General features: G+C 54.8%; 112 protein-coding genes, 1 tRNA gene and 6 pseudogenes (2 of these 119 cut by a window edge). 53 read left to right on the top strand and 66 right to left on the bottom strand.

Annotation, left to right across the window (positions count from 1 at the left end; all coding sequences use genetic code 11):
- From ACZ1HF_RS02335 to ACZ1HF_RS02320, 4 genes are all read right to left on the bottom strand, one after another.
- Positions 1–110 carry the start of a sarcosine oxidase subunit alpha family protein gene (locus tag ACZ1HF_RS02335; RefSeq protein ID WP_472655997.1) on the bottom strand. It extends 2,902 nt beyond the left edge of the window, so 110 of the gene's 3,012 nt are visible here — the first part of the coding sequence; its start codon is at positions 108–110; the stop codon falls past the left edge of the window.
- Entirely contained in the window at positions 107–448 is a 342-nt protein-coding gene (locus tag ACZ1HF_RS02330; protein ID WP_472655996.1) for a sarcosine oxidase subunit delta, read from the bottom strand. Before ACZ1HF_RS02330 ends, ACZ1HF_RS02335 begins: the two co-directional genes overlap by 4 nt.
- 162 nt (positions 449–610) lie before the next feature.
- Positions 611–832, bottom strand: a complete 222-nt coding sequence (locus ACZ1HF_RS02325) for a hypothetical protein (protein ID WP_472655995.1) — start codon at positions 830–832, stop codon at positions 611–613.
- A 196-nt stretch (positions 833–1,028) separates the two neighbouring features.
- Positions 1,029–2,273 carry a sarcosine oxidase subunit beta family protein gene (locus ACZ1HF_RS02320; RefSeq protein WP_472655994.1) on the bottom strand — a complete coding sequence of 415 codons (1,245 nt, stop codon included), beginning with the start codon at positions 2,271–2,273 and terminating at the stop codon, positions 1,029–1,031.
- A gap of 210 nt (positions 2,274–2,483) precedes the next feature.
- On the opposite strand from ACZ1HF_RS02320, the gene ruvX reads away from it, so the two are divergent.
- The 3 genes from ruvX to ACZ1HF_RS02305 are packed head-to-tail and all read left to right on the top strand — an operon-like array spanning position 2,484 to position 3,582.
- The gene (gene ruvX / locus ACZ1HF_RS02315) at positions 2,484–2,951 is read left to right on the top strand and encodes a Holliday junction resolvase RuvX (RefSeq protein WP_472658960.1); all 468 of its coding nucleotides are present in this window, start codon (positions 2,484–2,486) and stop codon (positions 2,949–2,951) included.
- A 47-nt stretch (positions 2,952–2,998) separates the two neighbouring features.
- Entirely contained in the window at positions 2,999–3,172 is a 174-nt protein-coding gene (locus ACZ1HF_RS02310) for a DUF1289 domain-containing protein (protein ID WP_472655993.1), read from the top strand.
- The gene (locus ACZ1HF_RS02305) at positions 3,169–3,582 is read left to right on the top strand and encodes an NUDIX hydrolase (protein ID WP_472655992.1); all 414 of its coding nucleotides are present in this window, start codon (positions 3,169–3,171) and stop codon (positions 3,580–3,582) included. Before ACZ1HF_RS02310 ends, ACZ1HF_RS02305 begins: the two co-directional genes overlap by 4 nt.
- A gap of 344 nt (positions 3,583–3,926) precedes the next feature.
- Here ACZ1HF_RS02305 and ACZ1HF_RS02300 read toward each other — a convergent pair.
- A pseudogene (locus ACZ1HF_RS02300) lies at positions 3,927–4,112 on the bottom strand (transposase); the annotation flags it as partial.
- 342 nt (positions 4,113–4,454) lie between these two features.
- Complete coding sequence (locus ACZ1HF_RS02295; RefSeq protein ID WP_472655991.1) at positions 4,455–4,652, bottom strand: hypothetical protein; 198 nt, start codon at positions 4,650–4,652, stop codon at positions 4,455–4,457.
- Positions 4,653–4,655: 3 nt separating this feature from the next.
- Here ACZ1HF_RS02295 and ACZ1HF_RS02290 point away from each other — a divergent pair, with 3 nt between their 5' ends.
- Both ACZ1HF_RS02290 and ACZ1HF_RS02285 read left to right on the top strand, forming a co-directional pair.
- The gene (locus tag ACZ1HF_RS02290; RefSeq protein ID WP_472655990.1) at positions 4,656–5,234 is read left to right on the top strand and encodes a DUF2189 domain-containing protein; all 579 of its coding nucleotides are present in this window, start codon (positions 4,656–4,658) and stop codon (positions 5,232–5,234) included.
- Between the two features lie 143 nt (positions 5,235–5,377).
- On the top strand, positions 5,378–6,061 hold the full coding sequence (locus tag ACZ1HF_RS02285) for an OmpA family protein (RefSeq protein WP_472655989.1): 684 nt from the start codon (positions 5,378–5,380) through the stop codon (positions 6,059–6,061).
- A 37-nt stretch (positions 6,062–6,098) separates the two neighbouring features.
- Here the strand turns inward: ACZ1HF_RS02285 and ACZ1HF_RS02280 are convergent, their stop codons facing one another.
- A complete protein-coding gene (locus tag ACZ1HF_RS02280) occupies positions 6,099–6,830 on the bottom strand; it encodes a DsbA family protein (RefSeq protein WP_472655988.1) in 732 nt (243 codons plus the stop codon).
- 181 nt (positions 6,831–7,011) lie between these two features.
- Between ACZ1HF_RS02280 and ACZ1HF_RS02275 the strand changes: the two genes are divergently transcribed.
- Positions 7,012–9,075: a protein-disulfide reductase DsbD family protein gene (locus ACZ1HF_RS02275; protein ID WP_472655987.1), complete on the top strand. Its 2,064-nt coding sequence runs from the start codon at positions 7,012–7,014 to the stop codon at positions 9,073–9,075.
- Positions 9,076–9,146: 71 nt separating this feature from the next.
- Here ACZ1HF_RS02275 and ccmI read toward each other — a convergent pair whose 3' ends face one another.
- The 13 genes from ccmI to ACZ1HF_RS02210 form a co-directional block, all read right to left on the bottom strand.
- Complete coding sequence (ccmI, locus tag ACZ1HF_RS02270; RefSeq protein WP_472655986.1) at positions 9,147–10,301, bottom strand: c-type cytochrome biogenesis protein CcmI; 1,155 nt, start codon at positions 10,299–10,301, stop codon at positions 9,147–9,149.
- Positions 10,298–10,777 (bottom strand): cytochrome c-type biogenesis protein, encoded by a 480-nt coding sequence (locus ACZ1HF_RS02265; protein WP_472655985.1) that lies wholly within the window; start codon positions 10,775–10,777, stop codon positions 10,298–10,300. Before ACZ1HF_RS02265 ends, ccmI begins: the two co-directional genes overlap by 4 nt.
- Positions 10,774–11,349, bottom strand: a complete 576-nt coding sequence (locus ACZ1HF_RS02260) for a DsbE family thiol:disulfide interchange protein (protein ID WP_472655984.1) — start codon at positions 11,347–11,349, stop codon at positions 10,774–10,776. Before ACZ1HF_RS02260 ends, ACZ1HF_RS02265 begins: the two co-directional genes overlap by 4 nt.
- Complete coding sequence (locus ACZ1HF_RS02255) at positions 11,327–13,309, bottom strand: heme lyase CcmF/NrfE family subunit (RefSeq protein WP_472655983.1); 1,983 nt, start codon at positions 13,307–13,309, stop codon at positions 11,327–11,329. Before ACZ1HF_RS02255 ends, ACZ1HF_RS02260 begins: the two co-directional genes overlap by 23 nt.
- Before the next feature lie 201 nt (positions 13,310–13,510).
- Entirely contained in the window at positions 13,511–14,329 is an 819-nt protein-coding gene (locus tag ACZ1HF_RS02250) for an alpha/beta fold hydrolase (protein ID WP_472655982.1), read from the bottom strand.
- A gap of 93 nt (positions 14,330–14,422) precedes the next feature.
- Entirely contained in the window at positions 14,423–15,403 is a 981-nt protein-coding gene (locus tag ACZ1HF_RS02245) for an ABC transporter substrate-binding protein (protein WP_472655981.1), read from the bottom strand.
- Between the two features lie 18 nt (positions 15,404–15,421).
- On the bottom strand, positions 15,422–16,273 hold the full coding sequence (locus ACZ1HF_RS02240) for an ABC transporter permease (RefSeq protein WP_472655980.1): 852 nt from the start codon (positions 16,271–16,273) through the stop codon (positions 15,422–15,424).
- Positions 16,270–17,184, bottom strand: a complete 915-nt coding sequence (locus tag ACZ1HF_RS02235) for an ABC transporter permease (protein WP_472655979.1) — start codon at positions 17,182–17,184, stop codon at positions 16,270–16,272. Before ACZ1HF_RS02235 ends, ACZ1HF_RS02240 begins: the two co-directional genes overlap by 4 nt.
- The gene (locus tag ACZ1HF_RS02230; protein WP_472655978.1) at positions 17,181–17,525 is read right to left on the bottom strand and encodes a hypothetical protein; all 345 of its coding nucleotides are present in this window, start codon (positions 17,523–17,525) and stop codon (positions 17,181–17,183) included. Before ACZ1HF_RS02230 ends, ACZ1HF_RS02235 begins: the two co-directional genes overlap by 4 nt.
- Positions 17,518–18,303 (bottom strand): ABC transporter ATP-binding protein, encoded by a 786-nt coding sequence (locus ACZ1HF_RS02225; protein ID WP_472655977.1) that lies wholly within the window; start codon positions 18,301–18,303, stop codon positions 17,518–17,520. The genes ACZ1HF_RS02230 and ACZ1HF_RS02225 overlap by 8 nt, the downstream gene beginning before the upstream one ends.
- Positions 18,304–18,329: 26 nt before the next feature.
- Positions 18,330–19,793, bottom strand: a complete 1,464-nt coding sequence (gene hydA / locus ACZ1HF_RS02220) for a dihydropyrimidinase (protein WP_472655976.1) — start codon at positions 19,791–19,793, stop codon at positions 18,330–18,332.
- A gap of 93 nt (positions 19,794–19,886) precedes the next feature.
- A complete protein-coding gene (locus ACZ1HF_RS02215; protein ID WP_472655975.1) occupies positions 19,887–20,555 on the bottom strand; it encodes a hypothetical protein in 669 nt (222 codons plus the stop codon).
- Positions 20,552–21,808: a Zn-dependent hydrolase gene (locus ACZ1HF_RS02210; RefSeq protein ID WP_472655974.1), complete on the bottom strand. Its 1,257-nt coding sequence runs from the start codon at positions 21,806–21,808 to the stop codon at positions 20,552–20,554. Before ACZ1HF_RS02210 ends, ACZ1HF_RS02215 begins: the two co-directional genes overlap by 4 nt.
- Before the next feature lie 131 nt (positions 21,809–21,939).
- Here ACZ1HF_RS02210 and ACZ1HF_RS02205 point away from each other — a divergent pair, with 131 nt between their 5' ends.
- Positions 21,940–22,554 carry a TetR family transcriptional regulator C-terminal domain-containing protein gene (locus ACZ1HF_RS02205; protein WP_472655973.1) on the top strand — a complete coding sequence of 205 codons (615 nt, stop codon included), beginning with the start codon at positions 21,940–21,942 and terminating at the stop codon, positions 22,552–22,554.
- On the opposite strand, the gene ACZ1HF_RS02200 is transcribed toward ACZ1HF_RS02205, so the two are convergent.
- From ACZ1HF_RS02200 to ACZ1HF_RS02175, 6 genes are all read right to left on the bottom strand, one after another.
- The gene (locus ACZ1HF_RS02200; protein ID WP_472655972.1) at positions 22,551–23,069 is read right to left on the bottom strand and encodes a DUF805 domain-containing protein; all 519 of its coding nucleotides are present in this window, start codon (positions 23,067–23,069) and stop codon (positions 22,551–22,553) included. The genes ACZ1HF_RS02205 and ACZ1HF_RS02200 overlap by 4 nt on opposite strands.
- Positions 23,070–23,429: 360 nt before the next feature.
- On the bottom strand, positions 23,430–24,734 hold the full coding sequence (gene preA / locus ACZ1HF_RS02195) for an NAD-dependent dihydropyrimidine dehydrogenase subunit PreA (RefSeq protein WP_472655971.1): 1,305 nt from the start codon (positions 24,732–24,734) through the stop codon (positions 23,430–23,432).
- A complete protein-coding gene (locus ACZ1HF_RS02190; RefSeq protein WP_472655970.1) occupies positions 24,727–25,203 on the bottom strand; it encodes a GFA family protein in 477 nt (158 codons plus the stop codon). Before ACZ1HF_RS02190 ends, preA begins: the two co-directional genes overlap by 8 nt.
- Positions 25,200–26,534: an NAD(P)-dependent oxidoreductase gene (locus ACZ1HF_RS02185; protein WP_472658959.1), complete on the bottom strand. Its 1,335-nt coding sequence runs from the start codon at positions 26,532–26,534 to the stop codon at positions 25,200–25,202. The genes ACZ1HF_RS02190 and ACZ1HF_RS02185 overlap by 4 nt, the downstream gene beginning before the upstream one ends.
- Positions 26,535–26,611: 77 nt before the next feature.
- Positions 26,612–27,403 (bottom strand): N-acyl homoserine lactonase family protein, encoded by a 792-nt coding sequence (locus tag ACZ1HF_RS02180; RefSeq protein WP_472655969.1) that lies wholly within the window; start codon positions 27,401–27,403, stop codon positions 26,612–26,614.
- Positions 27,400–27,690 (bottom strand): putative quinol monooxygenase, encoded by a 291-nt coding sequence (locus ACZ1HF_RS02175; RefSeq protein ID WP_472655968.1) that lies wholly within the window; start codon positions 27,688–27,690, stop codon positions 27,400–27,402. The genes ACZ1HF_RS02180 and ACZ1HF_RS02175 overlap by 4 nt, the downstream gene beginning before the upstream one ends.
- An 87-nt stretch (positions 27,691–27,777) precedes the next feature.
- Here ACZ1HF_RS02175 and ACZ1HF_RS02170 point away from each other — a divergent pair, with 87 nt between their 5' ends.
- The 5 genes from ACZ1HF_RS02170 (at position 27,778) to ACZ1HF_RS02150 (ending at position 32,935) form a co-directional block, all read left to right on the top strand.
- Positions 27,778–28,863, top strand: a complete 1,086-nt coding sequence (locus tag ACZ1HF_RS02170; RefSeq protein WP_472655967.1) for an isocitrate/isopropylmalate dehydrogenase family protein — start codon at positions 27,778–27,780, stop codon at positions 28,861–28,863.
- Positions 28,860–29,867 carry a Gfo/Idh/MocA family protein gene (locus tag ACZ1HF_RS02165; RefSeq protein ID WP_472655966.1) on the top strand — a complete coding sequence of 336 codons (1,008 nt, stop codon included), beginning with the start codon at positions 28,860–28,862 and terminating at the stop codon, positions 29,865–29,867. Before ACZ1HF_RS02170 ends, ACZ1HF_RS02165 begins: the two co-directional genes overlap by 4 nt.
- The gene (locus ACZ1HF_RS02160) at positions 29,864–30,535 is read left to right on the top strand and encodes a GntR family transcriptional regulator (protein ID WP_472655965.1); all 672 of its coding nucleotides are present in this window, start codon (positions 29,864–29,866) and stop codon (positions 30,533–30,535) included. The genes ACZ1HF_RS02165 and ACZ1HF_RS02160 overlap by 4 nt, the downstream gene beginning before the upstream one ends.
- A 130-nt stretch (positions 30,536–30,665) precedes the next feature.
- Entirely contained in the window at positions 30,666–32,663 is a 1,998-nt protein-coding gene (locus ACZ1HF_RS02155) for a glycosyltransferase family 2 protein (RefSeq protein ID WP_472655964.1), read from the top strand.
- Between the two features lie 68 nt (positions 32,664–32,731).
- Positions 32,732–32,935, top strand: coding sequence for a hypothetical protein (locus ACZ1HF_RS02150; RefSeq protein WP_472655963.1), 204 nt, complete (start codon positions 32,732–32,734; stop codon positions 32,933–32,935).
- 26 nt (positions 32,936–32,961) lie between these two features.
- Here the strand turns inward: ACZ1HF_RS02150 and ACZ1HF_RS02145 are convergent, their stop codons facing one another.
- Positions 32,962–34,776 carry an ABC-F family ATP-binding cassette domain-containing protein gene (locus tag ACZ1HF_RS02145; RefSeq protein ID WP_472655962.1) on the bottom strand — a complete coding sequence of 605 codons (1,815 nt, stop codon included), beginning with the start codon at positions 34,774–34,776 and terminating at the stop codon, positions 32,962–32,964.
- 95 nt (positions 34,777–34,871) lie between these two features.
- Positions 34,872–35,618 carry a GNAT family N-acetyltransferase gene (locus ACZ1HF_RS02140; protein WP_472655961.1) on the bottom strand — a complete coding sequence of 249 codons (747 nt, stop codon included), beginning with the start codon at positions 35,616–35,618 and terminating at the stop codon, positions 34,872–34,874.
- Positions 35,619–35,752: 134 nt separating this feature from the next.
- On the opposite strand from ACZ1HF_RS02140, the gene msrB reads away from it, so the two are divergent.
- Positions 35,753–36,148: a peptide-methionine (R)-S-oxide reductase MsrB gene (gene msrB / locus ACZ1HF_RS02135; protein ID WP_472655960.1), complete on the top strand. Its 396-nt coding sequence runs from the start codon at positions 35,753–35,755 to the stop codon at positions 36,146–36,148.
- 81 nt (positions 36,149–36,229) lie between these two features.
- On the opposite strand, the gene ACZ1HF_RS02130 is transcribed toward msrB, so the two are convergent.
- Positions 36,230–37,840 carry an OpgD/OpgG family glucan biosynthesis protein gene (locus ACZ1HF_RS02130; RefSeq protein ID WP_472655959.1) on the bottom strand — a complete coding sequence of 537 codons (1,611 nt, stop codon included), beginning with the start codon at positions 37,838–37,840 and terminating at the stop codon, positions 36,230–36,232.
- A gap of 235 nt (positions 37,841–38,075) precedes the next feature.
- On the bottom strand, positions 38,076–38,717 hold the full coding sequence (locus ACZ1HF_RS02125; protein ID WP_472655958.1) for a ribonuclease T2 family protein: 642 nt from the start codon (positions 38,715–38,717) through the stop codon (positions 38,076–38,078).
- A gap of 128 nt (positions 38,718–38,845) precedes the next feature.
- On the opposite strand from ACZ1HF_RS02125, the gene ACZ1HF_RS02120 reads away from it, so the two are divergent.
- From ACZ1HF_RS02120 to ACZ1HF_RS02110, 3 genes are all read left to right on the top strand, one after another.
- Positions 38,846–39,604, top strand: coding sequence for a DUF1013 domain-containing protein (locus ACZ1HF_RS02120; protein ID WP_472655957.1), 759 nt, complete (start codon positions 38,846–38,848; stop codon positions 39,602–39,604).
- A 656-nt stretch (positions 39,605–40,260) separates the two neighbouring features.
- Positions 40,261–40,653, top strand: coding sequence for a universal stress protein (locus tag ACZ1HF_RS02115; protein WP_472655956.1), 393 nt, complete (start codon positions 40,261–40,263; stop codon positions 40,651–40,653).
- A gap of 295 nt (positions 40,654–40,948) precedes the next feature.
- Entirely contained in the window at positions 40,949–41,233 is a 285-nt protein-coding gene (locus tag ACZ1HF_RS02110; RefSeq protein ID WP_472655955.1) for a hypothetical protein, read from the top strand.
- 78 nt (positions 41,234–41,311) lie between these two features.
- Here the strand turns inward: ACZ1HF_RS02110 and ACZ1HF_RS02105 are convergent, their stop codons facing one another.
- Positions 41,312–41,998, bottom strand: coding sequence for an SH3 domain-containing protein (locus ACZ1HF_RS02105; RefSeq protein ID WP_472655954.1), 687 nt, complete (start codon positions 41,996–41,998; stop codon positions 41,312–41,314).
- Between the two features lie 498 nt (positions 41,999–42,496).
- A tRNA-Ser gene (locus ACZ1HF_RS02100) sits at positions 42,497–42,586 on the bottom strand.
- A gap of 224 nt (positions 42,587–42,810) precedes the next feature.
- Here ACZ1HF_RS02100 and ACZ1HF_RS02095 point away from each other — a divergent pair.
- From ACZ1HF_RS02095 to ACZ1HF_RS02065, 7 genes are read left to right on the top strand one after another with little or no spacing between them, the layout of a single operon-like run.
- Entirely contained in the window at positions 42,811–43,860 is a 1,050-nt protein-coding gene (locus ACZ1HF_RS02095) for an SPOR domain-containing protein (protein WP_472655953.1), read from the top strand.
- 16 nt (positions 43,861–43,876) lie between these two features.
- Positions 43,877–45,034 (top strand): D-alanyl-D-alanine carboxypeptidase family protein, encoded by a 1,158-nt coding sequence (locus ACZ1HF_RS02090; protein ID WP_472655952.1) that lies wholly within the window; start codon positions 43,877–43,879, stop codon positions 45,032–45,034.
- Positions 45,034–45,657, top strand: a complete 624-nt coding sequence (gene tmk / locus ACZ1HF_RS02085) for a dTMP kinase (RefSeq protein ID WP_472655951.1) — start codon at positions 45,034–45,036, stop codon at positions 45,655–45,657. The genes ACZ1HF_RS02090 and tmk overlap by 1 nt, the downstream gene beginning before the upstream one ends.
- Positions 45,654–46,778, top strand: coding sequence for a DNA polymerase III subunit delta' (locus ACZ1HF_RS02080; protein WP_472655950.1), 1,125 nt, complete (start codon positions 45,654–45,656; stop codon positions 46,776–46,778). Before tmk ends, ACZ1HF_RS02080 begins: the two co-directional genes overlap by 4 nt.
- An 8-nt stretch (positions 46,779–46,786) precedes the next feature.
- Positions 46,787–47,587, top strand: a complete 801-nt coding sequence (locus tag ACZ1HF_RS02075) for a TatD family hydrolase (RefSeq protein WP_472655949.1) — start codon at positions 46,787–46,789, stop codon at positions 47,585–47,587.
- Positions 47,587–48,384: an MBL fold metallo-hydrolase gene (locus ACZ1HF_RS02070; RefSeq protein WP_472655948.1), complete on the top strand. Its 798-nt coding sequence runs from the start codon at positions 47,587–47,589 to the stop codon at positions 48,382–48,384. Before ACZ1HF_RS02075 ends, ACZ1HF_RS02070 begins: the two co-directional genes overlap by 1 nt.
- A complete protein-coding gene (locus ACZ1HF_RS02065) occupies positions 48,385–49,317 on the top strand; it encodes an AEC family transporter (RefSeq protein ID WP_472655947.1) in 933 nt (310 codons plus the stop codon).
- Here ACZ1HF_RS02065 and ACZ1HF_RS02060 read toward each other — a convergent pair.
- The 7 genes from ACZ1HF_RS02060 to ACZ1HF_RS02030 all read right to left on the bottom strand — a co-directional run bounded on the left by ACZ1HF_RS02060 (position 49,291) and on the right by ACZ1HF_RS02030 (position 55,955).
- Positions 49,291–50,331, bottom strand: coding sequence for a Hint domain-containing protein (locus tag ACZ1HF_RS02060; RefSeq protein ID WP_472655946.1), 1,041 nt, complete (start codon positions 50,329–50,331; stop codon positions 49,291–49,293). The genes ACZ1HF_RS02065 and ACZ1HF_RS02060 overlap by 27 nt on opposite strands.
- An 87-nt stretch (positions 50,332–50,418) precedes the next feature.
- Positions 50,419–51,330: an ABC transporter permease gene (locus tag ACZ1HF_RS02055; RefSeq protein WP_472655945.1), complete on the bottom strand. Its 912-nt coding sequence runs from the start codon at positions 51,328–51,330 to the stop codon at positions 50,419–50,421.
- Between the two features lie 4 nt (positions 51,331–51,334).
- Positions 51,335–52,603: an ABC transporter permease gene (locus ACZ1HF_RS02050; protein ID WP_472655944.1), complete on the bottom strand. Its 1,269-nt coding sequence runs from the start codon at positions 52,601–52,603 to the stop codon at positions 51,335–51,337.
- A 5-nt stretch (positions 52,604–52,608) separates the two neighbouring features.
- Positions 52,609–53,088: a YegJ family protein gene (locus tag ACZ1HF_RS02045; protein WP_472655943.1), complete on the bottom strand. Its 480-nt coding sequence runs from the start codon at positions 53,086–53,088 to the stop codon at positions 52,609–52,611.
- A gap of 58 nt (positions 53,089–53,146) precedes the next feature.
- Positions 53,147–54,217, bottom strand: a complete 1,071-nt coding sequence (locus ACZ1HF_RS02040; RefSeq protein ID WP_472655942.1) for an ABC transporter substrate-binding protein — start codon at positions 54,215–54,217, stop codon at positions 53,147–53,149.
- 63 nt (positions 54,218–54,280) lie between these two features.
- Positions 54,281–55,375 carry an ABC transporter ATP-binding protein gene (locus tag ACZ1HF_RS02035; protein ID WP_472655941.1) on the bottom strand — a complete coding sequence of 365 codons (1,095 nt, stop codon included), beginning with the start codon at positions 55,373–55,375 and terminating at the stop codon, positions 54,281–54,283.
- A gap of 403 nt (positions 55,376–55,778) precedes the next feature.
- Positions 55,779–55,955, bottom strand: a complete 177-nt coding sequence (locus tag ACZ1HF_RS02030) for a hypothetical protein (RefSeq protein ID WP_472655940.1) — start codon at positions 55,953–55,955, stop codon at positions 55,779–55,781.
- Positions 55,956–55,989: 34 nt separating this feature from the next.
- Here ACZ1HF_RS02030 and ACZ1HF_RS02025 point away from each other — a divergent pair, with 34 nt between their 5' ends.
- Positions 55,990–56,301: a hypothetical protein gene (locus ACZ1HF_RS02025; protein ID WP_472655939.1), complete on the top strand. Its 312-nt coding sequence runs from the start codon at positions 55,990–55,992 to the stop codon at positions 56,299–56,301.
- Between the two features lie 125 nt (positions 56,302–56,426).
- Positions 56,427–57,794 carry a phosphohexomutase domain-containing protein gene (locus ACZ1HF_RS02020; protein WP_472658958.1) on the top strand — a complete coding sequence of 456 codons (1,368 nt, stop codon included), beginning with the start codon at positions 56,427–56,429 and terminating at the stop codon, positions 57,792–57,794.
- 9 nt (positions 57,795–57,803) lie between these two features.
- Here the strand turns inward: ACZ1HF_RS02020 and ACZ1HF_RS02015 are convergent, their stop codons facing one another.
- From ACZ1HF_RS02015 to ACZ1HF_RS01995, 5 genes are all read right to left on the bottom strand, one after another.
- The gene (locus ACZ1HF_RS02015; protein ID WP_472655938.1) at positions 57,804–58,871 is read right to left on the bottom strand and encodes a FliM/FliN family flagellar motor switch protein; all 1,068 of its coding nucleotides are present in this window, start codon (positions 58,869–58,871) and stop codon (positions 57,804–57,806) included.
- A 67-nt stretch (positions 58,872–58,938) separates the two neighbouring features.
- A complete protein-coding gene (locus tag ACZ1HF_RS02010) occupies positions 58,939–61,632 on the bottom strand; it encodes an ATP-binding protein (protein ID WP_472655937.1) in 2,694 nt (897 codons plus the stop codon).
- Positions 61,632–61,898 (bottom strand): hypothetical protein, encoded by a 267-nt coding sequence (locus ACZ1HF_RS02005; RefSeq protein ID WP_472655936.1) that lies wholly within the window; start codon positions 61,896–61,898, stop codon positions 61,632–61,634. Before ACZ1HF_RS02005 ends, ACZ1HF_RS02010 begins: the two co-directional genes overlap by 1 nt.
- A gap of 13 nt (positions 61,899–61,911) precedes the next feature.
- Entirely contained in the window at positions 61,912–62,289 is a 378-nt protein-coding gene (locus ACZ1HF_RS02000; RefSeq protein ID WP_472655935.1) for a response regulator transcription factor, read from the bottom strand.
- Positions 62,290–62,391: 102 nt separating this feature from the next.
- Positions 62,392–63,618, bottom strand: a complete 1,227-nt coding sequence (locus ACZ1HF_RS01995; RefSeq protein WP_472655934.1) for a short-chain fatty acyl-CoA regulator family protein — start codon at positions 63,616–63,618, stop codon at positions 62,392–62,394.
- 273 nt (positions 63,619–63,891) lie between these two features.
- On the opposite strand from ACZ1HF_RS01995, the gene ACZ1HF_RS01990 reads away from it, so the two are divergent.
- The 6 genes and pseudogenes from ACZ1HF_RS01990 to acs all read left to right on the top strand — a co-directional run bounded on the left by ACZ1HF_RS01990 (position 63,892) and on the right by acs (position 71,092).
- The gene (locus ACZ1HF_RS01990) at positions 63,892–65,250 is read left to right on the top strand and encodes a substrate-binding protein (RefSeq protein ID WP_472655933.1); all 1,359 of its coding nucleotides are present in this window, start codon (positions 63,892–63,894) and stop codon (positions 65,248–65,250) included.
- A 96-nt stretch (positions 65,251–65,346) separates the two neighbouring features.
- Positions 65,347–66,378: a branched-chain amino acid ABC transporter permease gene (locus ACZ1HF_RS01985; protein WP_472655932.1), complete on the top strand. Its 1,032-nt coding sequence runs from the start codon at positions 65,347–65,349 to the stop codon at positions 66,376–66,378.
- 3 nt (positions 66,379–66,381) lie between these two features.
- Positions 66,382–67,575 (top strand): branched-chain amino acid ABC transporter permease, encoded by a 1,194-nt coding sequence (locus ACZ1HF_RS01980; RefSeq protein ID WP_472655931.1) that lies wholly within the window; start codon positions 66,382–66,384, stop codon positions 67,573–67,575.
- Positions 67,576–67,587: 12 nt separating this feature from the next.
- Complete coding sequence (locus tag ACZ1HF_RS01975) at positions 67,588–68,346, top strand: ABC transporter ATP-binding protein (RefSeq protein WP_472655930.1); 759 nt, start codon at positions 67,588–67,590, stop codon at positions 68,344–68,346.
- 14 nt (positions 68,347–68,360) lie between these two features.
- Positions 68,361–69,116 carry an ABC transporter ATP-binding protein gene (locus tag ACZ1HF_RS01970; protein ID WP_472655929.1) on the top strand — a complete coding sequence of 252 codons (756 nt, stop codon included), beginning with the start codon at positions 68,361–68,363 and terminating at the stop codon, positions 69,114–69,116.
- Positions 69,117–69,143: 27 nt separating this feature from the next.
- A pseudogene (gene acs, locus ACZ1HF_RS01965) lies at positions 69,144–71,092 on the top strand (acetate--CoA ligase).
- 186 nt (positions 71,093–71,278) lie between these two features.
- Here the strand turns inward: acs and ACZ1HF_RS01960 are convergent.
- The 3 genes from ACZ1HF_RS01960 to ACZ1HF_RS01950 all read right to left on the bottom strand — a co-directional run bounded on the left by ACZ1HF_RS01960 (position 71,279) and on the right by ACZ1HF_RS01950 (position 73,820).
- Positions 71,279–71,890, bottom strand: coding sequence for an HAD family hydrolase (locus ACZ1HF_RS01960; protein ID WP_472655928.1), 612 nt, complete (start codon positions 71,888–71,890; stop codon positions 71,279–71,281).
- Between the two features lie 404 nt (positions 71,891–72,294).
- Positions 72,295–72,837 carry a hypothetical protein gene (locus ACZ1HF_RS01955; protein WP_472655927.1) on the bottom strand — a complete coding sequence of 181 codons (543 nt, stop codon included), beginning with the start codon at positions 72,835–72,837 and terminating at the stop codon, positions 72,295–72,297.
- Between the two features lie 203 nt (positions 72,838–73,040).
- Positions 73,041–73,820, bottom strand: coding sequence for a universal stress protein (locus tag ACZ1HF_RS01950; RefSeq protein ID WP_472655926.1), 780 nt, complete (start codon positions 73,818–73,820; stop codon positions 73,041–73,043).
- Positions 73,821–74,097: 277 nt separating this feature from the next.
- Between ACZ1HF_RS01950 and ACZ1HF_RS01945 the strand changes: the two genes are divergently transcribed.
- The 4 genes and pseudogenes from ACZ1HF_RS01945 to aat all read left to right on the top strand — a co-directional run bounded on the left by ACZ1HF_RS01945 (position 74,098) and on the right by aat (position 77,479).
- Positions 74,098–74,550, top strand: coding sequence for a hypothetical protein (locus ACZ1HF_RS01945; RefSeq protein ID WP_472655925.1), 453 nt, complete (start codon positions 74,098–74,100; stop codon positions 74,548–74,550).
- A gap of 367 nt (positions 74,551–74,917) precedes the next feature.
- Complete coding sequence (accB, locus tag ACZ1HF_RS01940; RefSeq protein ID WP_472655924.1) at positions 74,918–75,430, top strand: acetyl-CoA carboxylase biotin carboxyl carrier protein; 513 nt, start codon at positions 74,918–74,920, stop codon at positions 75,428–75,430.
- 19 nt (positions 75,431–75,449) lie between these two features.
- Positions 75,450–76,801 (top strand): annotated as a pseudogene (gene accC / locus ACZ1HF_RS01935) (acetyl-CoA carboxylase biotin carboxylase subunit).
- A 51-nt stretch (positions 76,802–76,852) separates the two neighbouring features.
- Entirely contained in the window at positions 76,853–77,479 is a 627-nt protein-coding gene (aat, locus tag ACZ1HF_RS01930) for a leucyl/phenylalanyl-tRNA--protein transferase (RefSeq protein WP_472655923.1), read from the top strand.
- Here the strand turns inward: aat and ACZ1HF_RS01925 are convergent.
- The 3 genes from ACZ1HF_RS01925 to ACZ1HF_RS01915 are packed head-to-tail and all read right to left on the bottom strand — an operon-like array spanning position 77,382 to position 78,732.
- Positions 77,382–77,876 (bottom strand): DUF2155 domain-containing protein, encoded by a 495-nt coding sequence (locus ACZ1HF_RS01925; protein ID WP_472655921.1) that lies wholly within the window; start codon positions 77,874–77,876, stop codon positions 77,382–77,384. The genes aat and ACZ1HF_RS01925 overlap by 98 nt on opposite strands.
- Positions 77,873–78,325: an outer membrane lipid asymmetry maintenance protein MlaD gene (gene mlaD / locus ACZ1HF_RS01920; protein WP_472655920.1), complete on the bottom strand. Its 453-nt coding sequence runs from the start codon at positions 78,323–78,325 to the stop codon at positions 77,873–77,875. The genes ACZ1HF_RS01925 and mlaD overlap by 4 nt, the downstream gene beginning before the upstream one ends.
- Before the next feature lie 23 nt (positions 78,326–78,348).
- A complete protein-coding gene (locus ACZ1HF_RS01915; RefSeq protein ID WP_472655919.1) occupies positions 78,349–78,732 on the bottom strand; it encodes an NADH:ubiquinone oxidoreductase subunit NDUFA12 in 384 nt (127 codons plus the stop codon).
- A 673-nt stretch (positions 78,733–79,405) separates the two neighbouring features.
- Here ACZ1HF_RS01915 and ACZ1HF_RS01910 point away from each other — a divergent pair.
- Positions 79,406–79,912, top strand: a complete 507-nt coding sequence (locus ACZ1HF_RS01910; protein ID WP_472655918.1) for an SMI1/KNR4 family protein — start codon at positions 79,406–79,408, stop codon at positions 79,910–79,912.
- 141 nt (positions 79,913–80,053) lie between these two features.
- Entirely contained in the window at positions 80,054–80,719 is a 666-nt protein-coding gene (locus ACZ1HF_RS01905; RefSeq protein ID WP_472655917.1) for a hypothetical protein, read from the top strand.
- Between the two features lie 391 nt (positions 80,720–81,110).
- Here ACZ1HF_RS01905 and clpX read toward each other — a convergent pair whose 3' ends face one another.
- Entirely contained in the window at positions 81,111–82,373 is a 1,263-nt protein-coding gene (gene clpX / locus ACZ1HF_RS01900) for an ATP-dependent Clp protease ATP-binding subunit ClpX (protein ID WP_472655916.1), read from the bottom strand.
- Between the two features lie 164 nt (positions 82,374–82,537).
- Entirely contained in the window at positions 82,538–83,164 is a 627-nt protein-coding gene (locus tag ACZ1HF_RS01895; protein ID WP_472655915.1) for an ATP-dependent Clp protease proteolytic subunit, read from the bottom strand.
- Between the two features lie 161 nt (positions 83,165–83,325).
- On the opposite strand from ACZ1HF_RS01895, the gene ACZ1HF_RS01890 reads away from it, so the two are divergent.
- From ACZ1HF_RS01890 to ACZ1HF_RS01880, 3 genes are read left to right on the top strand one after another with little or no spacing between them, the layout of a single operon-like run.
- Positions 83,326–84,549, top strand: a complete 1,224-nt coding sequence (locus ACZ1HF_RS01890) for an FAD-binding domain-containing protein (RefSeq protein WP_472655914.1) — start codon at positions 83,326–83,328, stop codon at positions 84,547–84,549.
- Between the two features lie 29 nt (positions 84,550–84,578).
- The gene (locus tag ACZ1HF_RS01885) at positions 84,579–85,886 is read left to right on the top strand and encodes a cytochrome-c peroxidase (protein ID WP_472655913.1); all 1,308 of its coding nucleotides are present in this window, start codon (positions 84,579–84,581) and stop codon (positions 85,884–85,886) included.
- Positions 85,887–85,897: 11 nt separating this feature from the next.
- Positions 85,898–86,266 (top strand): VOC family protein, encoded by a 369-nt coding sequence (locus tag ACZ1HF_RS01880; RefSeq protein ID WP_472655912.1) that lies wholly within the window; start codon positions 85,898–85,900, stop codon positions 86,264–86,266.
- Positions 86,267–86,384: 118 nt separating this feature from the next.
- Here ACZ1HF_RS01880 and ACZ1HF_RS01875 read toward each other — a convergent pair whose 3' ends face one another.
- The gene (locus ACZ1HF_RS01875; RefSeq protein WP_472658957.1) at positions 86,385–87,365 is read right to left on the bottom strand and encodes a type I glyceraldehyde-3-phosphate dehydrogenase; all 981 of its coding nucleotides are present in this window, start codon (positions 87,363–87,365) and stop codon (positions 86,385–86,387) included.
- Between the two features lie 119 nt (positions 87,366–87,484).
- On the opposite strand from ACZ1HF_RS01875, the gene ACZ1HF_RS01870 reads away from it, so the two are divergent.
- From ACZ1HF_RS01870 to ACZ1HF_RS01860, 3 genes and pseudogenes are all read left to right on the top strand, one after another.
- Entirely contained in the window at positions 87,485–88,873 is a 1,389-nt protein-coding gene (locus tag ACZ1HF_RS01870; RefSeq protein ID WP_472655911.1) for a cytochrome ubiquinol oxidase subunit I, read from the top strand.
- Between the two features lie 2 nt (positions 88,874–88,875).
- The gene (locus tag ACZ1HF_RS01865; protein WP_472655910.1) at positions 88,876–89,892 is read left to right on the top strand and encodes a cytochrome d ubiquinol oxidase subunit II; all 1,017 of its coding nucleotides are present in this window, start codon (positions 88,876–88,878) and stop codon (positions 89,890–89,892) included.
- A 381-nt stretch (positions 89,893–90,273) separates the two neighbouring features.
- Positions 90,274–91,241 (top strand): annotated as a pseudogene (locus ACZ1HF_RS01860) (IS481 family transposase).
- A gap of 5 nt (positions 91,242–91,246) precedes the next feature.
- On the opposite strand, the gene dusA reads toward ACZ1HF_RS01860, so the two are convergent.
- Together dusA and ACZ1HF_RS01850 are read right to left on the bottom strand one after the other, a co-directional pair.
- Positions 91,247–92,299 (bottom strand): tRNA dihydrouridine(20/20a) synthase DusA, encoded by a 1,053-nt coding sequence (dusA, locus tag ACZ1HF_RS01855; protein WP_472655909.1) that lies wholly within the window; start codon positions 92,297–92,299, stop codon positions 91,247–91,249.
- 310 nt (positions 92,300–92,609) lie between these two features.
- Entirely contained in the window at positions 92,610–93,629 is a 1,020-nt protein-coding gene (locus ACZ1HF_RS01850; RefSeq protein WP_472655908.1) for a glycosyltransferase, read from the bottom strand.
- Between the two features lie 485 nt (positions 93,630–94,114).
- Here ACZ1HF_RS01850 and ACZ1HF_RS01845 point away from each other — a divergent pair, with 485 nt between their 5' ends.
- The 3 genes and pseudogenes from ACZ1HF_RS01845 (at position 94,115) to ACZ1HF_RS01835 (ending at position 98,179) form a co-directional block, all read left to right on the top strand.
- The gene (locus ACZ1HF_RS01845) at positions 94,115–96,610 is read left to right on the top strand and encodes a heavy metal translocating P-type ATPase (protein ID WP_472655907.1); all 2,496 of its coding nucleotides are present in this window, start codon (positions 94,115–94,117) and stop codon (positions 96,608–96,610) included.
- A 10-nt stretch (positions 96,611–96,620) separates the two neighbouring features.
- Positions 96,621–97,018 (top strand): annotated as a pseudogene (gene cueR, locus ACZ1HF_RS01840) (Cu(I)-responsive transcriptional regulator).
- 132 nt (positions 97,019–97,150) lie between these two features.
- Positions 97,151–98,179: an extracellular solute-binding protein gene (locus ACZ1HF_RS01835; protein ID WP_472655906.1), complete on the top strand. Its 1,029-nt coding sequence runs from the start codon at positions 97,151–97,153 to the stop codon at positions 98,177–98,179.
- A gap of 92 nt (positions 98,180–98,271) precedes the next feature.
- On the opposite strand, the gene ACZ1HF_RS01830 is transcribed toward ACZ1HF_RS01835, so the two are convergent.
- Complete coding sequence (locus ACZ1HF_RS01830; protein WP_472655905.1) at positions 98,272–98,658, bottom strand: hypothetical protein; 387 nt, start codon at positions 98,656–98,658, stop codon at positions 98,272–98,274.
- A 160-nt stretch (positions 98,659–98,818) separates the two neighbouring features.
- A complete protein-coding gene (locus ACZ1HF_RS01825) occupies positions 98,819–100,462 on the bottom strand; it encodes an ABC transporter permease (RefSeq protein ID WP_472655904.1) in 1,644 nt (547 codons plus the stop codon).
- 192 nt (positions 100,463–100,654) lie between these two features.
- On the opposite strand from ACZ1HF_RS01825, the gene ACZ1HF_RS01820 reads away from it, so the two are divergent.
- Complete coding sequence (locus ACZ1HF_RS01820) at positions 100,655–100,798, top strand: hypothetical protein (RefSeq protein ID WP_472655903.1); 144 nt, start codon at positions 100,655–100,657, stop codon at positions 100,796–100,798.
- Positions 100,795–100,959 carry a hemin uptake protein HemP gene (hemP, locus tag ACZ1HF_RS01815; protein ID WP_472655902.1) on the top strand — a complete coding sequence of 55 codons (165 nt, stop codon included), beginning with the start codon at positions 100,795–100,797 and terminating at the stop codon, positions 100,957–100,959. The genes ACZ1HF_RS01820 and hemP overlap by 4 nt, the downstream gene beginning before the upstream one ends.
- A gap of 16 nt (positions 100,960–100,975) precedes the next feature.
- On the opposite strand, the gene ACZ1HF_RS01810 is transcribed toward hemP, so the two are convergent.
- Together ACZ1HF_RS01810 and ACZ1HF_RS01805 are read right to left on the bottom strand one after the other, a co-directional pair.
- A complete protein-coding gene (locus ACZ1HF_RS01810) occupies positions 100,976–101,449 on the bottom strand; it encodes a Dps family protein (protein ID WP_472655901.1) in 474 nt (157 codons plus the stop codon).
- 132 nt (positions 101,450–101,581) lie between these two features.
- Positions 101,582–102,268 (bottom strand): fumarylacetoacetate hydrolase family protein, encoded by a 687-nt coding sequence (locus ACZ1HF_RS01805; protein WP_472655900.1) that lies wholly within the window; start codon positions 102,266–102,268, stop codon positions 101,582–101,584.
- Between the two features lie 72 nt (positions 102,269–102,340).
- Here ACZ1HF_RS01805 and ACZ1HF_RS01800 point away from each other — a divergent pair, with 72 nt between their 5' ends.
- From ACZ1HF_RS01800 to ACZ1HF_RS01780, 5 genes are all read left to right on the top strand, one after another.
- Complete coding sequence (locus ACZ1HF_RS01800; RefSeq protein WP_472655899.1) at positions 102,341–102,859, top strand: DUF4329 domain-containing protein; 519 nt, start codon at positions 102,341–102,343, stop codon at positions 102,857–102,859.
- Between the two features lie 518 nt (positions 102,860–103,377).
- Positions 103,378–104,229: a metal ABC transporter substrate-binding protein gene (locus tag ACZ1HF_RS01795; protein ID WP_472658956.1), complete on the top strand. Its 852-nt coding sequence runs from the start codon at positions 103,378–103,380 to the stop codon at positions 104,227–104,229.
- On the top strand, positions 104,230–105,087 hold the full coding sequence (locus ACZ1HF_RS01790; RefSeq protein ID WP_472655898.1) for a manganese/iron ABC transporter ATP-binding protein: 858 nt from the start codon (positions 104,230–104,232) through the stop codon (positions 105,085–105,087).
- Positions 105,084–105,929: a metal ABC transporter permease gene (locus ACZ1HF_RS01785; protein WP_472655897.1), complete on the top strand. Its 846-nt coding sequence runs from the start codon at positions 105,084–105,086 to the stop codon at positions 105,927–105,929. Before ACZ1HF_RS01790 ends, ACZ1HF_RS01785 begins: the two co-directional genes overlap by 4 nt.
- Positions 105,926–106,765 carry a metal ABC transporter permease gene (locus ACZ1HF_RS01780; protein WP_472655896.1) on the top strand — a complete coding sequence of 280 codons (840 nt, stop codon included), beginning with the start codon at positions 105,926–105,928 and terminating at the stop codon, positions 106,763–106,765. Before ACZ1HF_RS01785 ends, ACZ1HF_RS01780 begins: the two co-directional genes overlap by 4 nt.
- Before the next feature lie 704 nt (positions 106,766–107,469).
- Here ACZ1HF_RS01780 and ACZ1HF_RS01775 read toward each other — a convergent pair.
- The 7 genes and pseudogenes from ACZ1HF_RS01775 to ACZ1HF_RS01745 form a co-directional block, all read right to left on the bottom strand.
- Positions 107,470–107,721, bottom strand: a complete 252-nt coding sequence (locus ACZ1HF_RS01775; protein WP_472655895.1) for a hypothetical protein — start codon at positions 107,719–107,721, stop codon at positions 107,470–107,472.
- Positions 107,722–108,047: 326 nt separating this feature from the next.
- On the bottom strand, positions 108,048–108,830 hold the full coding sequence (locus ACZ1HF_RS01770) for an FAD binding domain-containing protein (protein ID WP_472655894.1): 783 nt from the start codon (positions 108,828–108,830) through the stop codon (positions 108,048–108,050).
- Positions 108,831–108,843: 13 nt separating this feature from the next.
- Complete coding sequence (locus ACZ1HF_RS01765; protein ID WP_472655893.1) at positions 108,844–111,207, bottom strand: xanthine dehydrogenase family protein molybdopterin-binding subunit; 2,364 nt, start codon at positions 111,205–111,207, stop codon at positions 108,844–108,846.
- 55 nt (positions 111,208–111,262) lie between these two features.
- The gene (locus ACZ1HF_RS01760; protein ID WP_472655892.1) at positions 111,263–111,748 is read right to left on the bottom strand and encodes a (2Fe-2S)-binding protein; all 486 of its coding nucleotides are present in this window, start codon (positions 111,746–111,748) and stop codon (positions 111,263–111,265) included.
- Positions 111,749–111,818: 70 nt separating this feature from the next.
- Positions 111,819–112,322 (bottom strand): CoxG family protein, encoded by a 504-nt coding sequence (locus ACZ1HF_RS01755; RefSeq protein ID WP_472655891.1) that lies wholly within the window; start codon positions 112,320–112,322, stop codon positions 111,819–111,821.
- Between the two features lie 204 nt (positions 112,323–112,526).
- Positions 112,527–113,734, bottom strand: a pseudogene (locus ACZ1HF_RS01750) (urate hydroxylase PuuD).
- 34 nt (positions 113,735–113,768) lie between these two features.
- A protein-coding gene (locus tag ACZ1HF_RS01745) for a DUF2189 domain-containing protein (protein ID WP_472655890.1) crosses the window boundary here: on the bottom strand, positions 113,769–113,787 show its 3' portion. Its footprint extends 758 nt past the window's final position; only the last 19 of its 777 coding nucleotides appear in the window; its start codon lies beyond the right edge, outside the window — the gene reads right to left on this strand; the stop codon is at positions 113,769–113,771.

Genomic DNA, 113,787 nt, shown 5'->3' with positions numbered 1-113,787 from the left:
GAGGCCAGTGTATCCCCTTCATAGCCGCGCAGATGCCGGCCGTTGAACTGAAATTTCACTTGCTTTGCGCGGTTGAGGAACCGACCGCCCTGCGAAAGACGTGTGCTCATGAAGCCGACCCTTTCCAGCTTTCCAGTGTCCAGCCAGGCCGTTTGGCAGCAATTTTGTCGCAAATTTCCTGCGGGGGTTGCGTCGTCTGCGCGGAATAGGTCCCGAAAATCTCCAAGGTGGTTGTACATCGCGCCGCATGGAACCACTTGCCGCACCCGTTGGCGTGGCGCCAGCGCTCAAAATGCACGCCTTTGGGGTTGTTGCGCATGAAGAGGTAATCTTCAAACGCGGCATCATCGGACCCTATGGTTTCACGCTTCAGATGTGCCTGACCGCCAGCGTGGAATTCTGTTTCCTCACCATCGACACCGCAATAAGGACACTGCAAGATCAGCATGACAGCGCCCCTTCAAGATCAGCGCTCACTGCTACAGGGCAGAAAGCGGAATAGCGGGACGGTTGGAAAAAATGCAAAACGACACCCGCATGGAAGCGGATGCCGTCTTGGGGAAGATGGACAGATGGCGCGCCGAGGGAAGCAGCCCGCCAGCTTTTCAGGTCATTCCGTCGGAGCCTGCGTGCCTGCTGCTGGGTCCGCCGCAGGATCAATGGCAGGCGCCGCTGCTTCTGGTGCGACACGTTCAGGCGGGGATGTACCATCGCCGCCCACACCGCCGCCAAGCATGGCAAGAAGTAGGATGAACAGACCAATAAGCACCGCTGCAACCACCAAGCCGGTAGTTCCGATGCCTTCATCGTTTGCGCTGTTATATTCGGACATGAAGTTACCTCCGTTTCTATGAGACTCATCAAATCATTCACGTGATCAGACGCAATATTTGGTAACGAAACCATTGTTTTTGGGCGGGGAGAAGCCGGAACATGTCTGTAGCTTGAGCGGGAGACTGCCGTTTTAAAGGTCATGGCACCTATGGTCTCATTATTGGAAAAAGAGGAATATGAGTGTGTCAAAATCATCAATGGGCCACTCCTGCAGCAACGGATTCGTCAATGAAGCGGCCTTCCTGAAACCGCTCCAACCCGAAGGCGTCGGTCAGGGGCGAATGACCCTTGGCCATAAGTTCGGCAAACCCATAACCAGATCCGGGGATCGCTTTAAACCCGCCTGTCCCCCAGCCACAATTGATAAACACGCCCTCAACAGGTGTCTTGGACAGGATCGGAGAGCGGTCGCCCGTCACATCCACAATACCGCCCCATTGGCGCAGCATCTTGAGACGTGAGAGCATCGGGAAGGTCTCGATCAGCGCACGCACGGTCTCCTCGATATGCTGGAACGACCCGCGTTGGGTGTAGTTATTATAACCATCCGTGCCGCCACCAATGACCATTTCGCCCTTATCGGATTGAGACATATATCCGTGGACCGTATTGGCCATAACGACCACATCCATGCAGGGTTTGATTGGTTCTGAAACAAGCGCTTGCAAAGCCACGCTTTCAATCGGCAAACGAAAGCCCGCCATATCGGCTAAATGCCCCGAATGGCCTGCAACAACAATGCCGAGCTTATCACAGTCGATATCGCCCTTGCTGGTGCTGACACCCACCACCTTGTCACCATCGCGGCGAACGGCAGTCACTTCGCATTGTTGAATGACATCCATACCCATGTCTGAACAAGCGCGCGCATAGCCCCAGGCCACCGCATCATGGCGCGCTGTGCCGCCGCGCGCTTGCCAAAGACCGCCCAGCACCGGATAGCGCGGGCCGGCGATATTCATGATCGGGCAAAGCTCTTTGACGCGGCTGGCGTCGATCCATTCGGTCTTCACACCCTGCAAGGCATTGGCATGGGCCGTGCGCTGATACCCGCGCACCTCATGATGGGTCTGGGCCAGCATGATCACGCCGCGCGGGCTGAACATGACGTTGTAGTTGAGATCCTGTGACATTGTCTCATACAGGCTGCGCGCTTTCTCATAGATCGCAGCAGACGGATCTTGCAGGTAGTTAGACCGTATAATTGTCGTGTTGCGCCCTGTATTACCGCCGCCAAGCCAACCTTTCTCAAGAATGGCCACGTTTTTGATGCCGTGGTTTTTGCCCAGATAAAACGCCGTAGCCAACCCGTGCCCGCCTGCACCGATAATAATGGCGTCATATTTCTTCTTGGGGTCAGGCGCACGCCACGCACGTTCCCATCCTTGATGATATCGGGCGGCTTCTCTGGCGATGGCAAAGGCTGAATAGCGTCTCATACTCTGATATCCCGATGCGGGTTGCACTGTGATGGTTTTGCGTCACAGTGCAGTTTTACGTGCCACCCCGCGCGACATTAAACCTGCAGCTTGCGACATGCCAGTAGGGCTACCTGCGATAATTCGTCAGGGATGGTGGACTTTGCCGCGTCAGCATGGGTATCTGATCCAAAGAAATGCAGGTGGCCTTTGGGCGAAATTTTTGACGACATGACAGCGTTTTCAGATGCGCTTGAGCCGATGAAGGCGCTGGTCGGACTTGACCTTGGCACGGCCACTTTGGGCGTGGCCGTATCAGACCTGATGCTTTCGGTTGCAACACCGCTGGAAACTATAAAACGCAAGAAGTTCAGTGTTGATGCGGCAGCCTTGCTGGCAATTGCCGAAAACCGCTCAGTCGGGGGGATCGTGCTGGGCCTGCCCCTCAACATGGATGGCAGCGAGGGGCCACGGGCGCAGTCTACACGTGCCTTCGCGCGCAATCTGGCGCGACTGACCGAGATACCGATTATTTTCTGGGATGAGCGCCTGTCCACCGTCGCCGCAGAACGTGCCCTTTTGGAGGCGGATACGTCTCGAAAACGCCGTGCTGAGGTGATAGATCATGTGGCAGCAGGGTTTATCCTGCAAGGGGCATTGGACAGGTTAAAACATATAAGGCAGAGCGATGGCAGATGATCTTTGGGCACGCGATGAGGTCGAGATCCCCTTGCGTGAAAATTTGTGTGGTCCACCCGTCGGAACGGATTTGCACAGGCTGCTTGCGCACAATCGACGAGATCGCCGCATGGGGCCGGATGAGCAACGAGGACCGGGCTGCGCTTGTGGCAGAGCTTCCTGCACGCGCTGACAGCTTCCGCAAACGGCGCGGCGGACGGGCGGCACGTCTGAAGGCATGAGCCAGATTTCCGGTGCAAAACTTGCACTTCTATCGGACGATAGGCTTGTGACGTATTTACGTGATGACATCCCCAATATCCCTTACCCCGGCCAGTGGGATTTTGCAGGCGGCGGTCATGAAGGCGACGAAAGCCCCTTAGACTGCGCCTTGCGCGAAACTTTTGAAGAATTCGGCCTGCGCCTGACGCCAGAGCGTATCCTATACACCCAAAACTACCCCAGCCCGTCGTCACCGGGAAAAACCGGCTACTTCATGGCGGCCAAGATTACAGACGCTGAAATCCAAGCCATAGAATTTGGCGATGAAGGGCAATACTGGAAAATGATGCCTATCGCCGAATTTCTGGAGCACCCCAAGGCAGTCACGCATTTACAGACCTGGCTAAGGGCATATTTGGAGCAGCTTTAAATTATTAGCGATGCTGCAATGGCGTCAGATATCAGATAGCTTTGACCTTCGCGTCATCAACTGACCCGAAATCGGGAAAGCTGCCCTTCGCCTTCCGCGCAGCGAAAACGTCGGGCTTGAAAGCGAAGAACTACGGCGCGCTCAAATCCGATTGTCGGAACTGCCCGTCAAAAGCCAAATGCTGCCCCAACACGGACACCCGCCTATCCGCCGCGAGAACTACAAAGTTGTTCGGGACTTCGCACGCAACTGCGTTGCTTCCGAATACAATCAGACGGTGCAGAGACGACGCAAGAAGGTGGAGATGCTCTTCGCACACCTCAAACGCATCCTAGGGCTGGGACTCATAACCAGTAAATGACGGTAGCTGCGAGAGCGATTGCAGAGAAGAAGACCTTGGGGCAGCGGTCGTAGCGGGTTGCGATGCGCCGCCAGTCTTTCAGCCTGCCGAACATGATCTCAATGCGGTTGCGATGTTTATACCTGCGCTTGTCGTATCGCACGGCTTTGGTGAGGGACTTCCTCTGTGGAAAATAAAATATTCCGCGTGTCTTTATGTTGCAAGACCTCGTTGCGAGGCGCAAGTCGCCATTTATGAGGCTGAGGCAACTTCTCGCGCGCAGCCATTGTTGAAGGTCGCCAGTGCGTGCCTCACGACCATGTGTCAGCGGAACAGTCAGTAATATGCTATACTTCAGATATCACTGACGGTGAAATGCAGCTACGAAGCTTCGCATGTACCTCCGTTGAGGTGGCTTCAACCGTCAGGCTGATGAAAATCAGGAGGACGAATGATGGCTAAGACAATTGGAAACCCCATGTCCTGGGCAGCCCGTGTACTTGCGTCAGGATCTTCACATATCTCTTCTGTATCAGACCGGATGTCGAGCCCGAAGGCCGTGGCAATGCCAGAGGTATGACAGATCGGACTGGCCGATATTGGCGACGCTCTGCGCAAGGGGTTTGCCGATTTCGCGGCGCTTCGGACGGATGTGATCTTCCTCTGTCTGGTCTATCCGCTGGTGGGTCTCTGCCTCGCGGTGCTCGCCATTCAGGGTAATCTGCTGCAACTGATGTTCCCCATTCTCGCCGGGTTTGCCCTTGTTGGCCCCTTCGCTGCTGTTGGCCTTTATGAGATGAGCCGCAGACGTGAGCAGGGCGTTGCAGCAAACTGGTCAGCAGTCTTTGACGTCTGGCGCGCGCCGCGGTTCGGCGCAATTGCTGTGTTGGGCCTAATGCATATCGCGCTTTTTGTCGTGTGGATCATGGCTGCAAATCTGATCTACGTACTTACTCTCGGGCCAGAGGCCCCGACCTCAACAACCGCCTTCATCAGCGATATCTTGACGACACCAGCCGGCTGGACGCTGATCCTTGCGGGAACAGCGGTTGGCTTTGTCTTTGCGGCCATGGTGCTGGCCAGTAGCGCGTTCTCGTTCCCGCTATTGCTTGAGCGCCGGGTCGGTCTGCCTGTTGCCGTCATGACGTCGGTGCAGGTCGCAAAATGCAATCCCGTAACGATGGCAGCCTGGGGCTTTATAGTGGCTGCGTTGCTGTTTATTGGAACGCTACCGCTTTTGCTGGGTCTGGTGGTCGTATTACCAGTTTTGGGCCATGGGACATGGCACCTTTACCGAAAAGCGGTCGGCTGAAGGCGGGCGCATCGCCACGTCAGGCAAAGACGCACCCAAAGCATTTGGCAAAAAACTTGCCTGATCGTTTAAGTTTGGGCAATATCAGTCAATCGTCTGGCGATAATAATAAAAATCAGGCCGTTTCTAAAGGTTAAATCAAAATGAATACATACTCTCTGACGCTTGCCACAATGCTTGTATTGTCGGCTTCCTCTAGCTTTGCCCAAATTGTTGTCACAGATGATGGCGATGTTTCAATTGGCGGGTTGTCTGCCACCGGGGATGGTGACGTGGATCTGGGTGGCATCACGACCGATGCAGAGGGCAACGTCACGATTGATGGGGATATTTCTGCCGGGGCAAGCGGAAATGTCAGTTTAGGCGACATAAAAGTTGGCGCAGATGGGGGTGTCGTCATGCCCGGAATGCGGGTCGAAACGGACGGCTCGGTTTCTATGGGAAGTGAATTTGAAACCAAAGCCCTTGAGAAAGCATTTGAGCAACCCGGCGTCACCATCAATGTATCGATACTGTTCGATTCCGGCTCTGCGGATCTGACCGGAAAGGGATACAAACAAGTTGAACAAGTGGCAGAAGCACTTTTCATGTTTGATGACGATATGCGCATTCTGATTGAGGGACATACTGATAGCGTTGGGTCAGATGCAGATAATTTCGCGCTGTCAAATGCGCGGGCACAAACTGTGATGAATACGCTGTTGCTTGAGCATGATGTTGACGTGAAACTGCTGACAGGTGGCAAGGGCGAGACCAACCCGATTGCAGACAACACAACCGATATAGGGCGGAGCCTCAACCGCCGCGTCTCGTTTATCCGAAATTAGGACAGATCAACCGCCAGGATGTATTCAGGCCGAAAGCTCAGTTGCTGGCGCTACGGGCCTCGGACAAAAGGTCTTTCATTGCAGCCAGCTCAATCAGTCCGGGGACAAGCGTTTCGCCAAAGACGAAACCCGGCGTGCCGGTGATCCCAAGGTTCTGGCTTAATTGATGACTTGTCTGGATATGGGCAGTCACCTTGTCCGCATCCATATCAAAGCGCAGTTTTTCAGTATCCAGACCAAGGGTTTCTGCCACTTCCATCACGGATGCTTCATTCGCGCGGCCGCGGTTTTGCATCAGCGCATCGTGGAATTCAGCATATTTCCCCTGTTCGCGGGCAGCCAAAGCAGCGCGGGCCGCAAAGACGGATTCTTCCCCCAGAATTGGCCATTCGCGCATCACGACGCGCACATTCGGGTCTTCGTCGATCATGGCTTTGACATCTGCGAACACACGGCGGCAGAAGCCACAATTATAGTCGAAGAATTCCACCACAGTCACATCACCATTGGGGTTGCCCATGACATAAGCGTTGGGGTCATTTTCCAGCAGGTCACGGTTTTCAGCAAGCGCGACCTGCGCTGCTTGCTGCTGCGCTTCTTCCTCACGGGCCTGTATGATTGCGACCGCTTCCATCACGATTTCCGGATTTTCGCGGATCGCTTCGAGCACCAATTCCTTCATTCTGGCCTCGTCGATCTCATCTGCTGCAGCAAAAACTGGTATAAGCAAGGCAGCACTGCACAAAAGCGCGAAGAAGAGGCGGGTCATCTAAAGGCTCCGTCCTAACGGGAAAACACGGGTCTGACTCTGAGGCACTATCACTGGAATGTCAAACTGTCCCCTATCACAGAGAGGTGAAATGCCGCACCAACCCTTGCGTTCACGCCGATCTTATTTGACCCTGTGAATGGGGGTGTGCAACTGAGCATCAAAGAACCCCGGAGTGTACATGACCAGACTTGTGAAATTGCTTGGCGCAGTGATAATCTTGCTGACGGGCCTTGCCAGCGGCATGGCGCAGGCTGCAAGTTCTGACGCTTATGACAGTCAGAGCATCACAGCGCGCCTGATCACAGCCGAAGACGGGGTACGCGACGGGGCGCAGGCGATTTCAGCCGGGCTGCATCTGGACCTTGAGGATGGCTGGAAGACCTACTGGAAATCCCCTGGCGAGGTCGGCTTTCCTGCAGAAATCATATGGGATGGCTCGGACAACCTATTGGATGTGGAATTCCTCTGGCCAGCCCCCAAGCGCTTTCGCGCTTTCGATATAGAAAATTACGGCTATGAAAAGCAGATCACATTCCCGTTGAAAGTGATGCTTGAGCGCCCTGGCGAGCCCGCGACCCTGAACGCAGCAGTATCAATTCTGGTCTGCGAGGAAATATGCATACCGGAAAGCTTCGATCTGGCCCTGACGATCCCGGCGGGCAATGACATTGACATTGACACGGACGCTGCCGCGCTAATTGCCGAGGCTGTCACGCAGGTCCCGGATGATGGCGCGGCCTCTGGGCTGATGCTGACGGGCGCCGCAATTGACGAAGCGCAAACAGCCCTGACCGTCGCATTCCAAAGCGACACACCCATCACCGACCCATCGGTTTTCCCGGATCTGGGGCTTGGCTCTGCTTTCGATGCGCCAGCGTTTGACATCAGCCCGGACGGGCGAAATGTCACCGCCACCCTGCCCATTCTGGCATTGGAAGACCCTTTGCCTGCCCTGGCCCTGACGATTACCGATGGCACACGCGCCGCTGAGTTCACACCGCAGCTGGGGGCAGAGCTTCCCGCGGCCAACATAGCAAGTGCTGCACACGGACTGCTGTGGATTATCTTCATCGCGTTTCTTGGAGGTATCATCCTGAATGTCATGCCTTGTGTTCTGCCGGTCCTGTCGATCAAATTTGCCTCGGCCCTGAAGGCACGCGATCACAGCCCGGCGCGGGTGCGCGCAGGTTTTGCCATGTCCGCCCTTGGCGTTATGGCATTTATGTGGGTGCTGGCGGCAATCCTGATTGGCATCCGGCTGAGCGGCGGCGCCGTGGGATGGGGCCTGCAATTCCAGAGCCCGCTGTTTCTGTCGGTGATGTTGACCGTTCTGGTCCTTTTTGCCGCCAATATGCTGGGCCTGTTCGAGATCACCCTGCCCGCAAGCTGGAACACGAAGCTGGCAAATGCGGACGGGCAACCGGGCTTGTTGGGGGATTTCGGGACAGGGGCTTTGGCGGCTGTGCTGGCAACGCCCTGCTCTGCCCCGTTCCTAGGCACCGCTGTGACCTTTGCCCTTGCGGGCAGCGCTTTGGACATTGTGCTAATCTTCTCGGCCCTTGGGCTTGGGCTTGGGCTACCGTATCTGTTGGTCGCAGCACAGCCTGCGTTGATCAAGGCCCTGCCGAAACCGGGGCGCTGGATGGTGCTGGTCAAACTGGCCCTTGGAGGATTGCTGGCCCTGACAGCACTATGGCTATTCTGGGTCTTGTCCGGTGTTGCAGGCCCAATAACCGCCGGTAGTGTGGCAGGTCTTCTGGCCTTGGCGGTCATACTGCTTTCCATGAAGGCTGTACCGTCTTTGCGCCGCGCCCTCATCGCTGCTGCAATCGGTGCCGCCGCACTGACGCCTCTGGTCATCAGCCCCCCAGCTGTGCAGCAAACACAACTTACCTCAAACTGGATGCGTTTCGAGGAAGACATGATCGCACATTATGTAGATCAGGGCCAGACTGTCTTTGTGGATGTCACCGCCGACTGGTGTTTGACCTGCAAAACCAACAAGACACTTGTGCTGGACCGCGACGTGGTGCGCACAGCCCTTGATGGCGATGCAATTGTTAAAATGCAGGCCGACTGGACGCGCCCCGACGATGACATCCTGTTCTACCTGCAATCCAATGGCCGCTTTGGCATCCCCTTCAACATCGTCTACGGCCCCGATGCGCCAGAGGGCATCGCCTTGCCTGAAATCCTGACCCAAGGCAGCGTGCTTGAGGCTTTGGAGAACGCTGGAGGCTAAGTCGCAGTCTCGACGACTTCCCCAAAACGGCAGTACATGACTAACGCCTCCTTATGCTGGCAAGGCTAGGTTTACCCGCCCGACAGTTCTTTCAGACCCTGTTCTACCGCGCGACGCATGGGATCGGTTTCCGGCAAAGCGTCCGCCAGCGGCTTGGCGCTATCAAAGGCCGCGCGGGCTTTGTCGGGCTCGCCCAAAACCATGTAAGACCGTGCCAGTTGCAACCAACCTTGCAGATCGTCCGGGTTTTCTTCCAGACGCGCCGCAAGCCCACCCACCATGGAGCGGATGAAATCCTGCTGTTCTTCCGGTGACATCTCGCGTGCCGCGTCAAGATCTTCGGCGCTTGGGCCGCGCGGGGCATCGGGGAAGTCCGGCAATCCGACCGGATCAATACCCAGCCCCGCCCCCATGCGATTTGCTTCACGCAGGAAGACATCCATCCATGGCGCAGGTGCTGTCTCGGACCCAATGCGGTCCAGCAAAAGCTGACGCGCTGCTGCGGTTTGTCCTGCCTGCTGCATCGCAACGGCGTTGTAATATGTCCCTGCCGGGTTGGTCGGGTCCAGCTCAAGCGATGCATCAATGGCAGCCTGGGCCGCTTTTGTGACCACGCCATTTTCTGACGCAATCAGCGCCTCGGCATATTGCGACCATGTGGCCGAGGTCGCATCGTCCCGCTCGACAATATTCGAGAACGCATAGGCCGCATCCCGGTAGCGGTTCATGTTCATATAAGTCGTCGCCAGAAGCTCCCACCCTTCGGTGGGGCCGCCAGCCTCATCCTCTTCCAGACGGCTGCGCAAACGTGTTGTCAACTGCGCCAGTTCGGTCGCGCTTTGCTGCTCATCGGTACGTTCTGCGAAGGGCAGGCTTGGGGTGCCTGGCGCGCCGGTAAAGTTATAAAGCACAGCGCCCCCAAGCGGCAAAGCGGCGGCCAACGCAACCAACAACCAACCGCCACTGGCAGAAGACGCAGCCCCTGCGCCACGATCCCGGTCTGCAGCCAGCATCCGGCGCTTGATTTCTGTACGCGCTGCCTGCGCCTCGCCACCCGAAATCAGGCCGCGTGCTTCATCACGGTCCACCTCGGCCAATTGATCCGTGAAAATCGCCAGCGCACTATCAGCACGATCCAACATGTCATGCCCGCGACGGATCAACGGCCAGAGCACCAGCAGAGCCGACACAAGCGCCAACCCGCCACCAAGAACCCAGAAAATCATCCCTGCCCGCCTTTCGTCTGATCCTGCATCAGCGCTTTCAAAGCGGCTTCTTCCTCGGGCGACAAGATCTTATCCTCGGTCTGCAAACGTCTGGATCGGGCAGTCAGACCCACCACGACAGCGATGCCGCCCAGCACCATGATCAGCCCCGGCCCGATCCATAAAGCATAGGTTGATGGCTTCCACGGCGGTTTGAACAGCACAAATTCACCATACCGGGCCACAAGGAAGTCATAGACTTCCTGATCCGTATCACCCGCGACAAGCCGTTCGCGCACAAGTATGCGCAGATCGCGGGCCACACTGGCATGCGAGCTGTCAATCGCCTCGTTCTGGCACACCACACAGCGTACATTGGCCGAGATCGCCCGCGCCCGCGCCTCCAGCACCGGGTCATCAAGCACTTCATCCGGTTCCACCGCCCAAAGCGGCAGCGCCATAAGGCAGGCGCACAGGATCAGGGCCGCACGTCTCATCCGTCTGCCTTTGCAGCATCAATGGCGTTTTGCAGGCGGCTCAGACCGTCGCCCACAACCGGGCCTGCTTCACGGTAGACGACGGTTCCATTTGCGTCGATGACAAATGTCTCAGGCACGCCCGTGACCCCCCATTCGATACCCGCCCGCCCGGTTTCGTCCGAGCCGATACGGTTATAAGGATTGCCCAGCTCGTCCAGCCATTCGACAGCATCCGCAGGCTTGTCCCTGTAGTTAATGCCGACAAGTTTCAGCCCCTGCCCCTCAGCCATGCGCGTCAAAATGGGGTGTTCCGCGCGGCACGGGCCGCACCAGGAGGCAAAGACATTTACCAATGTCAGCTCTCCGGCATTTATCAAATCATCCTGACTAAGGCCCGGTGTCTCTAGCCCCTCGATCGGGCCCAGATCGAAATCCGGCACCTGCTGAGAGACCAGAACAGACGGGATCGACGACGGATCGCGCCCCCCGTCAGCCCCCAGAATGCAAAGCCACCAATCACAATCGCCACAAAAAGTGGCAGGATAAAGAAAAATCGTTTCATTCAGATCACTCCGCCGGGGTTGCCGCAACCGGGGCGCGCACCTTGCGCGGCGCGCCAACCCGCAGACGGCGGTCACTTAGCGACAGGCATCCCCCCAACACCATCAAAAACGAGCCGATCCACAGGAAATTCACCAAAGGCTCATAGATGATCCGCAGCACCCATTTGCCCGCAGCCACTTCCGAAGCCGGCTCTGCGATAGAGACATAGAGATCGCCCGCTAAAGTCTGACGAATGGCACTTTCCGTCGTGGTAGAGCCTGCCACCGGATAGGTTCGCCGTTCCGGGCGCAGCACGGTGGCGGGTGCACCGTCGCGTGTCACGGTCAGGGTCGCAATCTGTGCGATGTAGTTCGGACCACGGGTGCGCTCGATCCCCTCGAATGTCAGATCGAAGCCCGCCAACGACAGTTCGGTGCCTGGTTCGGCAAAGGTGATGGCTTCTTGTTTCCACGCGCTGGCCCCGATGGCCCCCATCATCACAACCGCAAGCCCGATATGAGCGACCGTCATCCCATGAGACGCACGTGGCTGGCGGCGAATGCGGCCCCATGCACCGGATTGCAGCAGTTTGACCCGGCGCGCCCATTCCTGAACGCTGGCCAATAGCAGCCAGATCGCAATTCCCATGCTCAGCACGGCCAAGACCGGGCCACCGGTTTGCATGTACCACGTGACCAGCGCCGAGACGACGCACAGCCCCAGGATCAGCTTCATCCGGCTTAGCACACCCGGCAGATCGGCACGTTTCCAGCTCAGGAACGGGCCAACCGCCATTACAACACCCAAGAGGAGTGAGATGGGGATAAAACTTGCGTTGAAAAAAGGCGGGCCGACCGAGATCTTTTCGCCCGTGACCCCTTCCAGAAATAGCGGGTAAAGCGTGCCAAACAGCACCGTGGCCGTAGCCGTGGCCAGCAGAAGGTTGTTGATCAACAACCCCGCCTCGCGCGAGATGGGCGCAAAGAGCCCGCCACCTTCCATTGCAGGTGCCCGCACGGCAAACAGGGTTAAAGAGCCGCCAATAGACACGAAAAGAAGCCCAAGAATATACATCCCCCGTTCCGGGTCCACCGCGAAGGCGTGTACGGATGTCAGCAGGCCGGATCGCACAATGAACGTCCCCAGAAGTGACAGCGAGAACGTCAGGATCGCCAACAGGATCGTCCAGCTTTTGAACGTGTCACGTTTCTCGGTCACGATGGCGGAATGTAAAAGCGCAGTTCCCAAAAGCCACGGCATGAAGGACACGTTTTCTACCGGATCCCAGAACCACCAGCCGCCCCAGCCCAGCTCATAATAGGCCCACCAACTGCCCAAAGCGATACCACCCGTCAGCGAAACCCACGCAGCCAGCGTCCAGGGCCGGACCCATCGCGCCCAGGCCGGGTCCACCCTGCCCTCGATCAGCGCGGCAACCGCGAAGGAGAACACGATAGAAAAGCCCACATAGCCGAAATACAAAAGCGGCGGATGGATAGCGAGCCCGATATCCTGCAACAGTGGGTTCAGATCATTACCATCAAGGGGCGGCGGAAAGACCCGTTCAAATGGGTTTGAGGTGAAGATCATGAAGCTGAGAAACCCGACACTGATCCACGCCTGCACGCTCAGCGTGCGTGCCTTTAGCGCGTGCGGGATATTGGCCCCGAAAAACGCGACACCCGCCCCGAACATCGCTAGGATCAGCACCCACAGTAGCAACGATCCCTCGTGATTGCCCCATGTGCCTGCCACCTTGTAGATCATCGGTTTCAGCGAATTGGAGTTGTTGACGACATTCAGCACGGTGAAATCGCTGACCACATAGGCCCACATCAGCGCCCCGAAGGCAAATGCGACCAGCAGGAATTGCAAAGCCGATGTCGCCGCAGCACTGCGCATCCAGACAAGATTGCCCCGCGCAGCCCCCAGCATCGGCAGCACGCTTTGGATGCACGCTGTCAGCAACGCCAGTGCAAGGGCAAATTGTCCAAGTTCAGGGATCATCTATGTATCCAAAAGCCTTTGAAACGCTCACCACCTTACATGGCGTTGAAACCGGGGAAAGGTCAAGGCAGACAGGCGCGACGCAATGCCCCTGCCCGCTCACGTTCAGGTGTGTGTCGGGGCGAAGTGAGCTTTCGCTGCGCCCTAGATGAAGGTCTGCTTTCGTTTTGCATACCTCATCAACTTGCCCGGCCAAACGTCTTACCGGTTCAAGAACTGCAGTATTTGATTGAGGACTGCATCAGGCGCTTCCAATTGTGGCAAATGCCCGACGTGCGGTAGCGTTTTGAACTCCGCGTCCTGCATCGCTTCATGCAGCGCCCGCCCACGTTCAAGAGGAATCCAAGGGTCGTCCTCACCCCAAAGTATCAGCGTAGGGCAACGCAAGTCACCAAACATTGGCTCAACCTCGGCTGTAAAACCTTCGTCGGCTTGGGCAAACTGCCGGTAAAAGCTACCGCGACCCGCTTCTGACAACCATGGTTCAACCAATGCTTCCAGATCCGCCGAGTGGAGATCATTTACAAGCGCACCCTGGATGTATGCGCGCACTAGAGCTTCGTGGATGTGCGGCGGCAGACCTGTGAATGCTTCCACGTGCCGTCCTACATGATCGAAGAAGTCCGACCCCCAGGGCCGCATGGCAACCACGTTCATTAGAACGTAGCGATCATATTGACAGCCATGCAATAGATGCGCGCGCAGCGTGGTCGCGCCACCAAAATCGTGGGCCACAATTGATGGCCGATCCAGTCCCAAATGATCGAGCATAAACGCGAAAATTTCACCTTGAACATCAAGACCAGTGCGCTGGCCCTCGCTCATCGCCGATCGTCCATAGCCCGGCATGTCATACCAATGAACCGTAAACCTCTCCGCAAGCCTTGGGATTACACGGTGCCACGCGTAGGATGACCAAGGCCAACCATGGGCGAGTACTAGAGGTGGCCCAGAACCTGCTGACCCGAAAGCAAGGCTTCCGGCAGGCGAATTAACTGTATGATCTAACGTCCATTCCATAGGATCAGAGCTAACATTGCTGAATTAGCCTCAGACCAAATGTTGAAACAAAAGCTGGCCCTCCCCCAGACCGGGGGAGGATCAGGAGATGCCTCAGTTCAGCGCCGCATCCGTGATGTCTGATGTCCACGCGCCTGTGGGCTCTTTGGTGATCACCGGATCAGAGCCACCGGCCAGCAATGTTTCCACCGTGCGTTTGAAATCAGCCTCGTCCAGTGCCCCGTTGGAGCCCGCTGTCAGCTTCGCAATTTCACCCATCATACGCTTTTGATGTGCTTCCGTCTGCGCACCGGACTCGTCGTTTTCCAACACGATATCAGCGGCCTCATCCGGATTGGCTTCGGCATATTTCCAGCCCTTCATCGAGGCGCGCACGAAACGGACCATCTTGTCCTTGAACGCAGGATCTTCAAGGTTCTCTTCCAGCGCGTAGATACCATCTTCCAGTGTAGCCACTCCCTGATCTTCATATTTGAACGTGATCAGCTCATCCTCGGACACACCAGCATCAAGAACCTGACCGTATTCATTGTAAGTCATGGTCGAAATGCAATCCGCCTGGCGTTGCAAAAGCGGGTCAACATTGAAGCCTTGCTTAAGAACAGTCACACCATCTTCGCCACCATCCGTCGAAATACCTTCCTGGCTCATCCAGCTCAGGAACGGATATTCATTGCCAAAAAACCAAACGCCAATGGTCTTGCCTTTGAAATCCTGCGGGGACGTGATGCCCGTATCTTTCCAGCACGTCAGCATCAGGCCCGATGTCTTGAAGGGCTGTGCGATATTGACCACCGGTAGGCCTTTCTCGCGCGCAGCCAAGGCGGACGGCATCCAGTTGAGCATTACGTCAGCTCCGCCCCCTGCCAGCACTTGAGGGGGCGCAATATCCGGGCCACCGGGCAAGATGGTCACATCAAGATCTTCTTCCTCATAGAACCCTTTGTCCAGCGCCACGTAATACCCCGCAAATTGCGCCTGCGTGACCCATTGCAATTGCAACTTCACCTCATCCGCCGCATGGGCTGCTGTCGCCACCATCAATGCAGCAGCACTTGTAAGTAGTTTTTTCATTATCTTACCTCCAGGTTGTTATCTTTGCTTTCTTTGTGACGGGTGCCAGAACGTCACCCTTTTTTCGAGCAGAGCCATGATGCCGTAAAAGCTCGAACCCGCAAGGGCCGCCACCACGATTTCAGCCCAGACCATATCAAGCGCTAACTGACCGACAGATGTCGAAATGCGAAACCCCATTCCCAAAGTGGGGGAACCGAAAAATTCGGCTACAATCGCGCCAATCAAAGCCAGTGTTGTAGAAATTTTAAGCCCGTTGAAGATGAACGGCATGGCGGCGGGAAGACGTAGTTTCAGCAATGTCTGGCTATACCCGGCCCCATAGGTGCGCATGAGGTCCCGTTGCATCGCGGTCGTTTCCTGCAAACCTGCGACCGTATTGATCAGCATCGGGAAGAACACCATGACAACGACCACCGCTGCTTTCGATTGCCAGTCAAACCCAAACCACATCACCAGAATGGGGGCTGTGCCCACAATCGGCAAAGCCGCGACGAAGTTACCGACAGGCAGAAGTCCGCGTTTAAGAAAGTCGAACCGGTCAACTAATATCGCCACGGCAAAGGCCGCCGAACAGCCGATGAGATAGCCCGACAAAGCACCTTTGAGAAATGTCTGCCGGAAATCCTGCCAAAGTATCGGAAGCTCTCCACTTATGCGGACGGCGATCTGGGACGGCGCAGGCAGAATGACCAGCGGGACTTGCAGGCCCCGGACCAGTAATTCCCACATAATCAGGATCGTCAGACCGAAGATGCTCGGCACAAGCAAACGAGTGGCCTGCGTGTCAGATGTAGGGCCATTGGCAAGTCGGACATTCAAGCTCCACGCGGCGATCCACAGGATAAAGGCTGCAACAACCAGGCTCATGCCAGCCCCATCCGTTTCAGGGCAGCCCGCTCAATCAGCCCAATGATCACCACAAGTGCTGCAGCAATCATGGCAGCTGCCACAAGCGCTGCCCAGATTTGCACCATCTGACCGTAGTAACTACCTGTCAGCATCCGACCACCCAACCCCTGCCCGCCACCGGCTGGCAGCTCTGCCACGATGGTGCCCACAAGCGCTGCCGCGGTGCCGATTTTCAGCGATGCAAAGAGATATGGCATAGAGGCCGGCAGGCGCAATTTCCAGAACCCCTGTGATCCAGAGGCATTATAAGTCTTGAGTAGATCCAACTGCATCGCATCCGGCGCGCGCAACCCCTTGACCATACCGACGACCACAGGAAAGAAGCTCAAGTAAGCGCTGATAACAGCTTTGGGCAGCAACCCCTGCACCCCAACAGAGTTCAGAACGACAATGATCATCGGCGCAATCGCCAGAATAGGAATCGTCTGGGAGGCAATCGCCCAAGGCATCACGCTCATATCCATCGCGCGGGAATAGACAATACCAACCGCCAGCAGAATACCCAGTCCAGACCCAATCACAAACCCGGCCAAGGTTGCGCTGAGTGTGATCCAGCCGTGATAAACCAGCGACCTTTTGGACGTCACCTTTTTCTGCGCGACGGTCTTCCAAAGCTCCGCCGCCACCTGATCGGGTGCCGGTAAAATAGCGCGCTCCTGCGCATAGGTCGCAGAAATAGCCCGCCTATTGTTCAGAATAAGACCCAATGTCCCTGCGTCCCTGCGCTCTGTCGCGCTCTCTGGGACGACCTGTACGCCATCGCGTTCCAACTGCGTCAGTGCCTGACGAATATTCATCGGAACCACCGCCAGATACCAAAGCGCAAAGATCGTCAGAATGACCGTCAGGATTGGGACCAACGATCTCATGGCACACCAACCCCTATCATTGTTTTATAAATACTCAGATTCCCAGATTTCAAACGACGCAACGATTGCCAATCCGGAAGCCTCCGGCGGGAGTATTTTTGAAACAATGATGGTAACGGTTTCTCAATCATTTCATCATTAGCATGAAGATGCGGAACAGGCTGGAGAGCCGATGGCCGTAAACGGTGATGGGGCGCTTTTGCGATTTCATTGCAGCGCCTCGGTTTGGCTTCAAGCCGGGGCGCATTAACGTTAACGGGGGTTGTGCAACTCAATCGATACCCCTGATCGCGTGCGGTGGCATCTTGCGGATTTTTCGGGCAGTTTACGTGATCAGTCATCGTCATGCCCTGCCCTTAGCCCGTCGCGGACGCGGTGGGCGATGTCGATGAAATCAGACGTATCGCGGATGTCCAGTGGGCGCTCTTTTGGTAAGGGGCTGTCGATCACATCCGTGATCCGGCCGGGACGCGGGCTCATCACGACAATCTTTGTGGACAGGTAGACCGCCTCGGGGATCGAATGGGTAACAAAGCCGATGGTTTTGCCTGTGCGCGCCCACAAGGCCAGCAATTGTTCGTTCAGATGATCGCGCACGATCTCGTCCAATGCGCCGAAGGGCTCATCCATCAGCAGGATATCCGCATCAAAAGCCAGCGCCCGCGCGATGGAGGCCCGTTGCTGCATCCCGCCCGAAAGCTGCCAGGGGTATTTCTTTTCAAACCCCGCGAGGTCCACCAGATCAAGCACGCGCGCGACACGGGCAGCTTGATCGGATTTCGAATACCCCATGATTTCCAGAGGCAGGCGGATATTGCCGCCAATTGTGCGCCATGGGTAAAGCCCCGCCGCTTGAAACACATAGCCATAGGCCCGTGTGCGACGGGCTTCATCCGGGGTCATGCCATTGACGGTCAAGCTGCCGCCTGTTGGTGCCTCTAACCCCGCGATACAGCGCAGGAAAGTTGTTTTACCGCAGCCAGAGGGGCCGATGAAGCTGACGAACTCGCCCTTGTCGATGTCCAGCGAGACGTCCTTAAGGGCATGGATCGGGCCATCATTGGTCTGGAAGGTGAGGTCCAGATTTGACGCCTTTATCACACAAGATTTATCCGTCATTGGGGCAATTCATTTTCATCGCAGTCTCAAACCCCCGCCGGGATGTTCATCGGGTTACGTTCGATCTTGCGCGGCGTGTTGAGCGATTTCCATTTGCTGAGCGCCTGCGAAGCCGAGGCAAAAGCCCGGCGGCGAATAAACTTGCCACGTCCCGGCTGGGGCTGCGAATTTTGACCATACGCCCAGATCACATCCCCCCGCGAAAGCGTATAGCGGGGCTGAGCCGTCACGGTCATGCCTTCGAACACGTTGTAATCGATGATGGATTTTTGCGTACTGACCGCGATTTCACGGCTCAGTTTCGGGTCCCAGACGACCACATCCGCATCACCGCCCACGGCGATGCCGCCTTTCAGTGGGTAGATGTTGAGGATTTTGGCGATGTTGGTCGACGTCGCAGCGACGAATTCTTCCGGCGTCAAGCGGCCTGTCTCGACACCTGTGGTCCAGAGCATCGCCATGCGTTCCTCAAGCCCGCCAGTCCCGTTTGGAATGGTCGTGAAATTATCGAGCCCCATCTGCTTTTGCTTATCCGTAAAGGCCGCATGATCGGTAGCAACCACTTGCAACGACCCCGCAGACAGTCCAGCCCAGAGCGAGGCCTGATGGTCCTTGGACCGGAAGGGCGGCGACATCACGCGGCGGGCGGCGTATTGCCAATCTTTATTGAAATATTCACTCTCATCGAGCGTCAGATGCTGGATCAAAGGCTCACCGTAGACGCGCATTCCCTTTTGGCGGGCGCGCCTAATAGCCTCATGCGCCTGCTCGCAGGATACATGCACGATGTACAAAGGCGTGCCTGCGGCATCGGCAATCATAATGGCGCGGTTGGCGGCTTCGCCTTCAACTTCCGGGGGTCTTGAATAGGCGTGACCCTCGGGACCGGTAATGCCCTCGGCCAGATATTTCTGTTGTAGCTCTTGGACGATGTCCCCGTTTTCGGCGTGGACCAGCGGCAGCGCGCCCAGCTCGGCGCAGCGCTTGAACGAGGCGAACATCTCGTCATCTTCCACCATCAATGCGCCCTTATACGCCATGAAATGCTTGAACGTGTTGACGCCGCGCTCCTTAACAACGGCCTCCATCTCGTTGAAAATGCTCTCATTCCAGCCGGTGATAGCCATATGATAGCTGATATCGCAACAAATCTGGTCGCGCGACTTGCGATCCCAATCGTCAAGCGCGTTGAGTAAGCTACCATCCTCGCCCGGCAAACAGAAATCCACCAGCATCGTCGTACCACCGGCAGCAGCGGCAAATGTGCCAGATTCAAAAGTTTCGGCAGCGGTGGTGCCCATGAAAGGCATCTCCAGATGGGTATGCGGGTCGATACCACCGGGGATCACATAGGCCTCAGCGGCGTCAATCACCTCATCGCCCTTCAGGTTTTCCCCGATCTCGGCGATTTTCTCGCCCTCAATCCGGATATCAGCTTTCCATTGCCGGTCAGCGGTGACGATCGTGCCGCCTTTGATAACTTTACTCATGATGTATCTCCCTGCATTTCACAGATCATTTCCGCCGGAACACCACCCGTTCGCGGGGGCCGTTGCCACTGCGGATCGTGACCATATCGATAATCACCGCGTTCCTGTCGATGGAATAAACCATATCTTCGCGTAGGCGACGCGCCTCTGGGGGCGATGTCTTTGGGTCCGTCCGGGTCGTGCTGCGCCAGATACCCCCTCTTCCGTGGTTTCAGAAATCAGGTTGAGGTTGGGCAAGCCTTCGGTTTTGACCGTATATCGACATGTCCCGATCTGGGCAAAACAGTCATGGGGGTCATACTTGCTGGTGGCGAGCAATATGTTGGAAGAACTGGCGCGAAACCTGTTATCGGTCTTCAGGCCAACCGGAATGAAAACCTGATTGCCCTTGGCCCGGATACCCTCCACCTGAAACGCCTCACTGACGATTTTCGTGATATCCGCCAGATTTTGGGTCGTGGGCAGGGTCATAACAAGTGAGCCGCGATAATCATAGCTGCGGGCAGAGTTGCGTCGGGATGTAAGGCTAAGCGCAACGGGGATCGGCAGTTCATCCGTCTCGAACGCATATCTGTATGTGACCCCACTTGGCGGGCGGATCGCATCAAGATTAACGTCCGAGCCCACACCGCCACGGATTTTGACCTGCTCGGGTGGCGGGGCACAAGCCGCGACAACGCTGACAAGAAAAACGCCAGCAAGCCAGCGCAGGGCAAAGTTTTTCAGATAGATAAAACGGGCTGCATTAAATTTACTGATCACCCAACAATCTCCGCTGTTTCAACCACCGCATGGAACAACACGTTTGCCCCTGCGCTGGCCCAGTCCGGGCTTATGTCTTCTGCTTCATTATGGCTAAGCCCATCGACGCACGGGCACATCACCATGGCTGTCGGTGCCACCCAGTTGATCCAGCATGCATCATGGCCTGCGCCTGAAATGATGTTTTGATGGGAATAGCCCAACCGTTCGGCCGCAGAGCGCACGGCTGATACACAATTTTCGTCAAAGGTGACGGGATCAAAGCCGCCGACCTTCTCAAGTTCGAGCTGCAACCCCATGGAGTCACATATTTTATTGGCCCCATCCTTTAAACGCTTTTCCATATCTTCAATCACATTCAGATCGGGTGAACGCAGATCAACCGTGAACACCACCTTGCCCGGGATCACATTGCGAGAGTTCGGGTAGACATCGATATGCCCGGCCGCACCAACAGCATGTGGGGCATGGGACAGGGCGATCTCGTCCACAAGCTCCAGAACACGTGCCATGCCCAATCCTGCGTTACGTCGCATCGGCATGGGCGTAGAGCCCGTATGACTGTCCTTCCCGGTGATCGTCAACTGTGTCCAGCTTAGCCCCTGCCCGTGGGTGACAACGCCAATATCTTTACCCTCAGCCTCCAGAATAGGCCCCTGTTCAATATGCAACTCAAAGAAGGCATGCATCTTACGCGCGCCCACCTCTTCGTCGCCACGCCAGCCGATGCGGGTCAACTCATCACCGAAAGTCTTGCCTTCCGCGTCTTCGCGCGCGTAAGCCCAATCCTGCGTGTGAATGCCCGCAAAAACACCTGACGACAGCATCGCAGGGGCGTAGCGCGTGCCTTCCTCATTCGTGAAGTTGGTCACAACGATGGGGTGCTTTGTCTTGATACCCAGATCATTTAGCGTGCGAATGATCTCAAGCCCGCCCAGCACCCCCAAAACCCCATCATATTTACCGCCCGTAGGCTGCGTGTCCAAATGTGAGCCCACATAGACCGGCAGCGCGTCAGGGTCCGCGCCCTCGCGCCGGGCAAACATATTGCCCATCTGATCCAACCCCATGGTGCAGCCTGCCGCTTCGCACCAGCTTTGAAACAACGCCCGGCCTTCGGCATCTTCATCGGTCAGGGTTTGGCGATTATTGCCACCCGCAACGCCGGGGCCAATCTTGGCCATCTCCATCAGGCTATCCCAGAGCCGTTCACCGTCAATCTTCAGGTTTTCACCCGGAGCGCCAGACGCCATACCATCCCCCATTATTTGACCAGCTGGTAAAACTCACGCTATCAGAGCCCGCTTGCCAGTCAAGCCATCCACGTGTTTTGATGTGAAAAGACAAGGCGATTGGTTGAAATTTGAGCAGGTTATGAATTTTGATGAATGAAGCACGTCCTCAAACACGGATTCAGAAGAAAAACAAGGATGCCATTCGGGCCGCAGCCCTGAAGGTGTTTTCGACCTATGGGTTCCGTGGGTCCACACTTGATCAGATTGCCACAGAGGCTGGGCTGTCGAAGCCGAACCTGCTCTACTATTTCAAATCGAAAGAAGCCATTCATGTAGAGCTTCTGTCAACACTGATGCAGACATGGCTGGACCCGCTGCGCGCGATTGACCCCACCGGCGATCCTTTGGAAGAGATCATGGGCTATGTTCGCCACAAACTGGAGATGAGCCGCAAATACCCCCGTGAAAGCAGGCTTTTTGCCAATGAAATCCTGCAAGGGGCGCCAAGAATCGGGGACGCACTTAGCGGAGAGTTGAAAGAACTGATCGATGAGAAAGCGATGATGATCAGGGGCTGGATCACAGATGGAAAGATGGCAGATGTGGACCCCTATCATTTGATCTTCTCGATCTGGTCGCTGACCCAGCATTATGCAGATTTTGACGTGCAGGTCAGCGCAATTTTGGGGGAGCATGATCCCTTTGATGAGGCAGAGCAATTCCTTGCCCTGCTCTACCGTGGGCTTCTGGCACCAAAAATTTAAGGTTCTTCGTCGATCTCTTTCTGCGATTTCAGCACGACGTTTTTGTAGTAGGATCCAACCTGTTCCTTATGCGCTTTGACTTGCTCTGGATCTGTAACCAGAATTTGCTCGCCATATGGCTTTCTGTCACCACCATAAGGGGATGGACCATAGCGATTACGCCCTGAATCGCCGGGGATAAGACTGAAGATAAGTAGAATGATGAATCCAATGAACGGAACAAGTCCAACAAACCACCACCAGCCAGATTTGTCTATATCATGCAACCGCCGAACAGTTACTGAAAGAATGGGCAGAAACGTCAGTAAATATAGTATTTGGGTAGGGTAAACTGCATCTGATGCTTCCTCAACAGTTCCATCTTCTATCAGAAAAGGGCCCAAATTTATTCCCAAAAGCACAATGTGTATGAGCATCAAAATCAACATAAACCACCAATATTCCGCCCGCGAGGCACGTCCATTGAAGTCAAAATATTTTAGCAAGCAGGTTACAAAAGCTTTCACTGGTCCCATTGATAAGTCCTTTTTTTGCCAGAAGCACCCAATTGGGCACGATTGGAGAAACCCCAGCCAAGCAAAGAGGCCGAGGCGGTTGTTGGATTCCAAAATGCGCGCGAAAATGACAGGATTTATGACCTGATTTTCAAACGCCCTCGCATGCTATTACATGAGAGGGCCGTACAGTTGGATATTGCGACTATCTATGTCAACAATACTGACTATATGGTGAGAGCCCCTTGAAATTTCAAGGTTTTACCAGTCGATTTTAAAAAATATTAAACATTTCAGGTGCTTTTGTATCTGAAATAAGCAACCGATTTCAAAACAGATGGATCATGGCAGGCCAGTCACGACTTGGCCTGCTAAAACCCGCTACTCCGCCGCAACCGCACCGGGGTTGTTCGGGTGGGTTGTCCAGTTGGCGTAGTCATCCTCAACGGTTTTGCCCGTGCGCGGGTCGACCTCGCCGGGGGTCATTTGTTCCATCGTGATGCAATTCTCGACCGGGCAGACGTCTACGCACAGGTTGCAGGCCACACATTCGGCGTCAATTACCTCGAACACACGGTCCTCGGACATTGATATCGCCTGATGCGATGTGTCCTCGCAGGCGGCATAGCAGCGGCCGCATTTGATGCAATCATCCTGATTGATCCTTGCTTTGGCGATGTAATTCAGGTTGAGATATTGCCAATCCGTCACGTTGGGCACAGCGCGCCCTATGACATCATCCACGCTGGCATACCCCTTCTCGTCCATCCAGTCTGACAGGCCCGATATCATCTCAGAGACGATCTTGAACCCATAGGTCATAACCGCCGTACAGACCTGCACATTCCCACACCCCAAAGAGATATATTCCGCCGCATCACGCCATGTGGTCACACCACCAATACCCGAAATCGGCATGCCGCGCGTCGCCTCGTGGCGGGCAATCTCTGACACCATAGAAAGCGCGATTGGCTTGACCGCAGGTCCGCAATACCCGCCGTGGCTACCTTTGCCATCGATTGAGGGCTCAGGGCTCATCGTGTCAAGATTAACGGACGTGATCGAATTGATCGTATTGATCAGACTGACAGCATCCGCACCACCGCGCTTGGCGGCCTCTGCCGGTTTGCGAATGTCGGTAATGTTTGGCGTCAGTTTCACAATCACCGGCATCCGCGTGTTCTGCTTGCACCAGCGCGCGACCATTTCGATATACTCCGGCACCTGCCCCACCGCGGACCCCATGCCACGCTCAGACATCCCGTGCGGGCAGCCAAAATTTAACTCAATCCCGTCCGCGCCGGTGTCTTCAACAACCGGCAGAATTGCTTTCCATGCCTCTTCCTCGCACGGCACCATAAGCGAGACGACCATCGCACGGTCCGGATAATCGCGCTTGACCGCCTTGATCTCGCGCAGGTTCGTCTGCAAGGGCCGATCCGTGATCAGCTCAATATTGTTGAGCCCCAGAAGCCTGCGATCCGCCCCGTAAATTGCGCCGTAACGTGGCCCGTTTACGTTAACCACGGACGGGCCTTCGGCGCCCAAAGTTTTCCAGACAACGCCGCCCCATCCGGCCTCGAACGCGCGGCGGACATTATATTCCTTGTCGGTCGGCGGCGCAGAGGCCAGCCAGAACGGGTTGGGGGATTTGATCCCGACGAAATTCGAGGTGAGGTTAGCCATGCTTGGTCTCCTGTTTCGCGTGATCCGCAAACGCGCTCATCAGTGTCGGAAATTCTGCCTGTTCGGGAAACTTCTCGAAACTATGCGGCGCAGGTATTTTGACCCAAGGAAGCTTTTCCGACGTATAGGTCTCGACAAAAGGAACGTCCGGGATCGGGTCGTCCAGCATCGTTGAACGAACATTGATGAAGAGGTCAAACCCTGTGATGCGCGTAAACATCCAGCTCATACAATATGGGCAATGATAGTGCTTCAAAGCCTCAGAGTGCAGCCCGCCAATAACGGGCTCGCCTTTCGTAATCTCGAACCCGTCGGTCGGGATGAAAACAGTCAGCGAGAACGCGCTGCCGGTCATCCGCTGACACCCGGTGCAATGACAAACACCTGTCAAAAGCGGCGCTGCACTGACACGAAACCGCACCTGACCGCAGCGACATCCGCCCTCGCTTGGGTTTTCAGCATTGATCATGCCATCAACGCCTTGTGCATATCCTCGGCAGCATCGCGGCCTTCGGCCACGGCCGTCACGGTCAGATCGTCACCGCCCATCGCGCAATCGCCGCCTGCCCAGACACCGCCCTGCGAGGTGCGGCCTGCATCTGTCACCTTGATCTTGCCCTTATCAAGCGTCAGTCCTTCGACATCACCCTCAAGGGTCTGACCAATCGCCTTGAAGACTTGATCTGCGGACAGGCGGAATGTTTCGCCCGTGCCTTTGAGCCCGCCATTCTCAGACGTGGTATATTCAAACTCCACCTCGCCCGCAGCGCCATTGCCATGAATGGCCACAGGCTGCGCATGGGTTACGATCCGCACGCCCTTAGAGGCCGCAAGATCCTGTTCATACTGCGACGCGCTCATATTTTCGCGGCCCCGGCGATAGGCGATCGTCACATTCTCTGCACCCAGAAGTTTGGACTGGACGGCCGCATCAACAGCCGTCATGCCGCCCCCGATCACCACCACATTGCGCCCCACAGGCAGCTTGGTAAGATCGTCTGCCTGACGTAAATCCGCAATGAAAGAGACGGCATCCCCTACGCCGTCTCTCTCATCCCCCTCCGCATGCAAGGCATTTACGCCCCCCAAACCGATCCCAAGAAACACTGCATCAAAATCTGCGCGCAAGTCAGATAGGCTCAGCCCATCCCCAAGCGCCTTGCCAAGCTCTAGCGTGATCCCACCGATCTGCATCAACCAATCGACCTCTCGGGCGGCAAATTCGTCGGTGGATTTATAGGCCGCAATCCCGAATTCATTCAGCCCGCCCGGTTTGGGTTTGGCATCATAGATCACAACATCATGACCTTTCATTGCAAGACGGTGCGCGCATGCAAGGCCCGCTGGCCCCGCGCCCACAACGGCGACTGTCTTACCCGTTGCAGCAGCGCGGGTGAACGGATGCACGCCCTTTTCCATCAGCGTATCCGTGGCATAGCGCTGGAGCCTGCCAATCTCGACCGGCTTGCCTTCTGCCATTTCGCGCACGCAAGCCTCTTCGCACAGGGTTTCCGTTGGACAAACCCGCGCGCACATGCCGCCAAGGATGTTTTGCGACAGGATCGTCTTTGCCGCCGCATCAGGCGTGCCGGTCTGGATTTGCCGAATGAACAGCGGGATGTCGATCTCGGTCGGGCATGCCGTAATGCAAGGTGCATCATGGCAAAAATAGCAGCGATCTGCGGCGACCATCGCCTCGTGCCCATCATAGGGTGCGTGCAAGTCATCAAAATTCTGTGCGATCTGGTCAGCGTCAAGGCGGGCCGGTGCGATGCCCGGTGTCATTGGCGAATTGCTCATCATGATCCCTATTGGTTTTCTTACCACTTAGGTTGCCACAAAATAAAATTTTATCAAATGGTAAATTTTAGGCAGTTTCAGAACAGCCATTTTGAGGGGCCACGATCAAGGCGGAAAATATGCCCGGCCCCGTCTGTCGGAAAACACTCACGCACCAGTGGATCATGACCGGGGATGATCAGGCGTTTTTCGCTTGCCAAAGCTTCGAGTTTGCCAAACCCGTCAAGCATATCCTGAAGATCAACAACGATCGGGAAAGGTTTACGCTCAAATATATTTTCGTAAAAATGCGTCGCGTCAGACGCAAGGCAAAGCCACCCGGCATCTGTCAGCACGCGCACAGCTTGAAGCCCGCGCGAATGACCCCCGATGCGGTGCACTGTGACGCCCTCTGCGATTTGCCCATCACCGTCATGAAACACGCAACGGCCCTGATAAACGCGCTTGACGGCTTCGCAGACATGATCCGCCGTGAATGGCATCTTCAGCGTATCATGACACATACAGGGGCCTGTGGCATAAGCCATCTCGGCCGCTTGCAAGTGAATCGTGGCGTTTGGAAACAGATGCAACCCGCCTGCGTGATCGTAATGCAAGTGGGTAATGATCAGTTGCGTGATCTCTTCGGGCTCAAGCCCCAGAGGCGTCAGCGCCTCGCGCGGGTCAAGCGCAATGGGACGGCCCCGGCTTGCGGCCTCAGCATGATCGTAACCCGTATCCACAAGGATCGTCTGGGGCCCGTTTCGCAACACCCAGATGAAATAATCGATATCGTGGGGGGCATCGTGATTATCGTCAAAGATAAAACTGTCCGCCCGTGTCCGCCCACTACGATCCCCATATTTCAGGGCATGAACCTGCCAGCTCATCGGATGACGGTCGCAAATGTCCGCACATCTTTACCCGTGATCATATCTTCTGCGGCCTGCTGGAACGTGGCATAGTGGGCTGTACGAGTATGCGCCTCAAAGGCTGCTTCATCATCATAGGTTTCATATAAAAATACATCATTTGGATATGCCGAATCCGTGCAGATATCGAACTGGCTGCATCCGGGTTCAGTCGTGACAGAGCTTTTCGCATTTTCCTTGATCAATGGCAGGAATTGCCCGATCTGGTCTGGCTTAATAGTGAAAGTGACAGCGATGGCGAACATTGAAACCCTTTCGTAATTGCTTGTGCATACGTTAATGTATACATTAAGCCATGTATATAGACATCACCCTAGCCACAGGCCTGCACCATGACCAAGACATTTCAGATTGCCGTTTTTGAAGGCGACGGCATCGGTCCGGAAATCATGGCCCCGACAGTGGACCTGTTAAGCGCACTTGCAAAGGCCTCAGACGCCTATGAATTGACTTTCCATACGGTGAATGCGGGCGCACAGCATTATGCAGATACGGGTGTCTCGCTGCCGGCACGATCCCTTGAGACGGCCCGCAAGGCTGACGCGATCTTGTTATCAGCCATGGGCTTGCCCTCGATCCGCTACCCGGATGGGACAGAAATCTCCCCCCAGATCGAGCTGCGCAAAGCCCTGCATCTGTTCGCTGGCGTGCGCCCTGTGCGCATCACGCCCGGCCAGCCGACCCCGCTGAAACTGGCTGATGACAAGATAGTCGACTTCGTCCTGATCCGCGAAAGTACCGAAGGATTGTTCTATTCCCAAGGCAGCCGCGATGTGCGCGGGGACGAGGCCTATGAGACGTTGCGGATCACCCGCGACACCAGCGAAAAGCTGTTTCGCTTTGCCCTAAAATTAGCTCAGCAGCGCAAGACCAAAGGGCGTGGGCCAGGACGTGTGACCTGCGTAGACAAGGCCAATGTCTTTAGCGCCTTTGCCTTTTTCCGCGAAATCTTCGATGCAGAGGCTGCAAAATACCCCGACCTGACAGCCGACCACGCCTATGTGGACGCCACCGCTTTGTGGATGGTTGAAAAGCCTTGGACGTTTGATGTGATGGTGACGGAAAACATGTTTGGCGACATCCTGTCTGATCTGGGTGCCGGGCTAATGGGTGGGCTTGGGCTTGCCCCCTCGGCCGATATTGGGGAGCATCATGCGTTGTTCCAGCCCTGCCACGGCTCGGCCCCTGATATCGCAGGGCAAGGGCTGGCAAACCCGTTTGCCATGATATTGTCAGCGGCGATGATGCTGGATTGGCTGGGCGAACAGCATGGCGTGGCAGCAATGTGCGCGGATGCCGCACGGTTGCAAGCCGCTGTCGATGAGGCAATCCGCACGCGCGATACTGTCACCCGTGATCTGGGCGGCACTGCCAGCACAAAGGGTGCCGTCGCGGCCCTTTCAGGGAAGCTGCTTTGATACGGGTCGCCTGTCTTGGCGCGGGTTATTTCGCGCAATTTCACCATGACGCATGGCAGCGCAGTGATCGCGCCGATCTGGCCGCTGTCGCCGATCTGGACCTTGGAAAAGCACAAGCTACCGGGGTGGCTGCATTTGGTGACTTGGCGCAGATGCTTGACACGGTCAGGCCTGACATCCTGGATATCGCAACGCCGCCGCAAACCCACTGCACCGCTATCGAAACCGCGCTGTCTTTTGGATTGAAAGCGATCATTTGCCAAAAACCCTTTTGCCAATCTCTTGATAACGCGCGCCGTATGGCGAACGCGGCTCTGACAGCCGGAATACCCCTTATCATTCACGAAAACTTTCGTTTTCAGCCGTGGTATCGCGCAATAAAGGCTGCGATGGATCAGGGTCGGATCGGGGACGTTCTGCAAATCACCTTCCGCCTGCGGACCGGCGATGGTCAAGGCCCGCGCGCCTATCTGGACCGGCAGCCCTACTTCCAGACCATGCCGCGACTGTTGATTCATGAAACCGGCGTGCATTTCATCGATACGTTTCGGTTTCTGCTGGGCCAGCCCACTGCCACCTATGGCGATCTGCGTCGGCTGAACCCTGCGATCAAGGGCGAAGATGCGGGCTATTTCACGCTGGATTTTGAAGGGGGAAAGCGCGCGTTGTTTGATGGCAACAGGCTGCTGGATCATCGCGCGGATAATATGCGTGTCACACTGGGCGAAGCCCTGATCGAAGGCACAGACGGAGTTATGACGCTAAGCGGGAATGGGGCTGTTCATCTCAGAGAGTTTGGCAAGACAACACTGGAAACCGTGCTTGCCCCCCGCGACTGGCCCGGATTTGGCGGCGACTGTGTGAAAGCCCTTCAGGACCATGTGATTGCACATCTTCTGGACGGGGCTACGTTGGAAAACATGGCTATGGACTATCTTGAGGTTCTTGAAATCGAAGAGGCGATTTACCTCTCGGACAAAGACCTGCGAAAAGTCGCATTATGACTGACAAGCGCCCTCAAACCAACGTGATGCGCGCGATGGAGGAGCTGCGTAGCATGATCTTCTCGGGCGATCTGGCTGCGGACTCCAACCATTACGAAGGTGATCTGGCAGAGAGGCTTGGCATGTCCCGCACGCCCGTGCGCGAAGCCGCACTTTTGCTGGAGGCACAGGGGCTGGTTTCGGTTCAGCCCCGCCGGGGTTTGCGTGTTCTGTCTTTGACACCGCAAGACATGAACGAGATTTACGAAGTGCTGACAGAGCTTGAAAGCCTTGCGGCAGAGCGCGCCGCACAGAAGGGATACACCGTTGCGGATCTTGAAACCCTGGCCATGTGTATCGACCACATGGACAGTGCTTTGGCAAAAGAAGACCGCCCGGCATGGGCCAAGGCCGATGACAGCTTTCATAGCGAACTTGTGCGTCTGGGCGGCAATAGCCGCATTCAGGCGGTTGTGGTGCAGTATACCGATATTGTCAGACGCGCACGTGCCGCGACGCTGTACCTGCGCCCCCTGCCCTTGAAATCCAACGAAGCCCATAAGGCAGTCTACGCAGCAATTGCCAAAGGCGAGCCGGCCAAAGCCCGGAAAATACACTGGGACCACAGAAACGCCGCGCGGGTCTTATTGATACGACTGCTGCAGGACAAAGGCTTGCGGCGGGTTTAGGGGCTATTTGCGCATATGTCGTGGTACGACCTTGCCCCTTTCTGCATTAGATCAATAAAAAACCGTTTACCCATCGTGCTTCTAAAAGCATATTACTATTATTAAAGAAAAATCATACCAGAGTGCTTGAATGGATGACGAGAATAAGCAGACAATTACTATAGCTGTTTGTACGCGCGATCGACCTAAATTATTTAGCAACTGCCTCAAAAGTATTTCTTCTTTGATTATACCAAGCCATGTGACATTAGACCTTCTGATTATCGAACATAGCTCTTGCAACTATGCATCGGATATAACCCCTGAGATAGACAGAGTGAAAGTCCTTAAAGTTCATGAAAATGGTTTCTGTCCTGCACGTAATTGCGCTATAGAATACTTTTTAACATCTGACGCCAATTGGTTAGCTTTCATTGACGATGATGAAGAAATTGACCCTCATTGGTTGATGGAAATGTTGTACGCAATGCGCGACTGGCCGGATTGCGATACCTTCGTCGGGCCGACATATGAAATGACCCATCGCGAGGAAAAACTATTCAATGCTCGCGTATATAATGATTTGGGGTATGGCAGCCCGACCAGTGATTGCGGCACAGGCAACTCTCTATTTCGCCGTTCTATCTTTGCGTCCGATGGGTTAGGCCTTCGGTTCGATAATGAATTTTCCATAACGGGCGGGGAAGATACGGATTTATTCCAACGTATCGCATTTGCCTCTTCATCTCCACGATTTGTCCCATATGCAAAATGCTACGAACATTTAGCAGCAAGCCGGACAAACACATACAACCGCCTGAGTAAAAAACTACGGGGAGTCGGGGTCTCCTATAAAATAGGAAATCCACATCTAGTCGGCATGCATTTGCGCTTTTCAGCAAGTGCGGCTTCACTGAAAAAGCTATATTTCGTTTTGGTATCAATTATCCATCTTACGGCAGCTGCAGCCGTAACGGGTCGTTGGAAAATGAGCGAATTGTTACGACAGCAAGACGCATTCCTGAATGCGCTGGGACTGGCAGTTCTGGCTGTGCGGCCAGAAACTATGCCTGAAAAGGGGCCCAATAATAGAGTTTCTGACGACTTCACCCCTCTTGCCTCCTTCTCCAATCATGATCTAATGCAGATACACCAGGATCTTGATGCCAATCTGCCCAAAACAGCTCGATCGCTAGGTCTTATCAGCATCGTAATATGCACCAGAAAACGCCCAGAAAAATTCAAGGCAGCCATGCTATCTTTGGCCGATATGATCAGTTGTCGATATCATGATGTCGCTGTTATTGTCATAGAAAACAACGCATACGCGACACTAGAGGACTGGATTGGGGAGCGGTGTTGGCCATTTCCGGTAAGTTATGTGCTTGAGACAAACCTTGGTCTTTCGAATGCCCGCAATCGTGCATTTGATAAAGCCGAGAATGACGATGCTCTTTGGGTAGCAAGCATTGATGACGACGAAATCGCATCACGAACATGGATCTTCGAATTCGAGCGCGCAATTATGCAATTTCCAAAAACTCGATTTTTTACTGGCCCATACCAATTTACCTATGGTCCTACATATTCACCGTGGCGCCGCAAACTTAACTCTGATGGATTAGGAATTGGACAAACCGTTTCTATGGCCGCAACTGGAAATGCCTTCTTCCATCGCGATATATTTGGACAGACGGGTTTAGGCGCGCGCTTTGACACAAAATATAATTTCACTGGAGGTGAAGATACTGAATTTTCATCCCGTATCATAAGAGCAGGTTTCAAAATTCGTTGGATACCATTCGCAAAAATTACTGAGAATGTAGGGCCTGAGCGCTCCTCGTTGAGCTACTTTCTGCGACGCACACACCGCAATCATCTAAACAGCACAAGGATCAGACATGGTAGAACAAGCCCGATTGCGGCAGTTCTTGGCGACTTAGCCCAAGCGAACAGGTCCCTTTTCTTCGGCAGTATTTCTATCTGTCTTGCAGTGATTGTTCTTCCGATCTCAGTCAAAAAATCCAAGCTATACTTTGGTGATTACCTTATGTGGATATCACGTTTTACTGCACTTTTTGACTATTATCTGGGGCGAAAAGTAGATGAATACGGTAAGGACACCACGCAGGAAGACATCGCTGCCTAAAAAAAGGTTAACAACATTTTCTGAATCATGCTATATGACATGAAATGGGTTTGTGAGGGGCTAATTATATGAAAAAAATACTATTTATGTCTGCCGCGTTTGCTGCTGCTATCATAACAGGAGTTGCTGCATTTGCCGGAAATTTAGCAGATGCTTTAGTCGAACCAGAAGTTATTCAACCTGCCACAAACAGCACACCGGATTGGGTTATTCCAGTTATTCTCCTCGTTGGGATTGCTGCAATAGCGGCATCAAGCAATGATGGCAGTTAACGTGCAATTGTTGCTATGTCATACTATTATTCAAGGGATATAGACGCCTTCTCTTCAAGCATCAGCCATTCCTCTTCTGCATCCAACAAAGCGCTCTGACGCTCAGCCAGCGCATCACTGGCCTTTTGAAATTTAGCAGGCTCGCGGGTAAACAGGTCAGGGTCCGATAGGAAATCGGTCAGTTTCGCGATCTCACTTTCCAGACGATTGATTTCGTCGGGCAAAGCATCCAGCCGGTGCTTTTCCGTAAAACTCAGCCCAGTGGGCGCAGCTTTGATGTCTTGTTTAGCGGCAGAGGTTTTAGCTTTGGGCGCTTCCGTTTGTGGCGTCTCTTCCACGCCCTTTTGCGCCTGATAATCAGACCACCCCCCGGCATAAATCGTGGCCAGCCCGTCTTTCAAGGCTATGGTCGTGGTTGCGACCCGGTCCAGAAAATCCCTGTCATGACTGATCAGAAGAACTGTGCCGTCATAGTCATTGATCAATTCCTGCAGCAAATCCAACGTCTCAATATCCAGATCATTGGTCGGCTCGTCAAGGATCAGCAGATTGCTTTCCCGCGCCATGATCCGGGCCAAGAGCAACCGCGCCTTTTCGCCGCCTGACAACGAACGGACCGGCGCGCGCGCCTGCCGTTCGTCAAACAAAAACTCCTTGAGGTAGCCCACCACATGTTTTGGCTGACCGCGCACCATGATGAAATCGGATTGCCCTTTAACCCGCGTGGCTGGATCCTCGGTCAGACTGGCCCAAAGCGTGTCATCCGGGTTCAACGCGGTACGGTTCTGGTCAAATACGGCGATCGCCAGATTGGTGCCCAGCTTAACGGTCCCCTCATCCGGGGCCTCGGCCCCGATGAGCATGTTCAGAAGCGTTGTCTTGCCCGCCCCGTTTGGCCCGACAATTGCCACCCGGTCGCCCCGCGCGACCTTGAGCGAGAAATCTTTAACAATTGGCCTATCCCCAAACATCTTGCTAAGCCCGTCAGCGACGATAACCTGTCGCCCGCTTTTCGGACCCGCCTCAAACGCCATGGCCGCCGTTCCCGGACGGCTTATCTGCGCGGACCGTTCCGCCCTAAGCTCACCCAACGCCCGCACCCGACCCATATTGCGCTTGCGTCGGGCGCTAATCCCCTCGACAGCCCAGCGGGCCTCGGCCTTGATCTTGCGGTTCAGTTTGTGGCGGGCGATATCTTCTTCTTCCCACAGCTTGTCGCGCCATTCCTCAAACGCATCGAACCCTTTTTCCTGCCGCCGCACCCTGCCCCGGTCAACCCACAGGGTCGCGCGGGTCAACGCGCGCAAAAACGCCCGGTCATGGCTGATCAGAATATAGGCCGTGCGGGTCTGGGATAGCTCGGCCTCAAGCCAGGTGATGGCCTCGATATCAAGGTGGTTTGTTGGCTCATCAAGCAACATCAACTCAGGCGCTTCGGCCAGTAGTTTCGCCAAGGCCGCCCGCCGCCGTTCGCCGCCGGATGCCGTCTCGACTGGGGCTTCAAGGTTCAGCTTCAAACCTTCTGCGGCCGCGTAAATCTTGTAGCTCTCTGCGTCATCCAATCCGCTGATGGCATAATCGCCCAGCGTGGAAAATCCTTTCAAATCAGGGTCTTGTTCCATATATCCGGTGGTCACAGAGGGGGCTAGAACCCGCGTGCCATGATCCGGCTCAACCAGTCCGGCCATGACCTTCATCAAGGTGGATTTTCCGGACCCATTGCGCCCCACCAACGCCACACGGTCCCCCGGCTGCACCACAAGGTCCAGATCAGAAAACACAGGATCGCCCCCGAAGGTCAGCGAAATATCAGATAATTGCAAAAGCGGAGCACGTGCCATAGGCCCCAGCTAAGCCCAAGACGGGGCCGCGTCAACGTCGATCACCTTTCTGGAAATACGCATTCCAAGCGCGCCGGATTTTCGTAGAAAATCCGCTACCCTGCCACGGCGCGCAGCAGCCGCGCGCGGGCGGGCGGGATCGCACGGATTTCCAGACCGGTGAACACATGCAGTGTGTTCATGTCGCCATCCACGACTGCGTGATCACTGACCCAACCGCCCATCAGCAGATAGGTTTTCAGCAGCGGCGGCATCGCCCGCATTGCTGACTTCAGATCCGGCTTGGCAAAACGCAGCTTGCGGGCAAAAGGAAACACACGCGGCGCTTTGACACGCGGCAACCAGCATTTTGGCCCCAGATGTTTGTCTTTCAGGACGCAAAACGCATCTTCATATGCCGCCTCTGACGTCCCCTTGAACGAGGAGCATCCGAACAGCATCTCTACCCCCTGCTCATCCACATATCGCGCCATCGCTCCCCAGGCGACGCGCAGAATGTCAGGATCCTGCCAGGCGGGGTGGATACAGAACCGGCCCATCTCGACCATGGGCCCGTCAAAATCTTTCAGCGCTGACAGCTCATAATATTGCGCGGAATAACAGGTCTCGATGTCGCGTCCACTGGCAAGCGGCAAAAGCCTGAAGCAGCAGACCAGCTTACCGCTTTGCACATCTTCAACCAACACATGGCGGCACAGATCATCAAAACGATCTTCATCAACGCCGATCACCGCCGCCTGATCCCGAAACACCAGATAACGCAAACGCTGCGCGGCCAGAATATCGTCCTGCGTCTCAGCAAACCGCGCCTTATAGCGCCCTTTTTTCAATGTCAGCACCATTATGTGACCTCCATTACCCGGATATACCCTTGGAGCGCACCGGTCTCGGCACTAAGTATAATCCAGTTCGCGCTATACGCCCAGTTGATGACACTTAAGTGACTACATAAGCACAAGACAGACAGGACCAAGACATGACCGACAAAATAGTCAAATCCGACAGCGAATGGCAGGCACAATTGTCGGACCTTGCCTTCAAAGTCTTACGCAAACATGGGACAGAACGCGCCTTCACTCATGATAACTTTCCCAAAGCGCCCGGAACTTACCTCTGCGCAGGCTGCGGTGCCCCCTTGTTTGATGCCGGCACCAAGTTTGACTGCGGCACCGGCTGGCCGTCTTTTTATGCCCATCTAGAGGGCGAAACAGTTGGCGAAAGTCAGGACAACAGCTGGTTCATGCGCCGCACCGAAGTTCATTGCAATCGCTGCGATGGCCATTTGGGCCATGTTTTCCCAGATGGCCCCGCTCCCACAGGTCTGCGCTACTGTATCAATGGCGTCGCATTGCAGTTCGAACCTGAGGAATAGTTTTAAACAGGATCAAAAGGTTTGGCACTTGGGAGAAAACTTCCAAATACCAAACCAGTTTACCGCGGCGACAATCACGCCTTAGTTGGCGTGAACATTGTTTGCTGTGGGGTTAAGCTCATTCACACGCAATTGCTTTAGCCATGTTTCGCTCAACGCAATGTCGTCTTGCTTTAGGAACGCGCGCAGCTCGACAGTTGTGAAGTCCTTTGGGACCTCAATGTCGAAAGTGACACGCCAGTCTTCGGTGCCGACGATTGGTCTGGCCGATATGTTGTCGATTGTGACATCGCCCGAAGCTGATACATCCGCAACCACATTGCTGTCGGCAGTCAGCCCGTCCAACCCGTCACCAGAAAAGTCGACAACCATTTTTAAAGAGTTTTCTGGCCGAGGTTGTCCCGGAATTCCGCCAGCGCCAACTCTGCTGGCAATGGTCCGCGCCAGGCTTGCGCGCCCATGAGGCTCATTACCCCAATATATACGGTAGTTGAAATTGCGCATGTCACCGGCTTTTGGTGTATCTTCAGGGGCCCAGTAAGCGGCAATATTGTCAAAAATCTCATCTTCCGTGGGAATTTCCAGCAATTGCACGGCCCCGCTGCCCCAGCTGTCGAGTGGTTCAATCCATACAGATGGGCGCTTGTTATAGAACACGCCGTCATCTTGATAGGATGAAAATTCCCGGTCACGCTGCAACAACCCGAAACCTTTGACATCTTTGTCCATAAAGCTGGATGTTACAACTGTTTCAGGATTATTCAGTGGCCGCCATATCCGCTCACCCGCGCCAGTCTCGATGGAAAGCCCGTCTGAATCGTGCACCTCAGGCCGCCAATCAAACGCCCGCGCGCGGTTGTTTTCGGAATACCAGAACATAGAGGTCAGCGGCGCGATCCCCAAACGCTCTACAGGTTTGCGAAAATAGAGCGCGGACGAGACGTCCAGCGTCTGCCCTTCACTCGTTTGTCTGGCCTGAATTTTATACGCACCGGTCACGCTGGGGCTGTCCATAATTGCGTAAATTTCCGCATCAATGTCGGGGGCTTCACTGGAGGAAAGATAAAATTCAGTGAACCGCGGGAACTCTTCAGGCGTCGACAATCCCGTGTCTATCGCCAAGCCTCGCGCCGACATTCCATATTGTTGCTCGGCCCCATCCGTTCGAAAATAAGAGGCCCCTAAAAATGCAATCCAATCCGTTTTTTCATCTTCGCGCAGCAAACGAAAACCGGCAAACCCGGCTTCGTCTTTCAAAGCACTCGCAGGATTATCTTTGGGGATATCAAAATAGATTGGTTTATATTTAAGCTCGCGTGACGTTTCTCCGTCGACAATGCTCATCTTAACCGGTTCGGGAAAATAGCGCCCTGGGTGAAACATCTGTATCGCAGTGCCATTGTCCAAATACACATTGCGGTCAGTGCGAAATATAATTTGCTGGTGGGCGTCAAAGTCAAGCTTCTCAAGAATGTCAGGATGCTCGACCACGGCCGGTTTGTAGTCCTGCTTTGAAAGGTCCTGAGCTTTCTCTTTCAATACCTCAAAAGAGAACGGTTCTGCGGACCCAAGTTCTGGCGCAAGTTCTTCTGCCGTCGCGGGCGTTATAGTGCCTGCATTCAATATCATCAGCATGCAAAAAAGGGGCAGTAGTGCGATGCGTTTCAGGACTGCTTCGTGGTATTTTCTCATAAACATATGCTCCTAGTTTACTGCAGGCCTTCAGCCCGATACTTAAGGTGTTGTGCCAAAGAGATTTTAGCGTCGCGCAGAGTTTTCGATTATCGTAGTATCGTTAATTGCCAACCTGATAAATCAAACGCCTCGACACTGCATCATCTGGCGCTTTTTCGCCGACCTTCGCGTTCAAAATGGCCCCTAAAATGCACGCGCATATCCGAATTTGGCTTAGCTTTTTTGCAAATATTCACCGGATGGGGTCGAACACCGCATTGCTTTGGGTGCAATCTCGTACAACATCGCGCCCGCATTCGCGCGGCTCAAGCGTTGTATTCAGGCAAATGCGCGCCTCCTGAATATGGCCCTGCTTACAGGTGATTGTGACCATATCCGCTGTCAGGTCCGGATTGGCTTTGAGGAAAGCTTCCTCAACCACATGGGCGGGCAACTTTACAGCCCGGTCAAGCTTGCGAAAGACCTCTGGCCGGACGGTAGCATTATAGGCTTCGCGCGCCATGGCGAAATAAGCTTCGGCTGACAGGCCCGAACAGCGACCATGTTTCTTCCATTGATGCCAGGCCAACCCGCCGGATGCCATGATATCAGACATTGCCTTGGTCTGGCTGCGGGACGGATCACGCGCTGACGTGCGGCAGTAGCTGGGCCAGCCTTTTTCGAACTGAGGCCAGAGTCCATGTAATATCCAGCCATAGTCATGGCGCGCGTCGCATTGATCCACCCCGCGCGCATCCCCTTCAAGCGCACACCAGTTAGGCGACCAGCTCAGTGCCAGAACGTAATAGTCGAACTCCCCTGCCCGCTCACCATCAGCTAAAATCTGGCTGGGGATCATCGCAGCCAGCACTCCCAACAGAATATTCCAGCGCATTTGCTCTTCCCCTTATGGTTTTGGAACACTATATAACCTGCAAGTTCCCCAACAATCGCGAACTTGTTCCAAATGGGACAGCCCCTGATCCGGGCGACGGGACAAGTGTATCTGAAGGAGAGATTACGATGGCCAAACCAATCATGGCAAAAGCAACCGCTGTCTGGCTGGTGGACAACACAACGCTGACGTTCAAGCAAATCGCTGATTTCTGTGACCTGCATGAGCTTGAGGTTCAGGGCATCGCTGACGGCGATGTGGCGGCTGGTGTCAAAGGGTTTGATCCAATTGCTAACAATCAGCTGACACAGGACGAAATCGACAAGGGCATCAATGACAAGCTTTATAAACTGAAGCTGAAATTCAATGCAGCCGCCCAGGGCGAAGAAGCCCGGCGCGGCCCCCGCTACACACCTTTGTCAAAACGTCAGGACCGCCCCGCATCGATCCTGTGGCTGGTCAAGTTCCACCCGGAACTGTCTGACGGGCAGATCAGTAAACTGGTCGGCACGACGAAACCCACGATCAGCGCAATCCGCGAGCGGACCCACTGGAACATCCAGAATATCCAGCCGATTGACCCCGTCGCCTTGGGTTTGTGCAAACAGTCCGAACTGGACATGGCTGTGCAGAAAGCCAATGCCAAGAAAGCCAAGGAAGGCAGCGTCATGACAGATGACGAGCGCCGCAAACTGGTCTCGACCGAACAATCCCTTGGCCTTGAGCCGGAACCGAAAATCCCAAGCGCTATTTCAGGGCTTGAGACATTCACCCTCGGGGATGCCGAGGACGAGGATGAGGAAGAAGAACTGCTGGTTGACGCCGACAGCCTGTTCAACCTGCCCGACGCCCCGTCCGAGGAGGATGAAGAGACGGAAGATAAATAAGGGCTGTTCTTTTCGGTTTCCCCATGTCGGGGGCTGTTTCGAGAAAATAGCCCCTGATGAGTGGGATGCACCCAAAACGGTCGTAGCAGCTATCGAATGTTGGACAAACTGACTTGTCCGGCAGGTTTTTATGCCGAATGCGAATTGTAGTTGAGCCGTTCCATGGCGATAGGCTGCTTTGAGCCCATACCGTGAATTAGCTTTTTTGTGCTGCGCGCGCACGCAGCGCGAAAATTTCGGCAAGCATAAAAATCTCGTGCTACCATGAAGAACTCAAAGAGCGGATTGATCAAGCGCGGGCGTCTATATCAAATCTTGATATTCTGGTTGTCGGATTATTCCCAGTCCAGCCATACACGCCTTACGGATCGGGCCCAAACAATGTTTGGCTGGCAGAACTTGATGGCATCAGAGAACAAGTTGGGATCCGGGTCAAAGAGGTCGAAAAGCTTCTCCTGCAGTTCAACCTGCCAGGTAGTGTCTGGGGGGTCAGCGATTTTCAGAATCAGATCGATCAATCAGTTACCAGACATGCAATCAGCGCTGGTACTGTTCTTTTTCCCAAGTCTCCCCTTATCGAAGACTGGGAGATGTATTCCGCCTTTAAGTCAGCTGTTTTCGACGCCTCGGCTCTCGCACTTGTTGGAGCACCTAAAATGCTGGGTCGCGACCAAAAGTCGTCTGTTGTCGTAGCGTGGGATTCTGGACGAGCCGCCGGGCGGGCATTGCACTCTGTGCTGCCAAGATTGGATGCTGGCGACGCGGTGCACATCGGGTTGGTAGACCCGGAAGCCGAAACAGCTGGAGCGGCGCCCGGTGATGATTTGGCACGATATGTTGCGCAGGCTGGGATGGATGTGACGGTCCACAGGCTTGTAAGTGCGGGTCGCGTGGTCTCCGACGTCTTAACCGAACTTGTGCGAGATGTAGACGGTGACGTTCTTGTACTCGGGGCCTACGGTCATTCACGGATGAGGGAATGGCTGTTGGGTGGAACGACGCGCTCGTTTTTGAAAAGCGAAGGGCCTGCTCTTATGATGGCGCACTAGCGCAACATCCAACGCAGGCTTCAAATTTACGGTTACCGTTTTCGCAAAGTTTCAACTCTACGAACAAGCTGCTTTAAAGTACTGAATTCGGCTGGGCGGTGTGGGGCGTTCGGCCGTTCTCACGGGGCCGTGACGGTCTGGTCCGAGGTGAACTCTGTGTGTGCGCATACGCACCTATTTTGGTATATTTTATGGCTTTAGTGCATTGAGATGACGACCCGCACCCGTCATATTCATCTCATCAAACGGGCAAACAGCCCAACACACTTAGACACACAAAACCGGAGTACACAAAATGAAAACCCTTATCGCAACAACCGTCCTCGCCCTGTCCCTCTCAGCCCCTGCTTTCGCGGATCAGGCTTTCTTCGCCCTGACAAACGACTCGGCCGCCGAGCGCGTCGTGCAGGAAACCAGCGTCGGTGACACAGCCGCTGCCAAAGCAGAATTTGCTTTGAGCAACGATTCAGCCGCTGAGCGCATCGTTCAGGACAACGTGGCAACACGGGGCGACACATCCGCCGCCAAAGCGTTCTTCGCCCTCAGCAACGACTCTGCAGCTGAGCGGATCGCGCGCTAATCCTCTTCCCCCAAGCGCGAAAAAAGGCCATCCTAAAAAGGGTGGCCTTTTTGCTGTCAGGATTTCGGCTAGCGGAAGCTACCGCGCCCGCCTTAAAAAGCTCTTGTAGACGTAAACATTTCGCCCGCCTCGGCGAAACCTGTGCCATCCCCCTTCAATACCAAGGGATGATATTGCGGTCCCCCGTTGCAACTGCCCCAGAATAGCGAAGGAGTTTCCGGGCCCCGACCGATAATTTACCGCTTGGGTTGTCACATACCGATTACCAGCGCGGGCCGGCTCTTTCTTCACTGGCTCAGGTGGCGGCGCGGCTTCAACTTGAGGTTCGGGCTCAGGCTCGGGTTCAGCATTTTTAGTCGCCGCAAAAGGACTGCATACACTGAACGTATTGCTTGCGCGAGAAGCGTCATTGAAGTTTTCTTCGAACCCGTCCACACGATCGGAAAACCGCAAGCTGCCCTCGATAAGCCGTGTCCACAACAGCCCTGTCTTGTGAACCGTTGTGAATTTTTCGTCCCCACTTGCAGGGCAATAATAGAAAACCTGATAGGTTTCTTCCCCCGGATTCTGGCCATATTCGGCAATGGCTTGTTCAGAAGGTATTTTAGCGTAACCGCTCCAGAAGCAATTTCCTGAACTCGCAGCCCGAAAAACGCGTTTTGAGTTCAATTGATCGTCCCGCCGGGTACACGTGGATTGGGTGCCATAGTTTGATCTTAGAAAATCAAGCTCGCCTAGCACGATCTCAGATTGGGCAAAACTCATACTCGCGTAGCATGTTGCGAAGAGGACGGCCAAAAACTGCTTCATGAAAACCCTTTAGTAACAGCGTGTTCATTGTTGTTAGGTCAATTTCTGAGCATAACGAATAGGTTGCAAGGAATAAAGCAATAATTCAACGCGGTTAGGTGAATTTACTCACCTAGATTGCGAACACTCAAAGTGGCATTCAGGCCGTGTGGCAAACGCAAAAGGCAAAGTTCGACCGCGACAGGTTCTGCTGACTACCGAGGCCAAGGGGCTTCGGAGAGTTCGGGGGCACAAGCCTCAGTGAACCGCCCCTTGTTTGGCGGAGGCCCAGAAGTAAGGATACTGGATTATATCGCGCCACAAGGGCCAACATGAGGGGCTTATCACGCTGGCAACCTACACCCGCAATCGCGGTAAATATCCATAAAGACTTGTCGAAAATAAAGATCACGTGCCTAGTAATTAGCCCTACCATTCAAGGCCTTAGAGAACCAAACATATTGAAATGCCAAATGGCGGAGGAGGTGGGATTCGAACCCACGGTAGACTTTCACCTACGTCGGTTTTCAAGACCGGTGCATTCAACCACTCTGCCACTCCTCCGACTGTCGATCTGCTTAACGTGGTCATTTCGATTCTGAAAGCAGCAAATTGCAGAGTTTTTCGGGCTGTTTTTTGCCGAATTGCACCTTGAAGCTTTGCAAAAAGCGGGAATTTGCCTAGTGTGTGTTTGAAATCCGAAGTAGTATACTTCGCAAAAATCGAGCAGGCTGCACAAAGCGGTAAACACATGCGATAAAAACGCATGATAATAGGGGCGAGACATTATGGTTAAACCGAACAAAAAACACGTGGCATTTCTGTTATGCTCCGCACTGTTTTTGAGTGCTTGTGAGGATGGCGCTGGCCTTGGCGGGGGCGGCTCTGATCCTGACAAAAGCGATGCTAAAAATGCATCCACTGGCTTGGGTATTTTCGGCGCTCGCAATGCTAAAGGCGGCGGCGATATTGAAGCGCCGGACCTGTTCAGCAAAGAGGAAAACGGCCTTTGGGATGGCCGCCCGTCCCTAGGTGGCGTCTGGGTTGCCCATCCCGATGTGAAAGACCCTTATCGCGTGCGCATTCGAAACGGGGAGAACAATAAAACCATCGTTGGTGCCTTGTTCCGTAGGGAACGGGCAAACCCCGGCCCCGCGTTTCAGCTAAGCTCTGACGCGGCAGAAGCGCTTGGCGTTCTGGCCGGACAGCCTGTGAAACTGGCAGTTGTGGCGCTGAAAAAGGAAGAGCCGCCAAAGCCGGAAAATCCGCTTGTCACCGACGCACCTGATGGGGAAGCCGTTGATACTGAGGCCAAGGATACACCAGAGACGCCAGCAGCCGCCGATAGTGCCGAGGCCATTGCAGCGGCGGCAATCAAGCAAACGACACTGAAAAAGACAGACGCTGAAGCTGCGGACCCCGCCGCCCAGACCGCCAGCGCAGCACCGGCAGGCGATGCCACCGCCGCGACACCAAAAACGATTGAAGGCGTCGAAATCGCGCCCGAGCTTGCTGCAGGCGGCGCGGCAGCGGCTACCACCACGGCTGAGGTGGAAACGGCGCAGGCGGCCCCCGCAAAACCTGCACGCAAAGGGCTCTTCGCGATACAAAAGCCGTTTGTGCAAGTCGCCACGTTCAGCAGTAAAGAAAATGCAGATACGGTTGCTGCGTCTCTGACCGGTTCCGGCATTACACCGGTGGTCAAACAGGATATTGGCGATACGGGCCCGATCTGGCGTGTGTTGGCAGGCCCTGCAAAAAGCCGCGCAGAACGGCGGGACATCATGAAAAAAGTGAAGGCCATGAACTTCAACGATGCTGTATTTACAGCAGATTAACCGAAGGAAGCGATCCATGATCCGTGTCATAGCCATATTTATGGCCTTCGTTTTAGGCGCATTGCCGGCATTAGCTTTTGACACGGTTGCCAAATCGGCCATCGTGCTGGATGTCGGCACCGGCCAGACATTGATGGAAAAAAACGCCGACATGGCGTTGCCACCTGCATCAATGTCCAAGCTGATGACGCTGAATATGGTGTTTGAAGCCCTGAAAGACGGGCGGCTGTCACTGGATCAGGAATTGCCCGTTTCGGCCAATGCGGTGAAATACGGCGGCTCAACGATGTTTCTGACCGAGCGGGACCGCGTGCGCGTCGAAGATCTGATCCGCGGTGTGGTGGTGCTGTCCGGCAACGATGCCAGCGCAGTTTTGGCCGAAGCGATTTCGCCTGACGGGACAGAACGTGGCTTTGCTGCGATGATGACCGAACGGGCGCAGCAATTGGGGATGACCAACTCGACCTTCACCAACTCCAACGGATGGCCGGAACCGGGGCATCGCATGTCGATGCGCGATCTGGCAATCCTGTCGAAACGACTGATTACGGATTTTCCTGAATATTACGGCTATTTCGCCGAGACGGAATATCCGTTCGACAATCGCGCACCGGACAATCGGTTCAACCGTAACCCGCTTCTCAAGCTCAATATAGGCGCTGATGGACTGAAAACCGGTCATACGGTCGAGGCCGGATACGGGCTTGTGGGCTCGGCCGTGCAGGGCGGGCGCCGGATCATCTTTGTTATCTCGGGCATCAATACAGAACGCCAGCGCGCCGAAGAGGCCGAGCGTATCGCGAATTGGGCGTTTCGTCAGTTTGTCGAACGCAAGCTGACAGAAGAAGGTGTGGTGATCACTGACGCTGACGTATGGATGGGTACGGCCAACAGGGTTGGCCTTGCCTCGCCCATGGATATTAGTGTTCTGGTGCCCGCTTTGAAAAAGGACGAGGTTAAGGCCAAGATCAGCTATCAGGGCCCGCTTGAGGCACCAATACAGGCTGGCGGTAAGGTGGCAGAACTTGTGGTCAGCATTCCGGGTCTGGAGGATGCCGTATATCCCCTTGTCGCCACGGAAACTGTGCCAACCGGTGGTTTTATGGTGCGCGTGCGGACCTCTGCAACCGTTCTGCTGCGCGAGCTGACCGGGGAAGCGATGAATTTCTTCTGATGGGCGCAGGCTTTTTCCTCAGTTTTGAGGGTATCGACGGATCAGGTAAATCGACGCAGGCACGGCTTCTGGCGAATGCCTTGAAAAAGGCGGGCCATGACGTTGTCCTAACCCGAGAGCCGGGTGGATCAGACGGGGCCGAGGAAATCCGCCGCTTGCTGGTCGAGGGCGACCCGAACCGCTGGTCAGCCGAGACCGAGATTTTATTATTCACAGCCGCACGACGCGATCATATGGAACGCACGATCCTGCCCGCGCTTGAGCAGGGTAAGATTGTAATCTCGGACAGGTTCGCGGATTCCACACGGGTCTATCAGGGGGCCACACGTGGCGATCTGCGCGGGATCGTGGACCAGTTGCATGACCTGATGATCAAGCGCGAACCGGACCTGACGCTGGTAATCAATATGTCCCCGAACGATGCCTTGGCCCGCGGACTGGCCCGCGACAGCGGCGAAGACCGGTTCGAGGATTTCGGACTGGCATTTCAGCAAAAGCTGCATGACGGGTTTGCATCGCTGAAACATGATTTCCCGGACCGCATTCGCATGATTGACGGTGCCCGCGATATGCACACGATTGCAGATGGGATCAGAGATATTGTGCTGGACGCTTTGCCATGAGTGACGACGCCCTGCCGCAAGCGGATCAGGTGGACGGCGCACCGCACCCGCGCGAGACTACCCGATTGTTCGGACAATCTGCAGCAGAGGCTGCGTTTCTGGGCGCATTTCAGCAAGACCGCTTGCATCACGCTTGGCTGATCACCGGTCCGCGCGGCGTGGGCAAAGCAACGCTTGCATGGCGCTTGGCACGGTTCTTGCTGGCGACCTCACCCGCCGGTGCGCAAGATATGTTTGGTGCCGCGCCTCCACCTGAAAGTCTGGATATTCCTGCCGATCATCCGGTGATCCCGCGTGTTGCCGCTCTGTCTGACCCGGGCTTGTTTTTGCTGCGCCGCCCGTGGGACGAGGATAAGAAACGCTTCAAACAAAACATCACCGTGGACGAGGTGCGCAAACTGAAAGGCTTTTTCTCGATGTCCGCCACCGAGGGCGGGCGACGTGTGGTCATCGTTGATGCCGCGGATGAGATGAATGTGAATGCCGCGAATGCCCTGTTGAAAGTGCTGGAGGAACCGCCCAAAGACGCAATCCTGCTGCTTGTCAGCCACCAGCCGTCCCGCCTGTTGCCAACGATCCGGTCCCGGTGCCGGGAACTGCGCTGCACTCCGTTGTCTGCGGCAGATATGGAGGCCGCTTTACAGGCCGCTGGGGCTGAGGCGGTTGAAGATAGCCGCGCCTTGGCCGAGCTGTCCGGCGGGTCCGTGGGCGAGGCGCTGGCCTTGCTGAATCTGGAAGGGCTCGCGCTTTACAAATCCATCATCGATCTGGCGGCGACCTTCCCGCGCTTCGACCGCCAGAAAGCGCTGGCATTGGGGGACGTCGCGGCGGCCCGCGGGGCGCAGGCGCGCTATGATCTGCTGATCAGGCTGTTCGATATGTTCCTGCTGCGCGTCTCGCGGGCAGGCGTTGGCGCGCTGGGTCAGGACGCCGTACCTGGTGAGTTGGACGTGCTGACCCGCCTGTCGCCCAATGACAGTGCAGCCCGCGCCTGGGCCGGGCTTGCGGCAGAGCTTGGCGGGCGTGTGCAACATGGTAAGGCGGTGAACCTTGACCCTTCTTCGCTGATCCTTGATATGGTTCTGGCAATGAACGAGACGGCGGCGAAAGCAGCCGCGTGAAAGGGCCTATGACTGCGCCGCAAATCACTGATAGCCACTGTCATCTGGACTTCCCCGATTTCGACGCCGAAAGGCCCGAGATTATCGCCCGCGCGCTTGAGGCCGGCGTGACCCGCATGGTGACAATTTGCACCAAATTGCGACAGGAACCACAGGTACGCGCGATTGCGGAAACCCATGACCCGGTCTTCTATGCCGCTGGCACCCACCCGATGAGCGCCGCCGCCGAACCGCTGGCGACGGTTGATCAGCTTGTCTTACTGGCGCAGCATCCGAAATTTGTTGGCATCGGCGAGACGGGGCTCGACTATCACTACACGGCTGACAGCCGCGACGTGCAGATCGAAAGCCTGCGCATTCATATAGAAGCGGCCCGTCAGACCGCCCTGCCCCTGATCATCCATGCCCGTGCGGCGGATGATGATATGGCCCGCATTCTGCGCGAAGAACATGAGGCAGGCGCGTATGGTTGCGTTATGCACTGCTTTTCCTCGGGTCCAGCTTTGGCAGACGCCGCCGTGAATCTTGGGTTTTATCTGTCCATGTCCGGCATCGCGGCCTTTCCCAAAAGCACAGAGCTGCGCGATATTTTCGCCAAAGCGCCGATGAACCGTATTCTGGTCGAAACCGACGCCCCCTATCTTGCGCCGCCGCCCTTTCGGGGCAAGCGCAATGAACCTGCCTATACCGCCCATACCGCCCGTGTCGGAGCTGAGCTGTTCGGGATGGAGTACGCAGATTTCGCGGCTCAGACGCAAACAAATTTCGACCGGCTCTTTACAAAAGCCGCAGCCTGGAAGGCCCTGTGATGGCGACCCGGCGCTTTACCATTCTGGGCTGCGGGTCTTCGGGCGGTGTGCCACGGCTGGGCGGGCATTGGGGCGCATGTGATCCGAAAAACCCTCGAAACCACAGGCGGCGCTGTTCCTTGCTGATCGAACAGATCGGCGCGGACGGGACCACGACAGTTCTGATCGATACCTCCCCCGATTTACGAATGCAGCTTCTGGATGCCGGGATCGGGCGGCTTGACGCGGTGGTCTATACTCATTCCCATGCCGATCATGTGCACGGCATCGACGATCTGCGGATGATCGTGTTCAATACGCGCGAGCGTTTGAATGTCTGGGCGGATGGCGCAACGGCGAATGCGCTATTGTCGCGCTTTGGCTATGCGTTCGCGCAACCGGCGGGCTCGCCGTATCCCCCGATCCTTGACCTGAACACGCTGGACGGCCCATTGACGGTCGAGGGCGCCGGCGGTGCCGTGGGTCTGAACCCCTTTGAGGTCAACCATGGCTCTATCGATAGTCTGGGCTTTCGGATTGGCGATCTGGCGTACCTGCCGGATGTGGCCGAGTTCCATGACGACACATGGGATGCTTTGAAAGATCTCGATTGTCTGATCATCGACGCGCTGCGCCGGGACCCGCATCCAAGCCATGCCCATCTGGACAGGACACTTGGTTGGATCGAGCAGCTAAAGCCGCGCCGGGCTGTGCTGACCAATATGCATATCGATCTGGACTATGCGACGCTTGCGGCTGAAACACCCGATCATATCACCCCCGCCTATGACGGGATGACCATAGAATACGAGACATAAGTGGCCGCGCTTCTGAACGTCACAATTCCGGTATTTCTTGTCATCGGATTTGGATATCTGGCGGTCTGGCGAGAGTTGTTTCCAGCCACTGGCGTGGATGGGTTGATGAAGTTCACCCAACATTTCGCCATCCCCTGTCTGTTGTTTCGCGGAGTAGCCACGCTGGATCTGTCAGTCAGTTTTGATCCGGCCTTGCTGGCGGCTTATTATACGGGGTCCCTGACCGCCTTTGTGGTTGGTATGGCGGGCGCGCGGTTGCTGTTCAAGCGCAGTCTTGAAGATGCGGTCGCCATCGGTTTCGCGGCCCTTTTCGCCAACACGGTCCTGCTGGGCCTGCCCATTATGGAACGCGCCTACGGCACCGCAGCGCTTGCCCCGAACTATGCCATCATCGCCATTCACGCGCCGTTTTGCTACCTGCTGGGGATCACCACGATGGAGGTCGTCAAGCATCGCGGCCAACGTATGTCGCAGACCGCCCTGTCCGTCGGCAAGGCTATGTTTCGCAATGCCTTGATGATCGGCGTCATGCTGGGCTTTGCCGTAAATCTGTCCGGGGTTGCATTGCCGATACCCTTTATGGATGCGGTCGATCTGATGATCCGGGCTGCCCTGCCTGCGGCCCTGTTCGGGCTGGGTGGCGTTCTGGTGCAATACAAACCAGAGGGCGATCTGCGGGCAATCGGGTTTGTCTGCACGATCTCGCTTGTCCTGCAGCCAATGGTGGTCTGGCTGATGTCCGTTCAGGTTTTGCAGCTTGAAACAGGCCAAATCCGCGCCGCCGTTTTGACCGCTGCCATGGCGCCGGGGGTCAACGCATATATCTTCTCAAACATCTATGGGCACGCAAAACGGGTCAGCGCCAGCGCGGTTTTGATTGGAACTGCCCTGTCGGTGTTCAGCGTTTCAGCCTGGCTGGCTATTTTGCCCTAACAGCACCTTGGCCTCATGGGCTTTCAGGCTGTAACAGGCAGCCTTTCCATAGCTGGCAATGTCGTGGTCCAGATTTGGGAACAGCTCAAACAGTTCTGCCCGCGCGGCCGCATCGATTGCGCTGACACCTTCTGCGCCGGGATGGAAGCTTTCGGTTGCCACACCGTCCGAGAAGACAATCTCATGGCTGTCGAACAGAATGTGGAAATACTCAACCGTACCACCAAATTCACGGATAACGTCTGTACCATCCACGAAATTATGCGCAGCGATCAGCACTTCATCATGGCCGAACAGCATTTCTGCCTGCCATCCGCAAAACCGAATACGATGTTGCGGTGAGACACGCAGATCGCAGGTATTTCCGATCACCCCTTCCTTGAAACAAATCGGTGCGATGCCAACTGTCGCAGGAAACTTGCCCGATGCGATCCAGCGGATTGGCTGCATACCGTTATGCAATGTCTCGACCAGATCACCGATGCGCAAATCCTGTATCAGGCGTTCACCATCGGGCGTCATGATATAGGTGCCCGCAACGAAACAAGGCGGGGAGGCATAGTCGGCAGACGGGAAATTTGGTCCTTCCTGAGATGACACGACCGTCAGGGGGACACCAATCGGGGGAAAACCGCCAACAGGCCCAATGAATGCCAGTGCCTCGGTCGTCGCAAAAGATGCACCACCGCCTTCGCGTATATTGAAGCCCACAAGTGTGTAGGTATTGGTGCCATCGGTCACGGTCAGGGAATACTCGGCCTCGACAATTGTTCCGTCCGCATATGTGACACCATCAACAGTTTGGGCACCGTTCAGAACCTGATTGCCGTCATTATCCTGGAAATCTGAGTCGTCATTGTCGCTGATCTGAACTTCATTCCAGTTATTATTATTCAGCGTAATTGTCTCACCGACCAAATTTCTGCCATCACCTTGGGTTACACCGTCAAGGCCTTGGCCACCACTGATGGTAAGGTTTGTTTCGTCGAGCGTATAAATTGAATAATCGGGCATAGGAAGAAGGCAACTCGTTACGTCAAGTAAGGAATCACATACCCAGCGATTTTGGCAGGATCAAGGCAATCGCCATCGAATTAAAATTTAACGTGGCGACACACCGCGTAGACGTTCGGACCGGCGGCGCAACAATTCCACCGTGGTCAGCAGCAAAATCGAGATAATCACAAGGATTGTCGCCACCGACAGAATTGCGGGGCTGATCTGCTCGCGGATACCATTCCACATCTGACGGGGGATCGTTTGCTGGTCATGGGCTGCAACGAAAAGAACAACAACCACCTCATCAAAGCTGGTGACAAAGGCAAAGAGCGCGCCCGAGATCACACCGGGCAGGATCAGCGGCATGATGATCCTGAAAAACGTGGTGGTTGGCGTGGCCCCCAGATTGGCCGCAGCGCGGGTCAGGGAATGATCAAATCCAACCAGAGTGGCCGTCACGGTAATGATCACGAAAGGAATGCCAAGCGTTGCATGGGCCAGCACGATACCAATATAGGAATTGGCAAGCCCGGTCATGGAGTAGAAAAAGAACAGCCCCGTCGCGGTAATGATGATCGGCACAATCATGGGCGAGATCAGGATGGCCATGATCGCCCGCCGGAACGGCATTTCAGGACGGCTAAGCCCAAGGGCCGCCAACGTGCCTAACATCGTCGCCAGAAGCGTCGAGCAGAACCCGATGATCACAGAATTCTTCGCAGCATTGACCCAGGCTGCGTTCTGCCACGCATCAGACCACCAGCTACTATCACGCACAACCCCGGGTTTTTCCATGCCGAAAGTCAGCAAAAGATCATACCAACGGGTGGAATAGCCGTCTGGGTCAAAGCTCAACATTTTCTCGGTGAAGGTGAAGTATGGTTCGGCATTGAAGGACAGCGGGATCACAATCAGGATCGGCGCAATCAGAAACAGAAAGATCAGTCCACAGATCACCAAATAGGTATAGTGCCAGATTTTCTCTAACGTAGAGGCATGTGATGGAAGCGCCATATCTCTATCCCAGCTTCAGGTTGTCGATGCCGATCAATCGGTCATAGAGCCAATAAAGGATCAGAACGCCCCCCAGCAGGATGGCCGCCAAAGCCGCAGCCAAGCTCCAATTCAGGGATTTCTGCATGTGAAAGGCAATCAGGTTCGAGATCAGTTGCCCGTCCGAGCCGCCGACCAGCGCAGGCGTGATGTAGTAGCCCACCGCCAGAATGAACACCAGAAGCGCCCCTGCCCCGATACCCGGCACGGTTTGCGGAAAATAGATGCGCCGGAACGCCGTCCAGGATGTCGCCCCAAGGCTGCGCGCCGCGCGAACATAGGACGGGTTAATCGGTCGCATGACCGAATAGAGCGGCAGGATCATGAATGGCAGCAGAATATGAGTCATGGCGATAATCGTGCCGGTCTGGTTGTAAATCAGCTGGATGCGGCTCTGATCACTAAGAATACCCGTCGCAACAAGGCTGTTATTCACCACACCCTGACTTTGCAGCAGCACAATCCAAGACGTCGTGCGTACCAGAAGCGAGGTCCAGAAGGGCAGCAGTACGAAGATCATCAACAGGTTGGAATAGCGCAAGGGCAACGTCGCCAGCAGGTGCGCTACGGGATATGCAATGACAAAGCAAAGCAATGTGATCAGGGCCGATAGAAATAAGGTACGGTGGAACAGTTGGATGTATATCTGACGGTTTTGATTGACCGCAGTAATATCGCCATCCGCTGTCCGTGTCAGATCGATCGCAGCCAGATAAAAGTCCAGTGTATAATAGGAGGACGCGCTGCGCATGGCCTGCCAGAGCTTCGGATCCCCCCAATCCTCGTCCACATCAAGCAGTGCCGCCTGAAAAGGCGGCTCCAGCTTTGCGGCCTTGCGGGCGGATTTGGTGAAAAGCGATCTTGTACCGGACAGATCATAGTTGATCCGCGTGCCCACAACACCAATGGTCTTTGTCTCGCGCGCAAGAACCAGATCAGCCACCAAGGCCGCATAAGCCGTCTCATCCGGCTTGGCATCCGGATTTTCGTCAAACCAGGCAACCGTATTAGGCATATTTGCAGAAAATCCGGGGTTATGGATGGAGCGGTGCAAAAGCTGGCCAATCGGAGCCACGAAGGTCAGCAGGATGAACAGCAAAAGCGGCAGAACCAGAAAAAACGCCCGTCGTTTTGCCTTTGCCTCTGCCCGCGCCAAAGCCGACTTAAGAGATTGCCCATCAGCTGTGGTCAATGGTGCGGAAACCGGCGCAGAGCCTGCTGTGAAGTCAGTCATCCATATTACTCCGGCAATGGCGCGAGTTGGTCGCGCAGGTCGGCAGCTGCCTCTTTCGAGAGCTGCGGCAGCATCACGCGGATCGTGTAAGCACCGTACATCTTGCCGCCGTCCCAATAGGTCCAGTCCGAAACCTCGGCTTCGGTGAAGGTAATCGGGTCATTCTGCTGGTAATCGATATAGACGGGGTCGTTGCTGATATAGCCTATAAAGCCATCATCCGTCCGGCCTGTAACCGTACACCAAATATGTTCATGGCCCTCCTCATCACCATAGGGAATGGCGACCTTCAGCATCATGATTTCTGCTGTAAGGTCGGTTTTCTGCATTCGTTCTAAAAATATCGGCAGAGTTGATCGCGCATCGCGGATGGCACTGTTCATCTCGGCATCATTCGGATCGAAATTGAAAACCGGGTCGCCTGCAAAGGCCGGTGAAACAGCAACACCGATTACGAAAACCATGATGCGCAGAAAACGGGTCATGAAAAATCCATCATCAAGGGAAACTGGCGCAGGCATCCCCCGCGCCAGTCCATTTGTTTTATTGTGCCAACCAGGCGTTAAAACGCTCGGACAGTTCTGTGTCACGGTCGGCCCAGAACTCGAAGTCATTGACGACTGCATTCGTCAGGTTAGCCTCGGCCGTCGGCATATGCGGGGCCATATCTGTTTCGCCATCCGAATATTTGCCGACCAATGCGCCCGAGGATTTGCGGGCCGGACCGTAGCTGATCCAGCTGGCCTGAGCGGCCAATTGCTTGGTATCGGTCGAGAAGCTGATGAATTGCATCGCCTCTTCCTTGTTCGGCGCGCCTTTAGGAACGACAAACAGGTCAAAATCAAGGATTTGACCATCCCAAACAACCTCAAACGGCTGCCCTTCACCAACAGCTGCGTTGAAGATACGCCCGTTATAGGCGGTGGACATCACAACCTCACCATCCGCCAAAAGCTGCGGAGGCTGCGCGCCGGCTTCCCACCAGACGATATCGTCTTTGATTGTGTCCAGCTTCGCAAAAGCGCGATCCACACCTTCGTCCGTTTCCAGCATGTCATAGACTTCGGCTGCCGGTACGCCATCTGCCATCAGCGCCATTTCAAGATTGGCCTTCGCAGCCTTGCGCATCCCGCGCTTGCCGGGGAATTTCTCGGTGTCAAAGAAATCCGCAATCGTGCTTGGCGTGCCTTCGTTATTCTCGCTGTTATAGGCATAAACCGTGGACCACACGATGTTGGCAACAGCACAATCGGTCAGCGCACCTTCGATAAAGTCGTCCGTCGCGGCAGTGCCATCAGGGGCATCGGGAAGGATGGAGGTGTCGATTTCTTCGAGCAGCCCTTCGTCGCAAAGGCGCACCGCGTCAGAATATTCCACATCGGCGACATCAATGGTGACATTGCCAGCCTCAACCTGCGCCTTGATCGGCGTTGCAGGGTTGTCAGCGTCTACCGAGTTGATCTTGATGCCGGTCTCTTCCTGAAACGGCTTGTGATAAGCCTCGACCTGCGATTTCGTATATGCACCACCCCAGCTCATTACGGTCACTTCTTGCGCGGACGCGCTGAAAGCCAGCCCCGTCAGGGCGGTTGTCAGGATCAATGTTCTTTTCATATGTAGTCTCCCAGTTGGTTTTTCTTCATGTGCCGCAAGCAGAGCGCGGCGGTCTTATCGATATCAGAGAGGGTCCAGCGCACGGGCATCTTCCGGTGCCCATGTCACACGTGTCGTTTCCCCCACTGACAGGTGTTCGTGGCCTGCCGAGTTCGGCACTTTGACCACAAATTCATCATTTCCATGCACATCCAGACGGCAGCGGATGTGATCGCCCAAATAAATCAGCTCCAGAACCTTGGCATCAGTCGCATTTTGCCCATCTGCAGTTCCGACAGTGACCCGTTCCGGTCGGATAGAAATCAGCGTCTCATCACCCGGCTGGCCGCATTTGACGGCAAGCGCCGTGCAAAGCTTGCCATTCTTCAATTCAACTGTGGCCACGTCACCGGATATTTGTTTAACAACAGCCGGTAGTTTGTTGTTTTCACCTATGAATTGCGCCACGAAGCTGTTGTCGGGTCGCTCGTATAAATCATCCGGCGGGGCAAGTTGCTGAATGCGCCCGTCCTCAAAAACTGCAACCCGGTCCGACATAGTCAGTGCCTCGGACTGATCGTGCGTGACATAGACCACAGTGATCCCAAGGTTTTCGTGCAAATGTTTGATCTCATACTGCATATGTTCGCGTAGCTGTTTGTCCAACGCGCCAAGGGGTTCATCCATCAACACCAGTTCCGGCTCAAACACCAAGGCACGCGCCAGCGCGATGCGCTGTTGCTGACCGCCAGACAGTTGCGCCGGGCGGCGACTGCCGAATTCTCCCATTTGCACCATTTCCAGGGCGCGTTTGACCTTGGCTTCACGATCTGACTTACCCATACCCCGCACTTCCAGCGGAAAGGACAGGTTTTCATTCACCGTCATATGCGGGAACAAGGCATAGTTCTGGAACACCATACCAATCCCACGCTTATGGGGCGGAATATTATTGATCTCTCGCCCATCAAGGCGAATTTCCCCGTGTGTTGCGGTCTCAAACCCTGCCAACATCATCAGACAGGTTGTCTTACCTGACCCACTTGGCCCCAGCATCGTCAGAAATTCGCCCTTGGGCATTTCAAGATTAAGGTCTTTGACGACGAGCACCTCGCCATCATAACTCTTTTGCACACGGTCGAACGCCACAAAGGCGTCGGCAGCTATGTTGTCCGGCAATGCGGAACTCCCCAGTTTTTTATGGCCGCCCTGTTGACCGGGCTGGTCCGCATGCCACTAAAGCGGACCTCGTCCATTATTTCAACTGCATTTATGTCAAGTTGCCCTTGCGGCAAGTCTTCACCGAAATTCTTTGAAGCTGCTGTTTGTCCCGGATCAACGGTTCATTGAATGGCAAAGCCAAGCTCTGGTTGTAGCTGGATTGCGATATTTCTATCGGTGGAATTTAGCCTGCGTACCTTATCAAGACGGCTCGATACTTTCCATTTACGCGACCAACTGCAATGTTTAGCGACCTTCCGCCGAACGCGTAATTTACATCTACATCGCTCTCGCAGGACCCATCGGAAATATCTAAGCTAATCTGAATAAAAAAATTAAAAAACAATGATATATGAGTTATTCAGGCAATCAAGCTCTTTGCTGACATGTAGGTGAAAGCCGAAACTTTATCAGAAACGCCCAGCACCAATATAGTCAGGTTTTTGCAGGTCATTTTCCCTGATAATCCACGCGCTTGGCAATATCTGGCCAGCTGTTTTCCGGGCAGGTTGATGCAGCACATGGCTTTTGCAAGCATTTTAGGAACCGATAAACATATGAGGTTTTTTACAATGCCAAAATTTACGCCAGCAGCCCTGACAGCGCTTATTCTGATGACAGCCTGTGACGATATTGATGATGATGTTGCAGTGTATGAAACATATTCCTGCAGCGAACTTGCACGGGAAACCGGACGTTGGGAAGGCAGGCTCGAAGCTGCAAATGACGATGTCGATGATGCAGAATGGGACCTGATTGTACCAGACAATCCACGTCAAGAAGATGAAGCCGCAGATGAAATTCTTGAGGCGAATTGGGACCGAGAAGATGCTTATGAGTACCTGCAGGAACTCAGACGTATTGAACGCCAGAAAGGATGCTGATCTGAGCGGGGCTGTGCAACACCCAAAAACCGCTCATTTCAGATCGCCATCTGCAATTATGTTGGACCTGCAGCAGAAGTCAGGATAGCCAAGGCATGAAAGATTTCCAGATAACGAGTGATAGCATGACCGAACTGACCTGTTTCAAAAGCTACGACGTGCGTGGCCAGCTTGGGGTGAACCTAGATGCAGACATTTGCTACAGAATAGGACGGGCTTTTGCGCAGGCTTTGTCGCCTGAACTTGTCGTCACAGGCCGCGATATTCGCGAAAGCAGCCCCGAATTGCAGGGCGCGCTGAATGACGGACTGCGTGATGGTGGAACCGATGTGATCGACATCGGCCTTTGCGGCACAGAAGAGGTTTATTTTGCCACGTCCCATTACGCTGCCGGGGGCGGGTTGATGGTGACGGCTTCGCACAACCCGATTGATTACAATGGCATCAAAATGGTGCGCGAAGGGTCCCGCCCGATCTCCAGCGTGGATGGTATGGGGGCGATCCAGAAGCTGGCCGAGGCGAACGCGTTCGCGCCCGCAAACCGCCGCGGCACTCTGACCGAGCAGAGCCCGCGTGACGCTTTTGCCGACAAAGTGCTGTCCTTCATTGATCTGGATGCCCTGAAGCCGTTGAAAATTCTGGTGAACGCCGGCAATGGCGTTGCGGGCCCGACCTTTGACGCCATCGCCGAGAAAATGGCCAAAGCTGGATCAAAGGTTGAATTCATCCGCCATCATCATACCCCTGACGGCACCTTTCCCAACGGCATCCCCAACCCGCTGCTGCTGGAAAACCGCGCCCTGACGGGCGATGCGGTGCTACAGGCAGGGGCCGATCTGGGGGTCGCGTGGGATGGCGATTTCGATCGGTGCTTTTTCTTCGATGAAACGGGCGCTTTTATCGATGGTGAATATGTGGTCGGCCTTCTGGCCTCGGCCTTCCTGCCGAAGAATCCCGGCGCCAAGATCATTCATGATCCGCGTGTCATCTGGGCGCTGCTGGACCTTGTGGAACAGGGCGGTGGGCAGGCGATTGCCTCGCAATCTGGGCATTCCCATATCAAGGCGAAGATGCGTGCCGAGGACGCCGTCTATGGCGGCGAGATGTCCGCCCACCACTATTTCCGCGATTTCATGTATTGTGACAGCGGCATGATCCCCTGGCTTTTGGTGGCGGAACTCATGTCGACCACGGGGCGGAAACTGTCTGATCTTGTCGCTGATATGCAAGCCCGCTTCCCATCATCGGGCGAAATCAATTTCAAACTGGCCGACAAACAACCCGCAATAGACGCGTTCGAGGCCAAGTATGTCCCGGATGCTGCGGCGGTGGATCGTCTGGACGGTGTCTCGCTGGATTATGGCGACTGGCGCGTCAATCTGCGCCAAAGCAATACCGAACCGGTATTGCGGCTGAATGTGGAAGCACGGGGCGACCGGGCTTTGCTGGATGCAAAAGTGTCAGAGATCAGCGCGGTTATTCAAAACGCCTGAGCTGCCGCGCTATTGCGGAAGGTCTATATCCGATAGGTCCATCGGGGCCATGGGAAGATCACCCAGATCAATGTCTGGTATGTCCATACCCATGGTCATTTCCATTGGTGCGGGCTCTGACAGGTCATCCACACCTTCCATAGTTGCAAGATCTGCGGGTATGTCAGCTAAATCAGGCATATTTGGCACATCGGGTCTATCCAGCGCCGCCCCACCACCGGCATGTTGGCCATCCTGTGCCGCCAAACATACCGCCCGATCACCCTGAATTTGTCCCAAACGGGCGGTCAGGACCGGCTTGCCTTTTGGGTCGCGCAAGACGGCATCAGCCAATGCCGTGCGTGGCAGAGGCAAAGTCGCGCCCGGCGTCAAACCGACGACCCAAGACAACGGAACCGACACGGGCTGCAAAGAAACAGTCAGCGCAACTTTTGCCTGCGCGACAACAGGGGCTAAAGTGTCCCCATCATCAGGGGCTTCCACCTGATCTTCGGACCCGGCAGGAAAGCAAAGCTGAAACAGCCCGGATTTGACCCCCGGCCCCAGATCAAGCGTGACGGCGCAGATATCATACTCTGCCATATCCAGCGCAAGGCCCAGCGCTGCGCGGTCCATTTCCGGCTGCCCCCGGCTGAAACCGATGATTGTATCCGCCTGCCGGTCTTCGCCCAGAACATTTTGCAACTGCGCAAGTACGGCAGAAATAAATGCTTCACTCAGCGCGGCATCGATACGGGTCACGGGACGCTCAATCCGCTTGCCACTGTCCACGCGGCCAAGGGTTTGCTGCTCGATCAGCGCGTCGATCATCAGCCCATCCAGCACCACCAGCCCCGGTGCCATGCCATCCTTTTGTAACATCACGCAAAGCGCCGGATCAGGCAGGTCCGACAACAGACGCGCGCGCGGAATGCGGTGAATCACAGCCTGTTCCACCAGAACATCGAGACCATGACAGGTCTTGGCCGCCTTCAAGAACACTTCCTGAACCGCTACCTCCAACGGGGCATGGCATCTGGCGCGCCGAGAGCCCGGTTGGCGCAGCATTTTCTTCAGAACGGCAATATGTTGGTCCACGGGCAGCAATCTCGGGTCATGGCAAGCCCCTTAGTCCTGACAGTCATATCTAAAGAAATCGTTAGCCTTATGCGGCAACGGCAGACCAGATCCGTGGCAAGCTGACACGAAACGCAGCCCCGCCCTGCCCCGGCAGATAACTGATTGCACCCCCCAGACGCACCATGATTTCACGGCTGATCGCCAGACCCAACCCGGCGCTTCCTGCAGCGGATTGATCAGACAGACGGGCAAATTTCTCGAAAATCAGCGATTGTTGCGCCGCGGGGATGCCGGAACCATTGTCGATGAAATCAATCTCGACCCGATCCGGATGGACCTGCACTGCAATCCGCAACTCTGGCTGATCTGCATCGCAATATTTCTGCGCGTTGGATATCAGATTGATGAACACCTGACTGAGCCGATCCGTATCGGTTTCCAGAAGAACACTTTCATCGGTCCGGTTCCGGATAATCTTTAAGGTTTGATCATCCTTACCTACCCCGGCCGAGGCTCTGGCCCGGTCCAGCACATCATGCAACTGCGCGCTTTGGCGGTTCAAAACCACATTGCCGTTTTCCAGAACACTCAGGTCCAGCAGGTCGTCCAGCAGCCGTGTCAGGCGCAGGCTTTCATTATGGATGATCCGGCTATAGCGGGCGCGCTCTGCCATAGGCAAATCCCTTTCCATCAGAAACTCCGAGAAAGACCGGATCGACGTCATCGGTGTGCGCAATTCGTGGCTGACCTGCGACAGAAACGCATCCTTCTGAACCGACAAGGCGGTCAGTTTCTCATTGGCGTCACGCAATTGTCGCGCAATCTGTTCAAGCTCGGTCGATTTCGCTTCAAGCTGGGTGGAATATTCAAGCATCTGGGCGGACTCGTCCGCCACCGCCAACAGATCCTGCACCGAGACTGACGCGCTGCCGTTGATCTGCCCGATCATCGCATGGGCGGTCGCGGCCCCGACCGATCCTGCCAGTTCCCGTTCCAACAGATTGACGAAGGCGGGCGTCGGGTCGGGCAGATAGCCCTGCTTGCCCTGCGCCGTTGCGGCCCCCTGAAACAGCTTTTGCGCCTGTGGCCCACCCAGAAGCCGTTGCGCCATAACAAGCAAGTCTTCGCTTTCTGCGATGCCCCCGACCCAACCGCTTGAGCGGTCGCTGCGTCCGAATATGTTGACAAAACTTGCCCCTTGCAGCCGTTCCAGCGGCGTTGGAAAGGTGACAAGCGAGATCGCCAGAAACGCCACGACGTTCAACGCCATGGACCAGAAGATCGAATGCACCAACGGGTCCAGCCCCGTCAACCCGAACAGCTCTTGCGGGCGCAACCATGTCAATCCGAACAGCCCGTGATCCATCAGGGAGGGCGGCAAAAGGCCGATGGCAGGCAAAAACAGCGTATAGCCCCAGACGGCGAACCCAAGACTAACCCCGGCAATCGCGCCGCGCCGGGTCGCGGCACGCCAGAAGATTGCCCCCAGAAGCGCCGGCAGCACCTGCGCCACACCGGCAAAGCTGACCAACCCGATTGCGCTGAGCGCGGCCGAGCCGCCAGACACCCGGTAATAACCATAGCCCAGCGCCAGCACGGTCCCGATGGACAGGCGGCGCGACAGGATGACCACGTTGCGCACATCGCCCGACACGGTGGCCCCTTGCGATTTGCGCGCCAGCCAGATCGGGATCACGATATGGTTCGACATCATGGTGCTCAGCGCAATTGAGGCGACAATCACCATGGATGTGGCCGAGGAAAAGCCGCCCAGAAAGGCCAATGTCGCCAGCCCCGGCTGATCCAGCGCCAAGGGCAGTGTCAGCACGAACAGGTCCGGGTTTGAGCCTTCCGGCAGCAGGGCCAGACCCAGCACTGCGATGGGCAATACAAACAGGCTCATCGCCATCAGGTAAAGCGGGAACGCCCAGCTTGCGACGCTCAGGTGACGTTCGTCCGAGTTCTCGACGACCATGACCTGAAACATACGCGGCAGGCAAATGATGGCCGCGGCGGACAGGAACGTGATCCCGACCCAGCGCCCTGGCGCAGGCGACCAATTGGCCACGGGCGAGGTCTCGATCCGTTGCAGCGTATCCGCAAGACCGCCGCCCACGCCCCAGACCACAAAGATGCCAACCGTCAGAAGGGCCACCAGTTTGACCACGGCTTCGACCGCGATGGCCATGACAACCCCATGGTGACGCTCATTGGCATCAAGATTGCGCGTCCCAAAGAGAATGGTGAAAACGGCCAAGCCAATGGCCACCCAAAGCGCGGTCGCATTCAGATCCGCCGGGTCCCAAACAGGCCCGGTCGTGCTGACAGAGGCCTGCGCAAACACCGCAAAAGACAGCGTGACCGATTGCAACTGCAACGCGATATAAGGCGTGGTGCCGACCACTGCCAGAAGCGTGACGATGGCCGCCAGCGTTTTGGACTTGCCATAGCGCGACGAGATCAAATCCGCGATGGATGTGATCCGCTCGGCCCGACCGATGCGCACCAGTTTGCGCAAAATCCACCACCAGCCCAGAAAGACCAGCGTTGGGCCAAGATAAATCGCAAGATATTCCAATCCGGATCGCGCCGCATTGCCGACCGCACCATAGAAAGTCCAGGCAGTGCAATAGACGCTCAGTGACAAGGTATAAACAACGGGGGACCGCAACCATGCGCCACGCCCCCGTGTCGCTTGCCGGTCAGCGACAAATGCGATCAAAAACAACAGCACCACATAGCCCAGTGCGACCATGATCAGCACGTTGAACGGGACCATTACTCTGGCCCCTCGGTTGTGTCGCCGCTGTCCTGCGTGGCGCGCAAGTGATGCGCCAGAAGTGCTGCAAGGCAGATCATCACGCACCAACTGACAAAGAAATACACCAGCCGCAGCGCCGTCGACGCCCCCTGCGCCGGATCAAGGATCAAGGCAGGAATCAAAAACAGACAAGCCGCCAGAAGCGGTAGCAGCTTGACCGCGTCTATCAGACGGCGACGGCGATAGACACGTTGCTCCAGAAACAGGGCGTTTTTCTGCTTCATACCTGCCCGACCCTCATGCACGTTCTTCCGCCGCAAGGGCACGCACTGTTGCTAGCATCTCGGCGTTTGAGAAGGGTTTGGTCATGAACTGACTGACCCCATACCTGTCGGCCAGATCACGGTCCTTGAGCTGGCCACGTGCTGTCAACATCAGGATCGGCAGGGCTTTCGTAGATGCCTCGCTGCGCAGATCCTTAAGAATATCGAACCCGCTGCGCCCCGGCAGCATCACATCAAGAATCACGACATCCGGCCCCACCCGGCGCACGATCTCAACAGCATCTGTCCCGTCAGAGTGGATGCGAACCGTCCAGCCGTCACGCTCCAGCAGAAAACTGATTGCCTCAATGATATTGGGCTCATCCTCGATCAAAAGGACAGATTTCCCCATCAGCCGAACTCCTCCCTAAGTTGGCCGTATTTCCTGATCCAGTAAGACGCAGAAATGAGACAGTGTCAAAATTTCAATGCCAGAGCCCACGAAAACGCCGCGTCAGACGCCTTCAAGAATGGACGGCTCACGGCGGGCGATGCAATCTGCGCGGGGGCAGACGCGGCAGCTTGGGCCAACCGGGCTGGGCGTGCCTTGCACATCCGGATCAGACAGCAAAACCATGGCAGCCGTATGAATAACCGGCTGATCAAAGGACACAGCGCTGAGCGGCGTTGCTATGGCATAGGCCCTGAAAAGCTTGCCTTCGGTGCTTTCCAGCGTTTGACATATCGGGATACCCGGCTGGCTGAGGGCCCCAAACAAAGGCCAGAGCGGACAGGCCGCCCCGAACCGTGGCAGTGAGAACCCCGGCAATGATTTGCGAAACAAAATGGCCCCTGCCCGGTCACAGATCACCAGCCCGATATCCGGCAGATCCGGGCGCGCGGGCAAACTCGCCAACCGTCGGAAAACCGCAGCCAACCCTGTGTTGAACCGCTGCGCAAGCCGGGCCGGATCAAAGGCGCAGGCCTGCGCCTCGGCTATAAACTCGGTCAGGGGCATCGCCGCTGCATCGCCTGCATATTGCTGCACCATCGCCTGCGCCATGGGCCGCACCGCAGGGGTGGCTAATTCCGGTGATGCCGCAAGCAACGCATCGATACTGTCTGTGCCACCTTCTTCGATCGACGGCAGATGATACTGCTGCGCTTCGAAGAATTCGTTCACTGTTTCAAGAGGCGTCGCAAACCCTGTATCTTCGTGCGACAAACGGTCGAAATGCGCGGCCATAGCCGCCGCCGTTTCTGCCAGACGGCGGCTTTCCGTATCAATATTGGCGTGAAAACGGCTGCGCCAGTCCGCGTCAATATCCGGCGTATTCACAAGAATGGCCGCGGTTGAGCGGATGGCCGATACGGTCGACAACACCTCATGCATCTTTTCTGACAGGACCGGATCATGGGTCAGACGGTCATTCAGACCGTCGATCAGGCCCTCAAGCCCAGCAATCCGGCGGTCTTGCATCTCGATCAATGCAGCCCATCCCGGAAAGCGGTTGGCAAATTCCTCGGCCCGGTCCTGCTCTGCCGGGCTGCCCTGTGCGGCATCCCGCAATGTCTCCAGAAGGGCCGCACGCGCGCCTTGGGTCAGTGTGGCGGGCTCGACCTGCAACGCATCGGCCAGCGCCATCAGCAACTTGCCCCCGATTCTGCGGCGGTTGTGCTCAATCAGGTTCAGATAGCTGGCCGAAATCCCTGCCGCCTGCGCAAGATCAGCCTGCTTCACACCCCCAGAAGACGTTGTTCGCGGATCCGGGTGCCGGTCAGAGCAGAGGTCGCCACAAGGTATTCCCCTTTACTTCCAATGCGTTTCTGCGTCGCATAGAAAACTAATTTACATTTTCTGCGGGCGCACTGTCTATTTATTTACAAAATAATAATTCAAGTTCAAGGGCTTGTTGCGAAATTTTCATCATCTCCCCAATAGTAGGGATAGTCCGTAAACGGATCAGCCCGGTCTGAGGAGGCGTCGGGCAAAAACACCCAAGGGAGGATAAGAATGTCCAAATCCAATTTCACACGCCGCGGTGTGATGAAGACAGGGGCCGTCGCCGGTGCCGGTCTTGCGCTGCCAACGGTCTTTACCGGCTCGGTCTGGTCCGATGGCCACTCCGGCTTTACCAATGCGCCCACGGGCGACACAGTCACGCTTGGCTTCAATGTTCCGCAATCCGGACCTTATGCCGATGAGGGCGCGGACGAGCTGCGCGCGTTTGAGCTGGCAGTCGAACACCTGAACGGTGAAGGCGATGGCGGTATGATCAGCACCTTCAGCTCGAAGGAACTCGACGGCACCGGGATTATGGGCAAGAAGGTCGAATTCGTAACGGGCGACACCCAGACCAAGTCTGACGCTGCGCGCGCTTCGGCCAAGTCGATGATCGAAAAAGACGGCGCCATCATGATATCGGGCGGCTCAAGCTCAGGCGTTGCCGTGGCTGTTCAGGGTCTTTGCCAGGAAGCTGGTGTAATCTTCATGGCTGGCTTGACCCACTCAAACGACACAACCGGAAAAGACAAGAAAGCCAATGGCTTCCGTCACTTCTTTAATGCCTATATGTCCGCCGCAGCGCTGGCTCCGGTGCTAGAGAAGCTATATGGCAAAGAACGCACAGCCTATCATCTGACTGCGGATTATACCTGGGGTTGGACCCAGCAGGAATCCATTCAGGCCGCCACAGAAGCTCTGGGCTGGCAGACCGCCAATAACGTGCTGACACCACTGGCATCGACGGACTTCTCGTCCTATATCGCGCCTGTTCTGAACTCTGGCGCGGATGTGCTGGTTCTGAACCACTATGGCGGCAACATGGTGAACTCGCTGACCAATGCGGTACAGTTTGGCCTGCGTGAAAAGCAGGTGAACGGTAACAACTTCGAAATCGTTGTGCCGCTCTATTCCGAGTTGATGGCCAAGGGTGCCGGCGAGAACATCAAAGGCATTGTCGGCTCGCAGAACTGGGACTGGAAGCTTGAAGATGATGGCACCAAAGCCTTCGTCAAATCCTTCGGTGAAAAATATGGCTTCCCACCCTCTCAGGCCGCGCAGACCTGTTATGCGCAGACCCTGCTTTATGCAGATGCGGTCACACGGGCCGGGTCGTTCAACCCATGCGCCGTAGGCGAGGCCCTTGCCGGGTTCGAATTCGACGGTCTGGGCAATGGTCCAACGCTTTACCGTGCCGACGATCACCAGTGCTTCAAGGACGTTCTGGTTGTGCGCGGTGCCGAAGACCCGGAAAGCGAATTCCACCTTGTGGAAATCGTCGAGGTGACACCAACTGCGCAGGTGACTTACGAGCCTGAACACCCAATGTTCGCCGGTGGTGATCTGGGCGCGTGTAATCCGGGCGCCTGATCAAAGGTCTTAACAAGGCTCTTCCCCAAACGAAGGTCGATGCTGCCAAAGGGTGGCATCGGCACCTTAATCAGCTTCTCCTAAGGACACTGATCCATGGACGCCATCCTTCTGCAAATTCTGAACGGTCTCGATAAAGGCTCCGCATATGCGTTGATTGCCTTGGGACTGACCCTGATCTTCGGCACACTGGGCGTGGTGAACTTCGCCCACGGAGCCTTGTTCATGATCGGGGCCTTCTGCGCAGTGACACTCCAAAAACTGCTCAGCCTCTCAACCGTCATGATCGACGAGACCAAGACCGATTTTCTTGGCAATCCCTCGAAGGTCAAAACACCCTATGTGGAAAGCTGGTTCGGCCCCGAGATCGGCAGCGCCATAATCGACTGGTCCGTTCCGCTGGCCATCCTCTTTGCGATCCCCATCATGATTGCCATCGGCTTCATCATGGAGCGCGGACTAATCAAGCATTTCTACAAGCGCCCCCATGCGGATCAGATCCTTGTCACCTTCGGCCTTGCCATTGTGCTGCAAGAGATCATCAAGCATTACTTTGGCGCAAATCCGATCCCGACCCCTGCCCCGGACGCATTCCGCGGCTCGCTCGATTTCGGTGTCCTTTTGGGATTTGAGCCAAACGCAATCATCTACCCCTATTGGCGGCTGGTCTATTTCCTATTCTCGGCCCTGATCATCACTGCGGTCTTTGCCTTCCTGCAATTCACCACCTTTGGGATGGTTGTCCGGGCTGGTATGGCCGACCGGGAAACCGTCGGGCTTCTGGGCATCAACATCGACAAGCGTTTTACCGTAATGTTTGGCATCGCCGCCGCTGTCGCGGGGCTGGCAGGTGTCATGTATACGCCGATCAATTCGCCCAACTATCACATGGGCATGGATTTTCTGGTGCTCAGCTTCGTCGTGGTGGTTGTCGGCGGCATGGGATCCTTGCCCGGTGCTGTAGCGGCTGGGTTTCTCTTGGGTGTTCTGGAAAGCTTTGCCTCCATGAATGAGGTCAAATCGCTGCTTCCAGGCATCGACCAGATCATCATCTACCTCGTTGCAATCATCATTCTGCTGGTACGTCCCCGTGGCCTTATGGGCCGCAAGGGCGTGATGGAGGATTAAGCCATGCTCGGTCTTGACAAGAAAGACACTTCCCTGCTGATCATAGTTGCAATTCTGACAATGTTCGCGCCCTTCATCCTGAACCCGTTTCCAACGGGCTCGGCCATGGCGCAGTTCAACGCAGGCTACCCCGACCTGATGCAGCGCTTTGTGATCTTTGGCATCTTCGCCATCGGGTTCAACATTCTGTTCGGTCTCACGGGCTATCTGAGTTTTGGCCATGCAGCCTTTCTGGGCGTCGGCAGCTATTCTGCCGTCTGGATGATGAAGCTGCTGACTATGAACGTGATCCCGGCAATTATCCTGTCGGTCATCGTTGCGGGCCTGTTTGCCCTGCTAATCGGCTATATCAGCCTGCGACGCTCGGGCATCTACTTTTCCATTCTGACGCTGGCTTTCGCGCAAATGTCGTTCAATCTGGCCTATTCGGTGTTGACCCCGATCACCAATGGCGAAACCGGGCTGCAAATTGCGCTGAGCGATCCGCGTATCCTCGATGGTGAAAATGCCGCGCGCTACACCAACCTGTTCGGGCTGGAGATGAACGACACTTACCGCTTGGCGCTTGGCGGGTGGAGCTTTGATTTCAATGCGGGCTACTACCTGTGCGCGCTGATCATGCTGGCGGCGTTCTATCTGGCGATCCGCATTTTCCGCTCGCCTTTTGGAATGATGCTGCGGGCGATCAAGTCAAACCAGCAACGGCTGAACTATACTGGTCTGAATTCGCGCCCCTACACCTTGGCTGCGTTCGTGATCTCGGGCATGTATGCGGGTCTGGCAGGTGGGCTGATGGCCTCGATGGACCCGCTGGCAGGGGCCGAGCGGATGCAATGGACCGCCTCGGGCGAGGTCGTTTTGATGACCATCCTTGGTGGCGCAGGCACCCTGATCGGGCCAGTTCTTGGGGCAGGCTTCATCAAATATTTCGAGAACATCTTCTCAAAAATCAATGACAACGTCCTGCATAATTGGTTCGCCTTCATGCCTGACGGGCTCGAGGATTTCATGGTCACAATCGTTCATCCCTTCGTCGGCAAGGGCTGGCATCTTACGCTGGGGCTGATGTTCATGGCCGTGGTCATCTTTCTGCCCGGTGGTCTGGTCGAAGGGGGACAGAAGATCGCCAAATTATTCCGAAGCCGCAAAAACGCCGATAAAACACCCCCTGACACATCAACCAAACCTGCCGAATAAGGAGCGCACGCCATGGGTATCCTTGAGATCAAGAATGTCGGCAAACGCTTCGGCGGGTTGCAAGCACTGGCAGATGTCAATCTGAGCGTCGCGGAAAACACCGTTCACGCAATCATCGGCCCAAACGGGGCCGGCAAATCCACCTTGCTGAATTGTCTGGTTGGCAAGCTTATCCCGGACACGGGCTCGGTCACATTTGAGGGGCAAAGCCTGCTGGGACGTAAGCCGCATGAAATCAATCAGCTTGGCGTCAGCCGGGTGTTTCAGACACCCGAAATATTTGGCGATCTGGATGTTATGGAAAACGTGATGATCCCCTGCTTTGCCAGACGCGATGGCGCGTTCCGGATGCACGCTTTTGAAACCGTCATGCAAGAGAAATCGCTGGTCGAAAAAGCCGAGCAGATCCTGATCGATGTTAACATGATCGACAAATGCAATATGCACGCGGCCTCTTTGTCGCGGGGGGATAAGCGTCGTCTGGAAATGGCGATGTGTCTGGTGCAGGACCCGAAACTTCTGTTGCTGGACGAACCGACCGCAGGCATGGCGCGCGCAGATACCAACAACACGATCGACCTGCTCAAAGAGATCAAGGAAAAGCGCGACATCACCATGACAATCATCGAGCATGACATGCATGTCGTCTTCTCGATGGCAGAACGCATCACCGTTCTTGCACAAGGCACACCGCTGGTCGAAGACACGCCGGATAATATCAAGGGGCACCCAAAAGTGCGCGAAGCCTATCTGGGTGAGGCGCAGGTGTGAGCGAGGATAAGCCAATGAACGTCAAACCCGACTTCAACAAAAACGCCAATAATGCTGCGACCGCACCCGCCTTTCTGTCTGTGTGGGATATCGAGGCCTATTACGGCGAAAGCTACATTGTACAGGGTGTCAGCTTTAACGTGCATGAGGGTGAAATCCTTGCCCTTCTGGGGCGCAATGGCGCTGGCAAGACCTCGACCTTGCGCACGATTGCACGGCTGGGAGATCCGCAATTGCATCACGGCGAAATTTGGCTGGACCACCAGCCCCTGCATAAAATGGTGGCCCATGAGGCCTCGGGCGCAGGGATTTCACTTGTCCCCGAAGACCGCCGTATTATCGCAGGCCTGAGTGTTGAGGAAAACCTGCAACTTGCCCAGATTGCCCCGCCCATTGGCTGGTCGCTTGAGCGCATCTACGATTTATTTCCACGCTTGGGCGAGCGGCGCAAACAGGAAGGCGTAACCCTGTCCGGCGGAGAGCAGCAAATGCTTGCCATCGCCCGCGCGCTGTGCCGCGACATCAAGGTGTTGCTTCTGGATGAGCCTTACGAAGGATTGGCCCCGGTTATCGTGCAGGAAATCGCCAAAACACTGAACATCATTCGTGATCAGGGCATCACGACGATCATTGTCGAACAGAATGCAGTCGCAGCCTTGAAACTGGCAGACCGGGCCGTGATCCTTGACACAGGCTCTGTTGTGTTTGACGGATCGGCGAAAGAGGTGCTGGATGATGAAAAACTACGCGCGGAATACCTCGCGATTTGAGACCAATTCAAGATCAGGGACAGCCCTATGACTGACAAAACCTACCCGCCTTCCGCTGAATTTGCTTCCAGTGCTCATGCGGATAAAGCGACCTATGACAAGATGTATGCTGACAGTATTGCCGACCCGGAAGCGTTCTGGGGGCAACACGGCAAGCGGATTGACTGGATCAAGCCCTACACCAAGGTGAAAGATGTCAGCTATGAATATGGCAATGTCGGCATCAAATGGTACGAAGATGGCACCCTGAATGTCAGCGCCAATTGCATAGACCGCCATCTGGCCACGCGGGGCGATCAAACCGCCATCATCTGGGAACCCGATAGCCCGGACGAGGACGCGCAGCACATCACCTACAAAGCCCTGCATGAAAACGTCTGTAAATTCGCCAACGCGCTCAAGACGCTTGGCGTGGGCAAAGGTGATCGCGTGGTCCTGTACATGCCGATGATCCCGGAAGCGGCTTATGCGATGCTGGCCTCTGCCCGGATCGGGGCAATTCATTCCATCGTCTTTGCGGGGTTTTCAGCGGACGCTTTGGGGGCGCGGGTCAACGGCTCTGACGCGAAGGTGGTGATTACGGCAGATGGTGCCCCGCGGGGCGGGCGCGTGACCAACCTGAAGGACAACGTGAACCAAGCGCTGCTGCACTGCAAAGACACAGTGCAATGTCTTGTGGTGAAACGCACAGGCCAGCAAGTAGCATGGCGCAGCGAGGGCGACCACTGGCTGCACGAGCTTGAGGCAGATGTCAGCGCCGATTGCCCGCCCGAGGAAATGGGCGCGGAAGATCCGTTATTTATCCTCTACACTTCCGGCTCGACCGGGCAGCCCAAAGGCGTGGTGCACACCACCGGCGGCTATATCGTCTACGCTTCCATGACGCACCAATATACGTTCGACTACCATGATGGCGATATATTCTGGTGCACCGCGGACGTGGGCTGGGTGACGGGTCACAGCTACATCGTCTACGGGCCGCTGGCCAATGGGGCAACAACGCTGATGTTCGAAGGTGTGCCCACCTACCCCGACGCGGGCCGGTTCTGGGCTGTCTGCGAAAAGCACAAGGTCAACCAGTTCTACACCGCCCCCACCGCGATCCGGGCGTTGATGGGGCAAGGGGATGAGTGGGTCACGAAATACGATCTGTCCTCGGTCAAACTGCTTGGCACCGTGGGCGAGCCGATCAACCCCGAAGCCTGGAACTGGTATAACGATGTCGTTGGCGGTGGACGCTGCCCGATTGTCGATACCTGGTGGCAGACCGAGACCGGTGGCCACTTGCTGACCCCCTTCCCGGCGCGACCACGACCAAGCCGGGCTCTGCCACCACACCTTTCTTCGGGATCGAGCCGGTTATTCTGGAACCCACAACCGGCGCCGAGATCACAAGTGTCGAGGCCGACGGTGTACTCTGCATCAAAGACAGCTGGCCCGCTCAGATGCGCACGGTTTACGGCGACCACGACCGGTTCATGAAGACCTATTTCAGCGATTACAAAGGCTACTACTTCACGGGCGACGGCTGCAAGCGTGATGCAGACGGCTATTACTGGATCACCGGGCGCGTGGATGACGTGATCAATGTCTCGGGCCATCGTATGGGCACGGCGGAAGTTGAATCAGCACTGGTCGCCCATGAGAAGGTGGCTGAATCCGCCGTGGTCGGCTACCCACATGACATCAAGGGGCAAGGCATCTATGCCTATGTGACGCTGATGAACGATGTTGAGCCGACCGAAGACCTGCGCAAAGAGCTTGAAAGCTGGGTGCGCAGCGAAATTGGCCCGATTGCCAAGCCCGACCTGATCCAATGGGCACCGGGCCTGCCAAAAACCCGCTCGGGCAAGATCATGCGCCGCATCCTGCGCAAAATCGCCGAGGATGATTACGGTGCCTTGGGCGACACCTCAACCTTGGCGGACCCATCCGTTGTGGAAGAGCTGATCGAAAACAGGATGAACCGCGGTTAACAGAGGGCTGAGTGGGGTTGAAAGGACCGCCCTGAGCTAAAAGGCGGTTCCTAAGCCTGATGGCTGCGGGTAACAAACTTTGAAACGGTATGCTGGTATGTGATCTTACGGGTAGATGATATAGAATAAATGGTGAGCGCGTTTTGTCCCCCCAAGTTGAATTGCAACGGATGTCCGAAAGAACCTTTATTGATCGATACTGCGTTGCAGAATATCAGATAATCGTTCCTTTGCATCCCAATGAACTGCGCGCCAACCGGCATCTCTTGCGCCGTAGATATTGGCTCGAGTATCGTCAACCAGAAGCATATCACTTGGCTCACGCCCTGTTATGTCAGCCGCATAGCTGAAGAACGCAGGAGATGGTTTCTGAAAACCTGCTTCGGCTGAGTATGCAATGCCATCTACTTCGCTCTTGAGGCCCATTGTGTCCATCAAATATTGCGCTCTCAGGTGCTCTTGGTTTGTGGTCAGGTATATCTGATGCCCCAATTCTCTAGCGATCCTGCAGTCCATAAGTACTGGCTGTATGAGGCGAGAATCCATTTCAAACCAATATGATGTTAATTTTTCCGCTGAAACGCTTGCACCAAGACGTTTCAAACTAAGCGAAAGAGCTGGATGCAAATCCTGCTTGCCTGTGAGGACATTATGCCATTCACGTGCGAAAAACTCTTGGACCAGTAGATCTGGATCTACCCCCAAATCCTCATAGAGTTTATGCGTCCATCTGTGTTCGTCTGTCGGGCGACCACTGACCAGCACGCCATCCACATCTAACATCAGGCAAATAGACAAAGTTGGCACCTTCAAAAATAATGTACAAGATCACTATGAGTGTGTTTGAGAAGGCCAATGAAGGTATCAATAATTTTCTAATGGCAAAACTGCCAACGGCAGCAATAATCCACTTTGCACCTTCAGGCGAACCTGACTTCTATCCCACGACACCACCCCCACCGCTAAACGCACCAGCATTATCCTAGGCTATGCCTTCGAAAAAATAACTCGGCTTGATTTGTCATCATTATACACGATTGAGCGCTCTGACGCTTCCATCAACCGCATCAGTGATCCCTGTTCCGCTTTGAGATAACGCCGTCTCAGGTCAAGGCAGACGCGCCCTCCGGTGCTGAGCGTATCCAGGAACAGATCGATATAGTCGTCTATCGGATAGTGAAATCCGCAGGAATAAAGGCTGGTCACAAGGTCAAACCCATGCCCGGTCTGCGTCCATGATGTTTTGTTAGGATTGATCGCCTTAACATCCGATTTTTGCACCCATTGGCGACAAGCAAAGCCTGAGCCGATGCGAGGCTGGCATATCCGCTGCCTTCATCAGACCAAAAGTGATATTGATTATCAGTTTGTTCAATGTCGATCAAAGTAAATGTCGGGCTGAAATCCTTGAAGAGAAAGACATCGTTAATCCCCTGACCGCAGCCAATATCACAAACTTTTTTGATCTCTTCGCCTGCAAGCGCTGCGCGAAGGGGCAGATATTCCTGATAAATCTCAAGGAATGCACCACTGATTATATCTTGTTTTCTCTCTTTAATCTCGCGCGCAAGAGGACGCGGATTGCCCGCTTCCCACATCTTTCGAGATTTCCGGGATATTTGTTTGGTGCGCTGATACCCCAGTAAAGCGCAGGCCTGATCATCGATACTATCAAACGACAGGCCAAGTTTCTCAATGTCAGAAAGCTCAGCAGATTGGTCGATGGCGGCACGATCGATTGTCATGAATAAGACCCTGGAATATTTTCAATGGCTTGGACGATCTAACCAAATATTCGACCACGCCTCAAGCAAGAAGATAAGCTGTGATCTGATATCACCGCCCTGATCTGCACCCGGTATGGATGATGTTGTTATCAGGCGGATGCAACAAGATCGCTCCACAAAATATCGGCCCTGCTACACACCAAGAGTAAGGACCAATTTACCTACCTCGCAATCAGAAGATCGCATGGCGGATTTCGGATGAGACCAGCTGTGAAACCTCCAAGCACGTATCGGGCTAAGTTGGGGCGCGCATGCCCGCTGATTGCAAGCAAATCGTAACTGCCCTTTTCCATGATGCTATTTAGCGCATCTTCCGCAGTGGCCTCGATAAAAATTGGATCAGGCAGGCCTTTGGGAAGCGGATACATGGCTTTCCACGTCTCGTAATCATTCTCGGCCTCTTTCCGAAAGGACACTTCATGAGCGTGAAAAATAGTAAGGTTGGCATGCGGTGCAATCATCGGAATTTTATACAATGCTGCTGCACAGGCGCGGGACAAGGCTACACCACTTAAAACATGAGCATAGTCATTTTCGACCTCTCTTGCCACAAGCAGAACCGGGATCGGGCTTGACCGGACCAGATGCTCCATTGTCGTTTCCCTGATTTGATCAAAGAACTTCCGCCGACGATGAAGACCAACGATCAGCAATTCCGCGGTAGAGCTTTCAACAATTTGGCTGATTTCCTCAATGACGTCGCCAACAACAACCATAATTTCGAACGAGAGGTTCCGACCTTGTGCATCAGATGTGACACGCTCGGACAAAATTGCCTTCGCCTTTATCTGGACGTCGTTTGATATCTCGTCCGGAAGGGCTTCGTCCACCACATGCAATACTGTCAGCTTTGTCTCGGTGCCTGCCGCCAAGTTCACTGCGCGACGAACAGCGGATCGCGACCGTTCCGACAAATCACTGGCGACAACAATGTTTTTCATTTCCTGAATGCTCCCCCATAAATTATTTCTGGATATACCTTTCATCTAAGGGGCTTCTGTGTCGGTACAAGATGCTATTGCGATTGTTTGGATCAGTTCTTCCTCAGAATAACTGAAAATAAGCTATGGTCGCTAACAGCTGAATCTGTACGGATCGTACTTCAAGCGACGAGCATCGCCAAACCTACATTAAGTGTGGAAATGTTGGAGTTCGCCCGTTTTGATGGACGGTCATGGGCTCAAAAAGTTGATAGCTCATTGTCGCGGCACATGCAGGATGATAGCGTCGCAAAAATTCAAAACCCTGGTGATTCCTATGCCCCGTCTAATTCTTATAGCTACCCTTCTTACATTCTCGTTGGTAAGCCCAAGCTCTGCAAATGTTGTGACATTAGATTGCAAGATGACCGACCTTTCTAGATCTGGCGGGTGGATACCAAGAATAGCTTTGGTCAAAGTTGATACTGCACGAAAATCCGTCCAACTTCTGAAACCGACCGAGGAACAAATGCAAGGTCAGGTCAAAAGCGCAAAGCTTGTACGTAACGGCGCAGACAAGATGGTACTTCGCTGGGTTTTGCGGGGCATCAGAAGCAAGTCAAATCAGACAACATCAACATTTAATTTCCGTGCGCTAGTCAATAAATCAACGGGTGCGGTCGATGTCATTGCCAAACCGATTGGGTACAGCAATGATTTTCGGGCAAAGGGCGAATGCAAAATCAACTAACTCTAATGCTGCCGCTTCAATAGTATTTCTTACGCCTTATCGGGCTTCTGAATTAGAACAGTCGGCACGGATCAGAGAGAGCTCTTTCCTGACATTTGCAGCTCTCGTAACAAAGCATGATTGGGTCAGTCTTTGACGTGAAGATCAAAGTTATCTGACTTTCAACAGCAAACCTACACCAAACGCGCCAAATTGCCCGGACTGCGCCCGATATCATCACTAAACCGGCGTTCCCAATCCGCCACCGGCAGTCGAAGCTTAAGAAAAGCCGCAAACGCCGCTTTTCTCCCCCCGTGCCTTCGCCTATAAGCAAAATGTGAATAAGACGCCCGCACAGAACGGGCATAAACGGGTCGAGGAAAACTCCATGGCGAAAAAACCCCATGACGGCGATGTAGCCTTTGTCGAGGCGCTTGCAGCGCTCCTGCGGGAAAACGATCTGACCGAGCTTGAGGTCAAACGCGAATATGCAGAAGATGACAGCCTGACGGTCCGTGTGTCGCGCCAAACGGCGACCACAGTCATTTCAGCGCCACCACCGCAAGCAGCCCCTGCCGCGCAGGCACAGCCATCATCTGCGCCAAGCGGCCCAAGTGCGGCCCCTGCCCAAACACCAACAACAGGCGAGGACGATCCGGCGCAACATCCGGGTGCTGTGACATCGCCTATGGTTGGCACCTGTTATCTGCAACCCGAACCCGGTGCTTCTTCCTTTGTGTCTGTCGGTGACAAAGTGTCTGAAGGTCAGACCTTGATGATCATCGAAGCGATGAAAACCATGAACCAGATCCCTGCCCCCCATGGTGGCACGGTCAAACGCATATTGGTCGAAGATGGCACGGCTGTCGAATTCGGCGCACCTCTGATGATTATTGAATAAGCCCACCGGGATTAAACAGATGTTCAACAAAATCCTGATCGCCAACCGAGGTGAGATCGCGCTGCGCGTCATCCGCGCCGCGCGGGAAATGGGCATTCAAAGCGTCGCGGTGCATTCCACCGCTGACAGCGACGCAATGCATGTGCGCATGGCCGATGAGGCCGTGTGTATTGGCCCTCCATCGGGCACGCAAAGCTACCTCTCGATCCCTGCGATTATCTCGGCCTGCGAGATTACTGGGGCCGAGGCGATCCATCCGGGGTATGGCTTCCTGTCGGAAAATGCCAATTTCGTGCAAGTGGTCGAAGATCATGACCTGAAATTCATCGGCCCCACCGCCGAACATATCCGCGTCATGGGTGATAAAATTACCGCCAAAGACACGATGAAAAAGCTTGGTGTGCCTTGCGTACCCGGCTCGGATGGAGGTGTGCCCACGCTGGAAGACGCCTACAGGGTTGGCGATCAGATCGGCTATCCGGTTATAATCAAAGCAACCGCCGGGGTGGCGGGCGCGGTATGAAACTGGCGAAATCCCGCGACGAGATGGAGCAAGCGTTTCAGACCGCACGTTCGGAAGGCAAAGCGGCCTTCGGCAATGACGAGGTCTATATCGAGAAATATCTTGGCACGCCGCGCCATATCGAAATTCAGATCTTCGGCGATGGCAAGGGCAATGCTGTTCATCTGGGTGAGCGTGACTGTTCCCTGCAACGCCGCCACCAAAAAGTGTTTGAGGAAGCCCCCGGCCCCGCAATCGATGCAAAAACGCGCGCTGAGATTGGGAAAACCTGTGCCGAGGCCGTGGCCTCCATCAATTATGCAGGCGCTGGCACCATCGAATTTCTTTATGAAAACGGCGAATTCTACTTCATTGAAATGAATACGCGCCTGCAGGTTGAACACCCCGTGACCGAGGCGGTATTCGGTGTTGATCTGGTGCGTGAACAAATCCGCGTGGCCGCAGGCGAACCGATGTCCTTCAGGCAGGAAGACCTGCATGTCAAAGGCCATGCGATCGAAGTGCGTATCAATGCCGAGAAGCTGCCAGATTTCAGCCCCTGCCCCGGAACGATCACGCAATACCATGCCCCCGGCGGGTTGGGCGTGCGGATGGATAGCGCGCTTTATGATGGCTATCGCATCCCACCCTATTACGACAGCCTGATCGCCAAGCTCATCGTTTATGCGGATGACCGACCGACTGCGCTGGCGCGCCTTGGGCGGGCCCTTGGGGAAATGATTGTAGATGGTATCGATACAACCACACCTCTTTTCCATGCATTGCTGCAAGAAGAGGCGGTGCAGACGGGCAATTACAACATCCACTGGTTAGAGCATTGGCTTGAGGAACATACCGACGCTTCATAATGCCGACGGCCCCTTTGCAAAAGCACATCATACGCATCATAAGATCGCAAGATGTCCCCTGACCTGACACCAGAGCTGATCCTGAACGCCTATGCCCGGGGCATCTTTCCCATGGCCGAAAGCCGCGAGGATGATACGCTGTTCTGGGTTGATCCGACCGAGCGCGGGGTCATGCCACTGGATGGCTTTCACATCTCGCGCTCTTTACGCAAGACATTGTTGAAAGAGCCCTATCAGATCAAGATAGACACGGATTTCGCTGGTGTCGTGCAAGGCTGCGCCGACCGGTCCGAGACCTGGATCAATGATCAGATTTTCGGAATTTACATGTCACTCTATCAGTCCGGCCATGCCCATTCGCTAGAGGTCTGGGATAAAGACACCCTTGTGGGCGGGGTCTATGGGGTCACGCTCAGGGCTGCATTTTTCGGGGAAAGCATGTTTTCGCGCCGCAGGGATGCGTCAAAGATCGCGCTGGCTTATCTTGTCTCACGCCTGCGCGCAGGTGGATTTCAGTTGTTCGACACACAATTTCTGACAGATCATCTGGCATCTTTAGGCGGCATCGAAATCCCGCGTGCTAGTTACCACCAAGCCCTAAAGGACGCTCTAAAGGCCGAGGCGAACTTTCTCCGTCAAACACAGCCTGTCTCTGCCCTTCAAGTTTGCAGCGAATGACCCAGACGTCATAGCGCGGATGGTCCATCGCCATAAGTGCCGGGCTGGACGCCACCATCCAGCCATCAAACACCGGATCCTCTGAGGATTGGTCGCGGATTGTCAAAGAGGCAAACGCATCCCCTTCTGGGTTTTCGCGTGGGTAGCGGCATTCGTTCAGGCGGATCATCAGGCGTCCATATTGCAGGTCTTCACCGACTTTCAGTGTCAGTTCTTTACTGGCACCCGCAAGTTTGTCCAAACCGCGCATAATGGCCTCGTCAGCATTTTCCGCTTCGGCACGCGACTGCGTGGCAACGTCGTCAAAGCCCAGCTTGAACGTGCCCGTATTGCCTTCAATTGTCTGCGCCGCTGCCGGGGCGGCGGCGAGCATCAGCAAAATGGCCGCTGTTCTCATTCTTCATCCCCGGCCACAAATTTCATCAGCAGGCTGACCAGACTGACCGAGCTTTGCGTATCCTCAATTTCGGCTCCCGCTTCCAGATTAAACGGGGAACCACCGGGAATGATTTCAACGAAATTCCCGCCCAAAAGTCCTTCGGACGAAATAGAAATCGCGCTGTCATCGGGAATTTCGATACCATTGGCGACGGTAAACACCGTATCAGCCCGGAAGGTTTGCTGGTTGAGCGTCAGTCGCGAGATAGACCCGACCTTAACGCCGGCCAACCGGACATCCGTGCCAACGCCGACCCCTTCCGCCGACCGGAAACTGGCGGTCAGCGCGTAAGAGCTGCTATTGGTCCCCACACCCATGCCCGTCGCGTTGGAGGCATAGATCAGAAAGCCTACAGCAACTGCCAGCACGCCGGTTCCGACCAGAACTTCTATCTTGTTTTCAGCCATATCTGCTTAGCCCCATTTTGCGCCTATTCCGGCGACCAGGCCTCGTAATCTGCACGCGGTTTTGGATCAGCGCGCCGCAGGGACCCCACAGGGACATAAGCCTGCGCTGTGCCTGTCAGGTTTTCCTGATGCGGCTTTTCCCATGCTTTGCGAGGCAGCGGCTCGTCCGTTGGCGGTGCGTCCCAAGTGTGGTGAAGCCAGCCATGCCAATCCGGTGACACACGCGATGCCTCTGCCTCACCATTGTAGATCACCCAGCGCCGTTTCCCGTCACGGGTCTGATAAAAAGCGTTCCCGGCCTCATCTTCCCCCACTTTCACGCCCTTGCGCCACGTGAACAACTGCGTGTTCAACGTCTGCCCGTTCCACCACGTCACAGCGCGCAGAAAAGAGTTGAGAATGCCCATTAGGTGCCTCCGGTCTAATTATGGTAGATATGGCCCATGCAGGCAGTAAGGTCCAGTACCAAGCGACGCTGAGAAGGCCGCCTGCCAGTTTTCGCCTTCAGACAATATGTGTGTATGGCTGGTCGTATATCAGGTGCGCACTTTAGCAGGCTGCTCTAATCACCACAGGGGCTGCTGTTAAACGTCAGGCATGTGCAGCGTTCCCGTCATGGATTTGACCCAGACCGCATAGAGGTTAGCCGGTCTTTGTGGATTGAAGGTCGGCTGTGAGCCCATTTTACCGACTTTCTGCAGTGCAGCGAATGGCCGCATTGTAAATGATTGTGTTGAAAAACTCCAAAATCTGACGGCTGCATTTTTCTGCCAGATTCCGTTGCGGCGGCCAACTTGAAACCAAGTGCCCAGTGAAGGTTCTGAGAGCCTCGCACGTCGCCAACGCTGATCTTAGGCCGACCCCCTAAACGAATTTTTGAAGTGGACTTCTATAGGCAAGTATTTGACCCACTTTGACGAAAATCGGAGTTTTTCAACATAATCTAAATCGAAACAACGACCTTGATGATGGGTAGACCTTTCAACGACAAGTTTGTTTCCTTGCCTTCAGTTGTTCGACGCATCATTTATATCAGAGCGTTATTGAATACGCAGCAAGAGCTAGAAGGTAGGGCAATCTATGATCGAAAACATCCTCCCAATTCAGAGCCTCGAAGATCCCGGTTGGGTCGACAAACTATCCATGTTCCTTAGTGAACATGACGTTGATGTCGTCGGCATCGAATGCGCCGATGTACGGCTCCCACAGACTATGCGGGACTACATGACGGCTTTTGGTGGAACCGACAGCCATGACTACATGTACAATCTGAAGCGACCCAATGACTTTGTGTTGCTACAAAACTCTGATTGGAAATTCATTAGAACTGAGTTTGATCCAGTGGAGACCGACGGTTTCCTTGTGGTCTCCGAAAGCCCGAGCAATGATCCGATATGCCTACAGGTCGATACCGGAGAGATTTTCATTTTTTCTCATGACCCCACAGCTAAGTCCAAAGTCTTTGTGAATTTTGATGACTATGTGATCCACGAATTGCTGACCTGCATGCAGCTTGTTTCGGACACTCCCCGACCGACGAAGAAATCCATGCATACGCACGGCAGACTCGCGCGGGAAACGGCATAGATTTTGTGCAACGAGAGAGCTTGATGTAACAATCTCTCTTTCTAAGTGCTTGGGCTTCGACCGGTTCACATCTCAGAAGGTTTACTTGGGTTTGTAAGCGCTTATACATCAACAGAGACAAAACACCGAAACGGTTTGAACATGATGAAACAATCAGAGTTAAAAAGGTTCTCATGGAAAAAACCGACTGTATTCGCCATCCAGTTGAGAGATGGAACATACGCTTTTGCGCAGAGTTTGATTGAGCCTTATATCGCATTCTTTGATGTGTTTGCGACTGATAGCGATTGGTCCGATGTACAGCTAACGTCTGACAAAGTAATGTATGTAAATGCTCAAACCCAGCAGTTTTTCAAGGAAAGTTGCTTGTTCAAAACTGAAATTGCGCCAATCGACGATATCAGTTACCCAACTGAGTGGCTTCATTGCGGAATGGGAAACCGGGTTGTTACTGTTTGGGCGGGCACTGCGCAAGAACAAGACATTATCGTCTTGGGAAACCACCCTCCCTCACTCGTAAAAAAGGATATTCGTCGCAAGGGGCCTGGCCGAGATATTAGCGGTGTACATGACGGGGTCGTCCTATCTGCGATCAATGCAGCTGATAGCGACATGATCGATAAACACGAATTAACCGTCTTAGGAATATACCCGAACACAAACGAGCGGCTGTGGCTTAACAAGACACTGAAATCAAAACATGATCCGCTGAAAGATATTCTCTTTGGTAGGGAACTCCCTTCTGAATATAAAACCTACGTAGATATTATTTCCGGGCAAGTTGAACTGCATACGCTTGGATACTAGACTGTTCTGCTGCGGCAGAGATAGATCCGCCAGTGGGGTCTGGTTCGATGAAGCAGCCATTGGCGCCCTGCAGCGAAGGACCGCAAAGTCCCGATATTGTTGAAAAACTCGAAAATCTGACAGCCGCGTTTTTCCGCCAGAATCTGTTGCGACGGCCAAATTGAAACAGACTACCCAGTGGAGCCTCTGAGAGCTTCGGACATTGCCAACGATGCTCTTGGGCCGACACCCCCTCGACGAATTTTCGGAGAGGCCTTCTATGGGCAAGTTTTTCACCCATTTTCGCGAAAACTGGAGTTTTTCAACAATATCTCCCGACAACAGACGCTCAGCCAAAGCCATACAAATCTGACCCTGACCGTTACTCCAGAAACATCTCCGGCTTAACAGCCTAGCTCGCCGATGCGCCTGCATCCTTCGGCTCGGCGTAGATAAGTAGTGGTTTTGCTTCGCCGCCCACGGCTTCCTCGTTCACGACGACCTCATCCACATTTTCCAGCCCCGGCAGGTCGAACATGGTGTCGAGCAGAATATCCTCAAGGATCGAGCGTAACCCGCGTGCGCCGGTTTTGCGCTGGATAGCACGTTTGGAAATGGCCGCAAGGGCGTCGTCGGTGAAAGTCAGCTTCGCCTCTTCCAGTTCGAACAGGCGTTGATATTGTTTGACCAACGCGTTTTTCGGCTTGGTCAGAATGGTGACAAGCGCGTCCTCGTCCAAATCTTCCAGCGTGGCGATCACGGGCAAACGGCCAACAAATTCGGGGATCAGGCCGAATTTCAACAGATCTTCCGGCTCCAGCTCTTTGAACAGATCACCGACGCCCTTGTCGTTTTCCTCGCGCACATCAGCGCCGAAGCCCATGGCCGAGCCTTTGCCCCGTTGCGAGATGATCTTGTCGAGCCCCGCAAAAGCGCCACCGCAGATGAATAGGATATTCGTTGTGTCCACTTGCAGGAATTCCTGCTGCGGATGCTTACGCCCGCCTTGTGGCGGGACAGAGGCGACAGTGCCTTCCATGATTTTCAGAAGCGCCTGTTGCACGCCCTCGCCCGACACATCACGGGTGATCGAGGGGTTATCAGACTTGCGGGTGATCTTGTCTACCTCGTCAATATAGACGATCCCGCGCTGCGCGCGTTCCACGTTATATTCGGACGCCTGCAACAGTTTGAGGATGATATTCTCGACATCCTCGCCCACGTAGCCCGCTTCGGTCAGCGTGGTCGCATCCGCCATGGTAAACGGTACATCAATGATCCGCGCCAGCGTCTGCGCCAGCAATGTCTTGCCGCAGCCCGTTGGGCCAATCAGCATGATATTCGATTTCGCCAGCTCAATCTCGTTGGATTTGGCTGAATGGTTGAGACGTTTGTAGTGGTTGTGCACCGCCACTGACAGAACCCGCTTTGCATGGCCCTGCCCGATCACATAATCATCCAGAACATCGCAGATTTCCTGCGGCGTCGGCACCCCGTCAGAGGCTTTCAACCCAGCGGTTTTTGTCTCTTCACGGATGATGTCCATGCACAATTCGACGCATTCGTCACAAATGAACACGGTTGGCCCGGCGATCAGTTTGCGCACCTCATGCTGGCTCTTGCCGCAGAACGAGCAGTAAAGGGTGTTCTTGCTGTCACCGGAATTATTCGCCATTACACCACCTCAGCTGCGGTTCTTTATGTATTCAATATGCTTCAAATTGAGGCAATCCTGCCACGTCGTCGCAGGTTAGGCCAGCACCGCGCCATGCACAACGCAAAAATATACGTAATACGCCCCGAAAACACCTATGTGATCCGGGACGCATGGGCATAGATTCAAGATGCGTCATCGCCCTTGGCGCGATTTTCAACAATCTCGTCGATATGACCCCATTCTTTTGCTTCTTCCGGAGACATGAAGTTGTCGCGATCCAGCGCCTTTTCCACGGCTTTTTTGGTCTGACCTGTGTGCTTGACGTAAATATCATACAGCCGATCTTTCAGTTTCTGCGTCTCGGCCGCATGGATCATGATATCCGATGCCTGCCCCTGATACCCGCCTGACGGCTGATGGACCATGATCCGCGAATTCGGCAGCGAGAACCGCATGCCCTTTTCGCCCCCTGCCAGCAGGACAGAGCCCATGGATGCCGCCTGCCCGATACACAAAGTAGACACCTTCGGCTTGATATACTGCATCGTGTCATAGATCGACAGACCGCTTGTCACGACGCCCCCGGGGGAATTGATGTAAAGGCTGATTTCCTTGGACGGATTTTCCGCTTCAAGGTGCAAAAGCTGCGCCACGATCAGATGCGACATACCGTCATGGATCGGGCCGTTGATGAAAATGATCCGCTCTTTCAAAAGGCGCGAGAAAATATCATAGGCCCGTTCCCCGCGGCTGGTCTGTTCTACAACCATGGGAACAAGGTTCATATAGGTTTCAACTGGGTCTTTCATAAGCCTGCCTGTCTTCTAAGTTGAGAGCGTGTCTACGTTCGAAATATGAACATGACGTTAGTTGCGGAAAAATCCAGCCGCAAGGGGATGCGCTGCATTTCGCGTAGTCTTGAAAGCATTCTGCCCCGACTTATTCTTTGACATCACGGCAAGAGGACAGAATGCAATTTTCTCCAACCCGCACCGCAGCGCTGAAACGTCTACAGGCCTTTGTGCCCAAATCCGGTAAGGACTATGCCAGATTGCGCAATTACGATCTGGACGGCCATCCGCATGTCTCGACCCTGTCCCCTTATCTGCGTCACCGGATCCTGACCGAGCAAGAGGTGATCGACGCGGTGCTGTCGCGCTATTCTTTGGCAACAGCAGAAAAGTTTATTCAAGAGGTGTTCTGGCGCACCTATTGGAAAGGCTGGCTGGAATTGCGCCCATCTGTTTGGACCAGCTATCGCATCGAGGTAAAAGCGGGCCTCAATCGTTTGGCAACCGAAGCAGGCCTGCGCGCAACATTCGATGCCGCCTGCAAGGGCGAGACGGATATAGATTTCTTTAACAGGTGGGCGCAACAACTTGTAAAAAAGGGATATCTTCACAATCATGCTCGTATGTGGTTTGCCTCAATCTGGATTTTTACCCTGCGTCTGCCATGGCAGCTTGGGGCCGATTTCTTCCTGCGCCACCTGCTGGACGGCGACCCGGCATCAAACACATTATCCTGGCGGTGGGTCGCGGGGCTTCACACGCAGGGCAAAACCTATCTCGCCCGGCCCAGCAATATCGCCAAATATACGGAAGGGCGCGACAGCCTCGCGCCGGATCAACTGGCAAACCACGCAGCCCCTATAGATACCCCCACGCACCCGGCACCGCTGCCTGCGCCCACAGGGGACATCTGGACTGATGCCAAGGCTGGCCTGCTATTGACCGAAGACGACATGTCGCCCGGCTTTCTGTTTACCCAAGGGCTGCGCCCGCCCCATTCCGCCGTTCTTATGGCGACCGACGCACGCTCCCCCCTTGCGGTGTCAGGCAATGTCACAAAATTCGCCCGCGATGCCATGTCCGACACACTTGCGCGGTATAAAGACCGTTTGGGCGATCTGCATCCGCCTGTCTCAGGCGATCAAGCTATCCCTGCACTGGTCGATTGGGCGCGCAGCAACGCATTGTCCGAGGTGGTCACGGCCTATGCCCCCGCAGGTCCAACCGCAGAACTTATGAGCATCCTGAAAGTAGAACTGGCCAAGCATAATATCGCGCTGATCAGTGTTTTGCGGGGCTATGACCGCGCCGCATGGCCCCATGCCACTGCAGGCTTTTTCAAATTCAAAGGCAATATACCCGATCTGATTCAAAGCGCTTGCAGCGCGCCCCCGCAGCGTTAGGATTGCGCAAGCCCTGCACGGATTATCTTATGCGCCTTCTGACTGCCCTTGCTTGTTTTGCCCTGATCAGCCCTGCCTCGGCACAGCTTTTGCCAGTGACCGATGAGGATTACAGTCCAGTCTCTGAGGCCGAGGCGCGGCTGGGTCAGTTGCTGTTCTACGACCCGATCCTGTCAGGCAATCGCAACATCTCTTGCGCAACATGCCACCACCCGAAATTCGCAACAGGCGATGGTGTGTCCCTTGGGCTTGGCGAAGGCGGGATCGGCCTTGGCCCGGACCGCAGGGCTGACCCGGACAACCCACCTGAACAACGCATCCCGCGCCATTCGCAAACCCTGTTCAATCTGGGGGCGAAGGAATTCACTGTCCTGTTCCACGATGGCCGGATCGAGGTTGATCAGACCCGCGCCAGCGGCTTTCGCACGCCGCTTGAAGACGAAATGACCGAAGGTTTCACATTGCTTTTATCTGCGCAAACCATGTTTCCGGTGCTTAGTCAGGATGAGATGGCAGGTCATTACAGCGAGAATGATGTCGCGCAAGCGGTGCGTTTGGGCCGGATCACTGGCGATGGAGGTGCATGGGACATTATTGCAAAGCGGGTTGAAGAAATACCGGAATATGCAAATCAATTCAAAGCGATATACCCCGAAATTGAAGCGGGTCGCGCGATTACTTTCACCGACATCTCAAATGCCATAGCGGGCTTTATCGCTTATGAATGGCGCTCGGACAGCAGCCCGTTTGATCAGGCGCTGCGGGAAGGCATGCCCTTGCCAGAGCCCGCCAAAACAGGACAGGCGCTATTTTATGGCGCGGCCGGGTGTGCGGTCTGTCATTCCGGCCCGTTCCAGACTGACCACAGCTTTCACGCTATGGGTATGCCGCAATTCGGCCCCGGCAAAGCCGCCCGGTTCGAAACCCACGCCCGCGACACGGGCCGTATGCGCGTTACCGGAAACGACACCGACGCGTACCGCTTTCGCACGCCATCCTTGCGCAATGTGACCCTTACCGCGCCTTATGGGCATACCGGTGCCTATGCGACGTTAGAGGCGTTCCTGAAGGCGCATGCCGAACCACAAACCGCCCTTGCGCGCTATGACCGCGGCCAAGCCATCCTGCCGCCGCTTGAGGTCGAAGATTGGCGTATATTAGACGACACCGCAGAAATGCAGGCCATCCAGACCGCCGCACCTAAATCGACAACACTGCAAGAGGATGACATCACTGCGATTATCGCCTTTCTGAAAACCCTCGAAGACCCTGTTGCCCTGAAAGGCCGTCTTGGCATTCCCGATACGGTTCCCAGCGGCCTGCCGGTGGAGCGTTAGGACATAGCAACATGATAGACCGCATTGATCATATCGTCCTGACCGTGCGAGATATTGACCGCGCAGCAGAATTTTACGCCCGCGTCTTGAAAATGCAAAAGGTGAACTTCGCAGACGGGCGCACGGCGCTGCATTTTGGCGATCAGAAGATCAACCTGCAAACACTGGGGCAAGAAACCCGGAATTATGCCCGTATAGGCTCGGGCGATCTGTGCCTGATCACACAGCTTGAGACGCAAGAGCTGATCACCCATCTTGAGACCGAGGGGATCGAAATCATAGAAGGACCCGTCGAAAAGACCGGCGCATTAGGACGCATGATATCGGTTTATTTCAACGACCCGGATGGCAATCTGATCGAGGTGTCGCGGTATGGGTGACGTTCCCGTCACGACTGTGATCCATACAAGATAGCGACAACTTGATCTTCATACAGCGAAGATTAGCTTTGATGCCTTGTTGGTTGGCAACCCATGGAAGCCTTAATAGCGCAGCCCCCTAAGCCGCGCTCATCATGCGCGCCACATCGATCATCCGGTTCGAAAAGCCCCATTCATTGTCGTACCAGCCAAAGACCCTCAGCAGACCACCCGATGTAATATGCGTCTCGGGGCCCGCCATGATGATCGAGGCGGGGGACCCACGCAGGTCGGACGACACCAGCGGGCGGTCCGTATAGGCAAACACGGGGGCTGCGGCATTGCGAAAAGCTGCGTTTACAGCCGCCGCTGTCACCGGCGTTTTGGTCTGCACCGTCAGATCAATCGCGGACACGCTTGCGGTTGGCACCCGCACCGAAGTCGCCGTGATCCGGCCGGCCAGATCCGGCAGAACCAGATCGACCAGATCGCCTGCCGAGGTTGTGGTCGGCACCATAGACAAAGCTGCGGCGCGCGACCGCACAAGATCACCGCGCGGCGCATCCACAGTCGGCTGGCTGCCGGTATAACAATGGATCGTCGTCATATGACCGGTCAGCAGCCCGAATTCGCGATCCAGAAGCCGCGCCAAAGGGGCCAGCGCATTGGTCGTACAGGACGCGTTTGACACAACGCGCTGCCCGGCCAACGCGGCCTCATTAGCCCCAAGCACAAGCGTCAGATCAGCCGTTTTGCAAGGCCCCGAGATCAGCACCTTGCGCGCGCCTGCCCGCAGGCCCCGCTCGGCAAATGCGCGACTGTTTGCCTTGCCCGTGCATTCCACCACCAAATCGACATTGCTCAGGTCAAGCGCGCTCAAGTCAGCATGATCGGTCAGCGGATAGGTTGTGTCGTTGATCGTCAGGGCTGCGTCACCATGGCTCACCTGCCCCGGAAACGGGCCAAATACGCTATCATACTCCAAAAGATATGCGCATAGCTCTGGTCGAGCTATATCGTTCAACGCAATGATTTCAAAATATTTTGCCGCATCAGATGTGGTAAGCAATCGCAAGATCGACCGTCCGATACGCCCAAGGCCGTTTATCGCAATCTTTATTGTCACAGCTTCACCTTCCCGCGCATTCTGTCGCACCGACCTGACATGCAAGTTTAAGCGGTTATTTATTACATGCGAAAGCACAATTAGAACGATTCCAAGATTTATTGGGGTACAAAATGGACACTCTGATCCTGTCGCGCATTCAATTCGGGGCGAATATCTCGTTCCACATCCTGTTTCCGACCATCACAATTGCCCTGGGGTGGGCGCTGCTGTTTTTCAAGCTGCGCTATAAGCGAACGAATGACGCCAAATGGATGGATGCATACCGTTTCTGGGTAAAGGTCTTCGCTTTGTCCTTCGCCATGGGCGTTGTCTCGGGCATCACTATGTCGTTCCAATTCGGCACCAACTGGCCGGGCTTTATGGAAACCGTCGGCAATATCGCAGGGCCCCTGCTGGCTTATGAAGTTCTGACAGCTTTCTTTCTGGAGGCCGTTTTCCTTGGCATTATGCTGTTTGGCTTTTCCCGCGTGCCGGGGTGGTTGCATACGCTGGCCACGTTCCTTGTGGCCTTCGGGACCACTATGTCCGCTTTCTGGATCATCGTGCTCAATAGCTGGATGCACACCCCTCAGGGGTTTGAGATGCGCGATGGTGTCGCCCATGCCACGGATTGGTTTGCGATCATCTTCAACCCGTCCATGCCTTACCGGCTGTCACATATGTTGCTGGCCTCGGGGCTGACCGTTGCTTTCCTAATCGCTGGAATATCAGCCTTGCGGATGCTGTTTGGCGATAAGGCGGACAGCGTGCGCAGTACACTGCGCTTCGGAACCGTTTTGGCGGCCCTTCTGATCCCGGTTCAGATTTTCATGGGCGACCTGCACGGTCTGAACACGCTTGAGCACCAGCCCCAGAAAGTCGCCGCAATGGAAGGGAACTGGGACACAGGCCCGAACAAACCCTTGCTTTTGTTCGCCCTACCCGATGAACAGGCGCGGGAAAATCACTTTGAGATTGGCGTGCCAAACGGGGCCTCACTGATCCTCAAGCACCATGCGGATGGGGTTGTGCCGGGGCTGAACGATTTTGTGACCGAGGACGGCACCCCGCAACACCCGCCTGTTGCACCAGTGTTTTTCAGCTTCCGCATTATGGTGGGGATGGGTATGGCCATGCTGGCCCTAAGCTGGGCCGGGGCGTATATGCTGCGCAGACGTGGGGCGGATCATATGCCCAAGCTCATGCTCTACGCCTTTGCGGCCATGACCTTTTCCGGCTGGATTGCCACGCTTGCGGGCTGGTACACGACCGAGATCGGGCGGCAACCCTGGCTGGTCCAAGGCGTTCTCAGCACCAAGCAGGCCGTGGCTGACGTGCCCGCACCGATGGTTCTTGGCACGCTTCTAACCTATCTGGCGGTCTATGCCGCGCTGATCCTCGCCTATATCGGCACGATCACCTATCTGGCGCGCAAAGCCTCTGAAGGTGAACCGCTGAGCACTCGTACCTTCCCGCGCAGCGGTGAGGCCGAAGTCAAAGCCTTACAACCCGGAGAGTAAAGATGGACCTGTTCGCATTCGCAGAGCCCGCAACCTGGCTACCTTTCACCTTCGCCGCCCTTATGGGCCTGTCGATCCTGATCTATGTTGTTCTTGACGGGTTCGATCTGGGCGTGGGCCTGCTGACCCCGCTGGCAACGGAAGATGAAAAAGACCGCATGGTTGCCTCGATCGGGCCATTTTGGGACGCAAACGAGACATGGCTGGTCCTTGCAATCGGTCTATTGCTGGTGGCCTTTCCGTCAGCTCATGGGATGATCCTAACGGCGCTCTATCTGCCCGTGGCGATCATGTTGATTGGGCTGATCCTGCGCGGCGTGTCATTCGAATTCCGCGCCAAGGCCCCTATCGCACAGAAACCCGCATGGAATTGGGCGTTCTTTGCGGGCTCCCTGATGACGTCGCTGTCGCAAGGGTTCATGCTGGGGCTCTACATCATGGGGCTGGACTGGACGATCTGGCATGTGGGCTTTGCGCTGCTAACGGCAGTGTTTCTGACCGTCGGTTACAGCTTCATCGGTGCAGCATGGCTGATCTTGAAAACCGAAGACTTACTGCAAGCCAAGGCTGTTAGCTGGGCCAAGGGTGGCATCTGGGGGCTGATCCTTGGTGTCGGGGCGATCTCGTTGGCCTCCCCCTTCGTGAGCCCGCGCATTTTTGAGAAATGGTTCTCTTTGCCATCGTTTCTGTATCTGTCGCCCCTGCCCATCCTCTCGGGTGCGTTGATCGGTTATCTGTGGTGGAAACTGCGCCGCCTGCCGATGGAGGGCGACCGCTTCGCCTGGAGCCCATTTGCCGCCGCGACCACCCTGTTCACACTGGCATTCACCGGCATGGCTTACTCGTTCTACCCTTACGTGGTACCCGAGCAATTGACAATCTACGAAGCCGCCAGCGCACCGGAAAGCCTGTTTATCATTCTGCTTGGCACGTTGTTCGTTCTGCCCGCGATCCTGGGCTACACGATCCTGTCCTACACAATCTTCCGGGGCAAGGCGCAGGCCCTGCGGTATGATTGACTATTTGAAGATAACGACTACAAGATTAATTTAGAAATTTAAGTATATAGAATTTAAAAACTCTTTTCTCTCCCATGTGCTTTGCGCTGGTTTTCTTTCTATCTGCGTCGCTCCCTACAGTAGCCTTTTCTGATAAAGCACTCGAATTTTTTACTAAAGCACTCTCGTCTAAAAGACGGGGGTTGGCGCGGACTACAAAGCAGGTCTGGTCTAGGTCAGAAATGCTGGGCGTTTGGGTCAATATTATATGACACGGTCTCTTGGTAGGGTTCAGAAAATCTGTTGCACCGAGTCAATAACGCACGACGTTCCACAAAGGCCTAGGTGTTTAGTCCCGGCATGTGGTGGTCTACTGATTTGTGACCATCAGAAGGGTGAACTATGGGACAAATTCTTCACGGGAGCGCCAAGACCACGCACGCCGTCCGAGCTCTCATACAGCGATCGCAAGCTTCGAACGCGGCGCTGAGTCGGGAACTGGGCATCAACGTCAAGACCGTCGCAAAGTGGCGCAAGCGTGACAGCGTTCAAGACGCTGCTATGGGGCCGAAGGAAGCCCATTCCACGGTTCTCAGCATCGAAGAGGAAGCCGTCATCGTCGCGTTCCGGCGGCACACGCTGCTGCCTCTGGATGATTGTCTCTATGCGCTGCAGCCCAGCATTCCGCATCTCACCCGATCATCATTGCATCGGTGCTTGCAGCGGCATGGGATCAGCCGTCTTCCAGATGTCGAGGGCGACAAGCCGAAGAAGAGGGCGACAAGCCGAAGAAGAAGTTCAAACGTTACCCGATTGGCTATTTCCACATTGACATCGCAGAAGTACGCACTGGAGAGGGGAAGATCCGTTTGTTCGTGGCCATCGACCGAACCTCCAAGTTTGCCTATGTCGAGCTGCATGAGAAGGCGGGCAAGATGATTGCCGCCCAATTCCTGCGCAATCTAATTGCCGCCGTGCCATACAGGATCCACACGATCCTGACGGATAACGGCATCCAGTTCACCAATCGCAAACAGGACACATCCGCATTCGAGCACATCTTTGATCGCGTTTGTCGCGAGCACGAGATCGACCACCGCCTGACAAAGGTGAACCATCCGTGGACGAACGGCCAGGTTGAACGCATGAACCGGACAATCAAAGAGGCGACGGTCAAGCGATATCACTATGACACACATTCACAGCTTGAAACGCACGTCACCGACTTCATTGCAGCCTACAATTACGCACGCCGATTGAAGACGCTGCAAGGCCTCACACCATTCGAATACATCTGCAAAATCTGGACAACCGAACCGGAACGCTTCAATGTCGATCCGACCCACCACATGCCGGGACTAAACAACTAGCCAAATTACTCAGCAGCCTCTGCCGCATCTGTAACCTTTTCAAGCGCTGCGCCTATTACCTCTGTCCCTGCCCCGTCTTTATGGGCGTTCTCTGACAAAACCCGTCGCCAGCCACGCGCACCCGGACGCCCCGCAAAAAGCCCCAGCATATGCCGTGTGATCTGATGCAACCGCCCACCTTCGGCCAGATGATCCTCGATATAGGGTAACATCGCCAAAGCCACTTCTTGCGGGCTTTGAACCGGGTCTTCCACGCCGAATATGCGGCTGTCAGCGCGGCCCAGAATATCCCAAGGGCTATGATATGCTGTCCGCCCGATCATCACGCCATCCACGTGCGCAAGATGCACAAGCCCCTGATCCAGATTTTCCACACCCCCATTGAGCGAAATATGCAAATCCGGAAACATCTCTTTCATGTGGTACACAAGCGGGTAATCCAAGGGTGGCACATCACGATTTTGCTTCGGGCTCAGCCCTTGCAGCCAAGCTTTGCGCGCGTGTATCGCAACGCGCTGCACGCCTGCATCACGCATACGCGTCAGAAAATCCGGAAGCACCTTTTCAGGGGTCTGTTCATCAACCCCGATGCGGCATTTAACAGTCACGTCTACACGTTGCGCGTCGATCATGGCGGCAACGCAATCTGCAACCAGGCCGGGTCGTTCCATCAAAACCGCCCCGAAACATCCCGACTGCACCCGATCCGAGGGACAACCAACATTCAGATTAATCTCGTCATATCCGTGATCTGCACAAATCCTTGCAGCCTCCGCCAACTCTGCCGGATCAGAGCCGCCGAGTTGCACAGCTACGGGATGTTCCTCTGTGTTGAACGCCAGCAAATGCACGGCACCACCTTGCACCAAAGCAGGCGCTGTAATCATTTCCGTATACAACAAAGCCCGCTGCGACATGAGCCGATGCAGATAACGACAATGACGGTTAGTCCAATCCATCATGGGGGCCACGCTCAGACGCGCAGACCTTGCAATACTATAATTTCCCTTATTTTGTTGGGAAATGATATTTCTTGGATGTTGTCTGTTATCAGACATTTCAAACACCTTCTCGCACATTTGACAGTTTTGTCTCACAGATGGGGGATTAAATAATAATAACCATGGAGACAGCCAGAAACCCACAACCGAAAAAGGATATTTAATATAGCATCTATTAAAAAACGTAAATCTTCGGCTGGATCGACCGCATACAAAGCGGAAGCTGTCAGCCCTTGTGTCGAATGCACCATCAACACGACACCCATTTATTGGAATAAGTGGCGGAACCACAAGTTAGTTTAAAACACAATACAAATTTACCAACAGTACAAATATCAACATGCGCCATTGACCAAAAGAAATACTGCTATTTTGGATTCTCCACTTTAATTTTTTTTATTGCTTTTTGAACTCCTCTTGTACCGCTCGCAACAACACCCAACAGTTGATATTCATCAAATGGTAGTACATTTAAAAACCCTTCACAGTACTTGAGCGTCTCAGCATGACGTATCCAAAGATTCCGATAAATCGGAACAATAGGATGGATAGCCTCACCACAACTCCGCACGTCAGCGGTACTTAATGGCTTCCAAGGCTTAAACTTTGTAATATAATGGATGTTGGCGATGTCTGGCCGGAAGTCCTCACCAGTAGTCGGTGATCTTCTAACACGCATATTGTATCGCTCATTAAGATACACGACTGCTTCATTCGAGATTTGGTGCAATAAAACTGAAGCAGCTACTTGCTCATCTAGTTTTGGTCGCGGAACTTGTGTCGAAATAATTCGGTGCAACTCTTGAAACTTAGAGAATAGAGATAATTCAGAAAAAACGGAGTTATCGTTAATAAGAAAACCAACATTAATGGCCTTTGGATGATCACACGGAAAACCAAGTTTCCGTTTTACTTTTATCTCTGTTTCACTTTGGATTTCATTCACCGGCCCGCCTGTAGCTATCGCCGAGAACGGCTGACCTTCAGACAGATATTTAGGCAAGTCCTTTTCATATGGAGCAACGCAAAGTACGTCATAATCACTCTTAATTGAAAACCTATAACCCTTCTTAAATAAAAATTCAGGAATTGCCCAATTCAAATACACCTCCAGCGGCCACCATCCCTCCATCTTATTCATCTGGCGAATGCTATCCATCACGCCAAGTGACCCTGTGTCAATAAAATTGATATCATAATAATCTAACAACATCGACATTTTCGGCGTAAGGTTCTGAAAATCAAAACACATAAACTTGTCGAATTTATTCGCATTATGCTTTTCGATACTGGTCAGAGCAACTAAAGCTGGGAAAAAGATATTGGAGTCGCCAGCTACGTACACAGCTGTATCGTTTATTGGCGGGGAAATTACTAAATCAGGCATTTTTCGTCCGAATTGTTTGTTTGCTCGTCTGCCTCTACCGTGCGTGTACTGGAAAACATCTTCTACGACGCAGAATTGGACTGGCTTAATCATCTAAATCACTCAGACTTTTTATGCAAGAATTAGAGCGACTAAAGAAGTATCATTCGAATAATCTGCTAACGGGAAAACACTTAGAATAACTTAAATGCACGACCTGCTTAGTATTCTGACTTTATCTTATAAATTCTGAACTTCGTCCAATCCATCATGGGGGCCACGCTCAGGCGGGCGGAATTTTGTAGGGTGTTTAACCCGGATTTCGCGGGCAATACTGTCATACTTTCCCGGTTTACCTTGCTTCGACCCAGAAAACTGGCATCGTGTTTCGAAACTTCACATCACCTAGCACATAACAAACATAGCAACTATGCCCAAGCTTTGCCCTTGACCCTCCTGTTACTGGAACCTTTATTTGATAGGTGTAACACGCAAAGGTGACTCCGATGACGGCCCTATCAACACTGACGTTCCAAATCGACGATCTGACATGCGCATCCTGTGTCGGGCGGGCGGAAAGCGCGTTGGCAGAGATACCTGCGGTCAGTCTGGCGCGCGTCAACCTGGCATCACAAACTGCGACTGTGCAATTTGAGGGCGCGCCGGATACGACAGGTATCTTAGAAGTTCTGGCTCATATCGGAAAACCTGCGCGGCAGCATCATGTGGTGCTGAATATTGACGGGATGTCCTGCGCCTCTTGCGTCGGGCGGGTAGAAGCGGCGCTGCAAGCAGTGCCCGGCGTGATTGAAGCCAACGTCAACCTGCCCGCCGAACGCGCTACTGTCGTAACGCTTCTGCCTGATGCTGCACCTCTGATAAAGGTAGTCGCCACAGCCGGATATTCGGCCTATAGCGCAGAACAACCCGCTGACCCCGCACAAAGTAAATCCGTAGAAACCACGCAACTGGCACAGATGACGGTTGTTGCCGCAGCACTCACCCTGCCGGTGTTCATTCTGGAAATGGGCGGGCATCTGGTTCCCGCGTTTCACACGCTGATTCATCAGACAATCGGCATGCAGGCAAGTTGGGGCATTCAGTTTATACTGACCACGCTTGTTTTGATTTGGCCGGGGCGGCAATTTTTCCTCAAGGGATATCCGGCCCTTATCCACGGCACGCCCGATATGAACTCGCTCGTCGCGCTTGGCGCCTCGGCGGCTTACGGCTTTTCAGTGATCTCGCTTTTTGCGCCCCGCCTGCTGCCTCAAGGGGCGCAAGCAGTCTATTTTGAGGCGGCAGCGGTGATTGTGACCCTGATCCTGCTGGGACGGTTTCTTGAGGCCCGCGCCAAAGGGCGCACAGGCGCGGCCATTCGCAAGCTTGTGGGGTTACGGCCAAAGACCGCGCTTGTGGAACGGAACGGACATAAAGAAGATATCCCGGTGGATCAAATTTCCGTTGGTGATCTAATACATACGCGCCCCGGCGAGAAGATCGCCGTGGACGGCACAGTGATGTCAGGGCAGTCATGGGTCAATGAAAGCATGATTTCTGGTGAGCCTCTGGCCGTTGAAAAGACCGAAGGAGCACAGGTTACTGGTGGGACCGTCAATGGCACCGGCGCGCTTGTCTTTCAAGCCACAGCAATTGGCAATGAGACTGTGTTGGCCCGGATCATTGCAATGGTCGAACAGGCGCAGGGGGCCAAGCTCCCCATTCAGGATCTGGTTAACAAGATCACCGCCTGGTTTGTTCCTGTGGTTCTTGGGCTTGCCGCTATGACCACGGTGGTTTGGCTGATCTTTGGCCCCGCTCCCGCCTTGTCTCATGCTTTAGTGGCTGCTGTAGCGGTCCTGATTATCGCATGCCCTTGTGCGATGGGACTGGCGACGCCCACATCGATCATGGTTGGCACCGGTCGCGCGGCCGAGCTGGGTATTCTGTTTCGCAAAGGCGATGCTTTGCAGGGCTTGCAAGATGTGAATGTCGTCGCGCTCGACAAAACCGGAACCCTGACCGAAGGACAGCCAGAACTGACCGATCTGGTCACAACGGACGGGTTCGATGAGGCGAACGTGCTGGCTATTGCAGCCGCGATTGAAGCAAAATCGGAACATCCCATCGCGCAAGCAATCCTGCGGGCCGCTGAAAGGCGCAACCTGCCCATGGAAGATATAACAGATTTCACCGCCCTGCCTGGCTATGGCATTCGGGCCAGAGTCCGGGATCAGACAGTTTTGATCGGCGCAGATCGTCTGATGCACCAGAGTGGTGTAAACATTGATACCTTGCAGACCGTCGGGGCCAAGGTCGCGCATTCAGGCAAGACGCCGCTTTACATGGCGATTGATGGGAAACCCGCCGCAGCTTTTGCTGTAGCCGATCCGGTCAAACCCAGTGCGAAAGCTGCCATTTCCGCCCTTCATGAGCTTGAGTTGAAAATCGCCATGATCACCGGCGATAACACTGCCACCGCACAAGCGGTCGCACGTGAGCTGGGCATTGACCATGTAGTTGCCGAGGTATTGCCCGAAGGGAAAGTCAACGCCATCAGGGATTTGCAGAAGACCGGCAAGCTTGCGTTTATCGGCGACGGGATCAACGACGCACCTGCCTTGGCAAGTGCAGATGTTGGCATCGCCATAGGCTCTGGCACAGATGTAGCTATTGAGGCTGCGGATGTCGTCTTGATGTCAGGCGATCTGGGCGGGGTCAGCAATGCGTTCACGCTAAGCCATGCGACAATGCGCAATATCCGTCAAAACCTGTTCTGGGCCTTTGGCTATAATATTCTGCTCATCCCTATTGCAGCGGGCCTGCTCTATCCCGCCACTGGCTTGCTGTTGTCCCCGGCCTTGGCCGCCGGTGCTATGGCTTTGTCGAGCGTCTTTGTCGTCACAAATGCTCTGCGCCTGCGCAGAGTAAGCCAAACCGCGCCTGTAGCGCTGCCGCAACATGGCAAGCAGGCAAAATTACAAGCAACCCCAGCACTATGAAGATGGCCACATGAATATCGGAGATGTTGCAGAAAAATCGGGCCTGCCCCGAAAACCATCCGCTATTACGAGGATATCGGCCTTGTAAAACCCTTGCGTGGTATGAACGGCTATCGGTCTTTCCGCGATACGGACCTCCATAAGCTGATCTTTCTCAGCCGCGCCCGCGCCCTTGGCTTCAAGATCGAAGATTGCCGTAACCTGCTTGCATTATGGGAAGATCAGGATCGTGCCAGCGCAGATGTGCGCGATATTGCAAAGGACCACCTGAAGCAGATCGAGGCCAAGATCACCGATCTGAAGAACATGCACGATACGCTGGCTGATTTGGTCAAAGCATGTAGCGGTGATAACCGACCGGATTGTCCGATCCTCAATACCCTTGGGAAATCTGATCCGAAGAAATAATGCGATTGACTTGCAACTGGCATGTGACAAAATTTCTCTGACAAAATTACTCAACTACTCTTGCATCCTCCGCCAGATCAGGTAACTGATAAAAATTGTCAGAATAACGATATTGCCTTTGGAGGGCATCTTATGTTCACGAAATCAATCAGCTCAGCGCTGGCACTTGCCATCGCATCCGGGCTTGGCACTGCAATGACCGCCCATGCCGAGGGCGAGCTTAATCTCTATTCTTCCCGCCATTATGACACGGATGAGCGGCTCTATTCCGACTTTGAGGAACAAACCGGTATCACCATTAACCGCATTGAAGGTGATGCGGATGAACTGATCGCCCGCATTGAAGCGGAAGACGTCAACTCACCCGCCGATATCCTGCTGACCGTAGATACGTCCCGTCTGGAACGGGCCAAGGTCGCAGGCATTCTACAACCCGTCGACAGCGAAATTCTGGAGGATCGTATTCCCGCGAACCTGCAAGACGAAGGCAATGAATGGTTCGGTTTCTCGCAACGTGCGCGGATTATCTTCTACAACAAAGAGGCCGTCGCAAACCCGCCCCAGACCTATGCGGATCTTGCGAGCCCCGATTACAAGGAAATGATCTGCATCCGGTCCTCTTCCAATGTCTACAATCAGACACTTCTGGCCTCTGTAATTGAACATGCCGGGGAAGAGGCTGCGAAAGAATGGGCGAATGGCCTGAAAGACAATTTCGCCCGTGACCCACAAGGCGGCGATACGGACCAGCTGCGCGGGCTGGTGTCTGGCGAATGTGCGATTGCAGTCTCAAACACGTATTACTTTGCCCGCGCCTTGCGTAAGGATGTGGATGGGCTGTCCGCTGAGATCGAAAAGATCGGCTATGTCTTCCCTGATCAGGATGGCAATGGCGCACATATGAACCTATCTGGCGGCGGCGTGGCGAAGAACGCTCCGAACCGGGACAACGCCATCAAGTTTCTGGAATACCTCGCCAGCGATGAGGCACAGAAGTATTTCTCGGCCGGAAATGATGAGTATCCGGCGGTCAAAGGCGCAGACCTCAGCGAAGCCGTTGCGCAGCTTGGGGAATTCAAAGGCGATGAGGTCAGCCTGTCTGCTGTTGCAAAGAATCTGCCAACGGCCCAGAAAATTTTCAACGAGATCGGCTGGGAATAAGTCTATCTTCTTGAAATTGTAAACGGCGCGGTCTCTCCCCCGCGCCGTTTATAATTTTAGCAGAAATACTGATCTCTGATTTGAGAAGTTTTCTATGTTCTGCAGTCAGCTTTAAACGCTTGCACATTTGCCTTACGCCCATTGCCAAGGTCCGCAGCCCTTGTAAGCTTTGGCAAACGCTTCGAAATTGTAGCAGTTCTTCCCAAGCCTGTATTACGACATACTTGATCTATGCGCCGCAACGCTTCAGCTTCAGACACCTGAGTAGGCAGATATTCAACTATGAAACCATCGCCTGATTGGAAGACGATATACATACCCACCCGATCTGCAGGATTTGCGAATTGTTTGACCAGCCGGGCATCACGATTGATTTTTGCTTGTTCAGGTGAAACAGAACATGCGCAAAGCGCCGTCATGAGACTTAATACAGAAAACCTTTTAAGAAACTGCATCTTAGAAATGCGGTGTATCATCATTTATCCTATCCTAATGAGAACCATATTTGCTTCGCACACCTCAAAGAACATTGATAAAAATATGACTTATTTAAGGTGAAATATCTTACCTATACAGTTGAACCGAGCTTGCTATAAATAGCCTCTCTTTGGGATAGAATACGCACAGCTAACACAGTTTTTACCGTCCTTGCCGCCCCACCCGATGACAGATCAGCAAAACGGGCAAAAGCCCGATGGCGACAATGACAAGGCTGGGAACCGCGGCGCCCTCAAGCCTTTCATCTGCCGCAAGGCGGTGCGCCTGCACAGCCAGCGTGTCAAAATTGAACGGGCGCAGGATCAAGGTGGCGGGCAGTTCTTTCATCACATCCACAAAAACAATCAGAAGTCCCGTCAGAAGGCTTGGTCGCAGAATTGGAAAATGCACGCGCCGGAACGTACCGAACGCGGTCTGCCCCAAAGCCCGTGCGGCGGCGTCCATGTTTGCGTTGACCGTAGCCTGCCCGCCCTCATACGCCCCGATTGCGGCTGCAAGAAAACGGATCATATAGGCAAGGACCAGCAACCAGATTGATCCTGTGAACAACAGCCCAGTTGAGACCCCGAATGTTGCCCGCATCCAGGCATCCAGCGTGTTGTCAAAATAGGAAAACGGCACCAGAAGGCCAACGGCAATCACACCGCCGGGCACCGCATAACCCAACCGCGCTATGCTGAGCGTCGTTGCCGAGACCACACCCCGCTGCACCCTTTGCAGATACCCCAGAACGACTGCTGCAAGTACGGTGATCACCGCAGCGATCCCCGCCAATTGCACGGAATTCAGCGCCAGATTTATATAGCGTTTGGACAGCAGGTTCTGCTCGGACCCGATGCCCATCGTGAAAAGTGTGATGATGGGCAAGATGCAGCCAAACAGAACGGGCAGGATACATAAGACAAGCGCGGCCCAGCGGGCCTGGCCTTTCAGGGGTATACGCTCCATCACTTCATGGCGTTTGGAGGTGGAATGGTACTTGGCGCGGCCCCGACTTGCACGTTCCAGCACTGCGATGACCAGCGCCATAGAGAGCAGGCCCAAAGCCAATTGCGCCGCTGCGATCCTGTCACCCATGGCGAACCAACTGGTGTAAATGCCCGTCGCAAAGGTCTGTACGCCGAAATAAGCGACCGTGCCGAAATCTGCGATGGTTTCCATAATCGCCAATAGCACCCCGCTTGCAATGGCCGGACGCGCCATTGGCATCGAGACGCGTAGAAACGCCTGCCACGGGCTTTTGCCCAAGGCGCGCGCCGTCAGAAAGGACGACACGCTTTGCTGCAGGAACGCAGCGCGCGCCAGAAGGTAGACGTAAGGATACAGCACAAGAACAAGCATCAAGGCGGCCCCGCCAAGTGACCGGATTTCGGGGAACCAGTAATCCCGCGGCCCCCACCCTGTCAGATCGCGCAAACTGGCCTGCACGATCCCCGGATGGTCCAGCACATGGGTATAGGCATAGGCCAGCACATAGGCCGGAAAAGCCAGCGGGATGACCAACGCAATTTCCAGCACTTTTCGGCCGGGAAACTCGGTCATGGTGACAAGCCAGGCCGCTCCGGTACCGATCATGAATGTTCCTGTTGCAACAAGGATGACCAGCACAAAAGTTGTGACCGTATAGCGTGGCAATACGGTTTCCATCAGATGGACGACCGTGTTGCTGCCGCCGCTGAGCGAGGCCAGAAAGACAGCGGCCATTGGCATCAGGCAGATCAATGCCACCAAAATCGCTGCATTTCGCAAACCTGCCACACCATCAGTCTGTGATTTTCCGATCACAATATGCCTATCCGCCAAAATCCGTTGCCGCTCAGCTTTAATCACCTTGAGCGTAGGAGGGAAGATGGCGCGGAAAAATTCCTATCGAAATAGTCGGAATTGACATATCTGACAAAATAAGTCAGATATAAGGAGATATCTCAGCCACCCCAGGTCGGGCAGCCCGGAACCAACCAATTCGCGGAGGATCCGATGGACCAGTTGACTGAGACAAAAAGGGAAGAAGACGCACCAAGGTCACTCTGGCAAGAGTTGCTGCAAAGCGCAATTGACGGGGTATTCCCAAGCGAGGCCTATCTGGAAAGCATTCTTGACAGAATAGAGGATATGCCATGACCACAGCGCCCCACCCTGTAGATCAGACCCGACGCGAGGTGCCAGTGACCTACAATGCGCGTGATCTGATCAAGGAAGGCGTGGAGGCACAGCTTGTTCTGGACGAGCAAATCTATTGTTTGCGCATCACACGTGCAGGCAAGCTGATCCTGACAAACTAGACAGGGCTGTTGTCGTTCACCACCGAAGATGCGCTCGCAAAAGCCAGGCGAATTTCTCGTGTGTCTGGCCGCGTGCAATGCATAGGTCTTCGGTCAGTGTATCGCCATGTCTGGCGGCAAGCGCACCACATTCTGCTAAAGTAGCCGCCAGCGTTTCCTGAGCATTTTTCATTGTCTTGATCATTTCTTTATCCGACGCATGGCCATCATGCTCTGACACTTTTGATCGCGACAACATTCCCGCCAGGGCTCCTTCCGCGTGGGCATCCAAAGCTTTGATACGCTCAGCCAGATCGTCCTGAGCGGTGAAATGGTCTTCATAGATTTGCTGAAACAACTCATGCAATGGCGCAAAGGACATACCCGTGACGTTCCAGTGAAAATTCTGCGCCAGCATGGTGGTTACAGCCGTTTCCGCCACACATTGGTTCAACGCGTCGGCGATAGCTGTTCTGGCGTCATTACTCATATCAATTGCTGCTTGGGTCATTGTCATGCTCCACTTGCTCAATTTCGGGAATAGCCAGCTTACAAAGCTTGCTTCATCTCTTAAAATATAAGCTTCGACTGAGAATCCAAGCACTATTTAGAATAATTCTAAAAAACTTACCTAGCAGCGGCTCTAACCATCGATGTGTATCCCTAGATCGGGCGCGCCAGCGACGCCCGCTTTGACATGATCACCTGCCACAAGGGGTCCAACCCCAGCCGGTGTGCCGGTCATAATGAGATCACCGGGCGCAAGGGCAACGCTGCGCGACAGATGGGCGATGCAATCAGCCGCGGGCCAGATCATATCGGCCAGATCCGCATCTTGACGAACCTCACCATTGACACTGAGCCATATGCGCCCTGACCCCAAATCCGGCATGTCAGTTAGCGGCACCAACGCCCCCATAGGTGCGGAGTGGTCAAACCCCTTGGCCATGTCCCACGGACGCCCTTTCGATTTCGCAGCGGCCTGAAGATCACGCCGTGTCAAGTCGATCCCGACGCACGCGCCCCAAACGTGGTCCAGCGCGGCCTTGGCAGGAATATCCGTACCATGCTGCCCGATTGCCAGAACCAGTTCTACCTCATGATGCAGATCAGAGGTTTGCATTGGGTATGGGATCGTCTGCCCGGTTTCGACCACCGCATCCGCCGGTTTGGTGAAAAAGAACGGCGGTTCCCGTTCATCATTTCCCATCTCACGGATATGGGCTGCATAATTCCGCCCAACACAGAAAATCCGTCGGACCGGAAACCGCCCGTCCTGTCCATAGACAGGCACACTGACCTGGGTCGGCGAATTTATGACATAGCGCATGTGCAGGTATCTTTTCGCATGTTACGTGTCCATCACTGGTTACAGTTTCCACCCTAAGCCGGAGATCATCTGATGAAAATGCCAATCGCTCTGATAGCTATGGTTTTGGCAGCGCCAGCTTGGGCTGAAGACCCGTTGATACGGGCTGCAGCCCGGCAGGTTCTGGAAGAGGCACAACTGCGATCTTTCAAGACCAATCGGGAGTATTGCGGGACGATCGGGCGCAATAAGGAAGGGCAAATTATTGCAACCCCACCGCGAAAAGGCTTGCGCGATTCCTGCCAGTCAAGACAGGTCAAAATAACAACCGAACCACTGGCATCCTTCCATACCCATGGTTCATTTGACCGGCGTGCGGATGCCGAAGTCCCTTCTGTCGGGGACATTCTTGCGGATATGGAAGAAGGCGTGGACGGCTACATTTCGACCCCCGGCGGCAGGTTCTGGCATATCGATTACCAGACGGGTATGGCGCACCAGATTTGTGGCATAGGATGCCTGCCTGCCGATCCAAGGTTCCAGAAACTGCTCACTGATAAGGTGAGGAATTCTTATTCTCTGCCTCAGCTGAAACGTCGAATGGAGCGATAAGACTTGCTACTACTTGGTAGATCGCCGCAAGATCAAATACAATGCCCAACCCGCAAACACAACGCCCGAGGTGCCCCAGATAATACCTCCTTGCTCTAGATAAACCACTTTGTTTTCGGGATCATAGCAGCGGCCAAGTTCGTTAAAGCAGCGGTGCCATATGTAGTACCTGTTATAAAACATAAATAACGAAAAGCCGCTTAGGCCGAACAGCAGGGCGATGGCAATGTATCTTTTCAAAGCGCTGTTTCCTGTTTTTGGTCGGATGCATACCGTCCCCTTCCCTAATAAACCACAGCAAGCGTCTCGGCAAAACACGGCATGATTACGGTGGTGAAGGCCTCACATCAAGCTATGTCCTGCGCAGTCGGCTTACATACCTATTCTCCTTTTATAATTAATTGCGAATAAGTCGCAATTGCATTGACTTCTCTCCGGACACGCTCATATTCCCTCTGAAGCACGTCATTGTATGAGGACTAAACATGCCCGCTTTGCGCCAAATCGCCCTATGTCTTATGTTCATTGGCCTGATCAGCCCTGCACAAGCGGTCGAGAAGTTTAAGGCTGTTACCACCTTCACGATCATTGCTGATATGGCGCGCAATGTGGCTGGCGATCTGGCCGAGGTTGACAGCATCACCAAACCCGGCGCCGAGATTCATAATTATGAACCGACCCCCCGCGACATCCTGCGCGCTCAGGATGCTGATCTGATCCTTTGGAACGGTCTTAACCTTGAGCTGTGGTTCGAGCAATTCTTTCGCAACCTGCGCGATGTCCCTTCTGTTGTACTCAGCGACGGCGTGGAGCCTTTGGGCATCTCGCAAGGCCCCTACACTGGCAAGCCCAACCCCCATGCCTGGATGTCACTGGAAAGCGCCCTGATCTACGTGGACAATATCGCCGCTGCTTTTGCCGAGAATGACCCGCACAATGCCGCAGGCTACAAGGCAAATGCTGAAGCCTATAAAACCCAGATCGCCGAAACCATCGCACCTTTGAAAGACGCCATCGCTGCCCTGCCCGAGGATCAACGCTGGCTGGTTACATCCGAAGGCGCATTTTCCTATCTCGCCCGTGATTACGCCCTGAAAGAGCTGTACCTCTGGCCCATCAACGCCGACGCCCAAGGCTCGCCGAAACAGGTTCGCGCGGTAATCGATGCGGTTCGCGAGAACAACATCAAGGTGGTTTTCTCGGAAAGCACCGTATCTGCCGCACCTGCTCAGCAAGTCGCGCGCGAAACCAATGCTGTCTATGGCGGCGCGCTTTATGTGGATAGCCTCAGTGGCCCAGACGGCCCTGTCCCCACCTATCTTGATTTGTTGCGTGTCACGTCCGAAACCATCTTGAAAGGCCTTGAGTAAATGCCTGCCTCTGGCCTCGCTGCGCGTGATATTACCGTGACCTATCGCAACGGCCACACCGCCTTGCGCGACGCTACGTTTGAGCTGCCAAAGGGCACTATCGCCGCTTTGGTAGGCGTCAACGGCTCCGGAAAATCTACACTTTTCAAAGCATTGATGGGCTTTATTCCTACAGCCAAAGGCGAGATATCTATCCTCGGGGGCAGCGTTAAAGAAGCGTTGCACAACAATACCGTCGCCTATGTTCCCCAATCGGAAGAGGTCGACTGGTCCTTCCCGGTTTTGGTCGAGGACGTGGTGATGATGGGCCGCTACGGCCATATGGGGCTCCTGCGCCTGCCCCGCGCCGCCGACCACGCTGCTGTCACATCCGCACTGAAACGTGTGGGCATGTTTGACTTCCGCCACCGCCAAATAGGAGAGCTGTCCGGCGGTCAGAAGAAACGCGTCTTCCTTGCCCGCGCATTGGCGCAAGACAGCAAGGTGATCTTGTTGGATGAACCATTTACCGGCGTTGATGTACAGACCGAAGACGCCATCATCAAACTGCTGCGTGAAATGCGTGACGAAGGCCGGGTAATGCTGGTCTCGACCCATAATCTTGGCTCAGTGCCGGAATTTTGTGATCGCACTATTCTGATCAAAGGTACCATCCTGGCCTACGGCCTTACGTCCGAGATCTTCACTCAAAAGAACCTCGAACTGGCCTTCGGGGGCGTCCTGCGCCACTTCGTCATGCATGGCGAAGACCTGCACGACGATGATGATGGCCGCCGCCTGACAGTCATCTCGGATGATGAACGCCCGTTTGTCATCTATGACCACCACGACGAGGACAAGAAGGAAAAGGCCGAGTGAGCATCCTTCTGGAACCCTTCAGCTACGGCTATATGACCAACGCCATGTGGGTCTCGGCGCTTGTGGGTGGGGTTTGTGCGTTTCTGTCAGCCTACCTGATGCTCAAAGGCTGGTCATTGATCGGTGATGCGCTCAGCCATTCCATCGTGCCCGGTGTTGCCGGGGCCTATATGCTGGGTCTGCCCTTCGCCCTTGGCGCGTTCTTCGCGGGCGGGCTTGCGGGGGGCACAATGCTGTTTCTGAACCAGCGCACTGGCCTGAAGGAAGACGCCATCATCGGCCTGATCTTCACCAGCTTTTTTGGGTTGGGGCTGTTCATGGTTTCCCTGTCACCAACCTCAGTCAATATCCAGACAATCATTCTGGGCAATATCCTCGCCATATCACCTTCTGACACGTTGCAGCTGGCCCTCATAGGTTTCGTATCGCTGGCGGTGCTGTTGATGAAATGGAAAGACCTGATGGTCACGTTCTTCGATGAAAACCACGCCCGGTCCATTGGGTTGAAACCTGATCTTCTGAAGGTGATCTTCTTCACCCTGCTATCCGCCTGCACCGTTGCTGCCCTGCAAACCGTGGGCGCGTTTCTGGTGATCGCCATGGTCGTCACCCCCGGCGCGACCGCCTACCTGCTGACCGACCGCTTCCCGCGCCTGTTGATGATCAGTATCGCCATAGGTGCGCTGACCTCGTTCTTCGGCGCCTATATCAGCTATTTCCTGGACGGAGCCACGGGTGGGGTGATCGTCTGCCTGCAAACCAGCGTCTTCGCGCTGGCCTTCCTGTTCGCCCCGAAACACGGGATGATCGCAGCCCGCCGCCGCGCGGCCGAGGCGTTATGATGGAAGAGCTCCTCCTCCCCTTCCAGTTCCCGTTCATGGTGAACGCATTACTGATCTCGGTCATGCTTGCCGTGCCTGCCGGGCTCCTCAGCTGCTTTCTGGTCCTCAAGGGCTGGTCGCTGATGGGCGATGCAATCTCGCATGCGGTCCTGCCCGGCGTGGTGCTGGCCTATATCATCGGCCTGCCACTAGCCGTCGGGGCCTTCATCGCCGGGATGATCTGCGCCCTGCTGACCGGCTGGATCGACGAGAACTCCCGCGTCAAGCGCGACACGGTGATGGGCGTGGTGTTCTCGGGCATGTTCGGGCTTGGCATCGTGCTCTACACCAAGATCGAAAGTGACGTGCATCTCGATCATATCCTGTTTGGCAACATGCTGGGCGTTGGCCCGTCAGACATGTGGACCACAGGCATCATAGCGGTTCTGGTCACCGGCCTGATCGCGCTGCTCTGGCGTGACCTTCTGTTGCATGCCTTTGACGAACAACAAGCCCGCGCCACCGGCCTGCCCGTCCGCTGGTTGCATTTCGGCCTGCTGGCAGTCATCTCGCTGGTGGTCGTCGCTGCCCTGAAGGCCGTGGGCATCATCCTTGCCATCGCCTTTCTCGTGGCCCCCGGTGCCGTCGCATTCCTGCTGACCCGGCGCTTTGGCGCAATGCTATGGACCGCTATGGGCGTGGCTGTCTTCTCGGCTTTCACCGGCGTCTATGCCAGCTTCTTCCTCGACAGCGCCCCTGCCCCGACAATCGTTCTGATCATGACCGCGCTTTTCATCGCCGCCTTCATCCGCGCAAACCTGCACGCCCGCCGCGCGACAGCCACGCATTTGGAGTGATGTAGCTATTATTTTTGCAGAGCGCCGTAACACAGAGCACCTATCACCCTTTGTATCTGGAAAACGGTATTTGATGATCTCTCCTACGGACAGGCACAAAAAGAAACGGATTACGCGACTTGGTTCATAGTATCCGTTCGGAGGCCTAAAACGCAAAGGCAAGTGATGTTATTGCGGTATTTTCATTACTATGCTTACTGTCGGCAACGCGGACTTTGCAGACCTACGCTTCACGCGCACCAATGTCCGGTTTTGCGAACCCTTCCACAAACGGTCATTTTTGGGAGGTTACGGATAGCTCGCAAAAATTAGCGTTCGTAAATATCCTCAGACATTGAACCGTCGCTCCAAATTTGCCGAATAGTTACGTTGGATTCCGTGATGATGTATCGAATATCCTCTTCGGTGCGCCACCTGCCGAGCCGCCCATTCTCATCAGCCGCCCAAATTAGTCTATCACCTTCAAATTTGCATGCGTACGCCCACTTTGTTCGATCTGACGGCCTCACGTATGAGGCTCGTGCGTAACCGTCAGAAGCGGTTAAGCCTTCGACAATTTCTAGGTTATAGCCTCCAAAAGATGCCGCAAAAGCGCGGCATACCAAGACATATTCAGCATCCGCCTGAGTTGTATCAGCAATCAAAGATTCAGGCGTTGATGCGAATGATAGAATGAGTAAAGTTATTAGAGGTCGCATATGATGTTATCCTGGAGAAACGCTAGCTGTTGCTGCATTCATCAGATACGAAGCACGTCCAGTACCATCCCGATTTTCAACGCAACTTACGCGCCAAACATCAGATGTAGATGTAGGAGTAATTGAAATTACACGCGCACATAAATAGCCATTGAGATTGATTATTGTTGCGCTCATCTCTTTAAGGTCGGCTTCACTTTGAGCATAAGCGCTACTGCCTAATACAACCATCATGGCTGTAGCTATAATTTTTTTCATAGTTTCAACATCCGTTTTTAGGACTGATAACATAGATTTGCTGCACGGTGACGTTTATAATAGGTCTCCCTAACGCATTTTATGTTGAGTGTGACAGCGATGCTCGTTCCCAAAACACTCCTTTCTGGAATTTCTCCAAGCCATCCCATTTGAAGCTGTCTCAAACCCCATTCAAAACCTCAGGGGCTGATGAAGGTTTTTGGCGCTACTGTTACAGCAGACATGAGCTACATCGCAGAAATTCGGAAAAATGGGCTCAAACCCGTCATTCTTCTACAAAAAAAGCCCCGCAATAACGCGGGGCCCTTTGTAATCAGCACATAAACTCAGCAAGCGTCGACAGCCCGCCCGGTCATTACCTTCGCAATATGCGCCCGGTAATCGCCTGTACCATGCAAATCGCTGATCATGCCGGAGCCGCTCAATGACAGACCCGCAATCGCATCGCTTGAGAAATCAGACGACAGCGCCGCTTCAGCTTCGCTCCATCGGAACACGCCGCTTTCCGAGGCTCCGGTGATCGCTACACGCACCCCGTCAGAGAATTTTGCCACAAACACACCCACAAGCGCAAAGCGTGACGCAGGCTGGACGAATTTCTGATAGTTCGCCGTTTCAGGAACCGGGAATTTTACCTCGGTGATGATCTCGCCCTCTTCCAGTGCTGTCGTGAACATGCCCTGGAAATAATCATCCGCCGCGATGTCCCGCGTGTTGGTCACAACAGTCGCGTTTGAGCCTAACACCACCGCCGGATAGCAGGCCGCCGGGTCGTTATTGGCAAGTGATCCGCCAATCGTGCCACGGTTGCGCACCGCCGGATCACCGATATGCGCCGCAAGCGCGCTCAGGCCCGGATAGCTACTGTCAGCCGCGACAGCCGCATGGGCCGTGGCCCCGCCAATGCAGAGCCGCCCGTCATCATCATGGCAGATCCCCGCCATCTCGCCGATACCGGTCAGGCTGACCAAAACATCGGGGGAGGCAAGCCTTTGTTTCAACGTCGGGATCAGGGTCTGCCCACCACCCAATGCCTGTGCGTCTTCGTTGCCCAGCGCTTTGACAGCATCTGCAATTGTGCTCGGCCGTTCCAGTTCGAAATTATACATGAGTTTTCCTTTCTCAGCCGTTCATTGCCGCCCAGACCCGCGCAGGGGTCAAAGGCATATCGATATGTGTCACATCATGGCCAGCCGCCCGCAGTGCATCGACCACCGCATTGACCACAGCCGGAGGCGACCCGATGGCCCCGGCTTCGCCACAGCCCTTTACGCCCAGCGGGTTGTGCGTACACGGCGTCACGCAGCTATGATCGACCGAGAACATCGGCACGTCACCGGCCCGTGGCATGGTGTAATCCATGTAAGACCCGCTCAGCAGCTGGCCTTGATCATCATAGGCGCAGTTTTCAAGTAAAGCCTGCCCGATACCCTGCGCAAGACCGCCCTGCACCTGACCATCTACGATCATTGGATTGATGATATTGCCAAAATCATCGGCCGCGTGGAAAGCCAGCACATCGACCTTGCCGGTCTCTGGATCGACCTCGACCTCACAGGCATACCCGCCCGAAGGGTAGGTGAAGTTGGCCGGGTCGTAGAACGCGGTTTCCTCCAGCCCCGGCTCGATGTCTTCCAGCGGATAGTTGTGCGGCACGTAAGCGGCCAAGGTCACATCACCCCAAGCCACGGATTTATCCGTGCCCGCAACGCTGAACGCGCCGTCTTTCAGCTCGATATCCCCTTCAGAAGCTTCAAGCAGGTGTGCCGCAATCTTCTTGGCTTTGTTGATGATCTTCTCGGTTGCGCGGACCATGGCTGAACCACCCACCGCGATGGAACGTGAACCATAGGTGCCCATGCCCATCGGCGTGTTGGCCGTGTCGCCATGAACAACCTCGACCATATTCTCATCTATGCCGATCATGTCCGCGACAACCTGCGCAAAAGACGTTTCATGCCCTTGCCCGTGGCTGTGCGATCCGGTCATGACCACTAGGCCACCGGTCGCGTTGACCCGCACAGTCGCGCTTTCATAGAGCCCTGCCCGCGCGCCAAGCTGGCCCACAAGATTTGACGGAGCAATCCCGCACGCCTCGATGTAATGCGCGATCCCAAGGCCGCGCAGCTTACCGTGCTTGGCGCTTTCGGCGCGACGCGCCGGGAAGCCGTCACGATCCGCTAACTCCAGCAGCTTGTCCATCGTGGCGTTGTAATCGCCGGTGTCATATTCCACGGCAACAGGCGTCGCATAGGGGAATTCAGTGATAAAATTACGCCTGCGCAATTCTACCGGATCAATGCCCATCTCATAGGCCGCTTTGTCGATAACACGTTCCAGCTGGAACGTCGCCTCGGGCCGCCCTGCGCCACGATAGGCATCTACCGGCACCGTGTTGGTAAACACCGCTTTGACGTTCACATAGATGAGCGGGGTCGTATAATTCCCTGCCATCAAAGTGCCATGCAGCCACGTGGGAATAGACGGCGCAAAAGTCGACAGATACGCGCCCATATTTGCATAGGTATCCGTGCGCAGCGCAAGGAACTTGCCCTGTTCATCCATCGCCAGCTCGATCTTGGTGACGTGATCACGGCCATGGGCATCGGACATAAACGCCTCGGACCGGCTGGATGTCCATTTCACGGGCCTGCGCACCTGTTTGGCGGCAAATGTGCAAAACGCCTCTTCCGCGTAATGGTAAATCTTAGAGCCAAACCCGCCGCCTACATCGGGGGCCACAACACGCAGCTTGTGTTCCGGGATGCCTAACACAAATGCGCCCATCAAAAGCCGGATCACATGGGGGTTCTGGGAGGTTGTGTAGAGCGTGTAATCATCAGTGCCTGCACTCCAATCCCCCACGGCCACGCGCGGTTCCATCGGGTTAGCGATCAGACGATTGTTCACCAGCTCCAGCGTCGTCACATGATGCGCTCCCTTGATGGCCGCATCCACCGCATCGCGGTTTTCCTCGACGAAGCCCCAATCGTAACAGAGGTTCGATGTAAGATCGTCATGCACTTTGGTGGCACCGTCTTTGACAGCCTCTTTCATATCCATCACGACCGGCAATTCAGAAATATCCACCTCGATGGCCTCAGCCGCTGTGCGGGCCTGTTCCAGGCTTTCAGCCACCACTACGGCAATCGGGTCGCCAACATGGCGCACCTTGCCTTCGGCCAAAACCGGGTGCTTGGGCTCTTGCATCGCTTCGCCGAAGCGGTCCGTCACCTGCCAGCCACAAGGAATGCCCCCAACGCCTTCAAAGTCTTTGGCGGTGAATATCTGCACTACCCCATCCATCGCAGCCGCCGCCGCGGTGTCGATCCCATTAATCACCCCATGCGCCACATCCGAGCGCAGAAAATACGCGTATGTTTGGTTTTGCAGGTTAATGTCATCCGTATAGCGGCCCTGTCCTGTTAGGAACCGTACATCCTCGCGCCGCTTCGAGCTGGCGCCTATGCCTCCATCTTTTGGCATCTCATCTCTCCCTTATAATTTGTACGCTGGTGGGCAGACCCACTGCTGTCACAGCTTATTCCGCAGCCATGGCCGGCACGTCTTGCCCGCTGGCCGCAAGGATCGCCTTGACGATGTTATGATACCCGGTGCAGCGGCACAGGTTGCCCTCCAGATACTCGCGCACTTCTTGCTCGGACGGTTTTGGGTTTTCCTTCAGCAGTGCTGCCGCAGACATCACCATACCAGGTGTGCAGAACCCACATTGCAACCCATGATGGTCCTGAAAGGCCTGCTGGATCACAGACAGCGAACCATCGGCATTGGCCATGCCTTCGATCGTCTTGACCTCGGCCCCTTCGGCTTCGCCTGCCAGCATTGTGCACGCCTTCACCGCTTCACCATTCACATGCACCACGCAAGCCCCGCATTGCGACGTATCGCATCCCACATGAGTTCCCGTTAGATGCAGTTGATCGCGCAAAAAGCCTGACAGAAGCGTCCGCCCTTCAACATTGCCCGAAACGGCTTTGCCGTTCACGGTCATTGATACTTTGGTCATACTTGTCCTCCCTTGAACATCGTCCATTGTTCTGAATGTTTGTTCCGAAATCAGCCTTTCGGATCGCATCTTAGCCGACCAACCGCTTTAGCCAGCCTTTCTTCTTTTCCTCGCCATCTTCTGTCTCTTCCGCTGGCCCTTCCAAGGCCGTTTGAAATCTTTCGAAAAACTGATCTGCCATCTTTTTGGCAAAGCCATCGATGATCCGACTACCAAGCTGAGCCAGTTTGCCGCCAACCTTGGCCTCAACCTCATAATGCAGACGCGTCCCATCTTGGGTAGGTTCCAGCCTAATATCGGCCCCGCCTTTGGCAAAGCCCGCAGGCCCACCCTTGCCCTCACCTGATATAGTGCAGCTTTCGCCCTGCACCATGTCAGTGATCGACACTGCGCCTTTGAACTTGGCTTTCACCGGTCCGACTTTCTGGACGACCACGGCCTCGAAGCCTTCCTCGGGTGAACCCGTCATTTCTTCACAGCCGGGAATGCAGGCTTTCAGAACATCTGCATCCAGCAAAGCATCCCAAACTTCGGTTGGGCTTGCAGCAATGTCGCGGTGATCTTTCAGTTCCATATCGCCCCTTAATATTCCTGCCAGAGAGAACAGATAGGAAGCTATGCTTTAACACGGGCTCAGCCGGTATGTTCCCCATGGCTTAGGCTGGAACAGGTTCGGGTTTTTCTCAAGGGAAATCTTTGAAAGCGGAAAAACTTCGACGTTTCGCCATACCAAAGTATGAACTACAAACAGCTTTGAACCCCAATATTTGGTGATTATTTATTTAGCGCCTTCATACCAAATGCGAATAGCCTGACGTTCTTCGGGTTCAATAAAAGTCAGGTTTGCAGGCGGCATGGCGTGGCTTGCGCCCGCTTGCAGATATATCTGACGGGCCGCAATCGCCACATCAGCCTCGGTTTCCAAATAGACACCCTTGGGCGCCCAGCGAATACCATCCCAGAACGGTTCGCGAGCGTGACACATAGAGCACCGCCCCAAGACGATCTCATGCACTTGTTCAAACTCTGCGGCCTGCGCATATCGGGTTGCCGTTGGGCCCATTGCCGTATCGTTCTCTTCGGGGGCGGGGCTGTAGACAACCACATGATGCAGATAAACAGAATAACAGTCAGCGCCCATGTCCAGTTTGGCCTGACCTTGCGTGCATGCATCGTGTTGAAATAATGCCGGACCGTCACCCCCATCAGAAAGACCAGCGCTGCAATCAGCCAATTATAGGGCGTCGCAAAGGCCAGCGGGTAATGGTTGCTCAGCATCAAAAAGATAACCGGCAGCGTCAGATAGTTGTTATGGGTCGAGCGCAGCTTGGCAATCTTGCCATATTTCGCATCCGGCACCCGCCCCGCCTTTAAATCAGCAACAACGATCCGTTGGTTAGGGATGATGATATGCGCGACATTCGCTGTCATGATCGTTGCCGTAAAAGCACCCAGATGCAAAAGCGCGGCCCGACCTGTGAAAACCTGCGTGTATCCCCAGCTTATCGCCACAAGCACGCCAAAAAGCAGCACCATCAAGAGCGTTGGATTCTGGGCCAAAGGGGATTTGCAGAGTTGATCATAGATCACCCAACCAATGATCAGCGAGCCGAAGGAAATCGCAATCGCCTGCCAAAGCGCGAGATCAGCCACATTCGGATCAATCAGATAAAGCTCTGCCCCTGCCCAATAGACCACTGCCAACATCGCAAAGCCGGATAGCCACGTGGCATAGCTTTCCCATTTGAACCACGTCAGATGCTCTGGCATTTGCGCAGGCGCGACCAGATATTTCTGAATATGATAAAAACCTCCGCCATGGACCTGCCATTCCTCGCCATCTGCGGGACCATGGATGTCACGGTTCAGACCCAGATCAAGTGCGATGAAGTAGAAAGATGACCCGATCCATGCAATCGCAGTGATCACATGCAGCCAGCGCACTGCAAAGGCCAACCAGTCCCACATGATCGCAAGTTCAAACATCCGCGCCCCTTTTGTTTTGGGTAGTTTTGAACGTCTAGACCGGGAAATACAAC

Source organism: Litoreibacter sp. GN1-5 (assembly GCF_055693805.1).
The sequence above is the reverse complement of the archived record's forward strand: the minus strand, read 5'-3'. Positions and strand labels throughout refer to the sequence as shown.

Coding starts and splice junctions, on each gene's coding strand:
- ACZ1HF_RS02025 (WP_472655939.1), top strand. CDS start 55,990: ATGCCAAAATTTACGCCAGCAGCCCTGACAGCGCTTATTCTGATGACA.
- ACZ1HF_RS02070 (WP_472655948.1), top strand. CDS start 47,587: ATGGCGACCCGGCGCTTTACCATTCTGGGCTGCGGGTCTTCGGGCGGT.
- ACZ1HF_RS02255 (WP_472655983.1), bottom strand. CDS start 13,309: ATGATCCCTGAACTTGGACAATTTGCCCTTGCACTGGCGTTGCTGACA.
- ACZ1HF_RS02245 (WP_472655981.1), bottom strand. CDS start 15,403: ATGAAAAAACTACTTACAAGTGCTGCTGCATTGATGGTGGCGACAGCA.
- ACZ1HF_RS02105 (WP_472655954.1), bottom strand. CDS start 41,998: ATGAGTTTTGCCCAATCTGAGATCGTGCTAGGCGAGCTTGATTTTCTA.
- ACZ1HF_RS02030 (WP_472655940.1), bottom strand. CDS start 55,955: ATGCTTGCAAAAGCCATGTGCTGCATCAACCTGCCCGGAAAACAGCTG.
- ACZ1HF_RS02115 (WP_472655956.1), top strand. CDS start 40,261: ATGCTGGGTCGCGACCAAAAGTCGTCTGTTGTCGTAGCGTGGGATTCT.
- ACZ1HF_RS01990 (WP_472655933.1), top strand. CDS start 63,892: ATGTCCAAATCCAATTTCACACGCCGCGGTGTGATGAAGACAGGGGCC.
- ACZ1HF_RS01895 (WP_472655915.1), bottom strand. CDS start 83,164: ATGAAAGACCCAGTTGAAACCTATATGAACCTTGTTCCCATGGTTGTA.
- ACZ1HF_RS01850 (WP_472655908.1), bottom strand. CDS start 93,629: ATGCCTGATTTAGTAATTTCCCCGCCAATAAACGATACAGCTGTGTAC.
- ACZ1HF_RS02060 (WP_472655946.1), bottom strand. CDS start 50,331: ATGCCCGATTATTCAATTTATACGCTCGACGAAACAAACCTTACCATC.
- ACZ1HF_RS01760 (WP_472655892.1), bottom strand. CDS start 111,748: ATGACCAAAGTATCAATGACCGTGAACGGCAAAGCCGTTTCGGGCAAT.
- ACZ1HF_RS02130 (WP_472655959.1), bottom strand. CDS start 37,840: ATGAGAAAATACCACGAAGCAGTCCTGAAACGCATCGCACTACTGCCC.
- ACZ1HF_RS02045 (WP_472655943.1), bottom strand. CDS start 53,088: ATGACCCGTTTTCTGCGCATCATGGTTTTCGTAATCGGTGTTGCTGTT.
- dusA (WP_472655909.1), bottom strand. CDS start 92,299: ATGTCTGATAACAGACAACATCCAAGAAATATCATTTCCCAACAAAAT.
- ruvX (WP_472658960.1), top strand. CDS start 2,484: ATGACAGCGTTTTCAGATGCGCTTGAGCCGATGAAGGCGCTGGTCGGA.
- ACZ1HF_RS02010 (WP_472655937.1), bottom strand. CDS start 61,632: ATGGTCCCGTTCAACGTGCTGATCATGGTCGCACTGGGCTATGTGGTG.
- ACZ1HF_RS01885 (WP_472655913.1), top strand. CDS start 84,579: ATGCGCCTTCTGACTGCCCTTGCTTGTTTTGCCCTGATCAGCCCTGCC.
- ACZ1HF_RS01970 (WP_472655929.1), top strand. CDS start 68,361: ATGAACGTCAAACCCGACTTCAACAAAAACGCCAATAATGCTGCGACC.
- ACZ1HF_RS02210 (WP_472655974.1), bottom strand. CDS start 21,808: ATGGCGTCTGGCGCTCCGGGTGAAAACCTGAAGATTGACGGTGAACGG.
- ACZ1HF_RS01835 (WP_472655906.1), top strand. CDS start 97,151: ATGTTCACGAAATCAATCAGCTCAGCGCTGGCACTTGCCATCGCATCC.
- ACZ1HF_RS02290 (WP_472655990.1), top strand. CDS start 4,656: ATGTTCCCCATTCTCGCCGGGTTTGCCCTTGTTGGCCCCTTCGCTGCT.
- ACZ1HF_RS02325 (WP_472655995.1), bottom strand. CDS start 832: ATGTCCGAATATAACAGCGCAAACGATGAAGGCATCGGAACTACCGGC.
- ACZ1HF_RS02170 (WP_472655967.1), top strand. CDS start 27,778: ATGACCAAGACATTTCAGATTGCCGTTTTTGAAGGCGACGGCATCGGT.
- ACZ1HF_RS02185 (WP_472658959.1), bottom strand. CDS start 26,534: ATGAGCAATTCGCCAATGACACCGGGCATCGCACCGGCCCGCCTTGAC.
- ACZ1HF_RS01950 (WP_472655926.1), bottom strand. CDS start 73,820: ATGAAAAACATTGTTGTCGCCAGTGATTTGTCGGAACGGTCGCGATCC.
- msrB (WP_472655960.1), top strand. CDS start 35,753: ATGACCGACAAAATAGTCAAATCCGACAGCGAATGGCAGGCACAATTG.
- ACZ1HF_RS01890 (WP_472655914.1), top strand. CDS start 83,326: ATGCAATTTTCTCCAACCCGCACCGCAGCGCTGAAACGTCTACAGGCC.
- ACZ1HF_RS02090 (WP_472655952.1), top strand. CDS start 43,877: ATGATCCGTGTCATAGCCATATTTATGGCCTTCGTTTTAGGCGCATTG.
- ACZ1HF_RS02250 (WP_472655982.1), bottom strand. CDS start 14,329: ATGGAATGGACGTTAGATCATACAGTTAATTCGCCTGCCGGAAGCCTT.
- ACZ1HF_RS01980 (WP_472655931.1), top strand. CDS start 66,382: ATGCTCGGTCTTGACAAGAAAGACACTTCCCTGCTGATCATAGTTGCA.
- ACZ1HF_RS01775 (WP_472655895.1), bottom strand. CDS start 107,721: ATGAAAAAAATTATAGCTACAGCCATGATGGTTGTATTAGGCAGTAGC.
- ACZ1HF_RS02230 (WP_472655978.1), bottom strand. CDS start 17,525: ATGACTGATCACGTAAACTGCCCGAAAAATCCGCAAGATGCCACCGCA.
- hemP (WP_472655902.1), top strand. CDS start 100,795: ATGACCACAGCGCCCCACCCTGTAGATCAGACCCGACGCGAGGTGCCA.
- ACZ1HF_RS02180 (WP_472655969.1), bottom strand. CDS start 27,403: ATGAGCTGGCAGGTTCATGCCCTGAAATATGGGGATCGTAGTGGGCGG.
- ACZ1HF_RS02125 (WP_472655958.1), bottom strand. CDS start 38,717: ATGCGCTGGAATATTCTGTTGGGAGTGCTGGCTGCGATGATCCCCAGC.
- ACZ1HF_RS02265 (WP_472655985.1), bottom strand. CDS start 10,777: ATGAGACGTGCGGCCCTGATCCTGTGCGCCTGCCTTATGGCGCTGCCG.
- ACZ1HF_RS02005 (WP_472655936.1), bottom strand. CDS start 61,898: ATGAAGCAGAAAAACGCCCTGTTTCTGGAGCAACGTGTCTATCGCCGT.
- ACZ1HF_RS02225 (WP_472655977.1), bottom strand. CDS start 18,303: ATGACGGATAAATCTTGTGTGATAAAGGCGTCAAATCTGGACCTCACC.
- ACZ1HF_RS02175 (WP_472655968.1), bottom strand. CDS start 27,690: ATGTTCGCCATCGCTGTCACTTTCACTATTAAGCCAGACCAGATCGGG.
- ACZ1HF_RS02120 (WP_472655957.1), top strand. CDS start 38,846: ATGGCCAAACCAATCATGGCAAAAGCAACCGCTGTCTGGCTGGTGGAC.
- ACZ1HF_RS02110 (WP_472655955.1), top strand. CDS start 40,949: ATGAAAACCCTTATCGCAACAACCGTCCTCGCCCTGTCCCTCTCAGCC.
- preA (WP_472655971.1), bottom strand. CDS start 24,734: ATGGCTAACCTCACCTCGAATTTCGTCGGGATCAAATCCCCCAACCCG.
- ACZ1HF_RS02020 (WP_472658958.1), top strand. CDS start 56,427: ATGACCGAACTGACCTGTTTCAAAAGCTACGACGTGCGTGGCCAGCTT.
- ACZ1HF_RS02205 (WP_472655973.1), top strand. CDS start 21,940: ATGAATGAAGCACGTCCTCAAACACGGATTCAGAAGAAAAACAAGGAT.
- ACZ1HF_RS01765 (WP_472655893.1), bottom strand. CDS start 111,207: ATGCCAAAAGATGGAGGCATAGGCGCCAGCTCGAAGCGGCGCGAGGAT.
- ACZ1HF_RS02155 (WP_472655964.1), top strand. CDS start 30,666: ATGGATGACGAGAATAAGCAGACAATTACTATAGCTGTTTGTACGCGC.
- ACZ1HF_RS01845 (WP_472655907.1), top strand. CDS start 94,115: ATGACGGCCCTATCAACACTGACGTTCCAAATCGACGATCTGACATGC.
- ACZ1HF_RS01770 (WP_472655894.1), bottom strand. CDS start 108,830: ATGTATAATTTCGAACTGGAACGGCCGAGCACAATTGCAGATGCTGTC.
- ACZ1HF_RS02000 (WP_472655935.1), bottom strand. CDS start 62,289: ATGGGGAAATCTGTCCTTTTGATCGAGGATGAGCCCAATATCATTGAG.
- ACZ1HF_RS01925 (WP_472655921.1), bottom strand. CDS start 77,876: ATGAGAACAGCGGCCATTTTGCTGATGCTCGCCGCCGCCCCGGCAGCG.
- ACZ1HF_RS02160 (WP_472655965.1), top strand. CDS start 29,864: ATGACTGACAAGCGCCCTCAAACCAACGTGATGCGCGCGATGGAGGAG.
- ACZ1HF_RS01985 (WP_472655932.1), top strand. CDS start 65,347: ATGGACGCCATCCTTCTGCAAATTCTGAACGGTCTCGATAAAGGCTCC.
- ACZ1HF_RS01800 (WP_472655899.1), top strand. CDS start 102,341: ATGAAAATGCCAATCGCTCTGATAGCTATGGTTTTGGCAGCGCCAGCT.
- ACZ1HF_RS02140 (WP_472655961.1), bottom strand. CDS start 35,618: ATGGTGCTGACATTGAAAAAAGGGCGCTATAAGGCGCGGTTTGCTGAG.
- ACZ1HF_RS02190 (WP_472655970.1), bottom strand. CDS start 25,203: ATGATCAATGCTGAAAACCCAAGCGAGGGCGGATGTCGCTGCGGTCAG.
- ACZ1HF_RS02050 (WP_472655944.1), bottom strand. CDS start 52,603: ATGACTGACTTCACAGCAGGCTCTGCGCCGGTTTCCGCACCATTGACC.
- ccmI (WP_472655986.1), bottom strand. CDS start 10,301: ATGATTTTCTGGGTTCTTGGTGGCGGGTTGGCGCTTGTGTCGGCTCTG.
- ACZ1HF_RS02280 (WP_472655988.1), bottom strand. CDS start 6,830: ATGACCCGCCTCTTCTTCGCGCTTTTGTGCAGTGCTGCCTTGCTTATA.
- mlaD (WP_472655920.1), bottom strand. CDS start 78,325: ATGGCTGAAAACAAGATAGAAGTTCTGGTCGGAACCGGCGTGCTGGCA.
- ACZ1HF_RS02150 (WP_472655963.1), top strand. CDS start 32,732: ATGAAAAAAATACTATTTATGTCTGCCGCGTTTGCTGCTGCTATCATA.
- ACZ1HF_RS01795 (WP_472658956.1), top strand. CDS start 103,378: ATGTTCATTGGCCTGATCAGCCCTGCACAAGCGGTCGAGAAGTTTAAG.
- ACZ1HF_RS02145 (WP_472655962.1), bottom strand. CDS start 34,776: ATGGCACGTGCTCCGCTTTTGCAATTATCTGATATTTCGCTGACCTTC.
- accB (WP_472655924.1), top strand. CDS start 74,918: ATGGCGAAAAAACCCCATGACGGCGATGTAGCCTTTGTCGAGGCGCTT.
- ACZ1HF_RS02305 (WP_472655992.1), top strand. CDS start 3,169: ATGAGCCAGATTTCCGGTGCAAAACTTGCACTTCTATCGGACGATAGG.
- ACZ1HF_RS02095 (WP_472655953.1), top strand. CDS start 42,811: ATGGTTAAACCGAACAAAAAACACGTGGCATTTCTGTTATGCTCCGCA.
- hydA (WP_472655976.1), bottom strand. CDS start 19,793: ATGAGTAAAGTTATCAAAGGCGGCACGATCGTCACCGCTGACCGGCAA.
- ACZ1HF_RS02240 (WP_472655980.1), bottom strand. CDS start 16,273: ATGAGCCTGGTTGTTGCAGCCTTTATCCTGTGGATCGCCGCGTGGAGC.
- ACZ1HF_RS02285 (WP_472655989.1), top strand. CDS start 5,378: ATGAATACATACTCTCTGACGCTTGCCACAATGCTTGTATTGTCGGCT.
- ACZ1HF_RS01810 (WP_472655901.1), bottom strand. CDS start 101,449: ATGACCCAAGCAGCAATTGATATGAGTAATGACGCCAGAACAGCTATC.
- ACZ1HF_RS01915 (WP_472655919.1), bottom strand. CDS start 78,732: ATGGGCATTCTCAACTCTTTTCTGCGCGCTGTGACGTGGTGGAACGGG.
- ACZ1HF_RS01865 (WP_472655910.1), top strand. CDS start 88,876: ATGGACCTGTTCGCATTCGCAGAGCCCGCAACCTGGCTACCTTTCACC.
- aat (WP_472655923.1), top strand. CDS start 76,853: ATGTCCCCTGACCTGACACCAGAGCTGATCCTGAACGCCTATGCCCGG.
- ACZ1HF_RS01955 (WP_472655927.1), bottom strand. CDS start 72,837: ATGACAATCGATCGTGCCGCCATCGACCAATCTGCTGAGCTTTCTGAC.
- ACZ1HF_RS01910 (WP_472655918.1), top strand. CDS start 79,406: ATGATCGAAAACATCCTCCCAATTCAGAGCCTCGAAGATCCCGGTTGG.
- tmk (WP_472655951.1), top strand. CDS start 45,034: ATGGGCGCAGGCTTTTTCCTCAGTTTTGAGGGTATCGACGGATCAGGT.
- ACZ1HF_RS01975 (WP_472655930.1), top strand. CDS start 67,588: ATGGGTATCCTTGAGATCAAGAATGTCGGCAAACGCTTCGGCGGGTTG.
- ACZ1HF_RS01820 (WP_472655903.1), top strand. CDS start 100,655: ATGGACCAGTTGACTGAGACAAAAAGGGAAGAAGACGCACCAAGGTCA.
- ACZ1HF_RS02320 (WP_472655994.1), bottom strand. CDS start 2,273: ATGAGACGCTATTCAGCCTTTGCCATCGCCAGAGAAGCCGCCCGATAT.
- ACZ1HF_RS02075 (WP_472655949.1), top strand. CDS start 46,787: ATGACTGCGCCGCAAATCACTGATAGCCACTGTCATCTGGACTTCCCC.
- ACZ1HF_RS01945 (WP_472655925.1), top strand. CDS start 74,098: ATGATAGCGTCGCAAAAATTCAAAACCCTGGTGATTCCTATGCCCCGT.
- ACZ1HF_RS01830 (WP_472655905.1), bottom strand. CDS start 98,658: ATGATGATACACCGCATTTCTAAGATGCAGTTTCTTAAAAGGTTTTCT.
- ACZ1HF_RS02330 (WP_472655996.1), bottom strand. CDS start 448: ATGCTGATCTTGCAGTGTCCTTATTGCGGTGTCGATGGTGAGGAAACA.
- ACZ1HF_RS01790 (WP_472655898.1), top strand. CDS start 104,230: ATGCCTGCCTCTGGCCTCGCTGCGCGTGATATTACCGTGACCTATCGC.
- ACZ1HF_RS02040 (WP_472655942.1), bottom strand. CDS start 54,217: ATGAAAAGAACATTGATCCTGACAACCGCCCTGACGGGGCTGGCTTTC.
- ACZ1HF_RS01905 (WP_472655917.1), top strand. CDS start 80,054: ATGATGAAACAATCAGAGTTAAAAAGGTTCTCATGGAAAAAACCGACT.
- ACZ1HF_RS01870 (WP_472655911.1), top strand. CDS start 87,485: ATGGACACTCTGATCCTGTCGCGCATTCAATTCGGGGCGAATATCTCG.
- ACZ1HF_RS02055 (WP_472655945.1), bottom strand. CDS start 51,330: ATGGCGCTTCCATCACATGCCTCTACGTTAGAGAAAATCTGGCACTAT.
- ACZ1HF_RS02275 (WP_472655987.1), top strand. CDS start 7,012: ATGACCAGACTTGTGAAATTGCTTGGCGCAGTGATAATCTTGCTGACG.
- ACZ1HF_RS02200 (WP_472655972.1), bottom strand. CDS start 23,069: ATGGGACCAGTGAAAGCTTTTGTAACCTGCTTGCTAAAATATTTTGAC.
- ACZ1HF_RS01805 (WP_472655900.1), bottom strand. CDS start 102,268: ATGCGCTATGTCATAAATTCGCCGACCCAGGTCAGTGTGCCTGTCTAT.
- ACZ1HF_RS01755 (WP_472655891.1), bottom strand. CDS start 112,322: ATGGAACTGAAAGATCACCGCGACATTGCTGCAAGCCCAACCGAAGTT.
- ACZ1HF_RS02080 (WP_472655950.1), top strand. CDS start 45,654: ATGAGTGACGACGCCCTGCCGCAAGCGGATCAGGTGGACGGCGCACCG.
- ACZ1HF_RS02235 (WP_472655979.1), bottom strand. CDS start 17,184: ATGAGATCGTTGGTCCCAATCCTGACGGTCATTCTGACGATCTTTGCG.
- ACZ1HF_RS01780 (WP_472655896.1), top strand. CDS start 105,926: ATGATGGAAGAGCTCCTCCTCCCCTTCCAGTTCCCGTTCATGGTGAAC.
- clpX (WP_472655916.1), bottom strand. CDS start 82,373: ATGGCGAATAATTCCGGTGACAGCAAGAACACCCTTTACTGCTCGTTC.
- ACZ1HF_RS01880 (WP_472655912.1), top strand. CDS start 85,898: ATGATAGACCGCATTGATCATATCGTCCTGACCGTGCGAGATATTGAC.